The following is a 111995-nucleotide window of genomic DNA, read 5'->3' as shown; positions in this document are numbered from 1 at the left end:
TCTCATCCGAGAGCGAGCCGTCGAAAGCGTCGTTAGCAATCGGGTTGCCGCGTCGGTCATTGATTGCCGCTACGAGCCGGTCTTCGAGGCGGGCCGTATCGATATCTGTCCCCGAGTCTGTCGGTGTGGGCTGTACCGCTTCCGGCGTCGAGGGAGCTTCGGTGGATTGTGTGACCACGGCCGCGGTCTTCTCACTACGTGGCGTGTCGGGTGACACACTGTCCGTGTGGGGCGTCGTCGCCGACGACGCTTCTACGGACTCCGTCGGGGCTGGCTGACTCGCGTCTACGCCAAGCGTTCCCTCGACCGCTACTCCCGCAAGTCCCGAGACACTGAGTACCGCCAGAACCACTACTCCGAGTGTGATGACCGACCTGTTCATATGAAACGTTCCTGTTCGGTTCCGAGAAATGATACCTTGGATACAGTTATCTCGGACCCGTCTCGAACGGCGTAGATTCGGCTCTCTCTCCACAAATATGTTTGGGAGGGTGCGGCGATCCAATTACCAGCGACGAGAACCCGCCCGTAAACATCTTTACTGTGGATGAGTGTCCTGAGGTATGGGTGACCTGTCGCGGCGCGGCTTCGGAGCCTCGGTGCTCGCCGCGCTCTCTGCCGGCTGTCTCGGGAATCGACCTGAAGAGGAGTCCGAGACGACGCCAGTTCCGGAACCGGCAGCGTCACAACGCACCGCGACAGCGGATCGTGTTAACACTGCCTCGTCAGCGAATAGTGCTGCTCCGACAAACACTTCAACAGCACAGCGCGCCGAGGCGTCGCAGGCGAACAGCACTACGGAAACATCGGCACGGCTGCAGGTCGAGACCGAGACACCGACGCCGACACCCGAGCCGAACCACCGGTCGGTTGATACGACGTTCCGATTGGAAGAAAACGAGTACGAAGATTTCACAGTCGACGTGACTGGCCAGACGACGATCACCTACGACCTCATCGTTCGGCGCGGCCCGGCCGTGGATGTCATTCTGTTCACCGAAGAAGAGTACCGGGCGTTCCAGAGTCGCTACCGGGCCCGGTACGCTGGTGAGGTGTCGCGGTTCCACAAGACGAACATCCGCGACAACCGGATTACTATCGAGCCGGGAACGTATCGGCTCGTAGTCAACAACACCGACTGGTCGCGTGCCGTTCCGTCACCGAGTGAGCCGTACGACGTTCTCGAAGACGAGTGTATGGTCGATTTCTCTTTCAATACGAAGTCGGCAGCCAGCGAATAACTATCTCACAGACTGCTCGCGGCATATCGGCGTAATGCTAGTCAATCGTCGAAAGACCAGTCGACAAACCCATATACATCCACACTGACGTTAGACTCATGACTGTAGTCGGTATCGACGCTATGGAGATCTGGACCGGGAAGCTCAAACTCGACCTCGCTGAGACGTTTGCGCCGGCTCAGGGAGACGATCCGGGGAAGTACACGAAGGGACTGGGCCTGCGCGCGTCGTCGTTCCCCGACGTGTATGAGGACATCGTCACGATGGGGGCGAATGCGGCCCATCGCCTGATGGAGCGCAAGGGACTAACGCCGGAAGATATCGGCCGTATCGACGTAGCGACCGAGAGCGCTTTCGACAACTCAAAACCCGTCTCAACGTACATTGCGGGCTGTCTCGAACAGGTGTACGACGAGAACTTCCACCATGCCAACAAGGGTGAGCGGAAGTTCGCCTGTATCTCCGGGACACAGAGCCTCGACGACGCCTACAACTGGATCCGCGCCGGACGAAACCGCGGCCGGGCGGCGCTCGTCATCGCGACCGACACCGCGCTGTATGCCCGCGACGACCCCGGCGAGGCCACGCAGGGAGCCGGCGCGGTGGCGATGCTCGTCGACGAAGACCCGAATCTGGTCGAACTCTCTGCCGAACAGGGATACGGCAGCGCCGACGAGACTGACTTCCTCAAGCCCAATCAGCAGTTCCCGTCAGTCGACGGGAAACGCTCGGTGAACGTCTACCTCGCCCGCATGCGCGAGGCGCTGGAGGACTTCGCGGCGGTGGCCGGCGACATCCACCCGGGCGACTACGAGATGATTCCCTTCCACACGCCGTTCCCGGGGATGGTCCGGAAGGCCGCGGCACTCGGCTACCGACACATCGTTCGCGGCACGGACGTGGGTGACCTGCTGGCCGAGGAAATCGGTCACCAGCCCATGCGGTCGGACTTCGAGACAGACGACGAGTTCCATGCCGCAATCAAGGAGTACACCGACGCACTCACCGAAACCGAGCGCTATCAGGACTGGTACGCCAATACCATAGAGCCGACACTTGAGATCTCCCGCGATGTCGGCAACTGGTACACCGGCTCCGTCCACATCGCCCGTGCCTCCGGACTGAAACACGCCCGTGAGAACGGACTGGATCTGGACGATGCCAGATTGTTAGTTGCCTCCTACGGGTCCGGCGCGCAGGCGGAAGTCCACGCCGAGACTGTCGTCTCCGGCTGGGAGGAGGAAATCGGCGCGCTCGACATCGACGAACAGATCCGGAACCGCTACGACCTCTCCTTTGCCGAGTACGAACAAGTCCACGACGTCCATAATCACGAGACTGAGACCGATGTCGAGGAGTTCACCGCCCCTGAAAACGAGTTCGCCTTCGACGGCTGGGGACGGATGGGTGAGCGGAAATATCGGTACGTGGAGTAGCGAGAGGCACGACCGAAGGGAGTGGCTCTCGAGTCGGAACGGCGACCGCAGGGAGCCGTGGAGAATAGCGAGGGGAATCCCATCTATTGTCGTGGATACGTGGAATTCTATTTGTACTGCACTGGACAGTATACACTACCCGACTACGGCTTATCGTTGTTGAGGCGGCTAATACTGTCGTCGAGAGACACAGAGGGGGTTCCCCCACTGTTGTAGTATTGAAGTGCAAGCATCGTCCCGACGGATGAGGCAGCAACAAGAAGTCCAAAGCCGGCGAACGCCCAGAGGATAAGATAGCCCAATTGCACCATGCGTGGACATGACACCTCGGTATCAAACTAGTTCTCCCTAGAAACTCTGCAGTCCGACGGAGCAGTTGTGTCACGCTGTCCGGTGAACAAAGAGACCGCAGTCACGACAACAGTCGTTTTCCAGAGAGTACGTCGACGGGCGCGAAACAGCACGGCCAGAACCGGCGCGCTCAGGGAAGACTCCGCAGCCCGCCAAGCAGGTCCTCCAGATCGGTATTGGTGATCGCAAGCGAAAAGTCGTCGATGCGGGCGAGGTCCTGCGCGTGCTCCCAGACGGCCTCGTCGTCAAGCCCGTGGAGGATGACGGCGTTGGGCGTCGGTGAGACGACCCGAAGTGCGACCAGCGGGGATTCGCCGCGGGTCACATTGGTAAACACGAGCGCGCGGTTCGTTGACTGGCCGTACAGCTGGTAGAACTCGTCCGAAGAGAGGCGCGTGATGGCGGCGATGGAGTTGATGACGGTGTGGCCCGCCACGGTGTCTTGACTACCTCGGAACAGTTCCTCGGCGTCGATAGCGTCGTAGACCCGCTCGACGCCCACATTCGCGGAGTATTCGCGGAGGTCGTGGACCACGTCGCTGTCGAATCCAGCCGAAAGCACGCGGGCGTGCTGGCGGATGTGGTCGCCGCCGCGGTTCTCGTCGATGTCAAGCAATGCGACGACGAGTCGCCTGACAACGCCGATACCGGGGTTGTCACGCCGACCGCTCTCGTAGTCCGAGACCACGGACGGGGAGACATCGAGTTTGTCGGCGAGTTCGGTCTGTGCAACGTCGAAGTCGGTACGCCACTTCCGCAGGGTCGCCCCTGGGTCGTCGCTCAGTGCCACCTCGCCCGCCATTTTTTCCGCGAGGTCGTCACGTGCGCCCCCTGCCATTAGTTCACACGCTGGGGGGTCGCGAATAAAAGGGTATCGGAACCACGGGCGCTTACCGGCGAGCGGTCAGTTCGGCCTCGACAAGGACACCGTTCGTGGGAGCGTGGACGACGCGTACTTCGATGCTGTCGCCCGGCTCGACGGTTCCACCGCCGGCGTTCAGTTGGAACGCGATTATCCGGCCCGCAGACCACCGCTGTCCGCCATTAGCGATGACACCGCCGACACAGTAGTCGTAGACGACGTTGTCCGGATCAGCAGTATTCCTCGCTGACAGTGCCGTCCCGGAAACTGGCAGCGCAACGATGCGGGCGCCGTTGTCCGGCAGTCCAACAGCGACTTCCAGTTCGTCGGCCGGGACCGGGTCGCCGCCGTCGTGTCGAATCGTCACCGTGTTCTCACCGCACCTACCCGACGGACCAATCACGAACTCCCCTGTCGAGCGGGCAACGGTCGGTGTCTGCTGGTTCAGGTCGCTGCTGGCACTGAACACAACACTGCTGACTGTTGCCGCCAAAAGGACGCTAATCACGAGCATGAGGACCACGCCGACGACAGGACTGACGCCGCGACGAGCAGAATGGAGATTTCGTCCGGCCACTGGTGGGACACACTGTCCGTTGCTTTCAATAAAAATCTCAGTAGTGGACCGACACCGCTCCGCAATCCCTAAACGCCGGTCGCGCCAACCACAATCAAATGGATTGGACGGAGAAGTACCGCCCGACGACACTGTCGGAGGTGCGGGGCAACGACAAGGCCCGCGACGCACTCAAAAAGTGGGCGGAGACGTGGGACGACCACCGTGAGGCGGTCATCCTCTATGGCTCCCCGGGTATCGGGAAGACCTCAGCGGCCCACGCGCTGGCAAACGACATGGGGTGGCCGACCATCGAACTCAACGCCAGCGACTCTCGGACGAAGGATGTCATCAATCGGGTGGCCGGCGAAGCCGCCAAATCCGGCACGCTGACCGCCGGTGGTGGTGGCCGGCGACTGGTCATCATGGATGAGGCGGACAACATCCACGGCAATGCCGACCGCGGGGGCGCACGCGCGATCACCGCGCTGGTGAAGGAGGCCAGTCAGCCGATGATTCTCATCGCCAACGAGTACTACGAGATGTCAAACGGCCTGCGGAACAACTGTCAGGACATCGAGTTCCGTGATGTCTCGCCCCGCTCTATCGTCCCCGTTCTCCGTGACCTCTGCCGCCAGGAGGGTGTCGAGTACGAGTCCGACGCACTGCAGGAACTCGCCGAGCAGAACAGCGGCGACCTGCGGGGCGCGGTCAAAGACCTCCAAGCCATCGCCGAAACGACAGAGCAGCTGACCGCCGACGACGTGGTAACTGGCGAGCGCGACACGACTGAGGGCATCTTCGAGTACCTCGACGTGGTACTCAAGGAAGCCGGCGCGCAGGAAGCCCTAGAGGCCAGCTACGACGTGGACGAGACGCCCGATGACCTCATCAACTGGATCGAGGACAACATGCCAAAGGACTACGAGGGGACCGAACTGGTCCGCGCCTACGAGTTCCTCTCGAACGCTGACCAGTGGCTCGGCCGCGTGCGCGAGACGCAGAATTACTCCTTCTGGCGGTACGCCGGCGACAACATGACCGCCGGCGTCGCTGCGGCCCGAGACGGAACGAAGGGCGGCTGGACCCGCTACGGCCCGCCGAGCTACTGGTCGAAACTCGGCCGGTCGAAAGGGACCCGGAACACACGAGACTACGTCGCCCAGCAGATAGCCGCTATCGACGGCGTGTCGATGCGGACCGCCCGCCGGGAGATCATGCCGTTCCTCGCAACGATGACGCACCACTGCCGAAACCGGGACCTGACGGTGGCAATGGCGGCGACTTACGACATGGAGGCCGAGCACGTCTCATTCGTCACTGGATCGGGCAAAGACACGAATAAGGTGCAGGACATCGTCGCTGACGCCGAGGCACTCAAGGAGGAAGCTGCCGTCGAACACTCCGGTGGGGCATTCGAGGATGCGAGTGCCGACGGGGACGGCGAAACCAATACTGAGACCGATAGTCAGGATACCAGCGCTGACGATGAGAACGGCGAGCAGCAGGTGACGCTTGCGGCGGACGATGGCGCTGGCTCCGACGCCGCCGAGGACGACAGCGCTACCGACGACGAGACGGAAACGGCGAGCGAGACAGCCGATGACGACCAGCAGTCTGGCCTTTCTGACTTTATGTAGTCATCGGCTGGTCGTGCCGAGGCCGGGAATGGCGACCCGGTCCTCGACGAATTCCATCAGGAGCGACGCCGAGAGCACCAGCGCCAGATACAGCAGGCCGGCGAGGACGAACAGTTCCGTGTACCGGTAGGTCTCGCTAGCGATGGCATCGGTCCGCTCAAACAGTTCACGGACGGTGATGAAACTCGCAAGCGACGAGTACTTGATGAGGTACACCAGTTCGTTCGACCAGCCTGGAATCGCGTAGCGCAGGCCCTGCGGCAGGACCACGTGCCGTATCCCATCAACCTTCGAGAGGCCGATGGCGCGCGCGGCGGTGAGTTGCCCCTCCGGGACGGAGTTCAGCGCCGAGCGGATGTACTCCGACTGGTAGGCGGCGCTGTTGAGCATGAACGCGATAACGGCCACCCAGAACGCCTGTGCGGGAATGAATCCGGTCCCGACTGTGGGCAGTTCGCGGATGATTGCCGTCAGCGGCGTCGCGAAGTAGAGGACGAACAACTGGGCGAGCAGCGGCGTCCCGCGGAACAGTTCGGTGTACGCCAGCGCGACCAGACGGGTGATAGACCCGCCGTATACCCGAGCGACGCTAAGCGGGACGGCGATGACGAAACCGAGCGCGATACCCAGCCCCGTCAGCAGTATCGTCGCCCACACGCCGGTCGCCAGCGGTGGCAAGTACGGGATCGATGCCGCCAGAAACTCGAAGAAGCCGGCGACCCAGCCGACGGGGACCCCGACCGGACCGAGACTCGTCGCGAGCCCGCCGAGCGTTGACGCGGCCGCCTCAAACGGCGCAGTCGGGAAGAACGACGTATTGCGCTCGATGAGCGCCCCGTCCAGCAGGAAGTCGTTCGTCCAGCGCACGACGAGCCACGTCCAGAAGACGGCGACAGTAAGCAGCGTCAGCGGCTGGTCGGTCAGCCCGGCAGCGCGGGCACGGAGGGTTCGCCCGGCGGTCGTTGACTCCGGCGTCCCCATGGGTCACTCCCCCTCGTGGGTCGTCTCCAAGCGACTGAGGAACTCGCCGGTCCGTGCCGCCTCTGGGTTCTCGAACAGCTGTTCCGGCGGGCCGTGTTCGACGATACGCCCGTCATCAAGGAAGATGATGTCTGACGCCGCCGACCGCGCGAATCCCATCTCGTGGCTGACGACGAGCATGGTGATGCCCTCGGCGGCGAGGTCGCGCATTACCTCGACGACTTCGCCGACGAGTTCGGGGTCGAGCGCGCTGGTCGGCTCATCGAACAGCAGGAGCTTCGGGTCCATGGCGAGCGCGCGGGCGATGCCGACACGCTGTTTCTGCCCGCCGGAGAGTTCAGCGGGGTACGAGTCGGCCTGATCCAGCAGTCCGACCTGTTCCAGATGCTCGTACCCCTTCTCCTGGGCCGCCGATTTGTCCATGCCGCGGACTTTCCGCAGGCCGAGTGTAACGTTCCCGAGCGCCGTGAGATGGGCAAAGAGGTTGAAATCCTGAAACACCATCCCAACCTGTTTTCGGAGTTCGTTGACATCGGTGTCGGCGTCGGTGACGCAGTCGCCGTCGAGGTAGATGTCGCCGCTGTCGATCTCGGTGAGGCGGTTCACACAGCGGAGCATCGTCGACTTGCCGCTCCCGCTAGGGCCGATAACCACGTCGACATCGCCGGCGTCCATCTCGAAGCTGACGCCGGAGAGGACCTGTTCATCGCCGTAGGACTTGTACACGTCGTCAAGTTCCAATAACGGATCGCTCACGCCCGCTCACCTCCGGGGATGCTGAAGCGGTCGTCGACGTAATCGAGCGAGCGGTTCGTCACGAACGTGAGAACGAAGTAAATGAGGCTCACAGTCAGGAAAATTTCAAGCGCAGCAGTGCTTTGACCGCCCTGGTAGAGGTTCTGGCCGACAGTCAGCAGTTCGCCGAGACCGATGACGATGGCGATACTCGTGTCTTTCAGGACGATCGTGAACTCGTTCTGGAAGCCGGGCACGCTTCGGCGGAGTGCCTGGGGCACGACGACGCTCCGGATGGCCTGGAGCCGGCCCATGCCGACGGCGCGAGCGGCTTCCAGTTGGCCCTCGTCGACGCTCTGGAGTGCGCCGCGGAAGATCTGTGACTGATACGCGGCACTCCGGAGTCCGAGCGCGATAGTCGCCGTCACGAAGGCGCTGCTCGACACCGAGAGACCGAAGAACAGCAGGATAATGATGACGAGCAGCGGCGTGCCGCGAAGGACGACGCCAGCCGTCTCGACGGCGCGTTTGAGCGGCCCACGGCCGTACACCTCAACGGCTCCCGCCGGAAAGCCGAGCAGAAAGCCGAGCAGAATACTCGCGGCTGTCAGGCCGACCGTGACACCCGTGCCTGCGAGTAGCAGGTCAAGGTTCCCGGCGACAAACGCCCAGTCACTCTGCAACGGGAGCGGTGGCATCGGTTACTGCTGGCCGAACCACTTGTTCGTCAGGTCCTGATACGTGTTCCCGTCCCGGACTGTGGACAGGCCATCGTTGAGCGCCTGGGTGAACTCGTCGTCGGCCTCCCGGACGCCGAACCCGAAGTTCTCGCCCGTCTCGTACGTGAAGGCGATGGTGACCGGACGCTGTGCGGCGAAGGTCTGTGCGACCGGCTCGTCGATGACGACGGCGTCGATGTTGCCGTTCTGGAGGTCTTCGACCGCCAGTACGTAGTTGCCATAGGAATTGTAGTTTGACTCGTCGAGGTTCCCCGGTTCGATGAGTTCCGACTGGACCGTGCTCTCGCCCGTCGTGCCCTTCTGTGCGCCGATTGGGCGCCCGGAAAGGTCCGACATCGACTCCGGGGAGAAGTCGCCGTCCTCACGGACGACAATCGCCTGATTCGAACTGTAGTACGGATCAGTGAAGTCGATGGTTTCGTCACGCTCGTCGTTGATCGTCATCCCCGCGGCGACTACGTCGATATTCTCGTTCGTCAGCGCCGGGATCAGAGACTTGAACTCGAATTCTTCCCAGCCGGCAAGGGTGTAGTCGGTCTCGTCGACGACCGCTTCAAGCAGGTCGATGTCGAACCCGACGAGTTCGCCGTCCTGTTTCATCTCGAACGGGGGGAACCCCGGTGCAGTTCCGGCAGTGATTTCGGTAGCGCCGCCGTCGCCGCCACCGCCCCCGAAACACCCAGCGAGCGAGACAGCTACTGCAGTTCCACCGACAGTGGAGAGGTACTGGCGTCGTGAAAGACCGTTGTCTGACATAGTCCTCACCACACGACAGACCGGAATATATCTTACGTGTTACCCACAGAGGTGGGACACGTGTTCAATCGTCAGCGCGTGCTGTGTGCTGGGTCTCGGTCGATTGTACCGACGGCGACTCCGCCGTATCGGTGTAGGCCCACGCCGTCGCCGCGACCATCGCACCGAAGATAAGCTGTGCGGCCCCGTGGTGGAGTACCTGCGCCGTGGCACCGAAGTTGAAGATAGTGTTCGCGCCAAGGAGAATCTGCACCGGGAGCACGACCGTGGCGACACCTGTCGCGAGTTTGATCCGCCGGCTGTACTCACCGCGCCACGCGGCGATCGTCGAACCGAGGATGCCAAAGCCAGTGATCATTGCGACTAAACGGTGAAACCACTCGACGAAACTCGCCCAGTTTGCGGGGAACAGCCCCATCCAGCCGTCACAGAACGGCCAGCGTGCCTCACAGGTCAGCCCGGCACCGATAGCACCGGTGTACACGCCGAGCAGGATGAGTGCGAACGTCAGCACCGTCGTCGTCGCCACCAGTCGGCGGAAACGGGTGGTCATATCTAGACCTTCGGTTGCACGTACTTATGCTCTCTTTTCGCGCTCGGCCACCGAGCACAATTATCTTTACTGATACTCTCGGAGTCATCTTTATCTACAGCTGTTAGCCAATGTAACATAACCACCCTATGTTCGAACAGATCCGCACCTATCTCTACGGCCAGCGGTCCCGTTCTCCGGACGCTGCGGCCAGACGGGCGGACGGCGGATTCGTCGCGAGTGACGGACAAGCTCGCTTTCTGGCCGACGCCCTTGACCCGAACTCGCCACGCCTCACTGACCGCTTCGACGACCAAGATACGGCCGCTATCGGGACACAGCACGTCGAGCGGCAGTTCGAACTCGAACCTGACGAACTCCGGGCGCTGATTGACGACTACGAAACCGCCGGCATAAGCCAGCGTGAGTTTATCGCCACCCAGGGCTTTGTCACGGAATCGCTCGTCGAAAGTGCGTTCGAACAGCTTCGGGACGAACTCGGCCCGGATGCACAGAATGCTATCGACACTGTCGAGGCGGAGCTTCACGAAGGGCTGGAAACAACACAGTCTGTTACCCAGGCCGGTATCGACGCCTTCACTGACGCTACAGCAGAAAGCAGCGCTACCGATGGGTTCGACTACCACGACGTACTGCAGCATATCGGGACGCCGCTCTTTGTTCTGGATACGAACGGTGATATCCGCAGCTGGAACAGTTCGATCGAAAACCTGACTGGTGTCTCCGAGGCCGAAGCAAAGGAGATGGAGATGGCGAGCATGGCGTTCTATCCGGACGGTCGACGCGGGAAGACCCTCGCCGACAAGGTCCTCGACGCACCGGAAACGACCCACAGGAAGTACGACGTGCCAAAGGTCGAAGACGAGGACTTCACGCTGTACCGCGATAGGAGCGTGATGGCCGACCAGCACGGAAACGAGCGCAACATCTCGTTCAGCGCCGCCCCCATCTACGACGAGGACGACGAACTCACCGCGGTTGTCGAGATGGTCCAGGACCGGACTGATGAGGCCAAGCGCCACGAGGCGGTGACGGACCTAGTCGATGAGGTCAAATCGACCATGGCTGCACTCAAGAACGGCCGCCTCGACGCCCGGGCGTCGTTCGACCGGACCGACGGCGGCGAGTACGTCGACGATCAGCTGTACGAAGTCATCGGGTCGCTCAACGATATGGCAGAACAGGTCGAGGAGTTGGCGGACCAGGTGGACGAGCAGGCACAGCAACTCGCGGTCACTATCGAACAGGCGAATTCGTCCGCAGAGGCTGTCGAAAGTCGGGTTACCGAACAGACGGACTCCCTCACGCAGGCGGCTGACAACATCCAGAACATCGGGGCCGGGATGGAGGAGGTCGCCGCAACGTCCAGCGAAGTGGCCTCGGCGGCACAGCGCGCGAAGGCGGCCGCGGAAGACGGGTCAGACGCCGGCGAAGCTGTCATGGACGTTACCGACGGGCTCGCCGAGACGAGCGAGGACCTCGTGGACACCGTCACCGACCTCGACGACCAGATGGACGAAGTCAGCGAGATTGTCGAGATCATCGCCGACGTGGCCGAGCAGACGAACATGCTCGCGCTGAACGCCAACATCGAAGCGGCCAGGGCCGGTGAAAGCGGGAGCGGGTTCGCTGTCGTGGCCGACGAGGTGAAAACGCTCGCGAACGAGACAAGCGAATACGCCTCCGAGATCTCGACGAGCATTACTTCGATTCAGGAACAGGCGACCGAGACAGCCGAAATGGTCGAGACATCACACGAGCAGGTCGAGCGTGCGGAGTCCGAGATTGAGGACGCGCTGGATGCGCTGGACGAGATTTCCGACGCCGTCGAGGAGGCGACGAGTGGTATCCAGGAAGTCGCCGACGCCAACGACGATCAGGCGAGCGCTATCGAGAACGTGACTTCGATGGTCGAAGACGCGCAGAACCACGCTCGAGAGGCCGAAGCGGCGACGAAGGAGATCGTCGAGGCGACCGACCAGCAGGAAGACGCAGTCACCGAACTGACCGACCGAGTCGGCGAACTCACGAACGCGAACTGAGGGCCAACGGCGGTCCAGCACGACGCTGTCTCGGCAGTGGATATTTTCCAATTGATGGGATACAACCGGGGCAAAATCCGCTGCAACCGGCCGGTATTCGACAACCGTCGTTGTACCGCTCGTCCGTTGACGGTAAACTTGTCTTTTTTACAGTTGGGTTCGACATCCGGGTATGGGACTTGACGAGGACGCACTGGAGTACCACCGGAGCAAGCCGCCGGGGAAGATAGAGATTGCGACAACAAAGCCGACGAACACCCAACGTGACCTCTCGCTGGCGTACTCGCCCGGCGTGGCCGCACCGTGTAAGGAGATAGACGAAGACCCCGAGCGGGCCTTTGAGTACACCGCGAAGGGGAACCTCGTCGGCGTCGTCTCCGACGGGTCCGCCGTGCTCGGCCTGGGCGACATCGGTCCGGAGGCCGGGAAGCCGGTCATGGAAGGCAAGGGCGTGCTGTTCAAGCGGTTCGCCGACATCGACGTGTTCGACGTGGAACTGGACACGGACAACGCTGAGGCGATGATACAGACGGTGGCGGCGATGGAACCGACCTTCGGCGGTATCAACCTGGAAGACATTGCCGCCCCGGAGTGTTTCGAAGTCGAGCGCCGACTCAGCGAGAAACTCGACATCCCGGTGTTCCACGATGACCAACACGGGACCGCGATCATCTCCGGCGCGGCGCTCGTCAACGCGGCCGACATCGCCGAGAAGGAACTGGAGGACATAGAGGTCGTCTTCTCCGGGGCCGGAGCGTCCGCGATTGCCTCGGCGAAGTTCTACGTCTCTCTGGGCGTCTCGAAGGACAACATCACAATGTGTGACTCCTCGGGTATCATCACTGAGGAGCGGGCGACCCACGAGGAACTCAACCGGTTCAAACAGGAGTTCGCCCGGGATATTCCGGAGGGTGGCCTCGCCGACGCGATGGACGGGGCCGACGTGTTCGTCGGGCTCTCAGTCGGCGGCATCGTCGACCAGGAGATGGTGCAGTCGATGGCCAGCGACCCCATCATCTTCGCGATGGCGAACCCGGATCCAGAAATCGACTACGAGTCTGCCAAGTCCGCCCGTGACGACACGGTTATCATGGCGACCGGTCGTTCAGACTACCCGAATCAGGTCAACAACGTCCTCGGGTTCCCGTTTATTTTCCGCGGCGCGCTCGACGTGCGAGCGACCGAAATCAACGAGGAGATGAAGGTGGCAGCGGCCCGAGCGCTGGCCGACCTCGCCAAGCAGGATGTGCCCGACGAGGTCGTCAAGGCTTACGGCGACCAGCCGCTGCAATTCGGCCCGGACTACATCATTCCGAAACCGCTGGACCCGCGGGTCCTGTTCGAGGTGACGCCCGCGGTCGCCGAGGCCGCCATCGAGAGCGGCGCGGCACGGACGGAAATCGATACGGAGGCCTACGTCGAGGAACTCGAAGCCCGGCTTGGCAAGTCCCGCGAGATGATGCGCGTCGTGCTCAACAAAGCCAAGAGCGACCCCCAGCGAGTCGTGCTCGCTGAGGGCCACGACGAGAAGATGATCCGCGCGGCCTACCAGCTGGTCGAACAGGGTATCGCCGAGCCGATACTCATCGGCGACGCCGACCGCATCGAGTCCACGCGCCGGAAGTTCGGGCTTGAGTTCGACCCCGTCGTCGTCGACCCTGAGACGGCCGACGTGGCCGACTACGCCGACCGGCTGTACGAACTCCGCCAGCGCAAGGGCGTCACGCGCCGCGAGGCCGACGAGCTCATTCGGGACGGGAACTACCTCGGCAGCGTCATGGTCGAGATGGGCGACGCCGACGCGATGCTGACCGGCCTGACCCACCACTACCCCTCGGCGCTGCGGCCGCCGCTGCAGGTCATCGGCACGGCCGACGACGCCAACTACGCGGCCGGCGTCTACATGCTGACGTTCAAGAACCGCGTCATCTTCTGTGCCGACACCACCGTGAATCAGGCCCCCGACGCGGACGTGCTGGAGGAGGTCACCCGCCACACGGGGGAACTGGCCCGCCGGTTCAACGTCGAACCGCGGGCGGCGATGCTGTCGTACTCGAACTTCGGCAGCGTCGACAACCTCGGAACGAAGAAGATTCGTCGAGCGGTGTCCCGCCTGCAGGACGACGACCGCGTGGACTTCCCGGTCGACGGGGAGATGCAGGCCGACACCGCCGTCGTGGAGGACATCCTGCAGGACACCTACGAGTTCTCCGAACTCGACGACCCTGCGAACGTCCTCGTGTTCCCCAACCTCGAAGCCGGGAACATCGGCTACAAGCTCCTCCAGCGGCTTGGCGGCGCTGAGGCCATCGGGCCGATGCTCGTCGGCATGGACAAGCCGGTCCACGTCCTCCAGCGCGGCGACGAGGTCAAGGACATCGTGAACCTCGCCGGCGTCGCTGTCGTCGACGCGCAACAGGAGTAACGGACAGGCGACTGCTTTTTTCGAGTTAGGTCGGAATCATCCGTCCGAAAAAAACGTAGCGTTCAGGCCTGTCGCCGGAACGCGATGTCACGTATCGCCTCGCCGTCGGCCGCGGGTCGGCGGGTGGAGGAAGAGCGCGTCGACGACCGCCACGGCGCCGACGAGCGACGCGCCGGTTATCGCCGCCTGCAACGAGAGGCCCAGAACGACCGCGGCGGCGAGTGTGAGGACAAACACCGCGGGGATGACGGCGAGGACGAGGTCGTGCCGCGTCGGCGACTGACGCGGCAACAGCTGCTCGACGTACTGTCCGCTGAAACCGTCGGGTCCGTCAGTTCTGGTACTCAACGTAGCTCACCTCCCACCGTATACTATCCCATTTCTAATACATAAAATTTGGTCTGTGTGACGTTACCCAAACGTACTCGGCCACTCGCTACGCTATCTGCATAACTTATAGAGATCATCTACTGTGAAACAGGACCGGTACAGCACCCTAGAGCCGCTCGCTACGACACGCTCTCACCGTGGCTGTCGAATCTCGCAGAATCGTCGCCGTATGTTAGTATCCCGAACTCGGGGGCAGGGCCGGAGAGAACCAGATGGCGACGCGGCGCTGTCGGCAACGATTCGAGAGAACAGGGGGCCGCCGGTCGGTGGGACCGACCGGATGCCGTCAGTCCGATGCCCCGCCGCGCTCGGCACGCGACGGCGGCGGGACGCGTTCGTTCACGGTCGGCGCGTCGGGGAGGACACACCGGTCCGGTTCGCCGTTGACGTGGGCGTACTGGTCGGGCGCGTTCGCGAGCGGATGCGCGGGGTTGCGGTCGCCGGAAATCCGTGCGGCGCGGACCTCGCCGAACCCGTTGATACGTGCCTGAATCCCGCGCCAGTGCAGCCCTGTCGCCGGCGGGACCGACACGGAGTGTGGTGGGTCGTAGGCGGAGCCGTGAGAGGCCAGTACCTCCGCGTTCACGTTCTCAGCGAGCTGGTCGTGGTCGATGAGTAAGCCGACGCGGGCGTTGGGCGGAGCCCGTCTCGCAAGCACGTCGAGCCCCAGATGGAGTGCCCGATACTCCGCAACGTTGTTGTCGGGGCAGGTGTCCGGGACCGATAGCCTGACGACGCGCTCACCGTCGAGAGTTTCCACGACGACACCCAGTCCGCCGGTCGAGCTAGCTGCCTCGCTGTCGGGTGATGTGGTGCCGTTGTGGGGTCTGAACGACCCGTCTGTGGCGATGTAGAAGTCTCGATGGTGACTCCGCGGTGGATGCGCGATGTGCGGCGTCGGTGATTCATCGAACAGGTCTCGAAGTGACGGCCGGCCGTAAGCGGCCATGGTTTCTGTTGGGTGAGCAGGGTATTAAATATATTCCCTCAACGGGGTGTTCCCGTGTGATGGTTTTGGCGGCCCACCGGGCGGCCCTGCTGCCGTGTCAGACCTGCACTCGCGTCGAATGTGTTAGCAGGTGAGAAAGAGTTATACCGATGTAGAACCATGTTACCAACACACATGACTCCAACGAAAATTCGTGAACGACTCGAAGAGTCCGAGGAACGAGTCGACACAGAACTGTTCCTCAGTGCGTTAGAGTACGTTCGGGACGACGGCCGAACTCGCCGTTAACCGCGTTTGTATCGTGACCGGCGGCGGTGTGTATTGTACCTAGCGGCAGTGGGCGTCGGGACTAGCGAGCGTGAGCGATACCTGCCGGGCTGTCGCGGCTGACCTGCTCAGTCGTCGGTGAGTTGCCAGCCGTCACCGACCGATTTGACGACGTCCCGCCGTTCCATCTCGGTCGTGACCTCGCCCAAGCGGTTCGGCTGTGCGATTTCCAGATTCGTCCGGCTAACGCCGTGGTACTCCCGGAGCAGACGGCGGATGTCATCTTCGGTGTGGGTCTGCTGATCGCTCTTTGCCATCACGCCCGCGACGAGTTCGACCATGTCCTCGACGAAGTTCCAGGGGTAGACGACCCAGGTCCACTCGTCGAGGCGCTCGCCGACGAACTCCGGTTCGTGGTCGCTGGTCTGGAGCAACTGGAGCGTCGCCGTTCGGACGCTGCTTGGGTTTCGGTCGCGGACGCACTCGGCGGCTGTCTCGATTGACTGGCCGGTGTCGGCGATGTCGTCGACGACCAGCACGTCCTTGCCTTCGACCGCGCCGTCGGCCAGCGGGTACTTAATCTGTGCCTCCTCGCCTTTCGCCGCGGTCCCGACGTAGTGTTCGACTTTCAGGCTCGCCAGGTCGTCCAGCCCGAGGAAGTCACAGAGACAGCGCCCGCCGAACCAACCGCCCCGCGCCAGCGCGACGACCACGTCGGGCTCGAACTCGGCGGCCTTCACGTCGTCGGCCACGTCTCGACAGAGGCCGTAGATGTACTCCCAGTCGGTGATGGTACACGAAAACTCGTCCGGTAGCTCGCCCATACGAGATGGCGTGTGTGGCCGGACTTAACCGTTGCATATTCCGCGTCACTTGCGCCACAAGCGACTGCTCACTCTGCCGGGTCGCCTTTCCGGAACTCTCGGAGGACGACTGTCGCGTAGCTCCCCTTCGGCAGCGAGAAGGTGAACGTCAGGTCGTCGCCGGTACGGTCGACGCCGAGGTCGGTCCGGAGCAGTATCGCGCGGCGCGTCCCGTCGCTGTCGAACGCCCCGGGGAGGTCGAAATCGCCGCGTTCGAGGCCGAGGTCGTCGAGGACCCCGCGGGCGATGTCGCCCGGCTCGCCGCCGCTGAGGTCGGTGTCGGTCCCGACCAGCGGCGCGGTGACAAACGCTCGACCACGCTCGCAGTGACGCTCGACGGTCGAGAGCCGCTTTGCCGTGACCTCTTGGGTGCGGTCGGCGTCCGGAATCGGGAAGTCCTCGGGCGCGTCGCTGTCCCGGAAACAGACCACGTCGCCCTCGACCGGCCGGTCGAAGGGGAGCCCCCGCTCCAGCCGCTCCGAGAGGATGCGGTTGAACACGTAGGACTGTGCGGCGTTGACGAACAGCGACTGGAGGTTCGACGGTAGCGCTTCTAGCGCCTCACGGAAATCCGTCGGCTCATCGGCCCCGTTCTCGACCAGGCGGTGACAGATGGAGCGCTCGTAGCCCAACGCGCCGGGCAGCCTGTCCAGCGCGCCGGCCCAGTCGTGAGTTTCGTCGACGTACGCGCGGGCTTCCCGGGTTGACTCGGGTTCGCGGTCGTGGGGGTTCCCGACGTAGGCGAGAACCGCATCCTCCCACTCGCCGCGAGCGATGGCCAGCCCAACCTCGTGGGTGACCGGCCGGCGGGACCCGAACCGCTGCTGGCCGAAGTAGTTGGGCACGCCGACCGTCGTGTCGCCGGCCGGTAGCGCGGCGTTGCTGGAGCGGTCCTCGCCCGCAGTCGGGTCCTCCCCGGCGGCGAACGCCTGGAGGTCCGCCACGACGCTCGCGGCGGCGTTGGCGTTCTCGGTGTCCCGGACGACGATTTCGAAGGCGTTGCCCGCCAGGTCGCCAAAGAGGATGGGGCGGCCGGCGCGGCCGACAACTTCGATGTCCGTGCCGCCGATATCCGGCAGGTCCCCGGCCGCGACGCCTTTCACCGAGAATAGCTGGGTCGTGACCGCGCGCTTGTCCTTCGTCCCCGCCCACGACACCCGCTCGCGGGAGATCCCCAATCGGTCGGAGAGTTCGCTGGCGAAGTCGTTGGTCTCCCAGTTGCGAAGCTCAGCCCGGAAGACGAGATGCGGGTACGCGCCGGTGTCGGCGTCGACCGGCTCGGTGTCGAACGCCTCCAGTTCCCGAACCCGGAAGTCCGCCGGGGCGGCACGGAGGCGGCCGCCCACCCCGTCGGCGTCGCTGACGTAGTACTCCATGCCGACCGCTCGCTCGATTGGATGGGCGTCTCGCATTGGTCGAGTAGTTCGTTGCTCGGCGCTTATGGCTGGCGTTTGCGGACTCGGCGTGGGTCCGTCTCTCAGCCGATACCTAGTGTTATCACGGGACATACTCTATCTAGCACAGGTCGTGGCTGTGCAGGCGACCCGAGAGCACCACGATGCCAAAGCTAGCATGTGAGAGCTGTGGACGGGAGATAACGTTCGACAGGGACGGTCAGGAGTCCCGCGCACCGATGCGGTACTGCCCTCGCTGTGGCGAGGAGTTCCCGCCCCGCGAGGAGTGGTAAGCCCGACTACTCGTAGGCTTCGAACTCCCGACCGAAGGCGACGAAGTAGGCGACGCCGGCCAGTCCGACGGCGGTAGCGACGCCGAAGGCGAGTTCGGGGCCGGCCTGTAGCGTCACGCCACCGACGCCGACGGCCCACTCACTGCCGTACAGCCAGCCACCGAGCGCAGCGCTGGGGATGACCAGCGTATTCCGAAGCAGATAGTACGTCCCGGTAACGCGGCCGCCAGTATCCTGTTTCGCCGGGCCGACGATGAGCGCCTTGTGAGCGGGCAGGCCGGCAAATCGCAGGCCCGAAAACGCGAACAACAGCACCAGCACCCACTGGTCACCCGGTGCGAAGATGAGCAAGAGTGGAAAGACGGCGTAGACGAGAAAGCCCAGTGCGACGGCGGGCTTGAGGCCGGCCCACTCGGTGAGTTTTGCGACGGGGGCCATCGAGAGGATAGCGACGACCATCTCGACGCCGAGCAGGACGCCAAAGAAGGCGTCGGGCCGCAACTGGACGCCGAAGCCGGTGAACCCCACAGCGAGGAACTCGGTGACGACGATGACGAAGAAGACATACACCATGCCGTTAGCGAACCGGACGAGCGTATCGGCGACCAGCAGCGGGCGGAGCGTCGCCGGCATCGTCCGCAGGTCGGCGAGAATCTGGTCGATGCCCTCGAAGGACTTCCCGAGCGTGTCCTCGCTGGCGTCGTAGAGGACGTGCTGAGCGACAGTGGCGACGACGCCACAGGCAAGCGCGACCGCCAGCACGCGCTGGAACCCCTCGACGAACGTCGCGGTCGTCGCCAGCAGCGCCGCGGCGGCGAGCGGTCCGAGCAGGAAGCCGATGCGGCGGAACATCTCCGTGCTGGCAAATCCCATCGCCAGTCGCCCCGGCGGGACGCTCTGCTTGACGATAGCGAATGTCGCACCCAGCCCGAAGGACTTCCAGGCCTGTGCCAGAAACAGGCCGACGAACACGAGCGTCCAGGCCGGCAGCGTCACCGTTCCAAGCGCGATGTCGCCGATGACCGAAGCGAGATACCAGATACCGAAGCCGACCGTCGCCAGCGTCGCGAAGGCGGTCAGTGCCAGCCGCGAGCCGATGCGGTCAGACACCGCGCCGCCGGGGTAGGGGTACACCGCGCTGATGAGGTTCCCGACGCTCCCGTACAGGCCGATGACGCCGGCACTGGCCCCCAGAATCCGCATGTACTCGGGGACGTACCGGCTGGTCATCTGGAACGCAAGGCTGAATGCCAGCATGGACAGCGACAGCACGAGCACGTCCCGCTCCAGCGCGAAGAACTGCCGAAAGGAGTCGAGAAGATCTACGTCCCCCTCGGCTCCCGTCTCAGTTGCCATTGTCGGAGTGCAGTTTCTCTAACAACTTAACGCTCGAAGAAGAGGCAATCAGCCTCGGCTGTCACGCCGCTGCCGTCTCAGTACGGGAGGACGAACAGCACGACAGCCAGAAACGGCGTCAGCGCGAGCAACATTGCAATGGCGTAGCCGAACATCTCCCGGGCCTTGATGCGGGTGATAGCGAGCAACGGCAGCGCCCAGAAAGGGTTCAGGAGGTTCGTGTGGGCGTCGCCGACGGCGTAGGCCATCGTCGCCTGACCGGCCGGGACCCCGAGGTTCTGCGCGGCTTCGAGAATCGGCGGCCCGAGGATGATCCACTCGCCGCCGCCGGAGGGAGCAAAGATGTTGACCGTCGCGCCGGTGAGCCAGGCGATGACCGGGAACGTCTGTGGCGTCGAGACCGAGATGAGCGCGTTTGCCATCAACTGCGCCAGCCCGGAGGTGGCCATCATGCCCTGAATGCCGGCGAAGAACGGAAAGAGCAACACGATGCCCGAGGCGGCGGTCGCCGCCTCGCCGAACTTCTCCCGGTAGGTCTGTGGGTCCATGTAAATGAAGATACCAATCGTCAGGAAGCCGAAGTTGACGATGTTCAGTCCGAGCGCGTCGATGCCGGACTGGACGAACTGTGAGGCGACCAGCGCGATGCCGGTCAGGCCGATAATCCCGCCGAGAACGCGACTGTGGTTGATGCGCTCGGCCGGGACCTGATTGGTGGTTGCGGTTGCTTCCACGCCGCCGTCACTCGCGGATTCGAACAGGTCGTCTTCGGGGATGTAATGCGTGATGCCCCGCGCCTGGTCTCCGGTCGGCGTGATGACGTAGAGGACGACGAGCGCGTAGGCTATCGACAGGCCGGTCAGAATGAGGCCGTAGGGGTGGAAGATGGTTTCTGAGGCGGAGACGACGACGTCAATGACGCCCTGCTGAATGAACTCATTGCCCTCCGTCGCGAGCAAGAGCGGTGCAGACCCGGACAGCCCCCAGTGCCAAGTGAGACCGAGACCGAGGTAGCCCGCGACACAGAGGACCGGATAGTGGACGTTGATGTCGTTCTCGTGGGCGGTCTTGCCCATCTCCCGGGCGAAGATCGCGCCGAGGATGAGGCTCAGTCCCCAGTGGACCCAGCCAAGCAGCATCGTCAACAGTCCGACGAGGACGACCGCCTGCTTTCCGGTGCTGGGTAGCTCTGTCAGCCGGCGGATGCCGGCATTGACGCGCGGATGGTACGCCACAACGAAGCCCGTCATCAGGATGAGGACCATCTGCATCGAGAACGTCAGGAAGGCCCAGAAGCCGTCGTACCAGAACTGGACCATCTCCACGGGGCCGGAGCCGGTGAGGCCGACGCCGGCCAGAAACACGACGTAGCTGAGGATGAGCGCGAACAGGAACGGGCTTGGCATCCACCGTTCCACCCACGCAGAGAGTCGATAGCCGATACGTTCGAGCGCTGTCTCACCTGTGTTACCAGCCGACATACTGTTGCCACCTCCTCGCGAATGTATCATAAAAGTTTGCTACTATTCTGTCAGTTCTGTGCCGGTTACCGGGGCGCAGTAGTGCCACAGTGACGCGGTTTCAATGACTGAACCGATCCTGACAGATGATTTTATTTCCGGGGCAGAGCAAGCCAGAGTATGTCTCACAAAGTTGTCGTCTCTGACACCAACGTGATGGACGGAGAGACACGGGCGGCAGTGCTGGATGCGGTTGAAGCGACCGTCGAAACGACAGCGGCGAAAGAACCGGCGGCCGTCGCGCGCGCGCAGTGAACGACGCTGATGCGTTAATTGTCGACGCCGGCACGCAGGTCACAGCCGAGGTCGTCGAAGCCGGGGACTCACTCAAAGTGGTGGGGCGGGCTGGCATCGGCGTGGACAACATCGACGTGCGAGCGGCGGTCGATGCCGGTGTGAGGGTGGTCAATGTCCCGGACTACTCTGTCGAGGAGGTGTCAACTCATACGTTCGCGCTCACGCTGGCTTGCCTGCGGAAGATACCGACGTTTGACCGCTCGGTCAAGCGTGGTGAGTGGGAGTGGACTGTCGGCCAGCCGCTTCGCCGCGAAGCTTCGAGGGTTCGACGTCGATGTCGTCGCCCACGACCCGTACGTGCCCGAGTACCGGATGGGCGACCTCGGTGTCGAGTCAGTGACCTTCGAGACGTTGCTGGCCGATTCCGATATCGTCTCGCTGCACGCCCCGCTGACCGACGAGACACGGGAGATGGTCGACGCGGACGCGCTCGACCGGATGCGCGACGACGCGCTGCTCGTGAACACGGCCAGAGGCGGCCTCGTCGACGAAACGGCGCTGTACGACGCGCTCGTCAGCGGCGACCTCGGCGGGGCCGGACTAGACGTGCGCGAGCCAGAACCGCCCGGAGACGCACCGCTTCATGACCTCGATAGCGTTGTCTGTAGTCCCCACGTCGCGTGGTATTCCGAAGAGTCCCGGGTCGAACTGACACAGACCGTGGCCGAAGACGTCATCCGGGTACTTCGGGGCGAGGACCCCGAGAATCCCATCGACCCCGAGACCGGCTGGTTCTGACGGTTTCGGCGGCCGAAACAGTTCAGGAGTCGGCCGCGTCGAGAAGTTCGATCATCAGTTCAGCAGCTTCGACCGCCGACTCACCGAAAACGTAGGTTATCGGTTCGATACCGAACGCACCGCTGTGGTAGATGACACGCGGAACAGCGCCGCGTTCGCGGAAGGTGGCTTCGAGCCGTTCGTTACGGTCTTCGTAGCCGGCGTCGAACTTCAGCGGCTCGACACCGTGTTCCCGGGCAGCATCGAGAAATGCCTCGTCAGTCGTCAGATTGAGCGCCGCTCGGCACGAGGGATCGACCGCCATCGCGGTCAGTATCGTCCGGGCGACGTGTTCCGACGCCCCGAACTCGGGGTTCGACGGCACGTTGACCCGCCCTCGAAGGTTGTGAATCCGACCGGGAACTGCCGCCACGTCGAGCGCGTCTTCGGCGTCCGGCAGTGCCATGCCGACGTTCATCCCCACATTCGGGATGGCGTCGACGACGGCGTCGTTGTCGGCCAGCAGCCGCGTGGCTCGCCGGACTGACGACAGCACAGCCCGTTCCGCCTGTACTGCGGTGTCTGTCCCCCGAACACAGAGGTCACAGCCCATCCCTTGCAGCGCCGGCATCTCCTCCTCGTGGACCGCACAGATGGGACCCCGGTCCTCGAACTCCCGTACCAGGGTGAGCAGTTCGTTCAGCACCGCGTACTCGTCCATCTCGCCCGCGACCAGGCCGTCAGCGATCCGCTCGATGGTCTGTTGCATCCGGGCGTCGTCCCGGAACCGCTCCTCGATGGTGACCGAGCCGCTGCCGTATTTGCTCACTGCGGCCTGTGTCACGCCGAGTTGGTCGGCGATCTCCTGCTGCGTCCAGCCCTCCTCGTCGAGTCTCGTGGCGAGCATCGCCCGGGCCGTCGGGAGAAACCGCTCGACCACAATTTCGCTCGGTAACTGCAGTGTCATTGCCGGATGTGAGGGGCGTAGTTCGCTTAGCAGTTGGGACTACGGACGCTGTCGGTCGACTGCGTTGTCGTGATTGCCAGCAGCGAAACCGGTCCCGAGACGCGCAGCACCTGTAGCTCACTGCGCGCACTGCTCGTCTACGGATTTACAACCTAGTTGTATTAGCAGGATATATTAGCTCGGAGTTTGTTGTATTTGCTACCAATGGCGTTCAGCGACCACCTGCTTGACATCGGCGAGAACATCTGGGACGCACAGAAGGACCACCCATTTGTCCGCGAACTGGCCGACGGGACGCTCGACGAGTCGGCGTTCAAACACTGGGTGAAACAGGACTACCGGTACCTGCAGGACTACGCGCGGCTGTTCGCGCTCGCCGGCGCGACGGCAAACGACGAGTCGACGATGACGCATCTACTCGGGGTCGCCCATCAGGTGCTGGATACCGAGATGGATCTCCACCGGGAGTTCGCGTCGGAGTACGGTATCTCGGAGCGAGAACTGGAGTCGACCGAGAAAGCCCCGACCTGTCTGGCGTACACGAACTTCCTCGTTCGGACAGCCTACGAGGGCCACGAGGCGGAGATTGCTGCTGCGCTGTACCCCTGCATGCAGGGCTATCTCGACGTGGCCGAGCACATGGCCGATTTGGCTGACGGCGAACACCGGTACACACCGTTCATCGAGATGTACACCAGCGATGACTTCCGCGAGGCGACGGGCTGGTGTCGGGCGTACGTCGACCGCTGTGGCGAGCGGTATCCCGGCCAGCGCGACGCCATGGAGGACGCGTTTCTGACGAGTGCGAAGCTCGAACACCGGTTCTGGGAGATGGCCTACACGCAAGAAGGGTGGGCGCTATGACAGCCGAGACGTACTCAGCGTACGCCGAGCGCACCGACGAACCCCGATTCACCGAGTGGCTCCGCGACCAGAGTCAGCCGGACTGGGACGACGCTGTCGGCCACCGATTCATCGAGGAACTCGGGGCCGGCACGCTCGACGAGGACGCGTTCGCACACTACCTGGTGCAGGACTACGCCTTCGTCGGCGAACTCGTCGGGACGTTCGGCCATGCGGTCGGGCAGGCCCCGGACATGACCGCCAAGCGCCGCCTCGTCGAGTTCCTCGATACCGTGACCGATGACGAAGACGACTACTTCGAGCGCTCCTTTGCCGCACTGGGGGTCGACGAGTCGCGCCGGCAGGACCCCGAGCCCACGCCGACGACGGCGGCGTTCGTCGACCTGCTCGGCCGCACCGCACGGGAAGGCGGGTACGCAGAGACGCTGGCCGTCCTCGTCCCGGCAGAGTGGATATACGAGTCGTGGGCGACAGCGGTCGCTGCGGACCACGGCGACCCGGACGGCCCGCCCAGCGCCGGGATGGGACTGCCCTTCTACTTCGCCGAGTGGGTGGACCTCCACGCCGTCGACTCGTTCGTCGCCTTCGTCAACTGGCTCCGGGGCGAACTCGACGCCGTCGGCCCGACGCTCTCCCCGCGGCGAGAGGCCCGCGTCGCGTCGCTGTTCGACCGCACGGTCGCGCTCGAACGGCGGTTTTTCGAGACGGCCTACGAAAGCGCGGCGGCGGCCGGGGAGGTGAGTTCGTAAATGGTCTCCTCTGCTGTCGTTCTCGGCCTGACGGCGGCGACCGTCCTCGTGTTCACCGGCGTCGGCCTCTTCGCCGCCCGCGGCCGCATCGACTCAGTGGAAACGTACATCTCTGCTCGTGACTCGGCCGGCAGCGGAACCCTCGCTGCGACCGTCATCGCGTCGATGATGGGCGTCTGGATTCTGCTGAGCCCGGCCGAAGCCGGGGCCGCCTTCGGTGGGCTGCCCGCCGTACTGGGTTACGCCATCGGCAGCGCGATCCCGCTCGTCCTCTTTATTCCGGTCGGCGCTCGCATCCGCGAGGTGATGCCCGCGGGCCACTCGCTGACTGAGTTCGCCTACGCCCGCTTTGGCTCCGGGATGTACCTGCTCGTCCTGCTGGTCTCGGTGTTCTACATGTTCATCTTCCTCGCTGCGGAGATGACTGGCATCGCCGGCGCGCTCGCACTCGTCGCGGACGTGCCACTCTGGCAGACTTCGTTGCTCATCGGCGGCTTCGTCCTCATCTACACGACATACGGCGGCCTGCTCGCCAGCATCGTCACCGACACCGTCCAGACGCTGGTCATCCTGCCGCTTCTGGCCGTCGGCTTCGGCGGCGCGCTGCTCTCGCTGGGTGGCACGGGCGAATTCCACGCGACGGTGGTGTCGGCCGACCCGACGCTGCTCGACCCGACGTTCGGTCCTGGCCTGAAGTTCGGCCTGTACGTCGCGTTCGCTCTGCTGGGCGCGAATATGCTGAACCAAGGCGTCTGGCAGCGGGTGTACGCCGCCGACGGCGAGCGTACCCTCCGCCGCGGAATGGGCATCGCCGCCGTCGTCGTCGTCCCGATGCTACTGCTGTCCGGACTGTTCGGCATCGCCGCCGCAGGGCTGGGGCTCACGGAATCCGGCTCCGCCAGCATCGCCTTCTTCCTCGTGGTCGCGGAGGCGTTCCCGGCGTGGGTGACCCTCGCCGTCGTCGTCCTCGCCGTGTTGCTGGTGATGAGTTCCGCCGACACGATGTTCAACGCCATCGCCAGCGTCGTCACGGCCGACCTCGCCCGACTGCTCGACGACCCCGACCAGCGGACCCTCTGGCTCGGCGGGCGGGGGCTGACCGTCGCCGTCGCCCTCGCCGCGATGTTCATCGGCGCACAGGGGTACAGCGTCCTCCAGTTGTTCCTGACGGCCGACCTGCTTGCCGCCGGCGTCTTCGTGCCGTTCCTCGCCGGCCTCTACACCGAGCGACTCACTGGGCCGGGCGCGATGGTCTCGGGAGTTGCGGGCCTGGTCGTCGGCTTCGCGTACTTCCCATCGCTGCGTGGCCTCGTCGCCGCCGTGCCGGGCATCGGAAGTCTGCTGCCAGCGCCGTCGTTCCTGGTCGCCTTCGCCGGCGCGACGCTGGTCTCGGCCGCGCTCACCGCCGCGGCGACGCTGCTCGGCGGGGCCGACGCCGACCTCGACGACCTCGGCCGGGAGGTCCGAGCGCTCGACGACCCGGTGGCCGACGGGGGGTCCGAGCGATGACCACGACGGCCGCGCTCCCGCTAGCTACGCTGGGCTCGACGGCCTTCGGGGCGCTCGTCTGGGGGTCGATTCTACTCGTGCTCGCTGTCTTTCTCGCCGTCGGCTGGCTGGTCCTGACCGAGTAGCCCGACTACCGCGAGAGTCTGCAGAGCAGACAGTCCGTGACAATAAGACACACACTTATCATGATGGGTGACGGACATCTCGTATGCAGACCTTCGTGCTCGCGACGAACTCGGAGACAGTCAGCGAAACGCTGTGTTCGTACCTCGAAGGGGTCCTCGACCCCGACGACAGCGTCTACGCGGTCAACTCACAGCGCGGCGGCGACAGCACGTCGTCGGCGGCGGTCGCCGACGGGAAGGCCGCGCTCGAAGTCGTCTCGGACCGGCTGGGCGGCCAGGTGTCCGTCGAGACCTACCAGATAATCCGGGGCAACAGCCCCGCGACGGATATCTTCGACATCGCGGCGGAGGTCGACGCCGACGAACTCGTCATCGGCGTCCGCAAGCGGAGTCAGACCGACCGGCTCATCTTCGGCAGCGTCGCACAGGACATCATGCGGCAGTCGGAGTACCCGATGCGGGTCGTGCCACGAGACTGAGCTGCAACTGCCGGGAACAACGGACCGCAAAGAAACCGAAAACCGAGGGAGCCGAGCTATTCGGCCGACTCGTAGTCGTCGAAGGCGTCGATTTCGACGCCCTCGTCGGTGATCTCGGCGATGACGACGCCGTTGCCGGAGCCGGTGTCGCGCTCGGCCGCGGCGTTGACCGCGCGGATGGCAAGCGAGCGCGCCTCGTCGAGGGTCATCTCGGGGTCGTACTGCCCTTCGATGGTCCCCGTCGCGACCATCGTCCCGGAGCCGGTGACGGTGTAGTCGTCTTCCAGCACGCCGCCGGCCGGGTCGACGCTGTAGACGTGGCTGCCCTCTTCGTCGACGCCGCCCACGATGGGGTTGATGGCGAAGTACGGGCCGCCGCGGGCGAAGTTGCCCGCGAGCGTCGCCAGCGCGTGAATCGAGAGCGGTTCGTCGCGGCGCACCTCGTAGAGGTCCGCCTCCGCGCGCAGCGAGCGGATGAACGACTGGGCCCCGCCGACGCTGCCGACCAGCGTCATCGCGGCTGTCGGGTGAATCTGCTCGACCTTCGTGACCTGCTTGTTCGAGACGAAACGGCCGCCGAGCGACGCGCGCCGGTCCGTGGCGATGATGACGCCGTCCTCGGTCGAGAGGCCGACGGTCGTGGTCCCGGTCTTGACGACGTTCTCCTCGTCGCGGCCCTCGCTCTCGTTGGGGAGGGTCCCGACCTCGGGCTCGTAGGCGTCGGTCAGCCGGTTCTCGGGGTCGTACATCAGTTCTCACCTCCGAGTTCGAACTCTTCGAGGCGCTCGGCGATGTCGTCTTCCGAGAGCTTCTCGAACTGTTCGGTCTCCACGTCGATGGTGGCGATGTCGACGCCCGTGGCGTCGAGGCCTTCCTCGTTGACCGACGCGAGCGCCCGGAGCGCGAGTTCGATGCCGCTTTCGAGGTCCATCTCCTCGGCGTACTCGTCTTCGAGGAACGACTGGATGTCCTCGCGCGAGCCGCCGATGGCGACGGCCTGCCACTCGTAGGGCGTCCCCGACGGGTCCGTCTCGAAGAGGCGCGGTTCGCCGTCCTCGATACCGGCGACCAGCAGCGCGACACCGAACGGGCGCGCGCCGCCGGTCTGGGTGTACTGCTGAATGTAGTCTGTGATCTCCTTCGTCAGCGACTCGACGGAAGCCGGCTCGTCGTAGCGCAGGCGGTTGACCTGGGCCTGACGACGAGCTACGTCGATGAGCTGGCGCGCGTCGGCCACGTGGCCGGCGCTGGCCACGCCGACGTGGGAGTCAATCTCGTGAATCTTCTCGATGCTGTCGCGCTCGATGAGCGGCGACCGGGCGTGGCGGTCGGCGGCGATGACCACGCCGTCCTCGGTACGGACCCCGACGCTGGCGGTTCCGCGCTTGACGGCTTCTCGTGCGTACTCGACCTGATAGAGGCGTCCGTCCGGGGAGAAGATGGTAATCCCGCGGTCGTAGGCCTGTTGTTCGTTTCCTTGCATGATGTATCGTGTTGTTGTTCACCTGAGGTTAGGGTTGCTCTTATATAACCGTATCGCGGGCCGCTGCCCTCAGAACAGCGGCAGGTCGCCGGTGACGCGGTCCACCAGCTCGTCCTCGGCGGGGCCGACGGCGAGCGCCGTGACGGTTCCCGGGTCGAGCTGTGTGCGGCCGGCGTCCCGGACGACCGCATGCGGCAGGCCTTCGCGCTCGGCCACGTCCGCGAGTTCGAACAGCTCGGACTCGCTCGTGGCTTTCAGGACGACTTTCTTCTGGCCCGCGCCCTTCCAGGCTTTCCGGGGTTTCGGGCCGGCGTCCTCGTAGGCCGACAGCGAGGCGTGGGCAACCTGGGCGGCGAGCTTGCCCTCGCCCATGCCGATGTCGGCCCGTGCGACGATAGCCTGCTTCATATGCTTACATGGCCACCCGTACTTAAACTCCCGTCGGACTCCCTCCACGGTTGCACATACCACAGAGTACATACGCCGTGGCCGAGCACACCCCGGAGATGCCCTCCACCGTCCAGACCGTCCTCCTGTACCCCGGGACGTTCTTCGAGCAGCGACGCGACGACCTCGGCGGCGTCCGCGGGGCGGGGCTCGCGCTCGGCGCTGCCGTGGCCCTGACGGCCGTCGTCGGACTCGCGCTCCGCCTGTTTGCCGCCCAGTTCACCGCGACCACCGAGATAGACAACCCCGTGCGCCCGCCCGACCAGTTCTGCGAGGACGACGGCGTCGCCGGGATAACCCCCTCGGGCTGTGACGAACCGGCGACACAGACTGTCGAAGTCGGGTCGCTCATCTGGGACCAGGCTGCCGAGATACTCCCCGCTGTACTCGTCGGCCTCGTCGTCGTCTGGTTCGGCCTCGCCGTCTCCCTGTACGTCGGCGCGAAAATCGCCGGCGGCTCGGCCGGGTTCGGGCCGACGCTGGAGGTGACGGGCTGGGGCCTGCTCCCCTCGGTCGTCGGCGCTGCCGTCGGCGGGGCGGCGCTCGTCGGGTTCGCCGCCCGAGCGGATTTCGCCGCCACCTCGCCACAGGTGCTGCTCGAACAGGTCCGGACCTTACAGACCGGCCTCTCCGGGCTCACCTTCCTCGCGATACAGGTCGGCACCGCGGCCTGGCAGGCGTACGTGTGGGCCAGCGGCCTCCGCGTCGTCCACGGAATCAGCAGGTACGCCGCAGTCGCCGTCGCCGTCGTCGCCGCGACGCTACCAGTAACAGTCGCCTGATACCGTCGGCTGGTCGGGAGTGCTCGGTGACGACTATCACGAAACCGGTGCGGCCACCGTTACGAGAACCGGGAGGTTTAGGCCCGCGGCCGCAAACGCCACTCTCATGATACTCTCAGATGCGGATATTCTCCGACGGCTGGAGCAGGGTGACCTCGTCGTCGAGCCGCTCGACGACCCGGACATCCAGATTCAGCCGGCCAGTGTCGACCTCCGTCTCGGCCGGGAATTCCTGGAGTTCCAGCACGCCAACATCCCCTGTATTCATCCGAACTCCGAGGACGAAGTCGCAGACTACGTCGAGGAAACCATCATCGAGGAGGGCGGGGAGTTCATCCTCCACCCCGGCGACTTCGTACTGGGGACAACCCACGAGCGCGTCGCCATCCCCGACGACCTCATCGCCCACGTCGAGGGGCGCTCGTCGCTGGGCCGGCTGGCGATTGTGGTGCATGCGACCGCCGGACTCTGTGACCCCGGCTACGAGGGACAGATCACGCTCGAACTGTCGAACCTCGGCACCGCGCCGGTCGCGCTGACGCCCGGTATGCGGATCTCACAGCTCACCTTCACGGAACTCAAGACACCCGCCGACCGCCCGTACGGGGCCGAACGCGGCTCGAAGTACCAAGGCCAGTCCGGACCGCAGGCCAGCAAGATACAGGGGGACCGCGAGTTCGGAGGCGACCAATAGATGCGGTTCATCGAGGAGATCGTCGTCGACGACTTTCTGCCGACGTTTCGCTCGCTGCTGGCCGACGCTCTCAGGGAGCGCGGGCTGACACAGTCCGAAGTCGCCGACCTGCTGGGAATCAGCCAGAGTGCGGTCTCGAAGTACGTCCACGGCGACGTGGCGCGTCAGGAGGACTTGCTGGCCCACCGCGGGCTGGAAGAGTTGGTCGAGCGGCTGGCCGACGGGCTGGCTGACGGCGATATGAGTCCAGTACAAGCGCTGGTCGAAACGGAGGTGTTCATCCGCGAACTCGAACAGGGCGGCGTGCTGGCGCAGATACACGAGGACGCCGTCCCGGAACTGGGCGACTACGACGACGAGTTCGCCGTCCACGACCCGGACTCGCAGCTGCGCTCGGCCGAGCGGACGCTCGCGTCGGTGCGGCGCGGACTCAGTGTGTTGGAAAACACCAGCGGGTTCGCGACGCTCATCCCGGCGGTCGGGTCGAACCTCGTCCAGTGTCTCCCCGACGCCGAGAGCATCGAGGACGTGGCCGCCGTCCCGGGGCGGATTCTCGACGTGAAAGGGCGGGCAACGATTCCGGCAGACCCGGAGTTCGGCGTCAGCGAACACGTCGCGACGCTGTTGCTGGCGGCGCGGACCGCCGGGAGCGACGCCCGCGCGGTGTTGAACGTCCGGTACGACGACGGCGTCGTGGCCGCGCTGCGAGAGGCGGGCCGGACCGTCGTCGAGTTCGACGCCGAGGAGCGCGTCGAACCAGCCGTCGCAGCCGCGCTGGCCGACGACCCGGGCGTCGACGTGCTCTATCACACCGGCGCGATGGGAATCGAGCCGGTGGTGTACCTGCTCGGGGACGACGCCGTCTCGGTCGCTGAAACGGCCCGCGAAATCCTGTGACCGACGCGCAGTCGTTCTACGGCCGGTGGGCGCGGGTGTACGACTGGATAGCGAATGCACCCGGTGTGACGGCATGGCGCGACAGGACGGCGGAGGCGCTGGCGCTCGCACCCGGCGACACCGTCGTGGAAATGGGCTGTGGCACGGGCGCGAACGTCCCTCACCTCCGCGAGCGAGTCGGGCCGGCGGGTCGAGTCGTCGGCATCGACGTGACGCGGGAAATGCTCGACCGTGCAGGCGAACGGCGCAGGAGAACCGGTGAAGGCGTCCACTACGTGCAGGCCGATGCCGCTCGCCCCCCAGTTCGAGCGGCTGATGCTGTGCTTGCGACGTTCGTCGCCGGCATCTTCGAGGATCCCGCGGCAGCGGTCGATGCGTGGTGTGACAGCGTCGCCCCCGGCGGCCGTGTCGCCCTGCTGAACTTCCAGCGGAGTCCCAGCGCCCTCGCCACGCCGCTGAACCTCGCGTTCGAGGGGTTCGTCCGGCTCTCAGCGCCGGGGACGCGGCTGTCGCGGCGGTCACACGCCAGCGCGTTCGAGCGGCGGGTCCGGGCGGCCCGGGAGCGACTCACCGAACTGACCGTCGACAGGCGCTACGAGGCGCTCGCCGAGGGATACCTCGGCCTGCTGAGCGGGACTGTGCCCTGACGGGCGCGGGCCGAACCGCTACGGTCGGTACCGTTCAGCGTGCGCCGGACAGAACTCGGGCTTCCGTAGCTGTGCAGCGACGACGCCGGGCTGGCGGTGGGGGTTGTGGAGCCGACAGGTCTCCTCGTCACAGAACGCCTCGCCCGTGTCGAGGTAGTGGTACGCCTGCAGGACGTAGCCCTTGAGCGCCTCGGTGGTCCGCGGGTCGTCCTCGACGAGAAACTCCCCCTCGACCTCGTTTTCGAGCATCTCGCGGGGCGGCGTACCGCCGGAGAGCAGGGCGTGTTTCTGCTGTTCCTTGTAGTACTGCTCGGGCTTTGCGGGGGCCTCGTACAGCCCCGGCACGGAGACGACCGCGGGCTGGCCGAGGACGTGCACGCGCTTGTGCCAGCGGCCGTCGTGGTCGCCCCAGGTCCCGACGACGCGGTCCAACAGCGGGACGTGGAGGTGGTCCAGCGACCGCTCGGACTCGGGGAGTCGCTCGTGGAGCGCCCGCTGGACGGCCAGCCCGTCGTAGATGACGCCGCCGGCCCGCTCGGGCGACTCTATGGCTCGCTCCTCGTAGCGGACGATGCCGAGCATCGTGTTCCCGGTCTCGCGATCGTACGGCGAGAGCACCCGCGCCTCCGCGAACGACTCCGCCAGGTCCGAATCGCCATGCAACGAGAGAAACCGGTCCCGGACGGAGACAGTGGCCTCGACCCGTGCGTCGAGCCAGTCGGCGATCGCGTCGGCGTCGACGACCGCCGTCGGGGCGCGGTACAGCGTGACGGACTTCATTGTATTAGCCAGTGGTATCGTTGGGTAATACCATTTGTGTCTCGGAGACCCCCGCGCATTGAGACGGCGAACTGAAGAATCAGAGCGAACGGGTCGATGCGGCGCTACCGGTGAGAGACAGCCACCTACCGCAGTGCTGGCCAGAACCGCCGCGGACAGTCTGTGACGTTCCAGTGGCGAGCACTACTTCGGTTCGTGCGGGAGTGCCGTCGGGTCCGCAGTGAGCGCGTCGATGCAGTCCGTGACCGACCATGTGGTTTCCCCGTCAGTACACGGGTATACCCCGACCAGATCGTCGTCCGCGTAGACGGCGACGGCTATCATCGGGAGTCGCAGCACCTCCGTACTGCCGCCGACGAGTAACGACGAGGTCCGCGTCTCAAAGGGCGGTCGGAGACTCAGTCCTCGTCTGGTCGCCCACTGTTCGTATCTGTCGACAGTCGCAAGCATCTCTCCATGCTCGCTCCGCTGGGACACGGGAATTTCCTCGGGCCACGTCTGAATATCGAAGTCATTGATAACTCCCGTTGCGGCGAGTTCTGTGAACCGGTCGATCGCTGTCGTTCGAGGGCCACAGACCGGTCGCCGACTCCAGAGCTGGACCGCGATCTCGCCGCCGACTGGCTCGTCAGACCCGTGGTTGTCGCTCCGCTGCATCTCTTCAGGCATTGATTGTCAATCACTAACAGAACTATCGCACGGTTGTATAATTGTTTGTATTAATGCGATATTATGGCCTGAATGGATTACTGAAACGTATAAAAGATGGGTTTTTAAAACCAGTGACGTGGGAGGGGATTCAGTCGTCAGCCGGGGTTGCGTCGCGACTCGTGACGTCGACCGGCTCGGCATCGACTTCAAGCTCATCAAGCGCGACCTGCGCCGCGCGCTTGCCAGAGACGAGCATCGCGCCGAACGTCGGGCCCATGCGCGGGAGGCCGTAGGTCGTCGCGGTGGCCATGCCGGTGACGACGAGGCCGTCGTGGGCGAGGCCTGTGTGTTCGACGACAGCGTCTTCGCTCTCGCCGACCCACATAGAGTCGTGGCCGGGTGAGTCGTGGCCAGGCGCACCGTAGGTGTCGTCGTCGGTCTGGTCCATGCCGCTGGCTTCGTCTTCGAGGCCCGGCGCGTTGAGGACGCCGCGCTCGTCGAGTTTCTTGACGGCCATCGCGTCGTGGCCGGTCGCGTCGATGACGAGGTCGGCCTCGACGGCGATTGGGTCGACGCAGGTGATTTCGCGGGGTAGCGCGTGGACCGGCGTCCAGTTCATGACGATGCCTCCGACACGGTGGTCCTCGCGGATGACGATGTCGGTGAACTCCGTCATGTTCTGCATCTTCGCGCCGGCGTCGCAGGCGGCCTTGATAAGGCCCGAGCAGGCCTCAGGCCCGTTGGCGACGTACAGCCCCTCGCTGTCTTTGGACTGTTTGTGGTCGACGTCGAGTTCGTCGAGCACCTGCTGGGCCGGGTCGCGGACAGTGACCTTGTTCATCAGGAAGCCACCGAGCCAGAAACCGCCGCCGAGGTAGTTGTTCTTCTCGACGACCATCACCTGCACGCCGCGCTCGGCGAGTTCTTTCGCGGCCATCAGCCCCGAGGGGCCGCCGCCGACGATAATCACGTCGGAGTCCGAGAAGTCCATGAACTCCTCGGTCCACTCCTGCCCGATGGCGCGTGTGACTTCCGCCTCGCCGACGTCGCTGAACTGTTCGAATGAGTCGGAATCGCTCATACCACTTAGTGATATTTTGCGGTGATACATAGTCGTTCTGATGCAGACACCAGTCGCTGTCCGCACAGTAGCAGGAGAAAAGACCCGCCGTCAGCCCCAGGCACTCAGTCCAGTGACGGTCAGTACGTCCGTACCGCCATCGGGCTGGCAGACGGCCCACCGTGAGCTGTCCGCGTTTTCGGGGAACAGGTGCTCAGGGACCAGCGGCATCGGCACGGGCGGGTAGCCGCCGCGCCGCATCGCTGTCGGACCGGGGAACCGTTCGATTACGTCGCCGCCGGCTGTCACCTCGAACTGCCCGTTATCCGCCCGGCGGTAGGCGTGCTGGAAGGCGTGGCGACCGGCCTCGGCGAGCAAGTCGACGTGTTCGAGAACTGCGATCACCTCCGTCCCGACGCCGAGTTCGAGTCTGGGCCGACCCTGATCAACTCTGACTTCGCGCCACTGGAGGTCACTGGCGGGGGCTCGCGCACAGGCGTAGGTTCCATCTGAGAGCGGGACGCGGTCGGGGCCATTGTAGAACTGCCGGCCGTCAGGGCCGTCGGCGGCGAGACAGGCGGGCTCACCCAGGATGGTAGCGACCATCTGTGTCAGTGTCGTTCCCATCGCCTCCGTCGACGGGACCACGAACAGGCAGTCCCGGCCCTCCCGAACCGCGTCGACGAACCGGGGAATGAGTCCATCGGGGCCGACGTTGGCTTCGGTCAGCGGCTCGATAGCGACGGGGCGCGGGTCTGTGGCATCCACGAGACCGACCGCGTCGTCGTTCGGCGTCGCGAGCGCGGGCGGTCCGCCGCTATCGTCACGCACCGCCACATCGTAGCCGGCCCGCTCACACAGCGAGACGCCGTGGTCTCGGACTGATGGGTAGATGAGCATTCGTCATCTATACGGGCGCTTCCCGCTTGAACCCTCGCCCCTGATAGCGGGGTGTTGCGTGGGCTATCGGACCCTGCTCAGGTAGTCGCGGTAGCAGCCAGCGACGAGAGCGTATCGGTGGTCCGTAGGTTCTCAATAGTGCAGTACCACGCCCCTCGGAGGCCGTGCTGGTCGTTCTCGACAGGACTTCCGAGCGGTACGAGGTCGGCCAGTTCGAACACTACGACATCGTCCGTCTCCGAGAACGGGTCGATGAGGGCGGCCCAATCGTCAGCGTCCATCGGTCCCGGGCCGCCACGGGTCTGCTCCGTTCTGGCGGTCACCGGAGCGTAGTGCGTGACCGCCGATACCGGGGCAGTCCGGTAGAACGCCATGTAGTCGAGCGGTTCTGTCGTTCGGTCATACGACTCCGGAGACGGGTAGAAACCCTGCCGACAGCGTTCGAACGTCTCCGTCTGCGCGGCGACAACACAGACCCTGGCCTCGCCGGGTGCGTCGTCGGCCGGCGTGTCGTCGGTAAAGCGGTCGAGGTCCATACTCGGCCCTTCGCCCGGACACGGAAATACACCCCGCCAGCGGCAGCAGGACACTGATGTGGACGCAGACCTGCATTACTGCTATGGCACAGCTACTCGTCTGCCAGCAGTGTGACACCGGCTTCGAGTATGACGCGACGGCGTTCAGCGCGACGTGTCCGGACTGCGGGCATCGATACCATCCCCGAACAGGGTGCTGCTAGGACAGCGTATTGGTCGCACCCGCCGTCGCTACAGGTACCCCACCAGCGCGTCGGCCAGTTTCTTTTCGGCGCGCCGCAGGTGGTCCTCCGCAGTTCGGCGCTGGACACCAACACGGTCCGCAATAGCCGCCGTCGTCGTCCCGCGCGGCAGTTCGTAATACCCCTGCTCGTATGCCGTCAGGAACACCTCGCGCTGGCGTGGCGAGAGCGACGGGACCACGTCGCCAACGGTCACCAGCGGCGCGTCGGGCGTCAGTGATCCGACCTCGCGTTTCGACTCGACAGTGACCTCGAACGCCGACGCTAATGACCGGTACACCGCCGACAGCGCCTCGGAACTGAGCCCCAGCGCTCGAACGAGCTTGTGCCCCTCCGCGTACCGAAGTGGCGGCACGAGCAGACACCCCTCGTCGGCCAGATAGTGCTCGACGGTATCCGCTAAGTGTACCTTCAGACACGCCTCTGTGACCAGAACCTGCCCGTCATCTGTTTCGAGGCGCTCGGCGACGCCGACAGTCTCACGGACCTGCTCGACGACCGGCCCGACATCCCCTCCGCGGACGTAGAGGAGGTCGCTGTGGTCGGTACACCACAGCTCGATTCGCGTGCCCGTCCCGTCGGTCGCCGCCTCGTAGGCCCCGTCACCGGCCACCCGGAACACCGCCTCGTACATAGCAACCAATACACACATACATATAAAAACAGTTCCGCAAGGAGGGCCTCTGCTATCACACTCGGGCGCAAACAGGAGGGTATGACACAGCAGTCTGGCCCAGACACCGGCCACGACGTCGGGACGCCCTCAGAACAGTGGCGCGAGTACCAGGGTGCGCCCACCGGCACTGATATCGAGTGTGAAGGGTGGCGACAGGAGGCCGCGCTACGGATGCTGAACAACAACCTCGACCCCGACGTCGCCGAGCAGCCCGAAAAGCTGGTCGTGTACGGCGGAACCGGGCGTGCGGCCCGGTCATGGAACGCCTACGACGCCATCGTCGACGAACTCCGCGAACTCGGTGCTACCGAAACTCTCCTCGTCCAGAGCGGCAAGCCGGTCGGTCGATTCAAAACCCACGAGAAAGCCCCCCGCGTCCTCATCGCGAACTCGAACCTCGTCGGCAAGTGGGACACCTGGGAGCACTTCCACGAACTCGAAGCAAAGGGACAGATCATGTACGGCCAGATGACCGCCGGTTCGTGGGCCTACATCGGCACGCAGGGCATCATCCAGGGGACCTACGAGACGCTGGCCGCACTTGCCCGGAAACACTACCCAGAGAACGACGGCCTTCGCGGGAAGATTGTCGTCACCGGCGGTCTCGGCGGAATGGGCGGTGCGCAGCCGCTCGCGGTGACGATGAACCACGGCGTCTGTATCGCGGCCGAAGTCGACGCGGACCGTATCGACCGGCGCATCGAGACGGGGTACTGCCAGGAGAAAACCGACGAGCTCGCGACGGCCATCGAGCGCGCACAGGCGGCCGCGGCGAACGGTGAGCCCTACAGCGTCGGCGTCCACATGAACGCCGCCGACATGCTCGCGGAGATGTTGGACATGGGGTTCGTCCCCGATGTAGTGACCGACCAGACGAGCGCACACGACGAACTCGAAGGGTACTACCCCGCTGGCTACACTGTCGAGGACGCCGACCGGCTCCGCGAACGCGACCCCGAGACGTATGTCGCAGAGAGCCTCGATACGATGTCGCGACACGTCGATGGCATTCTGGAACTGCAGGACAGGGGAGCCATCGCCTTCGAGTACGGCAACAACATCCGTGGACAGGTCGAGGACCAGCGCGACCTCGACAGCGCGTTCGACTTCCCGGGGTTCGTTCCCGCGTACATCCGCCCGCTGTTCTGTGAAGGCAAGGGGCCGTTCCGCTGGGCCGCGCTCTCGGGCGACCCCGCGGACATCCATCGGACTGACGACGCAGTCAAGGAGCTGTTCCCGGAGAAGGACGACCTCCACCGCTGGATCGACCTCGCTCAGGAGCAGGTATCCTTCCAGGGGCTCCCCTCGCGAGTGTGCTGGCTTGGGTACGCGACCGAGGACGGGCTGACCGAGCGTGCCCGCCTCGCGCTCCGCATCAACGAACTCGTCGCTGACGGGGAGATTTCGGCACCCGTCGTCGTTACGCGGGACCATCTGGATGCCGGGAGCGTGGCCTCGCCGAACCGGGAAACCGAGGCGATGAAAGACGGCACTGACGCCGTCGCCGACTGGCCGATCCTGAACGCCCTGCTGAACTGTGCCGCCGGCGCGGACATCGTCAGCGTCCACGACGGCGGCGGCGTCGGCATCGGCAGCTCCCTGCACACGAACAACCACGTCGTCCTCGACGGGTCTGATCTCGCAGCCGAGAAGGCCCGCCGTGTGTTCACGACCGACCCCGGGATGGGTGTTATTCGCCACGTCGACGCCGGCTACGAGGTCGCACAGGAGATGACCGACCAAAACGATGTCGCGGTCCCGATGCGTGACCGCAACCGCGACCGATGACTGACCTGACAGCCCCGTCGCCGTGGACCGGCCCCTCCGGCGACCCAAACGACGAGCAGTTCGGCGACATCGTCGAGACGGCCACGCTCGCGACCGCGTCTGAGTACGACGCTGTACTGGTGGGAGAGCCGTACGATAGGGCCGTCATCGGACGGTCGGGCGCGCGTGCTGGCCCTGCGGCCCTCCGGCGCGAACTCGGTGGAACAAAGACCCATCACGTCGAACGCGGGCCGGTACACGCAGTCGCCGACCTCGGCGATATTGAGATTCCGGCCGGCGGTGTCGAACGGGTCCAGAACGCTGTCCGCTCGATGACGGCTGAGATTCACGCAGCGGGCGCAGTGCCGGTGTTTCTCGGTGGCGACAACTCGCTGACGTTCCCGAACGCCGCGCCGCTGGTGGCTCACGAAACGGTCGGCGCAGTCAGCTTCGACGCCCACCTCGATTGCCGCGCCGTTCGGGACGAGCCGACGAGCGGGACGCCGTACCGGCAGCTGCACGATGCAGGCCTCAACGCACTGGCCGTTGTCGGCGCGCGCCACTTCGAAACCTCGACGGCGTACCACGACTACCTCGCCGAGCAGGGCGGGACAGTCCTGCCGCCGGCGTCGGTGGCCGGTGATCCAGCCGGCGCGGTGGACGACGCGCTCGACGCGCTTGGTGACGTAGACGCCGTCTATGTTAGCTTAGACCTCGACGTGCTCGACGCCACAGCCGCGCCGGGCGTGAGCGCGCCGACGCCGGGCGGCCTCTCGACACGGGAACTGTTCCGGATGCTGTGCCGCGTGGGGTCCGACGACCGTATCGCCGGCTTCGAGGTGGTCGAGTGCGCGCCGCCGCTGGACGCCGGGAACCGGACCGCCCGCGCCGGTGCCCGCGCCGTCGCACACTTCCTCAGTGGCCTGGGAGGTGACCGATGACAACCCTCGATGCGGTGGTCTACGGCGCGTCCGAACTCGTCGCCGGCCCGGCGGCGGACAGCCGCGGCCTAGAAGCATATGAGGACGGCGCAGTCGCCATCGTGGACGGCACGGTCGCGGCTGTCGGTCCGACGGCGGACGTAACCGCCGAATACCCGCCGGAGAGCGCCAACCACGCTGTCGACGCCGGCGGTCAGGCCGTCGTTCCGGGCTTCGTCGACCCCCACACCCACGCGCTGTTCGCCGGCGACCGCTCGGACGAGTTCGCCGCCAAACTGCGCGGGAAGTCCTATCAGGACATCCTCGCAGAGGGCGGCGGCATCCTCCGAACGGTCCGGGCGGTCAGGGACGCCGACGAGGAAACGCTGCTGTCGAACCTGCTGGCCCATCTCGACACCATGCTCGCCCACGGGACGACGACAGTCGAGGTGAAGTCCGGCTACGGGCTCGACACGGAGACAGAGCTACAGATGCTCCGAGTTATCGACAGCGCTGACGCGGTCCATCCCGTCGACGTGGTCCCGACATTCATGGGCGCACACGCGGTCCCCGAGGGGTGGGACACCGACGACTACACCGCGGCGGTCGTCGACGAGCAGGTTCCAGCGGTCGAGTCACAGGGCATCGCCGAGTTCTGCGACGTGTTCTGTGAGGAGGGCGTCTTCTCGGTCGCGCAGTCCCGACGGGTCCTCGAAGCAGGCGCAGCTGCCGGGCTGACGCCGAAGGTCCACGCCGAAGAACTGGCCCACATCGGCGGGACGCAGCTGGCGGCGGACGTGGGCGCGGCCAGTGCTGACCACCTCCTGCACGCGACCGGCGAAGACATTGACGCGCTTGTCGACGCTGGCGTGACGCCGGTGTTGCTTCCCGGGACAGCGTTCGGTCTCGGCGCAGCGTACGCGGACGCGACGGCGTTCCGCGACCGGGGTGCGCCCGTCGCGGTGGCGACGGACTTCAATCCGAACTGCCACAGCCACAGCATGGGCTTTGCGCTGTCGCTGGCCTGCGTCGAGATGGGACTGACGCCGGCCGAAGCGCTGGTCGCTGGGACGAGCCACGCCGCGCTCGCACTGAACAGGACCGGCGGACTTGGGACGCTTCGTGCGGGTGCGCCCGGTGACGTTGTCGTCCTTGCCGCGCCGAGTCACGTCCACATACCCTACCAGTACGGGACCAACGTCGTCGACACTGTCCTGAAAGACGGCTCAGTCGTCAGCACCCCAACGCATGAGTCATACGACCGGGGGGTCAACCCATGACCGCCGAAGTTGTCCTCGACGGCGAGTCGCTCACGCCCGCCGACGTGGTCGCCGTCGCCCGGAGCGGCGCGACCGTCACGGTTGCCGAAACCGCTCGCGAGCGAATCCGTGAGTCCCGCGAACGCGTCGAGAGCGTGCTGGACAGCGGCGAGGCGGTGTACGGCGTCACTACCGGCTTCGGCGATCTCGTCGACGAGCGCATCCCACACGCGGACCTCGACGACCTCCAGCGGAACCTCCTGCGGAGCCACGCCGCCGCTGTCGGCCGGGAGTTGACGACTGCGGAGGTCCGGGCGATGCTGGTCACGCGAGCGAACACGCTGGCGAAGGGGTATTCCGGCATCCGCGAGTCCGTCGTCGATCTGCTGGTGGCGATGCTCGACGCTGGTGTCCACCCGGTCGTCCCATCGCGAGGCAGTCTCGGTGCGAGCGGTGACCTCGCTCCGCTCGCCCACATGTCGCTGGTACTCATCGGCGAAGGCGAAGCCGAGGTCGGGGGGGACCGACTCCCCGGCGACGAGGCACTCGACGCAGCCGGCCTCGAACCGGTGACGCTCCGGGCCAAGGAGGGGTTGGCGCTCATCAACGGGACGCAACTGACCGTCGGCGTGGCCGCGCTCCTCCTCACCGACGCCGAGCGACTGGTCACTGTCGCCGACATCGCTGGTGCGCTCACGACGGAGGTGACTCTCTCTTCGACAGTACCCTCACACGAAGCCATCACCGCCGTCCGGCCCCACGCCGGCCAGGCCGCAAGCGCGCGAAACGTCCGGCGACTGACGGCTGACTCCGACGTGGTCGAGTCCCACCGAAACTGTGACCGCGTACAGGACGCCTACGCGATGCGCTGTCTGCCGCAGGTCCACGGCGCGGTCCGCGACGCCGTCGCCCACCTCCGGGAGGCCGTCGAGGTGGAACTCAACAGCGCGACCGACAATCCACTGGTATTCCCCCGCGAAGCGGTGGGGGACCGGGCCTCCGGCTCCGACAGCGCGGGCGTGCTGTCCGGCGGGAACTTCCATGGCGCGGTACTCGCCATGCGCCTCGACTATCTGACGAACGCGCTCACCGAACTCGCGGCCATCTCGGAGCGCCGGACGGACCGGATGCTCAATCCGAATCTGCAGGAGCCACACCTCCCGCCGTTTCTCACCGAGCGAAGCGGCGTCCGGTCGGGCTACATGATCGCACAGTACACCGCTGCCGCACTGTTGAACGAATGTCGGTCCTTTGGCCGGCCCTCGATGGACAACACGCCCGTCAGCGGCAATCAGGAGGACCACGTCAGCATGAGCGCGCAGTCGGCCTATCTGGCCCGAAACGCGGCCCGAAACGCCGCCGCGATTCTCGGCGTCGAGCTGTGCTGTGGGGCACAGGCCGCTGATTTCGTCGACGATGCCCTCGAACTGGGCGTCGGTTCGGCCGAGGCCTACGACGCCGTCCGTGCAGTGGTCCCGAAGCTGACCACAGACCGACCGGTCCACGAGGACATTGAGGCCGCGGGCGCGCTTGTCGAGTCACCGGCCTTCACCGAGCGGGTTGCTGCGGCCCTCGACGAGGAGCTAGAGTGAGCCGTCCTCAGGGCCCGAGCCCCAGGTCCGCGGTGCCCTCAGCCCCCTGATAGCGGTCGCGGTCGTCCCAGTCGGCAATACTCGAATGCGTTTCCCAGACGGCGGTTTCGAGGTGCGCCTGCGTTATGTCCGAGCCGTCTCGCAAGGCGTGACGCGCCGCGTCCTCGGCGACGAGTTCGAGGTCGCTGGCGGCGTAGCCAGCCGTCGGCTCGACGATGGCGTTCCAGTCGATGTCGCCGGCGACGGGTCGGTCCTGTAGATGAATTTCCAGAATCTGTCTTCGAGCCTCGGCATCCGGCGGCGGGACCTCCACGCGCTCGTCGAAGCGGCCGGAGCGCCGGAGCGCCGCGTCGATGTCCTCGACGAAGTTCGTCGCGGCGACCACGACGATGTCCTCGGCCGCCGCGCCTTCGAGTTCGGTGAGCAGCTGATTGACCAGCTGTTGCTCGCTCGTGTTCATCGAGCCGCGTCGCGAGCCAGCGATACCGTCGATCTCGTCGATGAACAGCACGCAGGGAGCGTTCGCGCGGGCCACCTCGAACACCTCGGCGACGTTGCGGGCCGGCTCGCCCATCCACTTGCTCGTCACGTCTGCCGGGCTGATTTCGACGAAACTGTGGCCGAGTTCGCCCGCGAGCGCACCGGCGAGGTGGGTTTTTCCGCAGCCGGGCGGGCCGTACAGCAACAGTCCGGACAGCACGTCGATGCCGTACTCGGCGTAGGCGTCGGCGTTCGCCAGTGGGTCGAGGACCGTGTCTTCGAGCCGCTCCTTCAGTTCGCCCATGCCGCCCACGTCTGCGAAGTCGCGTCCGGGGTCAGTCTCGACGAGCGAGCTGGCCTGCAGGTCGACGCCGTCGGGCTGGACGACGCCGTTTTCCGCGACCATCTCGGGGTCGACCCAGTCCGGGATGCTGGTGTCGGTCTCCGCGGCGGCCTGCAGCAAGTGGTTCGTCCCGATGGGGGCGTCCGCCCGCAGTGCCTTGCGGGCGGCGTCCTCCGCGAGGAGTTCGATGTCGCTGGCGGCGAAGCCGGCGGTCTCCTCGACGACTGGGTCCAAATCGATGTCGTCGGCCGTCGGCCGGCCGGCGAGGTGAATCTCGAGAATCTGTTTTCGCGCCTGCGGGTCCGGCGGCGGGACTTCCACCCGCTCGTCGAACCGCCCCGAGCGGCGGATGGCGTCATCCACGTCTTCGACGAGGTTCGTCGCGCCGAGCACCACCACGTCCTCGTCGGCGATACCCTCTAGTTCGGTCAGCAGTTGGTTGACCAGTTGCTGCTCGCTGCTGTTCATGTTGCTATCGCCGTCACGCGCGCCAGCGATGCCGTCGATTTCGTCGATAAAGAGGATACACGGGGCGTTCGCGCGGGCAATCTGGAACAGCTCCTCGACCTTCTGTGCGGGTTCGCCCATGTACTTGCTGGTCACGTCGGCGGGCGTGACCTCGATGAAGGCATGGTCGACCTCGCCCGCAAGCGCGCCGGCGACGTGGGTTTTCCCGCACCCGGGCGGGCCGTGCAACAGGACGCCGTTGACGACACCGATGCCGTACTCCTCGAAGGCACTCGGGTCCTGCAGCGGCCGGACGACCTTGTGGTTGAGCGTCTCCAGTAGCTCTGACATCCCGCCCACGTCGGCGAAGCTTCGGGACGGGTTCGGGTCGACCAGCCCGTCGGCCTCCATGTCGACGCCGTCGGGCTGGACCACCGTCCCATCGTCCGAGGGTCGCTCGCGGTTTATCGAGGGCGCGCCGTCGGCCCGGCCCGGGTCGGTATCGCCGCTCGTCTCGGCCGAGCCGGAGTCGTCGGACTGGTCGATCCGCTCCCGAATGTTCCGTTCGAGCCGGTCGGGGTTGACCTCGTAGCCGTACTCGGCCAGCCGTCGGGGTTCGGCGCTCAAAAACTCCGCGAGCCAGCCGTGGCGTTTGAGGTCCTCGGTTGAGGCGTCCGGGTCACGGAACGTGACGAGCTTGACATCCGTGCTGTCAGGCGAGTGGTACTCGGCGAGCCAGAAGGGGAGGTAGAGCCGGTCGACGGCGGTCACGCCGTCGAACCCGTCGGGGTCGAAATCACCGGGCAGGCCGTAGGACTCGCGCAGCTTCCGGAGGAACACGTTCGCCGCGCCCGAGGCGGAGTCGTGGCGCTGTTCGCGGTACTCCGCGACACGCTGGGGCAGTAGCGACCGGGCGTCGTCGTCGGTGACCTGGAACTGCAACAGGACCGAGCGACCGAGCGCCGGGTCGCTACGGCCGAAGTCGTAGTCGCTGGTCGCCCGCCGGACCACCGCGTCGGTGTCGTCGACGTACTGGGCGACGGCCCGGTCGTTGTCCGCCCAGAGGCCGTCGAGAAACGCCGTCTCGGATTTGCTCGTCGTGCCGAACAGTCTGCCCTCGCCGGTCTCGTACTCGTAGTCGACCTTGAACACCGGATAGAACACTCGGTGGAGCCGTTCGAGTCGCTCGGTATCGCCGAAGGCCGTCATCGTCCGCTGGTCGAGCGTCTCTCTGACGGCCTCCTCGTCGGGGACCCGCCGGTCGGCGTAGATGTACGGCGGCAAGCTCATTCGAGGTCGCCCTCCCGAATCCGCCGCTCGGCGGCGGTCAGGGCGCTGTCGGCGTCGAACGTGTCGATAGCGTCCTGCTGGGCGGCCGGGTCGCCGCGGAGGTCACGGGCATGCTCGGTGATGTTCGGTATCGCGCGAATGATGTTGTCGATGATGGGGACCGCCGCCACCTCTGCCGAGCGGCTCTGAGGGTTGAGGTCAATGACCAGTTCCGTCTTCCCCATCTCGCCCAGCGCCTCGGCGCGGTCGCCGTCCTCCAGCGGGACGAGCACCACGTCCGCCGCGCCGATGCCGTCGGCGTCGACCTTCGCGCGCTCGTGGTCGAGGCCGGGGATGCGCCCGTCGGCGGTCAGCCCCTTCACGTCTGTCGCGCCGTGTTCGCGGAGGTACTCGGCGATGGCCTCGATGCGCTCCTCGGTTCGGTTGAACAGGTTCACTTCGAGGTCAGCGCCGGTCACTTCGGCCAGCTCGACGAGTTCGCCGGGCACGAGGGCAGCGGCGTTGCCGTTGACCGAGATGACGGCGTGGTCGGCGGACAGGAGGTGTGCCGCGGCGGCGTGCTCGGCGGCGTCGGCGCTGTCGATAGTGTGCTCGCCCAGCAGGTAGTCGAAGGCCTCGCCACGGCCCTGGGCGATGAGGCCCTGTCGGGAGGTGATTCCGCGGTCGACGCCCGCCTCGATCCGGTGGCGGGTCAAAAGCGACTCGTAGCGGGGGTGGCTCTCAGGGAGGTCGACGTCATCGCTCATGCGTTCCAGTGATACCTCCCTGTACTAAAGTCGTCCGTCAGGGGTGCGTCCCGGTCATCGACGCATGTCTCACCACCGGACGGCCACGGCTAGCTCCGGAAAAGGTTATCTGCGGGTCAGCACAACTCCGTGCCATGGATACCCGACAGGCGCTGCTTGTCGACGCGTTCGCTGCGGAGCCGACGGCCGGCACACCGACCGGCGTAGTGCCCGATGCCGACGGACTGACTGCAGACCAGATGCGGGCCGTCGCCAGCGAACTGGGGGCCGCCGAGACAGCGTTCGTCTTGCCGGCGGAAGACACCGACCGCCAACTTCTCTGTTTCTCGCCGACCGAGGAACTGGCACAGGCGGAGACGGCAGTGGTCGCCGCGCACGCAGCGCTCTCCGAGCGTGGTGAAATCAGCGACGGCGAGTGGACGGTCGCTACCGCCGCCGGCGAAGTCGCTGTCGAGACAAAACAGAACGGGATGGTCTGGGTCGAACAGGGCCGGGCCGATATCACCGAAGTCGACCTCCCCTACGGTGATGTCGCGGACGCGCTCGGTCTCGACGAAGCCACGCTCAAAGACGTGGGCGCGGATCTCCCGCTCGTGACGGCCGACACGGGCGAGCCGTGGCTCATGGTCCCAGTCAACTACTTCGAGCATCTGAGCGCTCTCAGCGTTGACGTGGCCACCGTCGCCTCGCTCTGTGACCACTTGGACGCAGCCGGCGTGTATCCGTTCACGTTCGATACCGTCGGTGCCGACGCGACGCGCCGGTCGACGTTCCACGGACGCGCTTTCCGAGCGGGGAGCCGGACCGAGGAACCGGTGACCGCGGCGGCGTCAGGGGCCTGTGCGGCGTTTGTCCGCCGATACGGCGCGCTTGATGACACTATCGAGCAGATTATCGCTGAGGGCGGGCACTTCCGTGACAGACCCGGGACGGTATCAGTCGATACTGACGGAACCGAGGTGTGGGTCGGCGGGCGCGCTGTCACTGCACTGAACGGCACAGTGACCGTCCCCGCTGTCGACGACGACGACATCATCGAGGCGTGACCACGCAACCGCACCGGCGGCGTGACTGCCTAATTCACTCGAAATCGAGTGAAGAGCGGCCGCATCACTGGCTGTAACCGGAACTTCCTTAATTGTCGTTGGAGATGGTACGAGTGAGTCCATGCCAACACTGTGGCTCGATGAAATCGGTGCCGACGACCTGGCGCGGGTCGGCGGCAAGGCGGCGTCTCTCGGAGAACTGACCGGAGCGGACCTGCCCGTTCCGTCGGCGTTCGTCGTTACCGCCGACACGTATCGGTCGTTCATCGAAGCAACTGGAATCGACGAGCCGTTATTCGAGGCCGTCGATGTCGACAGCGACGACTCGCAGGCGCTGGCCGAGGCGGCTGAACGCGCCCAGGAGTTGATCCTAGAGACCGACACCCCGCCGTCGGTCCGCGAGGACCTGCTGGCCGCCTACGACGAGATGGGGGACGAGGACGTGGCGGTGCGGTCCTCGGCGACCGCGGAGGACCTCCCGGACGCCTCCTTCGCGGGCCAGCAGGACACGTACCTGAACGTCTCGCGTGCAGACCTCCTGCAGCGAGTCAAGGAGTGCTGGGCGTCGCTTTTCACCCAGCGGGCCATCTACTACCGCAACGAGAACGACTTCGCCCACGACGCCGTGGACATCGCCGTCGTCGTCCAGCAGATGGTCGACGCGGAGAAATCGGGCGTCATGTTCACCAGCCACCCCTCGACCGGTGGTCCGACGGCCATCATCGAAGCTGCTTGGGGACTGGGTGAAGCGGTCGTCTCCGGCGCGGTCTCGCCCGACAACTACCTTATCGACCGCGAGACGGGGACCATCGACGAGGTGACCGTCGCCGACAAGAAGGTGATGTGTGTACGGGGCGATGACGGCGAGACCATCGAACGCTCCGTTCCCGAAGAGAAGCGCAACGAACGAGTCCTCTCCGACGAGGAGATACACCGACTCCAGGAGGTCGGCGAGCGCGTCGAGGACCACTACGACACTCCACAGGACGTGGAGTGGGCAGTCTACGAGGGCGAGGTGTATCTGCTCCAGTCCCGCCCGATTACTACCATCGACGACCCCGAAGGAAGCGCCGGCTCGGCCAACGAAGCCGAGAGTCAGCCGCCGGGGGCGCAGTCGGGCGTCGCCGACGGTGGGGCGATGGAGAGCCAGTCGGAGTCGGTCCGGCTCTCCGGCATCGGCTCCGCGCCGGGCCGGGTCACTGGCGTCGTCCGTATCGTCGACAAGCTCGACAACCTCGACAAGGTCGAGGACGGCGACATCATCGTCGCCGAAATGACCACGCCGGACATGGTACCGGCGATGAAACGGGCAAACGGCATCATCACCGACGAAGGCGGGATGACAAGCCACGCGGCCATCGTCTCCCGCGAACTCGGCGTCCCGGCCGTCGTCGGCGCAGAGGACGCGACACAGAAGCTCCGTGACGGCGAGACGGTCACGCTCGACGGCGACAAGGGCACAGTCGAGAAAGGGGCCAAGGTCCCGGAGACGAGCGAAGACGAGGACGACGCCGGGGCGGTCGAGGGACACTCGCCGGTCAAGCCGATGACCGGAACGGAAGTCAAGGTCAACGTCTCCATTCCGGAGGCCGCCGAGCGGGCCGCCGCGACGGGGGCCGACGGCGTCGGCCTGCTGCGAATCGAGCACATGATTCTCTCGACGGACAAGACGCCCGCCCGCTACGTCGAGGACCACGGCGAGCGCGCCTACGTCGACGAAATCGTCGAGGGCGTCCGCTCGGTCGCCGAGGCGTTCTACCCGCGGCCGGTACGGGTCCGCACGCTCGATGCCCCCTCCGACGAGTTCCGCCAGCTCCAGGGCGGCGAGGACGAACCCAGCGAACACAACCCGATGCTGGGCTACCGGGGCATCCGGCGCTCGCTCGACCGGCCAGGCGAGTTCAAGCTCGAACTCCGCGCGTTCGAGCGCCTGTACGACCTCGGTTACGACAACGTCGAGCTGATGCTGCCGCTCGTGACCGACGCCGAGGACATCCTGCGGGCGAAGTCGCTGATGCAGGAGGTCGGCATTGACCCCGAGAAGCGCGACTGGGGTGTCATGGTCGAGACGCCGGCGAGCGCGCTGTCCATCGAGGAAATCTGTGACGCCGGCATCGACTTCGTCTCCTTCGGGACGAACGACCTCACCCAGTACACGCTGGCCGTCGACCGCAACAACGGCAACGTCGCCGACCGATTCGACGAACTCCACCCGGCCGTCCTCGAACTCATGCGCCAGGTCATCGGGACCTGCCGCGAGCACGACGTGTCGACGAGCATCTGCGGACAGGCCGCCTCGAAGCCACAGATGGTCGACTTCCTCGTCGACGAGGGAGTCACCTCCATCTCGCCGAACATCGACGCTGTGCGTGACGTACAACACGAGGTCAAGCGCGTCGAACAGCGCCTGTTGCTGGAATCGGTCCGCTGAGGCCGCCGCCTGACGTAGCCAGCAGGTTTTTTTGCGCCGTTCGCCTCGTTGCGGTATGGCACCCGAATCGACGCCGGAAGCCAAGAGTATCAGCTCCGGCGTGTCGTACATCCCATTCGGCATCCCTGGGCTGGACGGACAGGTCCGCGGGATTCCGACCGGGAGCACGGTCCTGCTGGCGGGGGCCTCCGACGCGGGAGGCGACGCCTTCACGTACACCAGCCTCGCCACGCTGATGCTCGCGAAACACCGCCCGGAAATGGTTCCGAACGGCATCGCCCGGCGCAGCGAGGCAATTCCAGAGTCGGTGACCTACATCACGCTCTCGCACGACCGCGAGCACGTCTACAGCGAACTCGACGCCGTGCTCGACGGCTACCAGTTCGATACGCTCACCGATAACATGGCCGTCGCCGATTTCTCCCAGCGGTTTATGGAGCTGTTGCCAGTCCCCGAAGCGCTGTTCGATGCCCGCCGGAGCGACGCCGAAATCGAACAGCCCGACGCGGAGCCGCCGGAGCGAGAGCCTGCTGTGGAGACGTTCGAGAAACTTCTCTCCGATATCAGCGACCGGGTGAGCGACGCCGCAGAGACGCTCATCGTTATCGACTCGCTGACCGACCTCGAACGGGCGACGGAGTTCGGCCTGCCCCAGAACCACGAAATCGCGTTCCTGATGGGGCTTCGGGAGGCGGTCGTCAACTGGGGGAACGTAGCCTTCGTCAAACTCGACCGACCCGCCGGCGACGTGCGGTCGGACGAACTCATTCACGGCCTCTTGCACGGCAGCGTTTACTTCTACTCCAATGACAAGGGGTTCGAGACGTATCGGACGATGCGGGTCGGCTCCTTCGGCGGCGCGCTCGATTCCGAGCGCCAGACTGTGTTCGAGTCGCTGATCGGTCCCACAGGCTTTCGCGCGAAGGCGACGAAGAAAATCGGGCCGTCGAACTGGTAAGTCGGCTGTGAAGCGCGCTCCCGGACCGAGTACGGGTGGGCCTACCGCCTAACTACCGTCAGGAAGAATAAACAGCAGACAACGGACACGCCCGAGCACAACGGCTAAACCACTCCCCCCTCTATACTGGCGATAGATGCTCCAGCGGGCAGAGCCACAGGACTTCGAGCGCGTCCTCTCGTCGATGTGTACCGTGCCACACCCGTCGGCACGCGAAGCGGCGGAACGCTTCCTCGCGACGAACCCCGGAGACCCGGGTACGTACGAGACCATCGCCGATCTGGAACGCGAGGCCGTCGACTATCTCGGCGAGATGACCGGCCTCTCGGACCCCGCGGGCTACGTCGCCTCGGGCGGGACAGAGGCGAACCTGCAGGCGATACGCATCGCCCGTAACCGCGCCGATACGGACGACCCAAACGTGGTCGCGCCCGTCCACGCGCACTTTTCATTCACGAAGGCCGCTGACGTGCTCGGGGTCAAGTTGCGGACTGCGCCGGCAACGGACTACCGTGTCAACATGGCGGCGATGTCGGAACTCGTCGACGAAGACACGGTGTGTGTCGTCGGCGTCGCCGGCTCGACCGAGTACGGCTACGTCGACCCGATTCCGGCCATCGCCGACCTCGCAGAAACGGTCGATGCCCTCTGTCACGTCGACGCCGCGTGGGGCGGCTTCTACCTTCCGTTCACCGACCACGACTGGCACTTCGGCCACGCGGACATCGACACGATGACCATTGACCCCCACAAGGTCGGGCAGGCGGCGGTTCCTGCCGGCGGACTGCTGGCTCGGGACCGGTCGCTGCTCGACGAACTCGCCGTCGAAACGCCGTATCTGGAATCGACGGACCAGCTCACGCTGACGGGGACGCGGTCGGGCGCTGGCGTGGCCTCGGCTGTCGCGGCGATGGAATCGCTGTGGCCGGCAGGCTACGAGCAACAGTACGAAACGTCGATGGCCAACGCCGACTGGCTGGCTGACCAGCTATCAGCGCGGGGCCACGACGTGGTCGGGCCCGAACTTCCGCTTGTCGCGGCCGACCTCTCGATGCCGATGACCGACGAACTGCGGGATCGCGGCTGGCGGGTCTCGAAGACCGGGGCCGGTGAGATGCGCGTCGTGTGTATGCCCCACGTCACGCGGTCGATGCTACGCTCATTTGTCGCGGATCTCGACTGGTACTGAGCCGCTGGCCTCGATTGGTACTGAATCGCTTCTCTAGTGTCAAACGTATCCGTACTGAGCGCTCCCGAGAAGACATACGAAGGTTTAGAAGTGCCTGTTTGCTACAGAGAGACGTGGACTTGGTAGTACCGACCGCAGCGTTCATCGCCTTCATCGGTGACTGTACGACCGCTGGCACCCCACTGTCGCCGCTCGAAGAAGCCGTCTGTACGGCCACTGGTCCGACCGGACTGGGTATCATCGCGGTGTACTCGTTTCTGATCGCGTTCATTCTCCCGCTTCCGAGCGAGGTCGTGCTGGTTCCGGCCGAAACCCTTCGACTTGGACTCTCCACAAACGGGAATCTGGTGGCGATTATCATCGTCAGTGGTCTGGGGAAGGCGTTTGGCAGTCTCGTCGCCTTCCATATCGGTCAGGAGGCAAAGGAGTACGGCCCGCTCGTTCGCCGAATCAAGCGCTCACGGTTCAACATCATCGAGTGGTCGGAAAAGAAGACGGTCCAGCTAGCACAGAAGTACGGGTACGTCGGTCTGGCGCTCGCGCTCTGTGTGCCGTTTTTCCCCGACACCATCTCTATCTACGCGTTCACCGTCCTCGAACGCGACTACTATCGGTTCGGCGCAGCGACGTTCTTCGGCAGTGCCGGACGGCTCGTCGTGACACTCGGGCTGGCAGGCGGTACGCTCGCGTTGCTGTGACCCCGGAGCGCGGCCACCACGCCGAAACCAACCCCCTTTTGACCCGTCGGTGGCACACGAACAGGTATGAGCAACGACGAGTTTCCGACGGACCAGCCGGCGGTCGTGACCTGTGGGTTGCCCTACGCGAACGGTGACTTACACGTCGGCCACCTCAGGACGTATGTCGACGGAGACGCGCTGTCACGCGCTCTCCGACGGATCGGTCAGCAGACGGCGTTCGTTTCGGGATCGGACATGCACGGCACGCCAGTAGCGGTCAACGCCGCCGAAGCAGGCGTCGAGCCGCGAGAGTTCGCGCTTGACTTCCATGAGACCTACGCCGAGACGTTCCCGCAGTTCAACATCGAATTCGACAACTACGGGCACACCGACGACGAGACCAACGTCGAACTCACTCAGTCGTTCGTCCGCTCGTGGGTCGAAAACGACCACGTCCACGAAAAGGAAATAGAGGTCGCCTGGGACACCGAGGAGGACCAGCCCCTCCCCGACCGCTATGTTGAGGGGACCTGTCCCTACTGCGGGGAGCAGGCCCGCGGCGACGAGTGCGATGAGGGATGCCAGCGCCACCTCGAACCCGGCGAAATCGAGGACCCCGTCTCGACGCTGACGGGCAACCCCGCCGAGTACCGCACCCGCGAGCACAAGTTCCTCCGCCTCTCGGACTTCCAGGAGTACCTCCAGGGCTTCCTCGACCGACTCGAAGGGACCGACAACGCCCAGAACCAGCCCCGCGAGTGGATTGAGGGCGAGCTACAGGACCTCTGTATCACTCGGGACATGGACTGGGGCGTCGACTATCCCGAGGACGTCGACGGCGGGGAGGATCTGGTGCTGTACGTCTGGGTCGACGCACCTATCGAGTACGTCGCCTCGACGAAGCAGTACTCCGAGCGCGTCGGCGACGATGAGTACAACTGGGAACAGGTCTGGAAGGTCGACGGCGAAGAGCGCCACGATACCGAGTGGGACGACGACTGGAGCGAGGACAACGGCGAGATAATCCACGTCATCGGCCGCGACATCATCCAGCACCACGCCGTCTTCTGGCCCGCCATGCTGCGGGGCGCGGGCTACAACGAGCCCCGGGCCATCCTCGCGACCGGCTTCGTCGGCATCGACGGCAAGGCCCTCTCGACCTCGCGAAACCGTGCTGTCTGGGCCGACGAGTACCTCGACGCCGGCTTCCACCCCGACCTGTTCCGGTACTACATTGCCACCGGAGCGGAACTGGACACCGACGTGGACTTCTCCTGGGACCGCTTCCAGGAGCGGGTCAACGGCGAACTCGTCGGCAACGTCGGCAACTTCATCTACCGCTCGCTGCTGTTCGCCGAGCGCAACTACGACGGGACGCCCGACGCGCCCGTCAGCGACGACGTGCGCGAACGCATCGAGGCGGCCATCGACGACTTCGAGGCCGCCGTCCGCGAGTACGACGTGCGCGCCCTCGCCGAAATCGCCATCGAGCTGTCGAACTACGGCAACGAGTACATCCAGCGCAACGAGCCGTGGAACCTCGTCGACGACGACCCCGAGGAAGCCGAGCAGGTCATCCGCGACTGCGTCCAGCTGACGAAGGCCGTCGCGGTGCTCATCCAGCCCGTCCTGCCGGGCAAAGCCGAGCGCCTGTGGGGCCAGCTGGGCGAGCAGGGGTCGGTCGCCGACGTGACCCTCGACAGCGCGCTCGAAGCGCCGCCGGCCGAGTTCGGCGAGCCCGCGGAGCTGTTCGAGCAAGTCGAGGATGACCACATCGAGGCGCTGAACGAGGAGCTACAGGAGCGCGTTGAGGCGGCCGGCGACGACGAGTCCGAGGATGATGACGGCGAGGACGCCGGCGACGAAGCGGACGACGGGGATACGGACGCCGCCGACCTCCAGCCGCTTGTCGAGGAGCGGATCAGTTTCGATGACTTCGAGGGCGTCGACATGCGCGTCGGCGAGATACGTAGCGCCGAGCCGGTCGAGGGCGCGGACAAGCTTCTCAAGTTAGCGGTCGATATCGGCCACGAGGTCCGGCAGGTCGTCGCCGGCCTCCGACAGCTCCACGACGCCGAGGACCTCCCCGGAACGCGCGTCATCCTGCTTGCGAACATGGAGAAAGCCGAGCTGTTCGGCATCGAATCCAACGGGATGGTGCTGGCCGCCGGCGACGAGGCGGACCTGCTGACGACGCACGCGGACGCGCCGCTGGGGACCCGCATCAAATAATCGCAGTCGCCAGCGCTTTTGTAGTCACGGCACGTACCGCGGACCATGGATGACGACGGGGCCGCACGAGACGATGCGGCCGCTACGGGTGATACGTTCACCGAGGAGTACGAACTGGCGACGGAAGCCGACGTTATTCAGGTCGAGGACGACCCAGATAGCGACGCGGCTGACGACGTGGAGGGCGCGGTCGCCGGCTCGCTCGCTCCGGACCTCGAGGTGACGCCCGACGCGCCGAAGCCTGAGAATGTCGTCTTCGTCGCGCTGGGGGTCTGTATCGCAATCCTCGCGCTCGGACGGATGTTCCTCGGAGCGGAGATGTACACACCGTCCGTACTCGGCGGCGTAGTCCTGTCCGTCGCGCTCGGAACCGCAGTACTGTACGGGTTCTTCGTCCGGACGAGCGACGCGTAACGCTACAGCAGTGCCGGGCGTGTCACGCCCGACCCCGACACTTAATCCTGCTCCGACACTAGGTGAGAGCATGGTGAATCCGCTGGCGACAGTTGCCCTGCTGCAGGCCGAACCACTGTTAGGTATGTCGCTCTCCATTCTGCTGTTTCTGGCCGGCGCGGGCCTCATCGTGGGCGAGGCGCTCGCCCCCGGAACCCACTTTTTCGTTCTCGGCGTGGCCCTGCTGACGGCAGGGCTGGTCGGGCTGTTCATTCCAGCAAGCCTCGGTATCCTCGCCCCACTCATCCTTACTGTCGTTGTCCTTGCAACGACAGCGGTCACGCTCTGGGGGTATCGAAAGCTCGACTTCGCCGCACCGGGCCGGGGCCAGACGCTCAGCTCTGACTCGCTTACGGGCCAGTTCGGAACGGTTACCGAGCGCGTAACCCGAAGCGACGGCGAGGTCAAACTGGAAGACGGCGGTTTCAATCCCTATTATCAGGCTCGCAGTTCCGGCGATCCCATTGAGGAGGGGACGGAAGTAATCGTCATCGACCCGGGCGGCGGGAACGTCCTGGAAGTCGAAGCGGTGGAGGCGGCAGGCGACGAAATCGACCGCGCGCTCGAACGTGACCGAAACCGGAGCGATGCGGACGCCGAGCCGGAGCGAGAGTCCGAGCGGGCGTAGGTGTGCAATTCGGTAGTTTGTGACAGGGACACCGAAGCCTTTTCATTGCGCGCTCCGGAGTTCTGATTGTCATGTTCCCCGCGACAGCACCGCTGCAAGGTCTGGGAGGACTCGTCGGTTTCGTTACCGTAATCTTCCTCCTGATCGCCATCGCGCTGGTGTACTCCAGCGTCGTGATCATCCGCCCGTACCAGAAAGGTGCCTACACGGTCCTTGGTACCTATCGCGGCGTCCTCGACCAGGGGATTCACTTCATCTATCCCTTTGTCTCCGACGTGACGCGGTTCGATATGCGTACCCAGACGCTTGACGTGCCGCGGCAAGAGGCTATCACCCGCGACAACTCGCCGGTGACCGCCGACGCCGTCGTCTACATCAAGGTGATGGACCCGAAGAAGGCGTTCCTCGAAGTCGACAACTACGAACGTGCCGTCTCCAACCTCGCCCAGACGACCCTTCGTGCCGTCCTAGGTGACATGGAACTGGACGACACGCTGAACAAGCGGGGTGAAATCAACGCCCGCATCCGGAAAGAGCTGGACGAACCCACCGACGAGTGGGGTGTCCGCGTCGAGAGCGTGGAGGTCCGCGAGGTCAACCCCTCGAAGGACGTCCAGCAGGCGATGGAGCAACAGACCTCCGCCGAGCGGAAACGCCGTGCCATGATCCTGGAAGCCCAGGGTGAACGGCGCTCCGCCATCGAGACGGCCGAAGGTGACAAGCAGTCTAACATCATCCGCGCACAGGGTGAGAAACAGAGCCAGATTCTGGAAGCACAGGGTGACGCAATTTCGACCGTCCTGCGTGCGAAATCCGCCGAGTCGATGGGCGAGCGCGCCGTCATCGACAAGGGGATGGAGACGCTCGCGGAAATCGGTCAGGGCGAGTCGACGAAGTTCATCCTCCCGCAGGAGCTTACCTCGCTGGTGGGCCGCTACGGCAAGCACCTCCAGGGCTCCGACGTGAAGGAGAACGGTCACTCGCTGGAAGCGCTTGACTTCGACGACGAGACCCGCGAGATGCTTGGTCTGGACGATATCGAGGAAATCCTCGGCCAGATCGACGAGGAAGCGCAGGTCGATGTCGAAGCGATGGAAGAGGAAGCCCAGAAGATCAAACACGGCGAAGACTCCGGCGTCGACAGCGCCGACGACGTCATTGAGGAGATGGACGCTGAGATAGACAACGACTCGGGCACGACTGACGTGGCCGGCGGTCCCGACGACACGACGCGAACGTCGGAAGTCGACAAAGACAACTAACTGAGAATCAGGCGAAGACGTTTTATTACCGACCCACCTTTTCGGTAGCAATGACACGTGAGGGCGACGTGGACGAGGATAAACGAGCGACACTCCGTCGCTTTGCCGCCCTCGGTGCAGCGAGCCCGTTTGCCCGCTTCGGCGACAGCGGAAGCGAGAGCGACGCGCCCGATGCCATCGCCGGGTACGTCTCGGCACACCCCGGGACCCACTTCTCGAAGCTTCGTGACGACCTCAAACTCGGGACTGGTGAGGCCCAGCACCACCTCCACCGGCTGGAAAACGAGGCCGTCGTCACGTCACAGAAGGACGGCGACTACCGCAGGTACTTCCCGGCCGGGCAGTTCTCCGAGTTCGAACAGGTGGCGCTTGGTTACCTGCGGCGCTCGACGGCCCGCGGGATGCTCGTCACGCTCCTCCGCCGCCCGGAGGCGACGGCGTCGGAACTGGCCACTGAACTGGACGTCTCACGGCCGACGGTGAGCAACTACGCCGCCGATCTGGAGGCCGCCGGGCTCCTGTCCAGAGAAGACGGCTACGCAGTTACGGAACCCGAAACCGTGCTGACACTGCTGATTCGGTACGCCGATTCGTTCGGCGACGATGTGGCCGCGTTAGCCGGCGAGGCCGACTCGCTACTGCGGTACGACCCGTGACGCTCGGGTTCCGGCTGTCAACCCAGCCGCGTCCGTCTCACCCCCCTTCGACGATGCTTGTTATCTCGAACCTGGCCCCGCCCGCCTCGCTGTCGGTCACGCTCACATCCCATCCGTGGACGGCGGCGATGTCAGCGACGATTGCGAGGCCGAGGCCGGTGCCGTCAGACGCGGTCGAGTAGCCGGCTTCGAACACCGCGTCCCGCTCGTCCTCGGGGACGCCCGGCCCGTCGTCGGCGACGTAGAACCCGCTTTCGTCGTCGATGTCGCCGACCGTGACCGTCACGTCGTCGCCAGGATCGACGACAGCATCTGACTGGGGCGGTGTGGAACTGTGTTCGACGGCCCCATCCTTCCCCGTGGTGGGAAGGGACCCGTGTGCGACGCTGTTCCGGAACAGGTTCTCCAGCAGGCGACGCAGCCGCCGGGGGTCCGCGACGACGACGCTGTCGGTGTCGGTCTCTAAGGTCGCGTCCCCAGTTTCGACGGTCTGCCAGCAGGCGGTCGCGGCGGTGTGTAAGTCGACCGGCTCGGTGGTCGTCGCCTCGCGGCCGTCGCGTGCGAGCGTCAGGATGTCGTCGATGAGCGTCTGCATCCGCTGGTGGGCGCTGTCGATGCTGTCGAGATGGTCGTCGGTATCTTCCTGCCGGGCCAGCTCCAAGTGGCCCTGCGCGACCGTCAGCGGCCCCTGAAGGTCGTGGCTGACGACGCTGGCAAAGGATTCGAGCCGCTCGTTCTGGACGCGGAGCCGGCGCTCACGTTCCTTCTGTTCGGTGATGTCCTGGATGAACCCCCGGACCGTGCGGCGTTCCGCGTCCTCGACTCGTTTGCCGCGGGTCCGGACCCACCGACAGTCGCCTGTCGCGGTGATGAGCCTGACTTCGAGGTCATACGGTTCCCCGTCTTCGAGGGCCGCATCGACGGCGTCCGCGACCGTCTCCCTGTCTTCGGGATGGTAGAACGACAGCCCACCTTCGACTGTCGGCTCGAAGTCGTCGTCGACCTCGTGGATGCGGCGGGTGCCCGCTGTCCAGGTCGACATCCCGCTTTCGTCGAACTCCCACGCGCCGAGGTCACCCAGTTCCTCCGCCTCGGCGAAGAAGTCCCGTAGCTGGGCGAGGTTCCGCTCGCGCTCGATACGCTCGGTGACCTCCTGACAGTGCGAGAAGATAGTGACGACATCGCCCGCGTCGTCGGTGACGAGACGGTTGTGCCACTCGACCATGATACGCTCGCCGTCTTTCCGGACGTTCTCGTCGACGCTGTGGTAGCCGCCGCTGGCCTCACTGAGGGCAGAGGTGACCGCGTTGACGTCGTCGTAGCTGTCCGGACTCACGAACACCTCCCACGTCTCCCCGAGCAGTTCGTCTTCGGTGTAGCCGAATATCTCGGTGAGGGTGTCGTTGACCCGAACGATTTCGAAGTCGGAGTCGAACTCAACGAAGCCCAGCGGCGACTGGTCGATAAACAGCGACAGCCGGTCCGTGCTCTCTTCGAGCGCCTGCTGTGACCGGTACTGTTGGACGGCGTTGGTGATGCGGTTGGCCAGAAGTGCGTAGTGGCTGGTGTCAGACGTCTTCTGCAGGTAGTCGGTGACGCCAGCCGAAATAGCATCCCCGGCGACTGCTTCGCTGCCTCGGCCCGTGTACAGAATAAAGGGTAGCTCCGGGTACGCCTCGCGGACGGATTCAAGGAGGTCGATGCCGCTTTCGCCGGGCATCTCGTAGTCCGAGACGATGCAGTCGAACGTCGCCGATTCGAGTCGGGCCAGCCCCTCCGATGCACTCGTCGCGGTCTCGATGTCGAACGCGGCCCGCTCTCGTTCGAGAAACGCCGCCGTCGTCTCCGCGTACTGCAGGTCGTCGTCGACGTGGAGGACTCGAATCGGGGAACCAGCCTCTCCCATTACTGGGTCCGACTATGCCGTCAACTGTTATGAATATGCACATTCAGCTCGTCAGACAGAGGCATGCATCTCAAGGGGTCGTGACTGACGGAAAAGTGAGCGACGACACCGAACCGTCTCTGCGCGGGGGACAGTACCGCTCGTTCGGCGGAGTCCGGGCTTAAGCTTCGACCATCCACGTTGTCGAGGAGGAGTAGCCCCACTTCTCGACGGCCACGTCGTGGTCGCCGTCGGCGATTGCGGTCATGTTCGTGCCGACTTCCTTCGCCGAGAGCCCGAGTTCGTCGCCGATAAGCCGGGACTTGAAATACGTCTGGTCGTCAGCATTGGAACGGAGATACTCCAGAATACGTCGCTGCTTGTCCGAGAGCGGACTGTCGGTGGGTTGTGCGGTGGCGCTCATTAGTACAGTTACTAGCAGCACCGAGACACCCTTATTGGATTTGGTACAGACGGTTAACGGCCCGCAGTCTTGCGGTTTTCTCTCATTCGAAGCGGGCATACTGCCGCGAGTTGGGCCACGCGACAGTCGGTTGGTACAGGCGGGAAACACCGCGGTCGCTCGCGGGGCCGCCGGCGGCCGCTCGCTCCGGCAGTTCTTTAGTAATGGGCCGTTTTGTGGCCGAACGGAGGTCTATCACATTGGAAATCTCGGATCAACTGCTGTGTCTGTTCAGTGCCGATATCCGCGACGAGGGGGACCGGTACGTCGTAGAGATCCCTCGTCGAGAGGTCGAGACGGGCGCAGTCGACTCGGGCAGTACCTACCGCGTTGCGCTTATCTCCGCAGACGAGGGGACAGAGGCGGACGAGGAGACAGTGGCGGAGACGCCACCGGATCAGCCACAACCGCCGGTCGAACCGGGTGAGACGCGCTACGTCGAGATTGAAGACATCGGCAAGCAGGGCGACGGTATCGCCCGCGTCGAGCGCGGCTATGTCATCATCGTTCCGGGAGCCGAAATCGACGAACGTGTCAAGATCGAAGTGACCGAGGTCAAGTCGAACTTCGCGGTCGGCGAAATCATCGACGACGTGTGACGCTACTCGTAGGGGCTGCCGTCTGGGCGCTTGGCTCCTTCGGAGTCGTGGACGACGACCTGTCCGGCTGACTGGTCGACTGGCCGGTAGTTGTCGCGGACGCCGATTGCTTCCGTCAGTTCTCGAACGGCGCGCTCCTTGAGCGCTGCTGCCAACTCCTCGGCGTCGGCTCTGGACATATCCCGACCGAGCCCCTCACATTCGTGGGCCCGGACCATCCCCGCCTCGTCGACGGCTTCGCCCATCGGCTGGCTCGTCCCGCCGAGCGCGACGCTGAACGGGTAGGTCCGGCAAATGAGCGGGCGGTCACCGTGGACCGTACAGGCACCCGTGCCGCCGTCCTCAGCGTAGAACGTACAGTCGCCGCAGTCATCGGTCTGGAGCGCCCACTCAAACGTCTCGCCTTCGGGGCCGTCAGGGCCGTCAGCCAGTCCGTACGGCATCGGTCGAGCCACGTCGCGGAAGTCGTACTCCCCGGTCGCCTGTAGCTGCCGGATCTCGTCGGGAAACACCGTCGCAGTGTGGGGTTCAGCATCGGTTTCAGCGGACTTGGGCTGCTCGTCGGACCCATCGGGTCCGTCACTCGCGCCACCCGCACTACACGCTGACTCGGCCTTGCAGCAGGCTCCACAGCGGGTGCATTCGAACCCGATCGTCTCGATTGCGTCGGCCAAGTCCGACTCGTCGAGGGCACGGGCCCGTTCAAGTTCGGTTTCCAAGGAGTCCACAGCATCGCTAGCGGGCCGACGGGCAAAAAGGCGTCACTCCGCCGGGTTCGGCACGGCCCGGTCGCCGTCCCACGAGAGCGCGCCTTCGACAGCGAGTTTCTCAATGTGGGCCAGCACCGTCGCGCGGGCCAGGTCGCGCACGCCGGTGAGGTCCTTTTCGTAGGCGGCGTCGAGGATTTCGTCCAGCGTAGTGGCGCCGTGGTCGACAGCGTCCCGAACACGCCGCTCACGCTCCAGTCGGTGATTGATGAGTCGTGCACAGGTCTCCCGTGGCGTCTCGATACGCGGGCCGTGACCCGGTAACAGCACGTCGGGATTTCTGGCGTGGAGGCGGCGCAGTGACGCGAGATAGGCCCGAACGTCGCCCTCGGGTGCACCGACGACGACGCTGCCCTCAGCGACGGCGAGGTCGCCGGAGACGACGGCCCCGTCTGTTGCGAAGGCAACGTGCTCCGGCGCGTGTCCCGGCGTATCGATGACGGTCACTGGGCCGGCATCAGTCGGAATCGTCGTCCCCCCGCTGAACAGTCTGTCCGGGGAAACGCCGGTCGTAGCTTCGAACGCGCCTGCTCGACCGTGGCGCGCCCACACCGTCGCGTCCGTCTCTCCGGCGTAGTGTGCAACGGCACCAGCGTGGTCAGGGTGATGGTGCGTGAGCGCAATGTGGGCGAGGGTGCGGTCGCTGAGAAGCGAATCGAGCGCATCGTTCGTCGCCGCAGGGTCCACGAGAAGGGCCGCCTCGTCGCCGCAAACGTACGCCGCCGTGTTGCCAGTTGGTGCCCGTGTCGGGACGGGTACGTCGGCCCGCTGCCAGTTCATGCCGGCCGGTCAGACCGTGAGGAAATAAACCTGTTTGCGTGCGTCGGTGAAACTATACCGCGAGTCTACCAGATCGGACTCCTCCAGCCGGTTCAGCGCATACCTGACAGTACGGTCCGGGAGCAGCGAGTTCTCGGCCAGATCGCCCTGTGACAACGGAGCATCGTCTTCCAGCACCTTCGCGACGAGCTTCGCGCTCGGCGGGAGTTCACGCAGCGTGTCGCGGAACTCCTCATCGGTGAACGGTGCCGGTGCAGCGTTTTCAGTTAATGCGCTCATAGTGGCTGATATTCCAGACTTACTGGTAAAACTTGGCTATATGCATGACCAAACAATACAGATTCTATGAAGTGTTTAATGTATCCTTATACAAAACCGCCATCGTGCGGTTCCGGCCGGTAGCAGGAATACGTGCCCGGAACTTTCAGGGCCAGGAGTGTGGCCGGTTCCGGATTGACTGGAAAACAACCCGACCAATGAAAGGGGATTCCAGTATCGTTTTATCCCCCGCGGGGTGAGCAATACACCGTGAAAGGGCAGGAGTGGTATCAGGCCGACACCGTGGCCGAAGAGTACGAGGCCAAGCGGTTCTCCCGTGGTGGTCGGCTGATCGACCGACGCGAGAAGCAGGCCGTCCTCGACGCAATCGGCCCCGTGGCCGATAAGGACGTATTAGAGGTAGCTTGCGGGACCGGCCGGTTCACTGTGATGCTGGCCGAGCGCGGCGCGAACATCACCGGGCTGGACATCTCGGGACCGATGCTCCAGCAGGGCCGTGAGAAAGCACAGGCGACCGGTGTCGACGACCACGTGGAGTTCATGCGGGGCGACGCTGCCCGACTCCCGTTCCCGGACGACCATTTCGACACTGTGTTTGCGATGCGCTTTTTCCATCTGGCGGACACACCTGCGGCGTTTCTCGCGGAGATGCGCCGCGTCTCGAAGGAGCAAGTCTTCTTCGATACGTTCAACCGGTTTTCCACCCGGTCGATATACAACTGGGCGCTCCCGATGGGGTCGCGGCTCTACTCCCGCTGGGAGATCGACCGGCTGTTAGACGGGGCCGGACTGGAACTGACCGACGCGAACCACGACTGGCTCCTTCCGTACGGGTTTTATCGGAAGATTCCGAACGAACTGGCCGCCTCGTTCCGCTCGCTCGATACGGCGCTTGGCGGCACACCGCTCGGCGAAAAGTTGGCGTCGGTGTCGTACTGGAACACCCACGTGTAGCGCATCGCCGCTCAAACGCTCCCGGTTTTGTAGCGGAGAGTTCGCGTCCGCCTCCCGCGACTTTTAAGCGCCTTCGCCGTCCTACCCAGAGGTATGGATATCTCGGTAGTGGTCCCGACGTTGAACGGCCGGGAAGAGCTGGCCGGCTGTCTGGACGCACTCACCGAGCAGGTTCCGGATGCGGAAGTAATCGTCGTCAACGGCCCGTCAGCCGACGGGACGACTGGCATGATCCGCGACCGGGACGACGTGTCTATTCTCGTCGAAATCGCCGACCGCTCGGTGACAGTCGCCCGCAACGCTGGCATCGACCGGGCGACGGGGGACGTTATCGCGCTCGTCCATCAGTCGCTCTCAGTCGAGTCCGGCTGGGCTGACGCCGTGAGAGACGGGCTTTCGGGGACCGCGCAAGCCATCACCGGACCGACACACCAGCAACTGTGGGCCGGGATGACGACCGAAACAGAAGAAACACGGACGATAGCCGGCCGCGACGTGACGTATTTCAACCCCGGCAACGTCGCGTTCGATGCCGAGGTACTGGAAGCACTGGACGGATTCGACGAGTATCTGAATGTCGGCAGCGCCCGGGACTTCGCACACCGGATGGCCGCCAGTGAGTACGGTGTCGACTGGAGCACAAAAATGTGTGTCAGCCGCGAGTTCGAGGCCGACGGCGGCATCGCAGAGACCGACTGGAACTGGAAGTACCGCTCGCTCGCGTATCGACTTGTGAAAAACTACAACGTCCGGCCGACTGTGGTGCGGCGACTCCTCAGCCACGCGATCGGTGACGCGAAAGACGCGCTGGTCGATGTCGTGCGCGGGGAGACGACGCCGTCGCAGTGGCTCGGCAACGGGCAGGACGTGTTCGGCGGCGTCGGGTCGGGAATCGTCGACGGAGTCAGGGCACGCGTGACCGACCGGACACTCCGCCGGAATCCGAACGGTCGGTCCGCGCGTGCGGACCGCGCAGTGACTGTGTACGACTGGCGGTAACCCACGACTGTCGCCCGTTCTACCGGTGTGGCGGCTGCCGGCGATCAGGGCGCCAGCGCTTCGATGACGCGGTTTGGATTGTTCGAGAACACCTTGCGCATCGCGTCTTCGGGGACATCCAGTGTCAGAATCTCCATGACAGCCACGTTCGGGTGAACGCTGGGGACGCCGCTCCCGAAGAGAACACGGTCAGGATGTTCCAGAACCGCCCGTTCCATCGGCCCCCGGTAGCGGACCGCGCTGGTGTCGAGATACAGATTGTCGTGGGCCGCCAGCAGGTCGATGGCTCGTTCCATCAGGTCCTGCCGAAGTGGATGCGCGCCGAAGTGTGAGAGAATGACCGGGAAGTCGTACGATAGCAGCGATTCGGCGACAGTTTCGGGCGGGAACCCTTCGCCGCCGTGGACGATAACGGGCAGCGACACTGACTCCAGTTCTGCGAGGACTTCGTCATCGGGTAGCCCGTCGGTCGGTGGATGGAGCTTGAAGCCGTAGAACCGGTCGTCGTAGGCGTACTGTTCGATGTCCGCAGGCGAGGTATGGTCATCTGTGCGACTACTTGCGAGGTTGCGAAGCGCCGACCCGGGGCCGGACCCCGGGTCCCGAGCGCCGTTGACTCTGGCGAAGGCGACCATCGGTCGCTCGACGGTCATCCGGGCGACGGCGTTGTTCGCTTTCAGATACGACCCGTCTCGCTCGCCAGGGAAGACGACGGAGCGGACGACGCCGGCCTGGTGCATCTCCCGTTCCAGTTGCTCCGGGTCACCCATGCCGTCTCGGGGCCGGCGCTGCTCGTCGGGTTCCAGCCGTGCGTGCACGTCGACGACCCGAAAGCCGTGCTCCAGCTCCAGCATCTACTATACGGTGTGTATAGACCCATATTAAAAGATGTGTAGGTCCGGCCAGGATTACAGAGACAGGAACCGCGCTGTCGCCCAACGAGCGGTCTGCGCCGTTGGAAAGTTTTATATAGAACCGCTTGCCTTGTCTTAAGTGAGGTTCAACACATATGTCATCTGGCCAGCGACGCATGGGCGGCCAGCCTCTTTTCATCCTTGATGAGGACGCCCAGCGCACACACGGAAAGGACGCACAGTCATCGAACATCTCCGCCGGAAAGGCCGTAAGCGAGTCCGTACGGACCACGCTCGGTCCCCGCGGCATGGACAAGATGCTCGTCTCCGACGACGGTGATGTGGTTATCACCAACGACGGGGCGACCATCCTTTCCGAGATGGACATCGAACACCCCGCGGCCCAGATGATCGTCGAGGTCGCCCAGACCCAGGAGGACGAAGTGGGCGACGGAACGACGACCGCGTCCGTGCTGGCCGGGGAACTGCTGACGAAAGGCGAGGACCTGCTCGACGACGACGTCCACCCGACGACAATCGTCGAGGGATACTCCGCTGCCGCCGAACTCGCACAGGAGGCCATCAACGAGATCGTCCTCGATGTCGACCTCGACGACGAGACGCTCGTCGAAGTCGCCGAATCATCGATGACCGGCAAGGGCACTGGTGATGTCGAGGCCGAGAAACTCGCCGAAGTCGTCGTCGACGCCGTCCGTCACGCCAAGAGCGACAACGGCGTTCGCCGGGACAACATCGAAGTCCACACCCAGACGGGTGCGGCTTCCTCCGCGACCAAGCTCGTCGAAGGCGTCATCGTTGACGAGACGGCCGTCCACGACAACATGCCGTCCTCGGTCGAGAACGCGTCCATCGCGGTCATCGACACCGAGCTCGACGTCCGCGAGAGCAACATCGACGCCGAGTACAACGTCTCTAGCGTCGACCAGCTCAACGCCGCACTCGACGCCGAAGAGAGCGAACTGCAGGGCTACGCCGAGGAAGTCGTCGAGAGCGGCGCTGACGTCGCCTTCGTCACCGAGGACGTCGCCGACCGCGTCGCCTCCCAGCTCGCCAAGGAAGGCGTCTTCGTCGCCGACAGCATCAGCTCCTCGACCGCGAAGGACATCGTTGAGGCGACCGGCGCAAAGCGCGTCGGCTCCCTCGAAGCCCTTGATGAGGACGCGCTCGGCCACGCTGACAGTGTCGATGTCGAAAAGCAGGGCGACGACGACGTGACGTTCATTACCGGCGGCGCGACCGCCGAGTCCGTCACAGTTATCGCTCGCGGCTCCACCGAACACGTCGTCGACGAACTCGAACGCGCGCTCAACGACGCGCTCGACGTGGTCATCGCCGCGCTCGACGCTGGCGGTGTGGTCCCCGGCGCAGGCGCCACGGAGATTGCCATCGCCGACCACATCCGCTCCGAAGCGGCGTCAATCGAGGGCCGCAAGCAGCTCGCCGTCGAAGCGTTCGCCGACGCTGTCGACGTCCTGCCCCGCACGCTCGCCGAGAACACGGGTCTCGATGCCATCGACGCGCTCGTCGACCTCCGCGCCGAACACGAGAGCGAGGGCATCGCTGGCGTCATCAGCGAAGGCCAGACTGGTGTCGTTGCTGACCCCGTCGAGTACGGCATCCTTGACCCCGCCGCCGTCAAGCGCGAAGCGGTCGACTCCGCCACCGAGGCGGCGACGATGATCGTCCGCATCGACGACGTTATTTCGTCGAGCTAAGCTGGTTTAGACGTCAAACCTGTTTTCTTTTGACCGCGCCAGAGAGCGGCGCGACCGCTGTAGAAACCACCGCTCAGTCGCCGCTGGGCTCGACAGAAAGCGTCAGCGTCGCATCGGCCCCGTCAGCGAGCGCTTCGACGAGGTCCCGGTCCACGTCGCCGGCCGCCGCGTCGGCGTTTACCATCACAGTCCGGTCATCGACGTAGTCGCTTGTCCGCAGGACGTGGCTGCGGTCGTTCTCGAAAGACAGGTCGGGGTGGCCGGTTCCGGTCACGGTAACAGTGTGGTCACCAGCCTCGATAATCGCCGTAATCGTCGCGTCGGCGTCCTGGCAGGCCGCTACGAACTTCTCATCGAAGTCGGCGGGGACGCGGTCAGCTTCGATAGCTAGAATGCAGTCACCGGCCGGTGTCAGAAAGTCGTCGCTCGTCGCTTCTAGCGTGCTCGCGTGCTCGCCGGCGACGTTCTCGTGGCCCTGTGCGTGGACCACTTCTTCGAGTGTCATACCTCTCGCTCGCCGCCGGGCATACTTCAGCGGGACGACTCGGAGCGGACGACGGTAACCGTCACCGCACCGCAGACGCACTCGTGCGCTTCGCGGCGGCCAGCGTCGGTCTCGAACACCAGCGCCGGCTCCCCGAGCGAGCGCTCGCAGTGCTGGGCCTCGCAGGTCGGTGTCGCTGCCTCGTGCAGTTCAGTGAGCATATCTGGATAATAGGTGGCTACCTATGTCAAAGCGAGCCGTCCCCGCAGTGAAAGTGAAAGTGAAGGCGTGGGGCAAAGGATATGCCCTCGGGGAACGGGCCACAAGGTATGTCGCTGGAGTGGCGCGGCGCGGCGGTTGCGCCGGACGACGAGATGCCGTCCCCGGAGGCGTGGGAACCGGTGTCGGTGCCCGGCCGGCCAGAACAGTTCGCCGGCGCCGAGGCCGTGGCCTACGAAACGACGTTCTCGGACCCGCGGGACGAGAGCGACGCACACGCCCTGCTCGTACTGAACGGAACATACGCGCACACACGCGTGTGGTGCAACGGCGATTTACTCAGCAGCCACGATGCCTACTTCGAACCGCTCCGGATTCGCCTCCCCGAGAGCGAGGAGTACAGGATCGTCGTGGAGTGTCGCACGCCAGAGGACCGCTTTGGCGGCCTGCACGCGACCGACCAGCTTCCGCCGGAGCGCTGCGTCCCAGGCATCTGGTGGGATGCGAGCATCGAAACCAGACCGGACCCCTGCGTGAGCGAGCTTTCAGTCCAGCCACAGGTGTCGGAAGAAGACGTGTCCGATGCGACGGTCGAGGTGTCGGCGACCGTCCTGACCGAAGAGCCGCTCGACGACCGGATAACCCTCTCTCTGCGGCCGGAAGGGGACGTGCGTGGCGGCGGAATGATGGATCGGGCCCGCGTCTCGACCAATGACGAGCGGACAACGGTGGCCTACACGATGGACGTGCGCGACCCATCACTGTGGTGGCCCCACGACCGCGGCGAGCAGTCCCGCTACGTTCTCAGGGCGAAGCTCGGCGACGACGAGCACTCGGTGACGACGGGACTGCGCACCGTCTCCTACGACGACGGCCTGCGGGTCAACGGCGAGGCCGTGCCCGTTCGCGGCGTAACGCTGCTGGACCCAACTGTTGAAGATGTCGCACGGGCTGTCGACGCCAATGCAAATCTGGTTCGGATTCGGGCACAGGGAACGCCGCCCGAAGTGGCCCGCGCCTGTGACGACCACGGCGTCCTGCTCTGGCAGGACCTCCCGCTGTCGGGCCCTGGTTCATTCGACCGCGAACGAGGAATTTCCCTCGCAACGCGGATCGATACGACCTACGCACAGCATCCCAGTTTCGCGGCGGTCGGTGTTCACGACGAGCCAGTATCTCCGTACGCTGACGGGCTGGGCTCTGGGTTCCTCGACAGACTTCGCGTCCGATGGCGCGCTTGGCGAGCCGGCTACGACAGCACGGACGCCAAGTCAGTGGCCGGGAGCGTCGACGCCGTTCCGACGTTTCCGGTGGTCGGTCCGCCCGGAATCGCTCCCGACGCGGCCACGCTGTACCCGGGGTGGCAGTATGCCGACACGGCCGACCTCCCGTGGCTCTGTTCCACGTTCGGCGTTGGCGATGTCGTCGCCGGTTTTGGTGCCGGATCCCTGGGAACGCCAGATCCGGGCGATACTCCTGGGTTCGATAGCGCCTGCCACGACCGCCACGTCGAGGGTGGAGTCGAAGCGTCGCAGGCGTATCAGGCCAGCGTCGTCCGCGAGGTTGCCGAGTCGCTCCGGCGCCGCGCCACGCCACTCATGATCATAGATAGCCTCCGAGATGTCGGTGACGCCGGTATGGGTCTGCTCACCACGGATGGCACCGAGAAGACGGCGTTCAGTGTCCTTGCCGACTGTTACGAGCCCACGCAGGTAATACTCTCGGACCCAGCACCCGGCGAGCGGGATGTCGTCGTCCTCCACGACCGTCCAGAAAAAGCGGACCTCACCGTGGAATGGGACTGCAACGGGGACCGCGAACAGGCCGAACACACTGTCGGTCCGTTCGCCCGCGTCACCGTCGACACGCTTACTCTTTCAGCCGGTGACGACGTGACGCTCGCCGCCACCGACGGCCAGACTGTCGTCAAGAACGAGTACCGTATTAGCGAGTGATATATGTCCGTGATATACAAGGGAACCACGGACGATAGTGACCGTCTCGCCCCCGAAATAGGGCGTGTGAGACGTTGACGCGGTATTCAGTGCACCGGAATGTTTAAACGATATCCACCTCTATTCGTAGACACCAGAACGCTTCCGCGTTCAGGCAGTATCGCTTTCAGCCCAACATGAGAGGGAACCCTTGTTATTGGTGTCAGCCCCTCAGTAGTGGGCCGACTGTCTGTGCTGAAGCGGTGATGGCATAGAGGATTCAACAATGGCAGACTCGATAGACGAATCAAAGAACGTTACAGTAACCGAAGAGGATCTCGAAAACAAATCGAAAGGCGAGCTCATCAAACTCGCCGGCCAGCTCCGCGATCGACGGAACGAGCTGAACCAGATGGCGTCCGAGCGGGCCTCCGCCCGCGACGACCTGAACGCGAAGACTCGCGAGAAGGTCGACGAAGCCCAGGAACACCGCGAGAAACGCGACGAGCTCAACGAGCAGGTCCAAGAGCACAAGGACAAGCGAAACGAGCTCAATGCGGAAGCAAACGAGCTGTTCGACAAAGTCGATAACCTGAAAAACGACCTCGAACTCGACGAGGGCACGTCGGTCGAACAACTCAAAGAGGAGATCGAAGATCTCGAGTTCAAGCAACAGACCGAAGTGCTCTCCTCGGAGGACGAGAAGGAGCTCATCGAGAAAATCGAGACCAAGCGCGAGAAGCTCCAGGAGAAACAGGAGAAGCTCGACCAGGGCGGCGACCTCGAAGAGCTCAAAGAGGAAGCGGAAGAGGTCCGCTCGGAAGCCTCGAAGCACCACCAGAAGGTCACGGAACTGGCCGACGAGGCTCAGAAGCACCACAACGAGATGATCGAGGCCTACCGCGAGGCCGACGAGATCCGTGACGAGGCCGACGAGAAGCACGAGGAGTTCGTCGAGGCCCAGGAAGCGGCCGACCAGCACCACGAGGACTTCGTCCGCGTCCAGAAGCGCCTCCGCGAGCTCGACAAGAAGGAAGAAGAGCAGGAGCGCTCCCAGCGTGAAGAAAAGCAGGAAGCCGCTCGCGAGGAAGCCGAGGAGATTTACCAGAAGTTCAAGGAAGGCGAGACCCTCGACACCGAGGACCTGATGAAGCTCCAGAAGGCCGGCAAGCTGTAAGTCTGCGGGATTTTCTCTCTGTTTTCTCGGACCATAGATGCATCACTCACCCGGCCTGCTCCAGCTCGGCGCGCTCTCGCTCGTCCCGACAGCTCTCGGTGGAATCCTGTTTGGCCTCGCGCTCGCCGCGCCACCGGGTCCGATGAACGCCGTTATTGCCGAGGAGAGTGCACTGCGGGGCTGGCGGGCCGGCTTCTTCGCTGGCCTCGGCGCGATGACTGCTGACGCCTGCTTCCTTGTGCTCGCTGTGCTCGGCGCCGCTACGATCATCACCGAGACGCCGGGACTTCGACGAGTGATGATCGGTGCCGGCGGGCTCCTGATGCTCTGGTTCGCGTACGGAGCAGTTCAGGAGGCTAATACAGTAGTTACCGAGGGGGAGTCGTCGGTCGCGTCCGGGGACAGCCGGGGCTTTCGCAAGGCGCTCGTGCTGGCACTGACAAACCCCTATCAGGTCGCCTTCTGGCTCACCGTCGGCGTGGGCCTCCTCGAACCGGGTGTGGTCGACGTGGCGTCGTACGTGCCCGCGGTCGGGTCTGACGAATTAACCGTCCAAACCGGCCACCCGGTGCTGTTGGGTGGGTTTTTCGGCGGGATCGGTATCTGGATTACGGGATTTCCGGCGGCGATTGTCGCCGCGAGAACGCGTATCGAGCGGCTCGCACCGCTGGTCGCATGGATTAGTGCCGCTGTTCTCGCCGGGACCGGGGTTCTGTTCTTGCTGCGGGCGCTATGAATCGCCCATCCCAGTCGCCACCTCGTCGAGGTCGTCTTCGACGGCCATGTCAGCGACTTCCATCGTTAGCCACTCCTGGAACCAACGGGTCCGCTTGAGCCGCTGGTGGACGATAGACTCGGCGGTGTCACTCTGCACGCGCTCGCGCGCGTCCTCACCGCGCTCGATGACACGGTCGACCATCTCGGCCGCGTCCATATGCGTCCGGGACTCATAGCCCATGCGCAACAACATCAGGGCGGTCCCGTTCGCGCCGACTTTGTCTAGGATGTCCGCCTCGATGAGACACTGTACTTCCAGCGGCAGGTCGTCCAGCGGCCCCTGGTACGAGTGAGCCTCGACGGCGGCGCAGACCTGTTCGATGAACGATTCTGGGTAGTCACCGTGTGCCCGCAGATACTCGCGTGCGATCCGAGCGCCGGCTTCCGCATGGAGGTCCTGCTCGGCTTCCAGTTTCGCGATGTCGTGAAACAACGCTGCGACGCGAGTCACGTCCACGTTTGCGCCCTCCTTGCGGGCGATTTTTGTCGCGATGTCGACGACGTTGAGGATGTGGTTGAAGCGATACTCCGCGGAGTGCCACGGATACCAGCGCATCCGGCCGCCCTCTTCTTCGTTTTCGACGCTCGCCGCGAGGTAGTCGTGGACGAACTCCTTCATTTCCTCGAACGCGTCGGCTGAGACAGGTGACTCCCTAATCTCGACGCCCACAGCACCACCTCCCGAAACGGATTTCGATATTCATCTTACACATATAGACGTACGTTCGACTCTTTAGCGTTACGACAGGGAGAACGGCTGCTACACCGGCATTTTCAGATGGAGATAGCGGGGTAAACCCCGTCGTCGCAGTCTCCTGAAGGGACGCATTACTATCTCTGACGCTGTGTCAGGTAGGGTCATTACTGGGAGCCAGCCAGCGACTGGTTCTCAGCGGCTGGGAACATCAGTCCAGCTTTTTACATCTAATAGATAAATCAGCATACATGCCTCTCCAGCCGCTCCACATGCCCGTCGGCGATGTGTCGATCGTGACCCACGCGGCGAACGAACACGCGGTGACTGATGTGCTCGTCGGCGTCGGTATCGCCCTGTGCCTGTTCGGCCTGTACTACAAGCTGATACTCCTCCCGGCAAACAGACAGGAATCGTCACAGCGCACAGGGGACCAGTCGCCGCCGTAGTTACAGATAGGCGGCGTCCCACCGCATCGGCTTGCGAACGTTCCCGCAGTTGTTACATTCGATACGGCCCATCGAATCCATCGCGTTCGCCAGCGTCTCACAGTTACTACAGAAGTACCCGTAGCGGTCGCTTCCCTCTTCGGTGACGTGGACCACGTGGAACGGCGCTATCGACCCGGACTCGTGGTTGTTGTGGTCGACGTAGACCGTCCGGCCGTCGTCGGTTATCGGTTCGCGGCCGAGCTCTTCGGCGTCGGTGTAGAGGTTCTCGACGTAGGTCCGTCCAGCGATGTCGACCTCGCCCGTGCCAGCGCGCTCGAAGCCGCGGTCCTCGTAGAAGCTGTTGCCTTCGACGTTGTCGGCCAGCACGCGCCCTTGGAGCGTCTCGGCACCGCGGTCGTGGAGCTCTCCGTGGGTCTCGTCAAACAGTGCCGACCCGATCCCTTCGCCGCGGTACGCTGGGTCGACGTGCAGCCAGAGTATCGTTCCGATGTTATCCCCTGCGAGGACGCTCTCGGAGAGACCGACCACCTGCCCATCCTGCTCAGCGACGAGAATCAACCGGTTACTCTCCTCGGTAAGTATTTGATTGATACGCTCTTCGTCGTACCACTCCTCGATAGCGCTCGTGATCGCCTTCGGCCCCAGCGAATACGACGCCTCTAACGAGCGACGCGCCACGTCACGGATAGCCGGTCTGTCCGACGACACTGCCTCCCTGATTTTCATATGCCACTAGTTGGCACGAAACATCATAAATCTACAGTTCGGTGTCAGAATTTGGGACACTCGTTGGGCTATTCATGTGAGGGCGCTGCGATTTGTTGCCTCGAATGGGACGTGTCAGCCCGTTAGCGCTGCTATCGCACCCTCTAGAAATGTGACCGCTGTTTGTGTTCTGGTAGCCGACACTTCAGTGGAATTCAGACCACGGGGACTCGAATTTTCTCGTCCGCTGAGTTCGACTCGCCGAGGATATCTACGGTTCACAAGCTTGCTCTGAATAGTCCCGGGCGGATTCGAACCGCCGTCAAGGGCTCCAAAGGCCCTTATGATTGGCCACTACACCACGGGACTTCATTCACTTCGTCTGTCCCGTGTACCGCGCAAATCCACAGGATTTGCTCACCACCACGGGACGTCACTCGCTATGAGCGATCCGTATGCAGGATAATCGACGGAACGCACTTGAACGCTTCGAGAGCGGCCGGTCAGTCGCTGGTGACTTCAGCCTCGACTTCGAGCAGGCCACAGACATCCCCCTCAGGGTCGAAACAGTCGGGACACTGCGGTTTACGGTCGATAATCGTATCGAGACGGTCAGCGACCGTTTCATCGATGACGCCCTCCAGCTGCTTTGCCTCGGCCCGGAACTCCTCGACCTCTAGCACCTCGATGAGGAACCGCTCGATGATACAGTAGTTCTGGAGCGCCTCGCGAGCCTGTGCGATGCCGTCGTCGGTGAGGTCGACGCCTTTGTACTTCTCGTGGTTCAGCAGCCCACGGCTTTCGAGCTTGCCGATCATCTCGTTGGCGCTCGCCGGACTGACATCAAGCATATCGGCCACGTCGCCGGTGGATGCCGGACCGTCTTCTTGCTGTTGCGTGAGATAGATCGCTTTCAGATACTGGGCCTGCGTGTTCATTGATAGTCCTCCATCAGGTCGGTCACGTCTTCGACACCTTCTGCCTCGTCCTCGCGGATATCCGACAGCACGGCAAGCAGCCGTTCGCGGTCGATAGTGAATGTCACGTCGGACGCCTCGATGGCTTCGATGAGGTCGTCGTAGAACTTGTACGCCGTCTCCTCGTTACAGAGCTGGTCGTACAACACGCCGTCGAAGTCCTCGTCGGCTTCGTACTGGGCCTCGACTAGCATCTCGATTTCCTCGAACGGAACGGTGTCCGCTTCGAGGTCGTCGATGAGTGCCTCCAGTTGCCGCCGGTGCTCGGCTGACTCCGTCTCGGCGTGTGCGAGGAGGTCAAGAACTGCCTGTTCGTGCTCTCCGCTCGTTTCCTCGGCGTGCTTGGCCGCCCGTGCCTCGACGACCTCTTCGAGGACGATGCCGATCTGTAGCAACCGGGCCAGTTGATGATCGGACACCACCGGCTGTGTGAGACTCACGGCACCACCCCCATTCGGCGCTGTGCTCCAGTCATACACGTAGTTCGGGGAGGGCCGGACTTAAGCGGTTCCCTGTCGTCGAACTGAAACCGTTCAGGCTCGGTCCGTGGACGGACCCGAAACTACCAGAGGCTGGGACTCGATACCACACACGAGCGATGGTCGAACACGGCTGGCACGAGGACGCGGTCATCTACACACTGGACGTAAAGACGTTCAACGACAGCAACGGCGACGGCTGGGGCGATTTCCGGGGCCTCATCGAGAAGCTCGATTACATCGAGGACCTCGGCGTGACCTGCCTCTGGCTCCGCCCGTTCTATCCGAGTCCACTCCGGGACAACGGGTACGACGTCGCCGACTACTACAGCGTCCACGACCGGATGGGAACACTGGCAGACTTCCGAGAACTCACCGACCGCGCCCACGACCGCGGCATCCGTGTCCTCACCGACCTCGTGTTCAACCATACATCGACCGACCACAAGTGGTTCCAGCGCGCCCGCGAGGACCCCAACTCGAAGTACCACGACTACTACCTCTGGACAAGCCACCTCGACGATGCGTACCAGACGACCAACATTTTCCCCGACCGCGAGGACGGCGTCTGGAGCTACGACGAGGTCGCCGGCAAGCACTACTTCCACCAGTTCTACCACCATCAGCCGGACCTCAACGTCGCCAATCCCGCTGTCCGCGACGAAATCCACGACGTGATGCGCTTCTGGCTGGACCAGGGAGCAGACGGCTTCCGTATCGACGCTGCCCACCCGATGCTACTGCCGAAGGGGCACAACGGGACGACCGAGGACATCGAGCTGTTCAAAGAGCTGAAACGCGTCGTCACAGCGGCAAAGGACCACGCCGTACTCGTCGCCGAAGCCGACGACCAGCCCGAACATCTCGATTACTACTTCAGCGACGGCGAGGCGTTCGACCTCATGTTCAATTTCGTCCTGAACGCTCACATGGTGTACGGCGTCGGCGTCAGAGACACTTGGCCACTCCACCGCGCGAACGAGGTCCTGCCGGACGTCTCCAGCGTCGGACAGTGGGCGAACTTCCTCCGGAACCACGACGAGTGGAACCTCCTGAAACTCCCCCATGAAGCGCTGGAACACGCCCGGGAGTACTTTGGCCCCGATGACGGTTCCTCGTGGATTTTCGGTCGGGGTCACCGGCTCCGGCTGGCAGACCTCCTCGGCCACGACCACGACCGCATCGCGATGGCTCACAGCCTCCTCTTTGCGTATCCGGGGACACCGGTCATCCTCTCCGGCGACGAGATCGGCATGGGCTCGGACCTGTGGCTCGACGAACGGGAGTCTGTCCGGACGCCGATGCAGTGGGACGACACCGAGAACGGCGGCTTCTCGACGGCCGCTCGCGAGGACTGCTACAACCCGCCGGTCGTCGGGAAGGAGTACAGCTTCGAGCACATCAACGTCGCTGACCAGCAAGCCGACCCTGACTCGCTGCTGTCACACATCCAGCGTCTCGTCGCGGCCCGCAAGCGCAACCCAGAACTCAGCGGCGGCGACCTCCATCTGATCGAATCGGGCCACAAGGACGTGCTCGTTCACCGCGTCGACACCGGTGACACCGCCTTCATCTTCGCCCATAACTTCGCCGACGAGTACCGCGAAGCCGTCCTCCAGTGGGAAGTCCCCGACGCCGACACGTCGAAGGCAGTCGGTGACGGCGGCTATCACATCGAAGACGGCGGCGTCACCTTCCTGCTGGACCCGTGTGACTACGTCTGGCTCCGTGGCGATAAGCGCGACTGGTGACTGACTGCAGACGGTCACAAAAAACAGCAAAACAAGCCGCGTCTCGCGGGCCGGTCCGTTGCAGTTCGAGGCCGCTGTGGGACCTCGTTACTCCCGAAGACGCTCGTAGATGAGCTGGTCGAGGTCTTCGCGGAGTTCGTCGACCTGCACCTCTTCGAGTACCGGGACGTAGAACCCTTCGACGAGCATGTTCTTTGCACTCTCCGGGTCGACACCGCGGGAGGTCATGTAGAACATGTCCTCTTCGTCGACCTGCCCGACCGTCGCGGAGTGGGAGGCCTCGGTGTCGTGGTTGTTGATGATGAGCTTCGGCGACGCGTCGGCCTCGGAATCGTCGGAGAGCATGAGCGTGTTCTCACGCTGGTAGGACGACGTGTCCCAGGCCTCACGACCGACATCCTGCACGCCCTCGTACACCGAGCGGGCGTCATCGTCAAGGACGCCGCGGGTGACGAGGTCGGCGATAGTGTGTTCAGCCTCGTGCCAGACACGCGACGCGATGTCGAAGTGCTGGTCCTCGTGGCCGAAGAAGGCTCCGAGAATCTGGGACTCCGAGGAGTCGCCGAGCAGTCGGGTCTCGACGTTAGACTTGGTCAGTCGGGAGCCGATGTTGCCGTCGATCCAGTTGACCGTGGCGTAGGTGTCGGCGTGGCCGCGCTTGACCTGGAAGTTGTAGGTCTCTTCCGAGAGGTTCTGGAGCGCGCCGTACTGGACGTAGGCGTTCTCCTCGGCGACGACCTCGACGATACCAGAGTAGTACTGGTCAGCGTCGGTCGTCTCGCCGGTCTGCTGGCGTTCCAGAATCGTGACCGAGGAGGACTCCTCGGCGAGGACGAGCGTGTAGTTGAACAGCGACTGGCTGTTCATCGTCGTCCGGATTTTCACGTCCTCGGCGTCGACGCCCTCGGGGACGTAGACGACCGTCCCGGCCGAGAACAGGGCCGTCGACAGCGCGGTGAGGTAGTCGCGCTGCGGGTCGACGGTACTGCCGAAGTGCTCCTCAACGAGGTCTTCGTGCTCGTCGAGCGCCTCGCTCCAAGAGAGGACCTCGACGCCCTCGGCGTCGACGCGGTCCTTGTCCTGTGCGTAGTCGAGCGGGTCGACCAGCGACTCGTATTCGAGCGCGTCGAGGTTCGTCCACGTCCGACCCGGCGTCCGGATAACGTCCGGCATTTCGAGCTCTTCGAGCGCCGCGAGCGCGTCCTTTCTCGTCTCAAGCAGCCACTCCGGCTCGCCGAGATCGTCTGAAATCTGTTCCACTTGGGCCTCTGTGAGATTGGCGTGTACCTGCGTACTCATGGTTATCCGAGCGACCCCTCCATCTCAAGCTCAATGAGGCGGTTCAGCTCAACGGCGTACTCAATCGGCAGTTCTTCCGTAATCGGCTCGATGAAGCCGGCGACGATCATCTGCTTTGCGTCGTCGTCGTCCAGTCCGCGGGACTGGAGGTAGAAGACGTCCTCGTCACCGATCTTGCCGACAGTCGCCTCGTGGGCAACGTCGACCTTGGACTCCTGAATCTCCATGTACGGCATCGTGTCCGACGTGGACTCGTTGTCGAACATCAGGGCGTCACACTCGACGGAGGTCGAAGAGTCTTCGGCACCGTCAGCGATGTGGACGAGGCCACGGTAGTTCGTGCGGCCGCCGTCCTTGCTGATGGACTTGGATTCGATGGTGGACTTCGTTTCGGGGGCGTTGTGGTAGACCTTCGCGCCCGTGTCGATGTCCTGACCTTCGCCGGCGAAGGCGATGGTGATGTGGTTGTCCGTCGCGCCGGGCCCTTTGAGGACGGTCGAGGGGTACAGCATCGTGGCCTTCGAGCCCATGCTGCCCGAGACCCACTCCATCGTGCCGTCGGCCTCGCAGATGGCGCGCTTGGTGTTGAGGTTATACGTGTTCTTCGACCAGTTCTGCACGGTCGAGTACTGAACGTGGGCGTTCTCCTTAACGAACACTTCGACGCCGCCGGAGTGAAGATTGAACTCCGAGTACTTCGGGGCGGAACAGCCCTCGATGTAGTGGACTTCGGAGTTCTCCTCGGCGATGATGAGCGTGTGCTCGAACTGGCCCATGCCGTCGGAGTTCATGCGGAAGTACGCCTGGACCGGCATATCGACCGTGGTGTCCTCGGGGACGTAGACGAACGACCCACCGGACCAGATAGCGCCGTGCAGCGCCGCGAACTTGTTGTCGCTCGGCGGCACGGCCTTGGTCATGAAGTACTCTTTGAGGATGTCTTCGTGTTCCTGGACGGCCTTGTCCATGTCACAGAAGATGACACCCTTCTCCTCCCAGCGCTCCTGCATGTTCTGGTAGACGATCTCGGACTCGTACTGCGCGCCGACGCCTGAGAGCGCGTTCTTCTCGGCTTCCGGGATGCCCAGTTTGTCGAAGGTGTCCTGAATCTCCTCTGGGAGGTCGTTCCAGTCGTCGACGCCGCCGCGTGTCTCGATGTCGGGGCGGATGTACGGGACGATCTCGTCGACGTCGACCTCGGAGAGGTCGGGCGCGCCCGGCCAGCCGTCCGGCATCGGCATCTCCTTGTACTGTTCGAGCGCGCGAAGGCGGCGTTCGAGCATCCATTCGGGCTCGTCCTTGTCTTCGGAGATGACCCGGATGGTCTCCTCCGTGAGGCCCTTCTCGGCTTCGAAGGCGGACTTCTCCTCTTTCTTGAATTCGAAGCGCTTCTCGGTGTCGGTCTCTTTGAGGTGGTCTTGATCTGAACTCATAGTGTGTGTAGTGTTATCGCTGTGTACGGAAGGGCGTTACGCGGCCTCGTAGGCTTCCTCTCGGACCCAGTCGTACCCCTCGTCTTCGAGCTTTTCGGCGAGTTCGGCACCGCCGGAGGTGGCGATCTGGCCGTCGAGCATCACGTGGACGTGGTCGGGTTCGACGTAGTCGAGGATGCGCTGGTAGTGGGTAATCTGGAGGATGCCTGCGCCCTGCTCGTCACGGAGCGCGTTGATGCCGTTGGAGACGTCCTGCAGTCGGTCGATGTCCAGTCCGGAGTCGATCTCGTCGAGCACGGCAACGGAGGGCTCGAGGATCGCGGCCTGGAGGACTTCGTTTTGCTTCTTCTCGCCGCCCGAGAAGCCAGCGTTGAGATACCGGGACGCGAACTTCTCGTCCATGTCCAGCTGCTCCATCTTCTCCTGGAGGATTTCCTGGAACTCGGCGACACCGATTTCTCCTTCTTCGACGTTGCCCTCCATCGGGGAGGTGTCGTAGCCGGCGGCGTCCTCGTTGGTGTCGCCGCCCTCTGCGTCGGCCTCTTCTTCCTCGTCGTCCTCGAAGAGCTCCTCGCGCTCTTCGAGCTTGGCGTTGAGCGCAGTGCGGAGGAAGTTCACCATCGTGACGCCCTCAATCTCGGCCGGGTACTGGAAGCCGAGGAAGATGCCGAGCGCGGCGCGCTCGTTCGGTTCGAGGTCGAGCAGGTTCCAGGTTCGGAGATCCTCCGGGATCTCTTCGTCACCGAACTCGTCCTCTTCGAGGTGGATAAGCACTTCGCCGTCGGTTACCTCGTAGGCCGGGTGGCCGGCGATAATCTTCGCCGTTGTGGACTTGCCTGAGCCGTTTGGACCCATCAGCGCGTGGATCTCGCCGGACTCGACTTCGAGGTCGACACCGCGGAGAATCGTCTCACCGTCCTCTTCTGCGACTTCTGCGTGGAGATTGTTGATTTCGAGTTTCGCCATAGGTATCTCTTAGGTCAACCGAAAGAAGGTACGTTTCACCCATGAAGCTTTCGCATTGCTGCGAACTCAACTTCTGTATATAGAAATAATATTTCTTGCAGCAGTAAGCCCCTGCTTTCTGTGGGTTACATGAAGCTGCCGAGTCCCGTCTGTTCCTGCCCGGACTTGACCTCCTCCCAGGAGATATCCATGGCTTCCAAGATCCGAGCAATCGGTCCTTTCAGTGTCTTATCGAGCATCTTGTCCCAGTCGATTTCGAACTCCTCGGGGATCTGGTCCGCGTACTCGAAGCAGATAACGTCGGGGTCCCGTCGGAACTCGCCGTACAGCGGGTCCCGCTGGGGGTCCAGGCCTTCTTCGTCCTCGATGCGCTGGAAGAAGTCCGAGTGGACCCGGTCGAGATAGAGGCGCTTGGGTTTCGAGCCGCTCTGGAAGTTCGTCCCCAGCAGAAGGTTGGCGTACTTCGCGCCCCGGACCTGCGCAGTGTCGGTGTCGTAGTTGTCGAGTTTCTTGCCGATGCCTCCGGGGATGCCCACGTCGTCGTAATTGACGTTGCCATCCTGATAGTCCTCGATGACATCGCTGACGTACTGTTTGATGGACTCGGCGTCTTCGCCGCGGACGATGCGGTCGATGACCTCCTTCTGGACCCGCTTGGTGATGGGCGCGATGTCCGAGCGCTGGTACTCGAAGCCCGTGATGTCGATGTCGTCAACGTGCTTGCCCTCCTTCCAGACGATGTTGCCCGCGTAGCGCTTCTTTTTGCCGGCCTGGAAGAACCGCCGGTAGAGCTTCTCGAACTCTATCTGGAAGCGATGCTCGTCGGCGTTCAGTTCCTCCATCGCGAACTCGTCGTACGAGTCGTTGATGGTCTCCTCCAGTTCGAACCCCTTCCCGATGGTCGCGGCGATGAGTTCGAGTTCGTCGTCGCTCATCTCCGGGTGTTTCTCGCGCATCTCATCGGTGACGGTCACGTCGCCCTCGACGTCCGCCGGGCTGATGTCGCCCAATTGGAGCATGACCGAGTCGGTATCCCCGTAGACGACCTCGTAGCCCTCACTCGCGACGACCTCGTCGGTGTAGTCGATGACCTCGCGGCCGGTGGCGGTGACCGCCGCGCCCATCTCCTTGTCGTAGAGGCGGAAGCGGTCCCATCCCAGAACGCCGTACAGGCTGTTCATTATCACCTTCACTGCCGCTTGCTGACGGTCTAAGCGCTCGTACTCCGGATTTTCGGGGTCAAAACTGTTCCGGCGTTCTTTCTTCTCCTCGCGTTCTGATAGGAGTTCGTCGACCATCTCCCGGATGACGCCGTCCGGTTCCTTCCGGAAGTGCGTGCCGTTGGGCGCGCGGTAGGTGTCACCGTCGTAGGTCTCGGGGTCGACCTTCGTCTCCGGGCTGGCGTTGGTCGTCACCATGCACATCGGGTACAGCGACTTCAGGTCCAGCACGGTGACGTTCTCGCGGACGCCGGTGATGGGGTCGAACACCGCGCCGCCTTCGTAGTCCTCGCTCTCCTGTTGACCCTTCGACGGCAGTGCGAACTCCCCGTGGAGCTTGTGGAGGACGTACATGTCCACGGCGTCGCCGGGCGTCGTTGCGTCCTCCAGTTTGCAGCCGACGAAGGTGCGGACCTCGTCCCAGAAGTCGATGATGTCCTGTTCGCGGTCGAGTTCGACACAGAGCTCCACGTCCCGAAGGTTGTACTCCAGTAACTGCTCGGGGTCTTGCTCCCAGAGGTCGCCGATGTCGCCAGTGTAGCGCTCCTTGCCGACGCCGAGTTCCTGTTCGCCGACGGCGTCGAGCCGGTAGGATTCGAGTTCGGTGAACTGCGTGCGCTTGTAGGCATAGAGAAGGTCGAAGACGACCCGGCCCTTGATATCGGGGCCGCCCCAGCCCGACCGCCAGACCTCGTCGACGCGGGAGAGGCGGTCGACGGACAGGTCGTAGTCGTGGTTGTAACTCTGGAGTTCCTCTAGGCGGTCGAGGAAGTACGGCGCGTCGAAGTCGTCGAAGTTCCAGCCCGTCAGCACGTCGGGGTCGGTGTCGATGATGTAGTCGACAAAGGCCTCCAGCATGGCCTCCTCCTCGCCGAAGACGCGCACGTCGGCCTCGAAGTCCTCCCGAATCGGGTCGTAGCCGGCCAGCGCCTCGGGGCCGTCGATGCCGTCGGGGGACTCGTACAGCCAGACGACGTACTCGTCGCGGTAGGAGTCGTGGGAGGTAAGGCAGATGATCGGTTCCTCGCCGTCCTCGGGGAACCCCTGCCTGTCGTCGACCTCGATATCGAAGGTGTTGACCCGCGGGTCGGCGTGGGCCTCGACCGGTTGAATCTCCTCGTGGTGGACCTTCAGGCTCCCGTCGTCGAGTTTGCGGGCGGGGACGCGCACGCCGCTCGTAATATCCTTGTCGATCAGCAGCCGGTTGGGAAAGAGGATGTCCGCCTCGTAGTGGTCGAAGTCGTCGCGTATCTGCCCCACGTCGCGTGGCGTCTGGCCGAATATCTTCGTCAGGCGCTCGCCCCGAATCGATTCGTAGGGCTCGCCGTCCGCGTCGGCTTCTTCCCAGCCAGTGATGCTATCGTACTGACGGAGTCCGTCGTCGGTGACGCTGTCGGTCGGCGCGTAGAAGTACGGCTTGAAATCGAAGACACGAGCGTGAACCGGTTCGTTGTCGTCGGTGCGGCCGAAGACGTGGACGACCGGGAATTCGTCGTCGCCCTGGCCCTCGATGGTGTAGTCGACCTGCGTGACGACGAACTCGACGGTCTCCTCGACGGGCGGGAACTGACGCTCGTCGAGATCGACGACGCTCGTCCCGCCGTCGCTCCCACCGTTGCCCGCGATGGCCGCCGCTTCGTCGGCGACCGGGCGGTCGTCTGTGCCCGCGTCCTGCCCGAAGTCCCCCAGCGTGCCCTGGGTGCCGTCACTCATTCTTGGCCTTGTTTCGAGATGCCGCATAAAAACACCGGCGGTCGACGGGGTATTGCCACAGGCAGAAAGTATATGCCATCGAGTAACATACCCAAGTTTGACGGCCAATGTCGCACCACGCATCCCCCCACGGCGAGGCGGATAGGTCCGAAGAACTGCGGTCGGAGCCGGCGCTCCCGGACGCCATCCAGACGACCGAGACCTACGAGACCGAGGAGGGGACAGTGTTTTACGACGCCGAGAACCCGCTCGCGTGGCTACAGACTGATACGGCGCTCACTTTACAGGAGATCGCCTGACAGGAAGTACTTTTAGCGTCCACGCGTCGTAGCTAGTGTGATGGACATCCCCGGCGAGGACGACCCGAACGAGAGCGGCGGCGTCCTCTCGGAAAAGAGCGAGTACGAACCAGAGGAGTTCGACCCGGAGAGCCTCGGACCGGACGTTCCGTCCCCGACGGACGGCGATTACAGCGGCGACACCACAGGGCTGTTCGTCAAACTCGTCATCGTGTTCAACGTCGCGCTGCTTGCCCTCTCGCTCGGCCCGATGCTTGCGTACTTCGAGGGACAGGTCGACCTCGGGGTCCGGATATTCCTCGTCGGCGTCATCGCCTTCGGCTACGGAACGTTTCGGTACATCCAGTTCGAGCGCGAGCGCAAATCGGACGACGAGGGCGACACAGCCGAGACCACACATACGCAGTCCGACGGCACAGAGTCAGGCGACCACAACGGCTAACCGGTCCGGCCAGCTACGAAGCATTATATGCGTACTGTGCGGGACGACGACGGCACGCGGTACTTACTGCTGAAGGAGTCCACCGATTCGAGTCTGGTCAGGGACCCTGAAACCGGTGAACAACGACACGTTCCGAACGCCGACCTCGAACCTGTGGATGGCGACTCACCGCTGACCACGGCCGCCAAAGCCGTTCCCGACGCCACCCGTCAAGTCATTACGGCGGCCCATGATGAGCGCGCGCTAGGCCTGCTCGTGGAACTCGACGAGCGCGGGCCGCTCCCCGTGGCGGAACTGCTCTCAGCCTACGATCTCTGCGAGAGCGACCTGCACGGCTTGCTAGCCGAGTTTCGCGCCGCCGGCCTGCTCACGGAGGCCAGAGTCCACGGCCAGCGGGGGTACGACACGACCGACACGGCCAGCGATGGGCTGGCGCAGCTCCGCGACTGAGGTCTGGTCAGCGTCGTGACTGCGGTCAGGCCAGTTCCGCGACCGTCGCTTCGACCTGCTCGACCCGCGAGCGGTTGGTCGTTGCGTCCTTCTCGACACGGACGAGGTCGTCCGCTGCACCGACGAGTTCCTCGTCGTGACTGACCACGAGAATCTGTTCGACGCCAACCTCGTCGCGCATGTACTCCACAAGGTCAAGCAGTTGCGTGACGTGGCCTGAATCAAGGAATACCGTCGGCTCGTCGAGGATTAGCGGCGGCATCGGTGCGGCTCCTTCGATACCCTCCGCGAGCAGACGATAGATAGCACATCGCAGGCTGAGGTTGAACAGCGCGCGCTCGCCGCCGGAGAGCTGTTCGGGTTCCAGCGGTTCGCCGTCCTTCTGGTACACCGTCAGCTGGTACTGTCCATCAAGCTCGATGTGTGAGTACGAGTCGTTCTGGTACACCAAGTCGAACGTCTGATTGAGCATCCGTTCGAGGGTTTCGACATTGCGCTGGCGCAGTTCCGCTCGAAGCGCGCCGTACATCTCCTGTAGCTCCTCGGTCTCCTCGTACAGCGTTTCGAGTTTCTCCAGGGTCACTTCGAGGTTCTCGCGCCGGTCCCGCAGTGACTCCAGTTCCTCGATTTCGTTCGTGACACCGCCGATGGCGTTTTGTAGTTCGTCGCGCTTCTGGCGTTTCTCCGCCAGCGCCTCTTCGGCCTGCTCGATGTACTGTTCCGCGCGTTGCTTCTCGTTGCGGGCTTCATCAATTCGCTCTTCGTCGAACGATTCGGCCAGGTCCTGCTTGCGCTCGCGCTTCTCCGCGAGCTGTTCGCGGCGCTGGTCGTTTAGTTCGGCCTGCTGACTGCGCTTCTCCCGCAAGCGCTCGATGTCGTCGTCGCAGTCGTCGATCTTCCCAAGCAGGTCTTCGACCCGCTCTAGACGCTCAATCGACTGCTTGACCTGCTGGCGCTCCTGATTGCACTCCGCGACGACCGAGCGGCAGTCTTCCGCCTGCTCGCGGGCTTCGGCGGCTTTCTCACGTTTCGTCTCGGCCTCGGACTCGTGGTCCGCTGCTTCCTCTCGGAGGGTTTCGATACGCTCTTGATCCGCGTCCAGCCCGTTCGCCTTCTCCTCAACGAGTTGGACGATGTTCGAGCGGTTGTTTTCGAGCGTCGCCAGTTCGTCCGCTGTCTCGACCAGCTCCGCCGCCGTCTCGTGTTTCGACTCCAGTGTTTCGACTTCTTCGCGAGCGTCTGCGAGCGTCGACTCCAGCTCCGCGATTCGCTCGCGGTCGTCCTCGATGGAGTCGACGTGCGGTGACTCGGCCACGTCCTGCCCGCACTCGGGGCACTTGCCGGCCTCCAGCAGCGCCTCGGCCTCCGCGAGCGACTCGCGCTCGCTCTCCAGTTTCGTCTCCAGTTCGGTCACCTGCTGTCGGGCCTCTTCGAGGTCACTGGCGACAGATTCTTTGTACGACTGCGCCCCGTTGCGGTCGGTCGGCGCGTTCTCGAACCGGGCTTCGAGGGCAGCGATCTGGTCGTCGATGTCGCTGATCTGCTCCCGGCGCTCGGCGATGGCCTCCCGCGCGGCTTCGATGTCTGCTTCCAGTTCGTCGGCCTCTTTGCGTTTCTCCTCGGCCCGGGATTCGAGGTCGGCAGCGCTGTCAGCGAGCGCATCAGCCGTGCTGCTGTGTTCCTTTGCGTCGACGCGCTGGTCCTCGATGCGGCCCTGCAGGTCGTCGTCGCGAGACTGTCGCTCTTCGAGTCGCGCATCGACGGTGTCGGGGTCCGGCTCCGAACTGTCGAGGTCGGTCTCGGAAACCGTTTCCGCGAGTTGCTCCTGAAGCGATTCCCGGCGGTCCTGTAGTTCCCCGATGCGCTCTTTGAGGTCGGTTCGTTCCGTCTCCGTCTCTGTGATGGTCGTCTCCAGTTCTTCGATGTCGTCTTCCAGCGCCGCCAGTTCCTCGCGTTTCTCCTCATACTCTTCGAGGACCGATTCGGCCTGCGTGAGCGTCTCCTCGGCAGTGGCCTTCTGGTCCTCAATGTGCTCGATCTCGTCCTGCAGTTCCGATTCCTTTGTTTCCAAGCTGTTCAGGCGCTCGTGGAGGTCTTTCGACTCTTTCTCCTGTATCTGCTCGTCGAGTTGTGATAGTGCCCCCTGTTTGTCATCGCGCACGCGACCGACCCCGACGCGGGCGTCGCTGGCCCGCTCGCGGTACTCCTCCAGTTTCCCCAGTTGCAGGAGGTCGTCGAGCATATCTTGTCGGTCGCCGGGAGAGGCGTTGATGAGCTTGTTTACCTCGCCCTGACGGACGTACGCGCAGTTAACGAACGCCTCGCTGTCCATCCGTAGGAGCTCCGTAACGCGTCGGCGCACGTCGCGTGCCCCCTCGTAGTTCCCCTCGGGCGTCTCGAGCACACACTTCGCCGTCGTCGGTTGCGCCCCGGTCGCGCGGACCCGGCGCGTGAGGTGATAGTCGCCGCCGGCGTGAGAAAACCACAATTCGACAGTGCAGTCGTCGGCCCCGATAGTAACCACGTCGCCGAGGTTCTCGTCCAGCGCCTTCGAGCCGTACAGCGCGAAGAAACAGGCCTCAAGTAGGGATGACTTCCCGCTCCCATTGAGTCCGTGGATGACGGTCACGCCGTTGTCCAGTCGCAGGTCGGCATCGTCGTAGCACTTGAAATTGGATAGCTTGACCCGTTGGAATTTCATTGTTGACCCTCCATCACAGGAACTCCTCGACGCTCGCTTGACTCTCGCTGTCTGTGCCGTCGGCTTCGTTCGCTGGTGTTCCGTCGTCGCCTTCGCCCTCGTTTGCACCCGCGGTGGCGTCGGTGTCGGACGCGCCATCGCTCGCCGCCGTCTCGGTGTCGGCTGCGAGGGCATCTGACTCCTCGGAAAGCAGTTCGCGGACGTGCCGTTCGACCTCGTCCTTGACGTTCGCGTCGGCGACCTTCGAGGCGCGTATCGTCTCGTCGATGTCGTGGGCGGCCTCGCTCAGTCCGAGCTCGCGGACGCGCTCGGTGACGGCGTCGTCAGGGTCGGCGAAGCTGATCTCCGTTTCTCGCTCCTCGGCCGTGATTTCCCGGTGGTCGGTGACGCGAGCCACGAGCGCACCCCGGTCAAGTGCAAATGATTCGACGCTGGCCGGAGTAACCGGGTCGCCGTCGCCGCTGATGGAGACGATGACGACGGCGTCCGCCAGGTCGTGCTGGCCGACGCGGCTCCGGACCCGTTCGACGCCTTCCTCGGGCCCGAGGTCCACGTCGACAAAGACGAACTCGCGGGTGTCGAGACCGCGACGTGTGATGCGTACTTCGTCGTCGAAGGTGACGATGTTGTAGCCGCGGTCCTCGCGTTCGCTCGCACTCGCGCGCTCGGTCGACCCGCAGTAGGTGACCCAGGTATCTTCGACCTGCTGTTTGCCGGGGTCGTGGTTGTCACCGAGCAACATCGCGTCGAACTCGACCGACGATTCGGTCAGAATTTCTTCGGCGTCCCAGTCGCCGTACTCGAAGGGCTGGAACAGGCCGTGGGTGACCAGCGCGGCGCTGTCTGCGTCGTGGGCGGCAAAATCATAGTCGAGGTCGTCGCGTTGCGAGCGTGGCACGAAATCGAGGCCGTAGAAGGCGGTGTCGCCGATGACAGTCGGCTCGTCGTTGAGCCGCGTCGCCAGGCCGAGTGACTCGTACAGGTCGAGCCACTGGGCGTCCCGCTTGGCCTCGTGGTTTCCTACGACAGCAAGGAAGGGGATACTGGCTTCAGAGAGTTCTTCGAGGACGCTCAGCGTGCCCATGATGTCGGCCAAAGCCGGACGGCGGTCGTGGAACAGGTCACCGGCGTGGACGACAGCGTCAGCGTCGTCCCCGATGGCGTCTCGGACCACCTGCCGGAACGCATCAAGGAAGTCGTCCCGTCGGTCAGGGACGTTGTACTGCTGATATCCGACGTGGGTATCGCCGGTGTGTATCACCCGTGTCATTTGCCCACCTGTAAGCCAGCGCCACCTAAAGGGGTATCGTGAGCGGAGTGAAAGTGGTCGACAGGACTGTAATTGACCCGGTGACTACGACCCATCGTTTGGCCCCGCCGCGGCGTCCCGGTACCGCCGGAACGCTCGCAAAGCCGCCCGCCCCTCATCTGCCAGCCCGCTCACTTCGTGTTCGGCCTGTTCGACGGCCGCTTGGAGTTGGCCGACGCCGAACGTCCCGACGAAGGCGACTGCTCTGTCTAAATCGTCGGTTGCCCGAGACGCTCGCTCGATGACCGTCTGGTAGCCGGCGTCACCGCCCGTCTCATCGGTCGCCATCCGGGCTGTGGTACTATCGCCCTCTCGGTCGGCTGCTCGGGTCGCTTGGCCCCTGTCGTCGCTGTTGCCCTCACCGGCAGCGAGCGCCGAGAGTGCCGCTTTCACCTGGTCGCTATCGGCCATAGCGTGGCGTGGCCACGGCATCCTATATAAATGTTCACCGGTACCGAGGCAGATAATGACGCTGTGGAGACAATCGCCCAACCGAACTGATCGAGAACGCGTACAAGATAGTGAGGTGATTCGTTCGATAGAACTAACGGTCCTGCGATAGTGCTAGCTGACAACGAAATAATAGTATTTTATCATGCCGCTGTGCAAATTTCGCTCCGACGACACGGCGCTTTCGTCAATCACAGTCGTCGCGCTGCTGATTCTGGCAACCCTGCTCATCTCCGTCATCCTCGCGCTGTTCATCCTCGGCGGGTAGGGCGGGGCGAACGTTTTCTGGCAGCGACCGGTGCGTTTCCCGCAGGACCCCGTCCAAGCGTTCAAATAATAGCACGGGACCAGCGCCGAGCATGACAGATATCGAGACGCTGGCCGAACGGCTCCGTACGGTCGAACGCGCTGTCACAGACGGAACGACGGAGTTCCCGGAAGTGACGGAACTCGCTGAGTTGGAGAAGCGCGTGGACGCCCTTGAGCAGCGTATCGCCGACATCGACGAGCGGACGACGGAACTCGAAGCCGCTACACAGGCCCTCCGCGGCTACGTGGGGAATGTTCGCACGGTCAACGAGGATATCGAGCAGCGCGCCGATGCGGCGCTGGCGGCCACTGACCGACTGGAGGAGCAACTCAACGACGCACTGTCGTCGCCGTCGGCATCTAGTCTACAGGCGGCTGAGAGCGATCAGAATCGAACCGAGGGAGTACAGACTGCTCCACGTTCGTCGGACGGCACCCATGCAGCGCCCGACACCGCGACCGACTTCTCCGCGATCACTGACAGCAGCACCCACGACAGGGACGAGACGCCTGATTCGGGCGTCGTCAGCCGCATTCGCGCGCTGCTGTGATATACCGGCTGGTCCTTGCCGTCGTGGTCATGACCGCACTCCTCGGTGTAACAGCCCCGGCACTGTCGACAGCCCGAGCGGACGCAGCCAGCGGCACGATGGAGCGTCAAGTAGACGGGCTGAGGACCGAATTGACGAGGCTAGCCGAGACCGACGCCGCGACAGTGAACGGCGACGCACGGCGAACAGTGTCGATACGAATTCCCGTAGGGACCTACACGAATGCCGGCGTCAGTCAGCTACAGTTCGTGGATCGGGGCGGTGTCGGCGTCGCGACTTGGACGGTCGAGTCCCGGAAACAGACCGAACGGCTGGTCAGCATTCCGATCCGAACGACAGCCGCGACCGACAGACTCGACGAACCCGGCACACATCGGCTCGTATTCGTGCTGACGCGGTCAAACGGCCAGCGGATGCTGCGGGTCCATCGGTTTAAGTTCGAAGCCGCGGCGAGGCGTAGTCATGCGTGAGTGGCTCTTCGGGTCATCGACAGCGGCCGACTGTCGCTGTGAAACGACTATCGAGAGTGGGCGGCTGGTGGTGACGGCCGACGAGTGTCCAGGCGGCGGCGACCTCGCCGCGTCGGCTGACTGCCGGGCGACAGTCGTCGATTCGCTCTCGTCGGCCGGTATCGAGACAGTCGTCACAGCGCAAGCTGGACAGGCGCGAGTGTACGCCGAGCGGGCGGCGGCAGTACTCACTGCGGCTGGCCGGTTCGCGACCAGAGTCGCCGCGCTGGACGACCGCCTCGCAGCCCGTGCCCGACGGGACCCCGTCGCTGCCGCGACAGAGGCAGTCGGCCGAGCGGGGCCGGTCGCCGACCTAGCGGCAGAGACCGGATTGGTTGTCGCCACCGAGGGCTTCGACACCAGTGAACAGGTGCTTACTGCCTACACCGGGCCAACGATTAGCGACGCCCGTGTCGGGACAGCGCCGCCGGCGGATGCGACGCTCCGGGGCCAGCAGGCGCTCCCGACAGATGCCATCGTTCGGAGATACGACGCGCACGGCGACCAACTGCCGGTGTATCATATCGAGCCTTGCGAACAGCGGTTCGACCCAGACACGATGGAGACGCTTGTCGAAGCGTACAGGCGAGTCGCGACCGCTGCCACCGACGGCAGCTGTCACCCGTACGATGCAGCTGCCGCGGTGGCCGGTGACAGTACGACGGCAACCGCGGTCGGTGCCGTGCTCGAAAAGCACACGGGTGGGCTCGGGATCTTGGAAGATATCTTCGCCGATAAGCGGGTGTCCGACGTGTTCGCCACAGCCCCAGTGAGTGACATCCGGCTCCGAGTGCGTTGTAACGGTGAAACGATGCGAACGAACGTCCGGCTGACGCCTTCAGGTGCGGACACGCTTGCATCGACATTCAGGCGGTCGAGCGGCCGGGCGTTCTCGCGAGCGAACCCGACGCTCGATGCAACGGCGACGGTGGCTGACCGGCAGATTCGCGTCGCCGGTGTGAATGAACCGGTCAGTGACGGCCTCGCCTTCGCCTTTCGCGCCCACAACAGCGACGTGTGGCGGTTGGCCGACTTCGTCGACAATGGGACGATGCCGGCCGCCGTCGCCGGACTGCTCTCCGTCGCCGTGGAGCGCAGCAGGGCCTGCCTCGTCGCCGGTCCCCGCGGTGCGGGCAAGACGACAACGCTCGGGGCGTTGCTCTGGGAACTTCCCCACGAGGTCCGGACAATCCTGATCGAGGACACGCCCGAACTTCCGGCGTCGTCGTTGCAGTCCGACGGCCGGGACGTGCAGGCGCTTCGGACCACCAGCGGAGACGGACCATCAGTAGATGCTACAGAGGCCCTGCGGACCGCGCTCCGACTCGGCGAAGGCGCGCTCGCCGTTGGAGAGGTCCGCGGCGAGGAGGCCGGCGTTCTCTACGAGGCGATGCGTGTCGGTGGCGGCGACGGGGCCGTCCTCGGGACGATTCACGGCAACGGCCCCGAAGCCGTTCGGGAACGGTTGGTGTCGGACCTCGACGTCCCGGTCCAGTCGTTCGCCGCGACAGACCTCGTGATAACGCTGGCTCCGCCCGCGTCGGCGCACGGCCGCGGTATCGAATCTGTCGCGGAAATCGTCTCTCATGGCGATTGTGTATCTTTCGAGACACTCTACGAACGCGACGGACCGACAGCGACAGCTACCGGTCGCCTGACGCGGGGTAACAGCCGTCTGGTGGAGTCCATCGCCGCGCCCGACGAGTCCTACGCCGAGGTACTCGACACTATCGAGGCGCGAACCAAACGATTCGAGGAGTCGGTGGCTGTCGAGACACGCGGGAACGAGCCGCCCACAGACGAGGCCCAGCCGTGAGCTACGCCAGCGGTTCAGACGACTCCGGCGACAGCGCGAGCACGGCACCAGCCGCACCGCTCACAACCGCGGTCGTTGCGGCCTACCCGGGCACTGTCGAGGTACCAGACGACTACCGGCGAGCGTGTCAGTTGCTCTCGGTTACGGCTCCCCCAGAGGCACTGCTGGCGGCGAGTTACGTCGTTGCGGTGTGTGGCCCCCTGCTCGCACTGCTCGTCGCTGTGACGGTGACCGGACTGCTGGCGACGGCTGTCAGCCTCGGACTCCTCGCCCTGTCCCTGAGCGTTGCGGCGCTGGGACGGTACGGCGTGCCGTTCGCCGCGGAAGCAAAGCGGATTCGAACGCTGGGGGCCGCACCCTCGCTTGTCACGACGCTGGTGCTCGGCGTGACACTGTGGCCAAGCGCCGAACGGGCGGCGGCGTTCGCCGGACGGGCCGGACACGGGCTGCTCGCCACACGGCTGGAACACCATCGGCAGCGAGCCGCGGGCACGCCACGGAGCGGTCTGGGAACGTTCGCGGCGGCCTGGAGCGACCGGTTCCAGGCGCTCGAACGCGCAGTCGGATTGGTCGAGAACGCGACGGCGGCCCCGGCCGAGGAGCGGCCCGAGATCCTCGAACGCGCACGGCGATGCATCCTCGACGGGACGCGCGACGAGATGGCGGCGTTTGCGGCCTCGATTCGCGGACCGGCGACCGGCCTGTACGCGTTCGGTGTGCTCTTGCCGCTGGCGATGGCGTCACTGCTGCCCGCCGCCGCTGCCGCAGGTGTGCCAGTGACAGCTCCCGTGTTGGCTGGGACCTACGGCGTCGTCATGCCCGCCGCGCTGCTGGTCGCCTGTTGCTGGCTTTTACGACGGCGACCGGTCGCGTTCCCGCCGGCGACAATCCCGCGAAGCCACCCGGACGTGCCGGCGTCGGCACTCCCGTCAGTTATGATCGGAATCGCCGCCGGAATCGGGGGGTGGCTCTTCGCCAGCGTGCTCGTCGCCGCGTGGGCGTCTCCCATCGGCGCACTCGGGGCTGGTGTCGGGAGCGCACTCATCAGCTACTACAGACCCGTCGCCGAGGTCCGGGACTATGTCACCGACGTCGAAGCAGGCCTGCCGGACGTGCTATCGGCTGTCGGTCGACGGCTAGGCCGCGGCGAGTCAGTCGAAGCCGCGCTTGTCGAGGCCGTCGATGAGACGCCCACACCGACAAGTGCCGTCATCGGAGCCGCCGTCGCGCGTCAGGAATGCCTCGGGACCAGCGTCGAGGGAGCGTTTCTGGGTCCCGGCGGGGCGCTCGCTGACGTTCCGAGCCGTCGCACCCATCGAGCGGCAATCCTGCTGGATACGGCCGCGACAATCGGGCCACCGGCGGGAACATCCGTGACGGCGATGGGCGAGCATCTCGACGCGCTCCGGGCCATTGAGCGCGAGACGCGCCGAGACCTCGCACAAATAACCGAAACGCTGTCAAACACCGCTGCGCTGTTCGGTCCGCTTATTGGCGGTGCGACCGTCGCGCTGGCCGGGTCGATGGGCGGCGGCGAGCAGTTCGCTACCGTTTCGAGTGCGCTGCTGGGGCCGGTTGTCGGCTGGTACGTGCTCGTTCTGGCTGTGTTGCTGACGATGCTATCGACGGGGTTGCATCGGGGCCTCGACCGCGCGCTCGTCGGGTACCGAACCGGTCTGGCGCTCCTCTCGGCCACGGCCACCTTCCTCGCCGCCGTCGTCGCGACCGGGCTGCTGGTCTAAGTGTTTAAACCGGAGAACGCGGCCAAGACGGTCCATGTTCGAGACGCACGTCGACACGCTGTCTCTCTGGGTCGGCCTAGGAACAGTGAGCGTGGCCGTCCTTGGTGTCGTCGTCGGCCTCCCGACGACCGCAGCGCCGGACGCGACGGCGGCAGCGGCGACTATCGATGAAGTCACGACCAGCCCGCCCGGGTCCGTCGCACATCGACGACTCGTCGCTACAGAGTGGGCGTTCGATGGCAGCGAAATCCGTCTCCGCAACGACGGCGGGTCAGCCACCGCGCGACTGACTCGAACGGCCGTCCCGGCACAGACCGACCGGCTACAGAATGTGGTGAACGGCGAGCGCCCGGAGGCCGTGTACGAATCACCGGTCGCGTTCAGTCGAGCGACCCGACAGGCACGGACCGCGAACGACGGGTGGCGACCGGCTCCGGACCGGGTGACTGTCAGGCACGTCGCCTGGGGAGGAACCGATGTCACGGTCGTCGGATAGAGCGACGACGGAACCGCTGGTCGCGCTTGTCGCTGTCTTCGCCATTACGTTTGGCGTGTCCCTGTATGCCGGTGTGGTAGACGACGCGTTCAGCACACTTGACGACGACCGAAATATCGCCACGCCGACCGCCGATACTGTGGAACAGCGGCTCTCGTCAGCTGGCGTCGTTCGGCCCGAAAAACTCGACGGTGCGCTCAAGGGCGTGCCAGAAAACTACCACGGAAACGCGACCATCACAGCGACGACCGGCGCGCGATGGAGCGGTGGCCAAAAGCCACCGACCAGCGCTGACATCGAAGCCAGAACAGTGAGCGTGCGAGTCGGAGCGGGGGCAGTCCGTCGCGGAACGCTCACGGTTCGGGTGTGGCGATGAACAGGGCGATGAGTGCCGTCGCCGACGTGACAGTATTCCTCCTGCTCGTTGGTGCGGCCGCAGGGACTCTCGTGAGCGGCGTCAGCGTCGAGAAGCCGGCGGCGACCACAAGCCCTGCAGCTGACCACGCGTCGACGCTGGCGACGAGTACCGCAAGCGTCGAGTACGATTTGCTCGTCCCACCGTCAGAGTACGGCAGGCCGCCCGACCACGCGACACGGCGGCAACGGACGAGTCACGGGACCGTCGCAGGACTACTCGGTGAGGCTGCGATGAGCGGTGTCACCGTGGACGGCGAACGGGTATCGAGCGCCGGCACAGACTTCGAGTCACGAGTCGCTGCGGTGACGCGTGATAGACTCCACAGCCGCGGCCATCGAACGTCCGTCTGTGTCACCTGGACACCGTATCCCGGTGCGCCAGTCAGAGGCGAGTACCGCGTCGGCGACCGGCCGCCGGATACTGTCGACGTTCGGGCGGCGACAGTGACCGTCCCGAGCGGGATGGAGAACGTCTCGGAGCCAGCCCGCGAAGCGGCGGAGACAGGCGGCTACGATGGCGTGTCGACGGTCGTGGCTCGAAGCGTCGTCGACGGACTGTTCCCGCCGGCGCAGTCACGCTACGCCCTCCGTGGCGACTACCCGTCGGCCGTGCTGATGGCCGCGCGATACGAGCGGATGGCTGGTCTGACGGGGACGAGCGTTGCCGTTGAGCGACAGTCGACGGTCGAAATGAACCGCGACCTGACCCCGGCGCTTGCCACGCGGCTTCGAACCGATATGCGGTCGCGGTACGACTCACCGGCAGACGCCGCCCGCGCCGTTCGGGTGAGCCGTGTCCGCGTAACTGTCAGGACGTGGTCGCCGTGAGAGACGACAGCCGCGGCCGAGTGCCGTTCGCGTTGCTCGGCGTTCTCCTGCTGGTGAGCAGCCTCACGCTGGCCCCGACGTTCGTCACCGAGCCAGCCCCGAGCGAGACGGGGGCCGAACGGGCGCTGAATCAGGCCATAGCGGAGACCCAGGTCGCCGTGCGGGACGGCGTTTCGACGGCTGGCCAACAGGCGGCCGCGAGCCCGGTTGTCACACCCGCTGACACACCTGCTGGTCGGGTTCTGAACGATTCGACTGCGTTCCGGGACTCGCTCAGAATCCGTGCCTATTTCCGGGTTGCGGACCGACTAGAGCGTGTCTCCGGCCGAAGCGGTGACGTGACCGTGACTGCCAGTCTGCCGGCGGTTGCTAACGCGAGCGGTCTCCGAGCGGCGAAACACCGCATCTCGGTCGAACGCGCCGGGCCGAACAAGACCGCGATGCGGGCGACGGTTGAGAATATCGTTCTGACAGTTCGGCGCAACGGAGCGGTGGTCTCGACGCGGCGCGTTTCGCCGACCGTCGTCGTCCCGACGCAGGCGCTCATGCTCCACGATCAGGTGTCGACCTACCAAACGCGTCTGAACAACGGTCTGGGCAGGCCGGGGCTGAGCCAGCGAATGACAGCCCGGCTGTACCCGATAGCATGGGCAAGAGGGTATGCCCAGTACGGCGGCGCTGGCATCGAAAACGTCGTGGCAAACCGGCACGTCTCGCTGGCGACGAACGGCGCACTGCTCGGCGTCTAGCGGTCGACCTTCGGCCGGAGCGACCCTGCCGGTCGCCGTGCCCTAGCAGAAGCGACAGCGATGACGGGAATCGAAGACATCGTTCGGGGTAGCAAGGGAACGGCCCACTCAAGTGCGGTGCTCGACCAAGCCCAGTACAAGCCGGTCAGCGAGACGCCACTGCGTCCGAAGTCCACGACGGGACCGAGCCCGACCGAATCGATGACTGTCGGCGTCAACGAGACAGCAGACACCACGTTCCGGGCTGTCACTGACCCGTCGACGCTCAACGAGACGCTTGAGGACGCATACACCGTCGAGGTGGCGCTGGAAACCGACAAGCATCGATTGGGCGGAGGCCCGCCGGAGATGCCGCCGTCGCCGGGCACCGGGTGGACACTGGTCGCCGACCGGACGACCACCGCTACGGAGGCAGTCGGGAAGGCTAGCGGTCGCGTCGCAACGCCGGACAGCTGGCATACCTTGGAGACGTTCAGTCGAACTGTCGAGCGCCAGTACACCCGGACAGCTGTCTGGCAGAACGGGTCAGTACGTCGGCGCACAACAAGGTCAAGCACCGTGCGCTATCGCGTGACTGCCGCCGTCGTCGGCCGCCATCACGGCCGTTCACGGGCACCGAACCGCTCGATTCGGACCGCACACGACGCCAGCGCAAGTCCGTTGAACGGGTCGAACTTCGCCGACGTGGAGCCGAAGGCGATAGGCTCGCTCGTCAACCACGCCGGGGGCCGGGACGGAGTGGCCGAACGAGTCGTCGACGATAGCCTGAGCCGGACGGAGGCGACAGTGGCGGCCGACCGACCGCCAGAACTGCACGACTGGGTGTATCGGGACCTGATGGAGCTCCGGGCGTCAGTCCGCAACACGACCGTTACCGTCGAGCGCGGACGCGTCGGGACCTTCGAGACGAGTCCCCCGGAGGAACTCCGGGAGCGGGTCGAGAAACGTCGTGCCACTCTGGCGGCCGTGCCGGAAACCTACGACAGCGCGGCACAGAAGGCACGCGTCGCGGCCCGGCTGACATATCTGAATGCGGTGTCGGCAGAGTTGGACAGGCAGGCCTCGGCGCGGAACGGTCACCGGAAGCGAGTAAATACACAGCTATCGAAACGCACCGAAGGATCGCTGCGTGCCCTCCGAAAAGGATTAACTGCGAGTGAGACGCCCGTTCCGCGGTCACGGCCAGTGCCGGTCGGGCCGGCCGGTCCCGTCAGAACACGGGTCGATACGCAGACACCGTATCTGACGCTGACCGAACTAGACGAGAGTCGGTATCGCGCGCTGGATGGGGGCGAACATCCGCTGGTGGCGCGGAACGCAAACGTGTTCACAGTCCCATACGGTGACGCCGCCGATGCCGTCGTTGGTGGTGCGTTCGAGGGCGGTGACAGGGTACGCCTCGCAATGGCGGCGAACACACTCGCGGCCGCGAACGAGACCCTCAAATCGGAGTCGAACGCGACGCTCGCTTCAGAGCGTGACGCACTCCAGCGGGAGGTCGGGGCGGCCAACACGGAAATGATGACGGCACTCTGGCTGGCGGTCTCCCAACACACTGAGGCTGAACAGGACGAGAGCAAGGCCATCGTCGCTGACGCGATGGCGCAGTGGGACACATCGGCGGCCCGAGCGCTGGCTCTGACCAACGGCTCCGCACAGGAACGGGTCGCCCGTGTCGCCAGTGCGCGACTGACCCTCACACGGGTCGAACGCGACCGCCTCCGCCTGCAGCTGCTCTCGGTCGATGCACCGGCAACCAAACCGACGCTGGGGTCGACAAACGGGACGGCCTCGGCGGTGCGCTCCGTTGCGAAAACCGAACTGAGTAGCGCTCTGGCGAACGCTGGCGAGCGGAAGGTCCAGCAGTTCGCACAGCAGCGGCTCGGGACGGACAGGCTCCCGGCTGGCCTCCCGCTGGCACCGCCAGTTGTCCCTTGGTACGCGACAGCGAACATCTGGTGGGTGACTGTCGAGGGCGAGTACGCACGGTTCGCCGTCTCTGCAAGTCACGGCCCGCCGAGCGAGCCTGGGGCACAGACCACCTATGCGCGTGACGGGCACAACGTCACGCTCGACGTGGACGACGACGGATCGACAGAGCGATTGGGTACCGCCGACCGCGTCTCGTTCCGAGCCGAGACGGGCGTTGTCGTCGTCGTGCCACCCAAACCGCGCGGAGTCGGTGACAAGGACGGCAACGCCGTGGAGGAATCCAGCGGGTGGCCGGACGCAGGCTCCTAACCACAGGCCGCATAACCGAAGTAAAATACCCCGGGACCATACCGATTCCCATGCTTCGAGGCGAGTTTCCGGACGCGGGCGAGCAGTCCCCCGAGGAGTTACTGGCGGCCTACGGCACCGTGCTGGCCGAGACAGTCGAGGCAGTCGGGGTCGAGGAGATTGTCGCCGAGACCAGTCTCGATCAGGCGACGGTGACAGCGTTCGCCGACGGCGATATCGCCGACCGGACGCTCGGTGAGGCGGTCACCGTACTGGCGACCGGGCCGAACCGGCCGGACGCCGACGCGCTGCAAGCCGAGGCCCAGGATATCCTCCTGATGGGGATGACGACAGCCGTAATGGACGTGGAATCGCTGGCCTCCGGCATCGACGACGAACTGGAGCCAAAGGAAATCCAGCAGAAAATCGAAGGCCGCTACCCGGTGACACTGGCGGAGTACGCACTCCTGCACAGTCACATCGAGGGGGAACAGCGGTGACGGAGCGCGTTGCCGTTCTGGGCTGTGGCTACGTCGGCCTCGAACTCGGTCGACAACTGCGCGACGACTACGAGGTCGTGGGCGTTCGCCGGTCCGATAGCGGCATCTCGGCTATCGAAGACGCCGGTTTCGAGGGGGTCCGGGCCGACGTAACTGACGCCGAGTCGCTGTCTGCGGTGCCGGACGCCGACTGGCTTGTCTTCGCCGCAAGCTCCGGCGGGCGGGGAGCCGAGGCGGCCCGCGAGGTATACGTCGAGGGGCTCCGGACAGCTATCGACCACTTCTGGTCGCGGGCCGACCCGCCCGAGCGACTGGTGTACACCTCCAGTACCGGTGTCTACGGCGACCACGACGGCGCGTGGGTCGACGAGGACACACCACTGGACCCACAGACCGAGAAGACCGAAGTACTGGCCGAGGCGGAGCGGGTCGCTCGTGAGCGCCCAGTAGAACACGATGGCCACGGAACCGTCGCCCGCTTCGCCGGCCTGTACGGTCCAGACCGCTACCGACTGGAGCGGTATCTGGAGGGACCAGTGACGGCGGGCTACCTGAACATGATCCACCGGGCCGACGCGGCCGGTGCAGTGCGCCACCTGCTGACAGAGGGGCACCGCGAGGAAGTTGTACTGGTCGTCGACGACGAACCCGTCGAGAAGTGGGCTTTTGCCGACTGGCTGGCCGAGCAGTGCGACGTCCCGTTCCCGCCGAAACAGACGACCGAGGAACGACTGGCTGACGAGAGCCTCTCGGAGACCGCAAAGCGCCGTATTCAGACGAGCAAGCGGTGCTCGAACGAGCGGCTACGGGAACTGGGCTACGACCTAAAGTACCCGACGTTCCGGGAGGGATACCGCGACGCTATCCGAGAATACCGGCAATATTAGCTGTATCAGGGGCGAACTTTATTACTGATAGGCTGGCGAAAGTCGTGGTATGACACGCGTTGCCGCCGGCGGACTCCAGATTGACGCCGCCGCGGCGTTCGCTAGCGAGAACCCTTTGTTGATCGCTGGTGTCGCTGTGGTCCTTCTCGCCCTCCTCGGTACCGGTATCTGGGTACGCCAGTATCTCAACCGAACGCCCGGCGAACGACTGCGTCGAACGTTGACCCACTACGACCGGATTACGGTGTTGATGCACCCGAATCCCGATCCAGACGCGATGGCCTCTGCTCTGGCTGTCAACCAACTCATCGCCGGCACCGAGACATCCGCGTCGCTACAGTACCCGGGGGAGATACGCCGTCCGGAGAACCGGGCCTTCCAGACGGTGTTGGATCTGGACTTCGACCACATCGAGACTGTCAACGACATCAACGGGGAGGCAGTCGTCCTCGTCGACCACAACACGGCACGCGGCTTCCCCGGGGCCGAGGAGGTCGAGCCGGTTGCCGTCATCGACCATCATCCCGGCAACGGGAGTGGCAACGAGTTCACCGACATCCGGTCCGACTACGGGGCCTGTGCGACTATCTTCGCGAGCTACTTCAATCAGTTAGAGTTCGAGTTCAGCGACACGGGGGAGAGTATCGATATCGACGCGGCACCGGCAGAAACCATCCCCTGTGCGCTGGCAACGGGGCTGATGTACGGCATCCAGTCAGATACCCGGTCGCTGACAAACGGGTGTGAGTCCGAGGACTTCGCGGCCGCTGCGTTCCTCTACGATGGGATGGACAGCGATTTGCTCAACCGTATCGCAAACCCCCAAGTCGACGCGGAAGTGCTCGACGTGAAATCCCGGGCCATCGGGAAACGAGAGGTGCGCGCGCCGTACGCGTTCAGCGACGTTGGCGAGGTGTCGAACACGGACGCGATTCCACAGGCAGCCGACGAGCTGGAGACGTTAGAGGGTGTCTCTGCAGTCGTCGTCGTCGGCGAGAAGGAAGGGACCATGCGCATCGCCGGGCGCTCGCGGGACGACCGCGTCCACATCGGCCGGGCGATAGAGTCCGTCGTCGACAATATCCCGATGGCCGAGGGAGGCGGCCACGCGCGGATGGGCGGCGGGAAAGTCCCGATCAAGCACATGGCCGGTCTCGGACCCAGCGATGGAGTCTCCCGTGAAGACTTCCGCGAACGAGTGTTCGACGCTATGAGTGGCGACCTGTAACGGGCGACAGAAACATACCCGCCGGTTCCAGTGAATCTCTGTCCTTTTGTCACTGCCCGACCAACGACTGGTATGGCTACACGGGAGGCGACCTGGGCGTACCGGGACGACCACGACGAGTTCGCGCGTACTTTCTATCGGCGGTTCGGCGACGGCGTCGTCTCCAGCATCGGCATCGGCACGTATCTGGGCGACGCGACCGACGAGCGGGATGCGAGCTACCACGACGCTATCGTCACGGCGCTCGAATCCGGCATCAATGTCGTCGACACGGCGATAAACTACCGCCACCAACGCTCCGAGCGTGTCGTCGGCGACGCCGTCGCGGACGCCGACGTGGACCGTGAGGCCGTCGCCGTCGCAACCAAGGGCGGCTTCGTCCCGTTCGACGGGGCTCGGCCGGACGACCCCGGCGCGTTCGTCCGGTCGGAGTACCTCGACACCGGCATCGTCGACCGCGACGACCTCGTTGCCGGCCAGCACTGCATTGCGCCTGACTACATCGACGACCAGGTCGACCGGTCGCTGACGAATCTTGGACTGGATACAATCGATCTCTACTACGTTCACAATCCGGAGACGCAACTAAAGTCGAAATCCCGAAAGGCAGTGTATGACCAGCTAGAAGCAACCTTCGAGCAACTGGAGGAACGAGCGGCGGCCGGCGACATCAGACACTACGGCGTCGCGACGTGGGAAGCGTTCCGCGTACCCACCGACCACGACAGCTATCTCTCGCTCCCCGAGGTCGTTGAGCGTGCACGCGCGGCGGCAGAGACAGTCGGCAACGCGGCGACGCACCTCCGCGCGATTCAGTTGCCGTTCAACGTTGCGATGGCCGACGCGTTCACCGTTGAGTCCCACAACGGCGCGGAAGGGCTGCAGTCGGCGCTGTGGTTCGCTCACGAGGCCGGGCTGGACGTGTTCACCAGCGCATCCATCATGCAGGGCAAGCTGGCCGCGGAGCTCCCGGACGACGTCGCGGCGAAACTCGCAGGCGAAACAAGCGCACAGCGCGCTGTCAACTTCGCACGCAGCGCGCCGGGCGTGACCTGCTCGCTGGTCGGCACGGGATCGGTCGAACACGCCCGGGAGAACGTCGATGCCGGTCGGTACGAGCCGCTCGGTGCTGACGCGTTCGACGCGGTCTTCGAGTAGCTAACTGAGCTCTTTCCACTTGCTATCACACTCGGGACAGACCCGCACCTTCCCGACTTCGTCCGGGTCGTTCTCTGTCGCAAGCGGCTCGTCACAACTGGTACAGGAGAGTCGCCCGTAGTTGTCCTTCTCGACATCGCCGGCCCGGAGGGCCTTCCTCACTGAGTCCATACCTGCCAGTGTGCTACCCGCGTGTAAAAACCCCGTGGCGGCGTTCCGGAACGTTGTTCAGGTGTTCCGGTCTATCACCGGTCGTGTCTCGTCGCCGCGTCTTCGGCTCGCTGCTGGGGATGGTGTTCTGCATCAACCTCGCGAGAGTCGTCTTCGCACCACTCATCGAACCGATTCGGGCGACGACAGGCGCTTCTGATGCGACACTCGGACTGCTCGCAACGATGGTCTGGGCCGGGAGTGCCCTCCCACGGCTCCCCACCGGCGTCCTGCTGACTCGGATATCGCGGGCGAAGGTCATCTTCGGTTCCGGTGTCGTGTTGACCATCGGAACGACGTTCACCGCCCTCGCGTTTGACCCGACGCTGTTGCTCGTCGGGGCGTTCACCATGGGGATTGCGAGCGGCGTCTACCTGACCGCGGCAAACACGCTGGTCAGTGAGCTGTTTCCGGAGCGGCCCGGCCGCGCGCTCGGGCAACACGGCGTCGCCGCCCAGCTCGCCGCTGTCGGAGCGCCGGCGCTGATATCGTTTGTTCTCATCGTCGGGACGTGGCGGACCGCGCTACAAGGGATTGCCGTCGCCGCGGGGCTGGTGACCGTCGCTTTCACTATCATCGCAAGACGCTCCCGACTCCCTGACGCTGGGAGCGAAGACCGCGACCTCCTTGGCGCGGCGCGTGCTCAGTGGCATATCATCGTCACCAGCGTCGCGACCATCGGCGTCGCGGGGCTGGTCTGGAACGGGCTGTTCAACTTCTACGTCACCTACGCCACGAGCGTCGGTCTCACGCCCGGTCGGGGACGGACGCTCCTATTGCTCGCGTTCGGAGCGGGGGTGCCGGCCTTCTACGTCAGCGGTCGGCTGGCCGACCGGCTCCCGTCGATTCCGTACCTCCTGACGATGCTTGCGGCCTTTACCGGCTGTGTGCTGGTGCTCCCGTCGCTGACCGGGTTCTGGTCGCTGGCCGCGTTCAGCGTCGTCGTCGGCTACGTCATCCACAGCATCTTCCCGGCGGTGGACGCGTACCTGCTCGGCTCGCTCCCGGACCGCCACCGCGCGAGCGCCTACGCCACCTACGGCGCGGGGATGATGCTGCTACAGGCGCCCGGAAGCGCGCTCGTCGGCCGACTGCTTGATGCCGGCGTCACGTTTCCGACGCTGCTTCGGGGCATGGGCATCGCGTTGCTCGTCGTCCTCGTGGCAATGGTGTCGCTGCACCGCAACGGCCGACTGCCGAGCGCCGCCCGAGCCTAAAGGCTGAAGCCGCTCGGTACCGCGTCACCTGTATGGACCTGCAACCGGACGAGCTGGCTGGCGTCGTCGACCTCTTTGGCTCGCTCACAAGAGCGGAGCTCGTCGACGCCTGCGGCGAACTCGCGTTCAAGCAGGGCGTCGACGCCGACCCGGACGCAGTAGCGGCAGCCATCGACGACGCCGTCGACTCGTACCACCTCGTCGCCGTCGACGACCACGCCGCCGGCACCGACGAGACGGTGCTGGTCGTCGGCCCGGTCGCGTTCCCAACCCTGCCCGACGGTGCGGCTGACCTCCCGCACATCATGGATGTGCCGGCCCGCGACCTCGCGCGTGACGCTGTTATCGAGGCTGTCAAGTCCCGCTTCCGAGAGGACGCGGTGATGGCCGTCAAGAACGACGACGGGGACCGCGTCGAGACGCTGCTGGACGTGAGCTACGACATCGAAGCCTGGGAGAACGTCGAGATGGACGGCCTCCGCGACCGCCTCGACGACGTGTGAAGCCAGCGCTCCGAAATCCCGAACGATTAAATCAGATGTTTCGAGCGAGTGAGCCACCCGAATTAAGACGGTCGGTCACCTACCGTATGCTATGCAGTTCGACCGGGTTGCGGCCCACGAGCCAGTCGTCGTGGACGATGAGCCACAGGAGGCCGCCGTCATCGCTCCGGTCGTCACGCGACCTGCGGGCGAGGCGATACTGTTCACGAAGCGCGCCGACCACCTGTCGGACCACCCCGGGCAGATGTCGTTCCCCGGCGGCGGCCGCGAACCCGAAGACGATGACCTGCTGCGGACTGCGCTTCGAGAGGCAAACGAGGAGATCGGGCTCGACCCGCTGGCGGTCAACGTCGTCGGTCGGCTGGACGACATCAGGACCATCACGCGCTACTCCGTGCGCCCGTTCGTCGGACGAATCCCAGACCGTGACTACCTGCCCTCGGACGAAGAAGTCGCGGAGATCGTCACGCTTCCGGTGTCGGAACTGACTGACTTAGACAACTACGAGTCAGAGCACCGCGACCACCCCCACTACGGGGAGATTCGCCTCCATTTCTTTTACGTCGACGGCTACACTGTCTGGGGCGCGACGGCGCGGATGCTCGTCCAGTTGCTCGAACTCGCGACCGACTGGCGGATGCCGCCCGAACCTGACCGATACATGGAGCCCGACGACGAGCTGCCGCCGAGCGTGCGCGACGAAGCTGAGTGAAGCAGGGCCGACTGTGCCGGGGCCGAGAGCGACAGGATTTTCCAGCCCCGTGACGTTGACCGCGTACTGGATGACCACGCTTACCGGTGCGACACTGGCGGCCGCCGGCATCGACGCGGTGGCGCTCAAGCCGACGGAAGTGGACGTGTCGCAGGCAACGGCCCTCGATGTTGAGACGCTTGCAATCGATTACGAGGGTGCGGCCCACGTCCCAGACACAGAGGCCATCGAGCGACTGGCGTCGGCCGCTGACGTGCGCGTCACTACGCCAGTCCGGGCCGACGGCTTCGACCCACTGGGCGACGATAGCGGGTTCGACGCGCTGCCGGCGGATGCGGGCCGTGTTCTGGTCGCCGGCCACAGCGCGTATCTCTCCGAAGACGAGGGTGAACGAGCCGTCGCACCGCGGCTTCGGGCGGCCGTCGACGACGCCAGCGATCCATGGGTCGGCACGGAGGGCATCGAGCGCCTCGCGCTGGCAGTCGGCGGGACACAGTACGAACTCCTCTCGCGGACGACGGCCCGCGACGTTCGGACGCTCCGCACGGCGGGCTTCGACGGTTCGATTGCCGTTTACGCCCCCTTGGTGCTCTCGAACAGCGAGGACGCGATGCTGGACGCCGTCGGCGACTACGCGGCCCGGCGCGGCCCGGTCCGGAACGCACTGCCCGATGGCGCACCGACGGACAGCCGAGCGACGGGGCGGGCCAGAGATGTACTCAAACAGGCCATCCGCGATTACGCGCTCGTCGGCTCCGTCGAGACAGTCGCCGAGCGAACCGAGCGGCTCCGCGACATCGGTGTCGACACGATTGTCGGCTATCCGGCGCGTGGACTCGACCCCTTCCTCTCGTAGATGACCGTCGCCGTTGTCGGCGGCGGGGCCGTCGGTCTCTCGACCGCGCTGGCACTGTGTCGCCGCGGCGCATCGGTCACGGTGTTCGAACGCGACGCCCTCGGGAGCGGTGCGACCGGCCGCGCGGCGGGCCTGTGTTACGACGCCTTCGCCGACGGCGTGGACGCGGGCGTCGCTGCGGACGCGCTCGGTCGCTACCGCGACCTTGACCTGTTCGAGCCACGGCCCTACGTCTGGGTTGCACGCGACGAAAGCGACGCCACAGCCGTCCGCGAGCAGATCGCGGGGATGCAGCGCAACGGTGTCGCCGTCAAGGCGCTCACGCCGACGGCACTCGGCGACCGCTACCCCGCACTCGATACCAGCGGCATCGAGGTGGCCGGTCTCGCCCGCGACGCTGGCGTACTCGACCCGGACAGGGTGGTGGCGACGCTCGCTGAGCGGGCCGAGGAAAACGGCGCGGCTATCGAGACGCACACACCAGTCTCGCTCGGCTCGCCGACCGGCGTCGAAACAGCGGACCAAACCCGGGCGTTCGACGCGGTGGTCGTCGCGGCTGGCCCGCGAACGAAATCGCTCGTCGCCACTGTTGGCGTCTCGCTCGCACTGAAAACCTATCGAGCACAGGCCCTCGTGACCGAGCCAGTCGATGCCACGCTACCGTCGTTTTACGACGCGACGCGGGAGTTCTACTGGCGGCCGAAAGCCGACGCACTACTGGTCGGTGACGGCGCACACGAGACCGACCTGACGGACTGGAACCTGGACGCGGACGCCGAGTTCGTCACTCGGACTCTCGACCGCGTCGAGCAAGCGTCGGCGCTCACGCCGGCCTGTGACAGAGCCTGGGCTGGCCTGTGTACGGCGACGCCCGACGGCGCGCCGTTGGCCGGACAGGTCGCCGACGGGCTCTGGGTGGCGACTGGCTGGCAGGGCCACGGACTCATGCGGGCTCCTGCGCTGGGGAACTATCTCGCCGCAGACGTTCTCAATCGCCCGAACCCGCTTTCGGAACACCTGCCTGATCGCGTCGACCCGACACGGTTCGACGGTTCCGAAGAGTTCGCTGCGCTGGACGACCCGACGCGTGACTGGGGCGGCTGAATTCGCTGTGAGAATCTGTATGCAGATCGATCAGGCGTCGTCTTCGCTTTCGTCGGCCGAGTCGGTCACGTCTTCGACATCGGCGTCTGCATCTGCGTCGGCCCCTTCGTGGCTCTCGCTGTCGTCGGTTGCAACGCCGACATCCGTTGCCTCGTCCTCATCGTGGTCCGCCTCGGCCTTCGGAACACGGACGTGGAGCGTTCCGTTGCTCTTGAGCGTGGCTTGGGCCGCCTCCGGGTCGACAGCGGCGTCGCTCGGCAGGGTGACGCTTCCGTCGAGTGCGAGCCCGCGGCCGGGGTAGCGCATCTCGAAGCCCTCGTAGAAATCACGGAACCGGTCGATACGGACCTCCACGCGGTCATCGACGTACCGGACCTGAATGTCCGACGCGGTCGTTCCGGGCGCGTCGAAGACGACGAGATAGGCGTCTTCCGACTCCAGCAGGTCCGAGGCCAGCGGCTTGTTCTCCTGAACTCGACCGGCGGCCCGACCGATGTTCTCGAATATCGCGTCGCTGATAGAGGAGCCGATGTCCCGCATCATAGTTCCACTTCGTCAAGGCAGTCCGTCCCGCCACAGTACGGGCAGGAGAACGCCGCGAGTTCGACATCGTCCGGCATATCGTACGTGTAGTGCATCTCGAACATGTCGAGTTCGCAGCTGTCGTCCGTGCAGACGACCTCCATAGTGGCTGGCATACTATTCCGTTGGTCCGTCGGGGACAAACCCCTTACGGACGGGGCCGTGGTTACCCCGTCCTGCCAGTCCCAACATTGATGCCGTCACCGGCGTACTCGGGCGTATGAGTGAACGCGTCCTCGGGGCGGATTTCAGCGGCGCAGCAGCCGCTGGCGACGCGCTCTGGGTCACCGAGGCAATATCGACGGACGACGGGCTCGAAATTCAACGGTGCTACCGCGGAACCGATGAGTGGGGTCGTGACCGTGAAGCGGCCCATGCAGGCCTCGTCGACCGCATTACCGACGACGATGTGAGCACGGTCGGGCTGGATTTCCCGTTCAGCCTGCCACAGGCGCTACTTGATGCGCAGTGTGGCGGGACCTGGACCGGTTTCGTGGACTGGCTCGCGAGCGGGAGCGGCCCGACCGACCCGGGGTCGCTCTCCGAGGCCTGCCGCCACACCGCCGAGATGGCGACCGGAAGCCGTGACCTGCGCCGGGAGACTGACTTCCGACGCGGTGCACTGTGTCCGTACACGAATCGGACCCGTAGCATGACCTTCTACGGCGTCCGGGACGTACTCGGGAAACTGCGAGCCGACGACGACACGGCCGTCGTACCGATGCAGGGCTGGGACGCCGACACGCTCGTCGCCGAGGTGTACCCCGCTGCAACCTTTGGCTGGTTGGGCTGTTACCGTGAGGGATACAAGAACGTCGACGACCCCCGACAGCGCCGGGAAGCAAACGTTGCGGCGGTCGAAGCCTGTAGCGTCACCGTCGGCGATCACCGCGATACCTACCTCGGGAACCACGACGCGCTGGACTCGCTGGCCGCTGTCGTCTCCGCAAGCCGACTGGCTGACGGTGCCAGACCGCCCGCAGCAGGCCCACAGAGTGAAGGCTGTATCTACGTCTGACGGCGCAGTGGCGTCGATGTCCCAGATCGAAGCCCGGCATATATCAGTTTCCGGACCAACTACCGTCTATGTCTGACGACCGGGGCGGCTTCGAAGGCGTCCGTGAGAACGTCGACGGCCACCCGATGATCAATCTCGTCGGCTACGCCACGTCCTACTGGCTCCGGCTGTTCGTCGGTATTCTGGCGGCGTTCTGTACCCGATTCGCCCGCCTCGTGCCGCCGATAATCGTAGCTGCAGCCATCGACCGCGTCATCCTCACCAGCGGCGAACCGGGGCTGCTGACCGACGCTGGGCTGTTGCCGCCCGGCGAAATCACGGGCGAAGCCGCCCGGATCGCCTTCCTCCAGCGGCTCGTCGTCATCGCGGCCATCGCGTATCTCATCCGCTCGGCGGCGCGTTTCGGCTCGCGGTATCTCCTGCAGTCCAGCGCCCAGAAGATACAGCGGGACCTCCGGAACGACACCTACGACCACCTCCAGCACCTCTCGCTGTCGTTCTTTGCGAACCACCAGACCGGCGGGATGATGTCGATACTCAACAGCGATATCAACCGCCTGGAGTCGTTTCTCAACACGGAGTTCCGCCAGCTAATCCGGGTGGTGGCGACCGTCGGCGGCATCGCCGTTATCCTCTACACATACTCCCCGAAGCTGGCGCTCATCGCGCTCGCGCCGGTCCCGATTATCGGCGTCGCCAGCGGCTTTTTTCTCACGTGGATCGAGCCGCGGTACCGCTCGATTCGCCAGACGGTCTCGCGACTCAACACCCGGCTAGAGAACAACCTTAGCGGCGCGCCGGTCATCAAAGCGTTCGACCGCTACGACTTCGAGCGCAAGCGGGTGACCGACCAGAGCCAGACGTACCACGACGAGAAAGTCGCAGCCCTTCGAATCCGCCGGGCCTTCTTCGCCGGCCTGCGACTGCTGACCGGCATCGTGTTCGTCCTGATTCTGTACGTCGCCGGGATGGACTTCATCACGAACCCACAGGGTGAGGCGGCGCTGTCAGCGGGGGCCTTTACCGCCTTCTTCCTCTACATCCGCCGGCTGTACTCGCCGATGCGCCGCGTGGGCAAGTCGGCAAACAAGTACCAACTCGCGAAGTCCAGCGCAGAGCGCGTGTTCGGCCTACTGGGGCAGGAACCCGAAGTCACCGACCCCGCGGACCCGTACGAACCCGATAGCATCGACGGGTCGGTCGAGTTCGACGACGTGACCTTCGGCTACGGCGACGAGCCGCCGGTCGTTCGTGACGTGTCGCTGGACGTGCCCGCCGGCGCGACCATCGGGCTGGCTGGTGCGACCGGAGCCGGCAAATCAACCTTGCTGAAACTGGTGCCGCGGTTCCACGACGTGGATGCTGGTGCGGTCCGGGTTGACGGCGTCGACGTGCGCGAGTACGGCCTCCAGAGCCTCAGGAGCGAAATCGCCGTCGTCGAACAGCAGCCGTACCTGTTCTCGGGGACGGTCGCCGAGAACATCGCTTACGGCGACCGCGAGGTGCTTGATGCCGAGCAGGCGGACAGCGAGGCGCGAGAGACTGGCTGGGAGACAGCCCGCGACCGCGTCCGCGACGCGGCGGAAGCCGCCCAAGCCCACGAGTTCATCGAGGACCTGCCGGATGGGTACGACACGCAGATCGGCGAGCGCGGCATCAAGCTCTCCGGCGGCCAGCGACAGCGCGTCGCCATCGCCCGTGCCCTGCTGAACGACCCCGAAATTATCATCTTCGACGAGGCGACCAGCGACGTAGACACGGAGACGGAGGACCGCATTCAGGAGAGTATCGAACAGCTGGTCGCGGACCGCACCGCCTTCGTCATCGCTCACCGCCTCTCGACGATTCAGGACGCGGACCGCATCGTTGTGATGGACGACGGCGAAATCGTCGAACGCGGTAGCCACACCGACCTGCTCGCGGCCGACGGCGATTACGCTGATCTCTGGCACGCCCAGGCCGACGACCGAACGGTCAGCGCCGACGACTGAGACTGCTGCTGTCCGACCACCGCCAAGTCCTCGATTGGGTCTACTGGAACTTACCGCGCCGCCGAAGACGTGATTCCACCGTTCAAGTCCACAGCACCCAGCGTGGCTCGCCAAGAGGACGCCAGTCGAGTGCATCTTAGTCGCGACTTCGCGTCTGCTACACTGGCGCGTGCCAACAACACCCCTGAAAGAGATACTTTCTCATATGCACTACAGAGATATTATCGCTCTTTTTAATACATATCAGTTATTAGGTCGGCGTAAGCGTGACATCACTCACTCTCGAACCGCTGACGTACGAGGACATCCCGTCGGAGCGCCGGCCGGGGGTCCTTCAGGCGCTAGTCCCTGTACTCGGTGTCGTCCTGTTCCTCGGCATCGGATCGGGATATCTGAAGCTGGCCCCACACGGGCCGCTGCTCTGGAGCATTGTACTGACTGGTGCAGTCGGCAAATACTGGCTTGGCTACTCGTGGGACGACCTCTACGAGGGGCTCGCGGACAGTCTGCTGATGGGACTGCAGGCGATTCTCATCTTATTCATCATCTACGGCCTCATCGCGACGTGGGTGAGCGCGGGGACCATCCCCGGGCTGATGTACTACGGCCTCTCGATACTGACACCGGACGTGTTCCTGCCGGCGACAGCGCTGCTTGCGATGGTCGTCGCGTTTTCCATCGGGTCGTCGTGGACGACGGCCGGCACCCTCGGCGTGGCCTTCATCGGCATCGGCTCCGGCCTCGGTGTGCCGACCCCGATGACCGCTGGTGCCATCCTCTCGGGTGCCTACGCGGGCGACAAACAGTCTCCCCTCTCGGACACGACGAACCTCGCGGCCGCCGTGACGAACACCGACCTCTATGACCACATCCGGGCGATGCGCAACGGGACTGTGCTGGCGTTTGGCCTCTCAGTCCTGCTCTACGCTGTTCTGGGACTGCGTGCCGTCGGTGAAATCCCGACCGGGCGTGTCGCCGAGATACAGGGCGCACTCGCTGGGAGCTACGACCTCTCAGTGCTGGTACTCATCCCGCTCGTTGTCACCTTCGGGCTGGCGCTGTACGGAATCCCGGCACTCCCGACGCTCGTCGCCGGGGTCTTTGCCGGGGCTTTCACGACCATCTTCGTGCAGGGCCGGTCGTTCACTGCCGCCTGGACTGTCTTTCTCGATGGGACGGCCCCTGAGACGGGGACGGCACTCGTGAACGATCTGCTGGCCAGCGGTGGTATCTCGGGGTCGGCCTGGACGATTGCCGTCGTCGTCGCGGCCCTCAGTCTTGGCGGACTCCTCGAACGGACCGGTGTCCTCGCTGTGCTCGCACACCACCTCGCAACCGCTGTCCGCGGCCAGCGCAGCCTAGTCGTCGGGACCGGCATTTCGGCCATCTTTGTCAACGCCTTCTCGGCCCAGCAGTACATGAGCATCGTCGTGCCCGGGCTCACGCTCCGGAACCTCTACGACGAGTACGGCCTGACAAGCGACGATCTCTCGCAGGCTATCGAATCCGCCGGGACCCCGACCGGCGCACTCTTCCCGTGGCACGCCGGTGCCGTCTACATGTCTGCGGTCTTCGGGGTTGGAACGCTTGCCTACGCCCCGTATTACTTCTTCGCGTTTCTCTCGCCGTTGCTCCTGTTTGCGACAACGCTGTTCGGTAGACGATATGACGGGTCCGAGCAGGCTGATTCGGTCGCGTCGTCCGCTGTCGCCGACGACTGAGTTCGTCTACCTCTGGGTGATTCTGTCACTGCATCACCCCCTCCGGCAATGCTGCTGGCCTACATCCGTTCGACAGTGAGGTCACGATCCTCACAGAACGTTTCGAGCCGCCGCCTGATCTTTCGAGCCTCCTCGGATTCACGGCCACCCGTATCGGCCGTCAATCCGTATCCGCCGCCGCCAGCGATGATCG

Annotated in this window: 114 protein-coding genes and 1 tRNA gene (2 of these 115 running past the window's edge); 65 read left to right on the top strand and 50 right to left on the bottom strand. The window is 64.6% G+C overall.

The annotated features are described in order from the left end of the window. Positions 1–382, bottom strand: the 5' portion of a protein-coding gene (locus tag D3D01_RS06465) for a CAP domain-containing protein (RefSeq protein ID WP_121511632.1). Its footprint begins 368 nt before the window's first position; the window shows 382 of its 750 coding nt (coding positions 1–382); the start codon lies at positions 380–382; its stop codon lies beyond the left edge, outside the window. Between the two features lie 181 nt (positions 383–563). Here D3D01_RS06465 and D3D01_RS06460 point away from each other — a divergent pair, with 181 nt between their 5' ends. Next, on the top strand, positions 564–1241 hold the full coding sequence (locus tag D3D01_RS06460; RefSeq protein ID WP_121511631.1) for a hypothetical protein: 678 nt from the start codon (positions 564–566) through the stop codon (positions 1239–1241). Between the two features lie 98 nt (positions 1242–1339). After that, on the top strand, positions 1340–2677 hold the full coding sequence (hmgB, locus tag D3D01_RS06455; RefSeq protein WP_121511630.1) for a hydroxymethylglutaryl-CoA synthase: 1338 nt from the start codon (positions 1340–1342) through the stop codon (positions 2675–2677). A 481-nt stretch (positions 2678–3158) separates the two neighbouring features. On the opposite strand, the gene D3D01_RS06450 is transcribed toward hmgB, so the two are convergent. After that, on the bottom strand, positions 3159–3866 hold the full coding sequence (locus D3D01_RS06450; protein ID WP_121511629.1) for a helix-turn-helix domain-containing protein: 708 nt from the start codon (positions 3864–3866) through the stop codon (positions 3159–3161). Between the two features lie 52 nt (positions 3867–3918). Further along, positions 3919–4467: a type IV pilin gene (locus D3D01_RS06445; RefSeq protein WP_233563248.1), complete on the bottom strand. Its 549-nt coding sequence runs from the start codon at positions 4465–4467 to the stop codon at positions 3919–3921. Between the two features lie 98 nt (positions 4468–4565). Here D3D01_RS06445 and D3D01_RS06440 point away from each other — a divergent pair, with 98 nt between their 5' ends. Next, on the top strand, positions 4566–6086 hold the full coding sequence (locus tag D3D01_RS06440; RefSeq protein WP_121511628.1) for a replication factor C large subunit: 1521 nt from the start codon (positions 4566–4568) through the stop codon (positions 6084–6086). On the opposite strand, the gene D3D01_RS06435 is transcribed toward D3D01_RS06440, so the two are convergent. The 5 genes from D3D01_RS06435 to D3D01_RS06415 form a co-directional block, all read right to left on the bottom strand. Continuing rightward, positions 6087–7067, bottom strand: a complete 981-nt coding sequence (locus tag D3D01_RS06435) for an amino acid ABC transporter permease (RefSeq protein WP_121511627.1) — start codon at positions 7065–7067, stop codon at positions 6087–6089. A 3-nt stretch (positions 7068–7070) separates the two neighbouring features. Next, the gene (locus D3D01_RS06430) at positions 7071–7823 is read right to left on the bottom strand and encodes an amino acid ABC transporter ATP-binding protein (RefSeq protein ID WP_121511626.1); all 753 of its coding nucleotides are present in this window, start codon (positions 7821–7823) and stop codon (positions 7071–7073) included. Beyond that, entirely contained in the window at positions 7820–8500 is a 681-nt protein-coding gene (locus D3D01_RS06425; protein WP_101350695.1) for an amino acid ABC transporter permease, read from the bottom strand. Before D3D01_RS06425 ends, D3D01_RS06430 begins: the two co-directional genes overlap by 4 nt. Positions 8501–8503: 3 nt before the next feature. Further along, entirely contained in the window at positions 8504–9298 is a 795-nt protein-coding gene (locus D3D01_RS06420) for a basic amino acid ABC transporter substrate-binding protein (protein WP_121511625.1), read from the bottom strand. A gap of 64 nt (positions 9299–9362) precedes the next feature. Continuing rightward, complete coding sequence (locus D3D01_RS06415; protein ID WP_053967533.1) at positions 9363–9851, bottom strand: COX15/CtaA family protein; 489 nt, start codon at positions 9849–9851, stop codon at positions 9363–9365. Positions 9852–9979: 128 nt separating this feature from the next. Between D3D01_RS06415 and D3D01_RS06410 the strand changes: the two genes are divergently transcribed. Together D3D01_RS06410 and D3D01_RS06405 are read left to right on the top strand one after the other, a co-directional pair. Further along, positions 9980–11893 (top strand): methyl-accepting chemotaxis protein, encoded by a 1914-nt coding sequence (locus tag D3D01_RS06410; protein WP_121511624.1) that lies wholly within the window; start codon positions 9980–9982, stop codon positions 11891–11893. Between the two features lie 172 nt (positions 11894–12065). Further along, the gene (locus D3D01_RS06405; protein ID WP_121511623.1) at positions 12066–14318 is read left to right on the top strand and encodes an NADP-dependent malic enzyme; all 2253 of its coding nucleotides are present in this window, start codon (positions 12066–12068) and stop codon (positions 14316–14318) included. 87 nt (positions 14319–14405) lie between these two features. Here D3D01_RS06405 and D3D01_RS06400 read toward each other — a convergent pair whose 3' ends face one another. The 4 genes from D3D01_RS06400 to truD form a co-directional block, all read right to left on the bottom strand. After that, positions 14406–14666 carry a hypothetical protein gene (locus tag D3D01_RS06400; protein ID WP_101350699.1) on the bottom strand — a complete coding sequence of 87 codons (261 nt, stop codon included), beginning with the start codon at positions 14664–14666 and terminating at the stop codon, positions 14406–14408. 328 nt (positions 14667–14994) lie between these two features. Continuing rightward, complete coding sequence (locus D3D01_RS06395) at positions 14995–15657, bottom strand: ribonuclease H (protein WP_101350700.1); 663 nt, start codon at positions 15655–15657, stop codon at positions 14995–14997. 395 nt (positions 15658–16052) lie between these two features. After that, positions 16053–16748: a phosphoribosyltransferase gene (locus D3D01_RS06390; RefSeq protein ID WP_101350701.1), complete on the bottom strand. Its 696-nt coding sequence runs from the start codon at positions 16746–16748 to the stop codon at positions 16053–16055. Positions 16749–16816: 68 nt separating this feature from the next. Further along, positions 16817–18199 carry a tRNA pseudouridine(13) synthase TruD gene (truD, locus tag D3D01_RS06385; protein ID WP_121511622.1) on the bottom strand — a complete coding sequence of 461 codons (1383 nt, stop codon included), beginning with the start codon at positions 18197–18199 and terminating at the stop codon, positions 16817–16819. A gap of 146 nt (positions 18200–18345) precedes the next feature. On the opposite strand from truD, the gene D3D01_RS24805 reads away from it, so the two are divergent. Continuing rightward, positions 18346–18474 (top strand): hypothetical protein, encoded by a 129-nt coding sequence (locus tag D3D01_RS24805; RefSeq protein ID WP_255410195.1) that lies wholly within the window; start codon positions 18346–18348, stop codon positions 18472–18474. Between the two features lie 6 nt (positions 18475–18480). On the opposite strand, the gene D3D01_RS06380 is transcribed toward D3D01_RS24805, so the two are convergent. Beyond that, positions 18481–19830 (bottom strand): MFS transporter, encoded by a 1350-nt coding sequence (locus D3D01_RS06380; RefSeq protein WP_121511621.1) that lies wholly within the window; start codon positions 19828–19830, stop codon positions 18481–18483. Positions 19831–19907: 77 nt separating this feature from the next. Next, the gene (locus D3D01_RS06375; RefSeq protein ID WP_053967526.1) at positions 19908–21311 is read right to left on the bottom strand and encodes a short-chain fatty acid transporter; all 1404 of its coding nucleotides are present in this window, start codon (positions 21309–21311) and stop codon (positions 19908–19910) included. A 159-nt stretch (positions 21312–21470) separates the two neighbouring features. Between D3D01_RS06375 and D3D01_RS24800 the strand changes: the two genes are divergently transcribed. Both D3D01_RS24800 and D3D01_RS06370 read left to right on the top strand, forming a co-directional pair. Continuing rightward, the gene (locus tag D3D01_RS24800; RefSeq protein WP_255410418.1) at positions 21471–21605 is read left to right on the top strand and encodes a hypothetical protein; all 135 of its coding nucleotides are present in this window, start codon (positions 21471–21473) and stop codon (positions 21603–21605) included. 153 nt (positions 21606–21758) lie between these two features. Further along, positions 21759–22385, top strand: a complete 627-nt coding sequence (locus tag D3D01_RS06370; protein ID WP_121511620.1) for an NAD(P)-dependent oxidoreductase — start codon at positions 21759–21761, stop codon at positions 22383–22385. Between the two features lie 22 nt (positions 22386–22407). Here D3D01_RS06370 and D3D01_RS06365 read toward each other — a convergent pair whose 3' ends face one another. Then, on the bottom strand, positions 22408–23331 hold the full coding sequence (locus tag D3D01_RS06365) for a thiamine-phosphate synthase family protein (RefSeq protein WP_101350705.1): 924 nt from the start codon (positions 23329–23331) through the stop codon (positions 22408–22410). 204 nt (positions 23332–23535) lie between these two features. Between D3D01_RS06365 and tenA the strand changes: the two genes are divergently transcribed. From tenA to D3D01_RS06345, 5 genes are all read left to right on the top strand, one after another. Continuing rightward, complete coding sequence (gene tenA / locus D3D01_RS06360) at positions 23536–24195, top strand: thiaminase II (RefSeq protein WP_121511619.1); 660 nt, start codon at positions 23536–23538, stop codon at positions 24193–24195. After that, entirely contained in the window at positions 24192–24944 is a 753-nt protein-coding gene (locus D3D01_RS06355; protein ID WP_121511618.1) for a TenA family protein, read from the top strand. The genes tenA and D3D01_RS06355 overlap by 4 nt, the downstream gene beginning before the upstream one ends. Further along, a complete protein-coding gene (locus D3D01_RS06350; protein WP_121511617.1) occupies positions 24945–26453 on the top strand; it encodes a sodium:proline symporter in 1509 nt (502 codons plus the stop codon). After that, positions 26450–26578 (top strand): hypothetical protein, encoded by a 129-nt coding sequence (locus D3D01_RS24795; RefSeq protein ID WP_255410417.1) that lies wholly within the window; start codon positions 26450–26452, stop codon positions 26576–26578. The genes D3D01_RS06350 and D3D01_RS24795 overlap by 4 nt, the downstream gene beginning before the upstream one ends. 83 nt (positions 26579–26661) lie before the next feature. Beyond that, positions 26662–27057: a universal stress protein gene (locus D3D01_RS06345; RefSeq protein WP_121511616.1), complete on the top strand. Its 396-nt coding sequence runs from the start codon at positions 26662–26664 to the stop codon at positions 27055–27057. Positions 27058–27113: 56 nt separating this feature from the next. Here the strand turns inward: D3D01_RS06345 and psmB are convergent, their stop codons facing one another. From psmB to pth2, 3 genes are all read right to left on the bottom strand, one after another. Next, positions 27114–27806 (bottom strand): archaeal proteasome endopeptidase complex subunit beta, encoded by a 693-nt coding sequence (gene psmB / locus D3D01_RS06340; RefSeq protein WP_121511615.1) that lies wholly within the window; start codon positions 27804–27806, stop codon positions 27114–27116. Further along, entirely contained in the window at positions 27806–28540 is a 735-nt protein-coding gene (gene psmA, locus D3D01_RS06335; protein ID WP_121511614.1) for an archaeal proteasome endopeptidase complex subunit alpha, read from the bottom strand. Before psmA ends, psmB begins: the two co-directional genes overlap by 1 nt. 69 nt (positions 28541–28609) lie before the next feature. After that, positions 28610–28948: a peptidyl-tRNA hydrolase Pth2 gene (pth2, locus tag D3D01_RS06330; protein ID WP_101350712.1), complete on the bottom strand. Its 339-nt coding sequence runs from the start codon at positions 28946–28948 to the stop codon at positions 28610–28612. Between the two features lie 98 nt (positions 28949–29046). Here pth2 and D3D01_RS06325 point away from each other — a divergent pair, with 98 nt between their 5' ends. The 4 genes from D3D01_RS06325 to D3D01_RS06310 all read left to right on the top strand — a co-directional run bounded on the left by D3D01_RS06325 (position 29047) and on the right by D3D01_RS06310 (position 32007). Beyond that, positions 29047–29769 (top strand): YIP1 family protein, encoded by a 723-nt coding sequence (locus tag D3D01_RS06325; RefSeq protein WP_233563244.1) that lies wholly within the window; start codon positions 29047–29049, stop codon positions 29767–29769. 106 nt (positions 29770–29875) lie between these two features. After that, positions 29876–30463, top strand: a complete 588-nt coding sequence (dcd, locus tag D3D01_RS06320; RefSeq protein ID WP_101350714.1) for a dCTP deaminase — start codon at positions 29876–29878, stop codon at positions 30461–30463. Then, positions 30464–31360, top strand: coding sequence for a thiamine-phosphate synthase family protein (locus D3D01_RS06315; protein ID WP_121511612.1), 897 nt, complete (start codon positions 30464–30466; stop codon positions 31358–31360). It begins immediately after the preceding gene. Next, positions 31357–32007 carry a class I SAM-dependent methyltransferase gene (locus D3D01_RS06310; RefSeq protein ID WP_121511611.1) on the top strand — a complete coding sequence of 217 codons (651 nt, stop codon included), beginning with the start codon at positions 31357–31359 and terminating at the stop codon, positions 32005–32007. Before D3D01_RS06315 ends, D3D01_RS06310 begins: the two co-directional genes overlap by 4 nt. An 18-nt stretch (positions 32008–32025) precedes the next feature. Here the strand turns inward: D3D01_RS06310 and D3D01_RS06305 are convergent, their stop codons facing one another. From D3D01_RS06305 to D3D01_RS06280, 6 genes are all read right to left on the bottom strand, one after another. After that, positions 32026–32787: a DUF7001 family protein gene (locus D3D01_RS06305; RefSeq protein ID WP_121511610.1), complete on the bottom strand. Its 762-nt coding sequence runs from the start codon at positions 32785–32787 to the stop codon at positions 32026–32028. A gap of 183 nt (positions 32788–32970) precedes the next feature. Further along, positions 32971–33456: an HTH domain-containing protein gene (locus D3D01_RS06300; protein ID WP_121511609.1), complete on the bottom strand. Its 486-nt coding sequence runs from the start codon at positions 33454–33456 to the stop codon at positions 32971–32973. 130 nt (positions 33457–33586) lie between these two features. Beyond that, positions 33587–34519, bottom strand: coding sequence for a sulfide-dependent adenosine diphosphate thiazole synthase (locus tag D3D01_RS06295; RefSeq protein WP_058994571.1), 933 nt, complete (start codon positions 34517–34519; stop codon positions 33587–33589). Between the two features lie 90 nt (positions 34520–34609). Further along, positions 34610–35398 carry a hypothetical protein gene (locus tag D3D01_RS06290; RefSeq protein WP_121511608.1) on the bottom strand — a complete coding sequence of 263 codons (789 nt, stop codon included), beginning with the start codon at positions 35396–35398 and terminating at the stop codon, positions 34610–34612. A 77-nt stretch (positions 35399–35475) separates the two neighbouring features. Continuing rightward, a complete protein-coding gene (locus D3D01_RS06285; RefSeq protein ID WP_121511607.1) occupies positions 35476–35934 on the bottom strand; it encodes a hypothetical protein in 459 nt (152 codons plus the stop codon). Between the two features lie 231 nt (positions 35935–36165). After that, positions 36166–36810 carry a helix-turn-helix domain-containing protein gene (locus D3D01_RS06280; RefSeq protein WP_101350721.1) on the bottom strand — a complete coding sequence of 215 codons (645 nt, stop codon included), beginning with the start codon at positions 36808–36810 and terminating at the stop codon, positions 36166–36168. A gap of 81 nt (positions 36811–36891) precedes the next feature. Between D3D01_RS06280 and hutU the strand changes: the two genes are divergently transcribed. Genes hutU through hutH form a run of 4 tightly spaced genes read left to right on the top strand, consistent with a single transcriptional unit; the run spans position 36892 to position 42390 of the window. Beyond that, positions 36892–38640 (top strand): urocanate hydratase, encoded by a 1749-nt coding sequence (gene hutU / locus D3D01_RS06275; protein WP_121511606.1) that lies wholly within the window; start codon positions 36892–36894, stop codon positions 38638–38640. After that, positions 38637–39560, top strand: a complete 924-nt coding sequence (hutG, locus tag D3D01_RS06270) for a formimidoylglutamase (RefSeq protein ID WP_121511605.1) — start codon at positions 38637–38639, stop codon at positions 39558–39560. Before hutU ends, hutG begins: the two co-directional genes overlap by 4 nt. Further along, positions 39557–40819: an imidazolonepropionase gene (gene hutI, locus D3D01_RS06265; protein WP_121511604.1), complete on the top strand. Its 1263-nt coding sequence runs from the start codon at positions 39557–39559 to the stop codon at positions 40817–40819. The genes hutG and hutI overlap by 4 nt, the downstream gene beginning before the upstream one ends. After that, on the top strand, positions 40816–42390 hold the full coding sequence (gene hutH, locus D3D01_RS06260) for a histidine ammonia-lyase (protein ID WP_121511603.1): 1575 nt from the start codon (positions 40816–40818) through the stop codon (positions 42388–42390). Before hutI ends, hutH begins: the two co-directional genes overlap by 4 nt. 7 nt (positions 42391–42397) lie before the next feature. Here the strand turns inward: hutH and D3D01_RS06255 are convergent, their stop codons facing one another. Both D3D01_RS06255 and D3D01_RS06250 read right to left on the bottom strand, forming a co-directional pair. Continuing rightward, positions 42398–44950, bottom strand: coding sequence for an AAA family ATPase (locus D3D01_RS06255; RefSeq protein WP_121511602.1), 2553 nt, complete (start codon positions 44948–44950; stop codon positions 42398–42400). After that, a complete protein-coding gene (locus D3D01_RS06250; RefSeq protein ID WP_121511601.1) occupies positions 44947–45696 on the bottom strand; it encodes a 4-phosphopantoate--beta-alanine ligase in 750 nt (249 codons plus the stop codon). Before D3D01_RS06250 ends, D3D01_RS06255 begins: the two co-directional genes overlap by 4 nt. 134 nt (positions 45697–45830) lie before the next feature. Here D3D01_RS06250 and D3D01_RS06245 point away from each other — a divergent pair, with 134 nt between their 5' ends. From D3D01_RS06245 to D3D01_RS06200, 10 genes are all read left to right on the top strand, one after another. After that, on the top strand, positions 45831–46742 hold the full coding sequence (locus D3D01_RS06245; protein ID WP_121511600.1) for a PhzF family phenazine biosynthesis protein: 912 nt from the start codon (positions 45831–45833) through the stop codon (positions 46740–46742). Between the two features lie 121 nt (positions 46743–46863). Further along, the gene (gene ppsA, locus D3D01_RS06240) at positions 46864–49173 is read left to right on the top strand and encodes a phosphoenolpyruvate synthase (protein ID WP_121511599.1); all 2310 of its coding nucleotides are present in this window, start codon (positions 46864–46866) and stop codon (positions 49171–49173) included. Between the two features lie 55 nt (positions 49174–49228). Further along, positions 49229–50131 (top strand): chemotaxis protein CheY, encoded by a 903-nt coding sequence (locus tag D3D01_RS06235; protein ID WP_121511598.1) that lies wholly within the window; start codon positions 49229–49231, stop codon positions 50129–50131. Positions 50132–50267: 136 nt separating this feature from the next. Then, positions 50268–51320, top strand: coding sequence for a tyrosine decarboxylase MfnA (gene mfnA / locus D3D01_RS06230; protein ID WP_121511597.1), 1053 nt, complete (start codon positions 50268–50270; stop codon positions 51318–51320). 113 nt (positions 51321–51433) lie between these two features. Continuing rightward, positions 51434–52018, top strand: coding sequence for a YqaA family protein (locus D3D01_RS06225; protein ID WP_053967496.1), 585 nt, complete (start codon positions 51434–51436; stop codon positions 52016–52018). A gap of 66 nt (positions 52019–52084) precedes the next feature. Next, on the top strand, positions 52085–54232 hold the full coding sequence (metG, locus tag D3D01_RS06220) for a methionine--tRNA ligase (RefSeq protein ID WP_121511596.1): 2148 nt from the start codon (positions 52085–52087) through the stop codon (positions 54230–54232). Between the two features lie 45 nt (positions 54233–54277). After that, positions 54278–54646, top strand: coding sequence for a hypothetical protein (locus D3D01_RS06215; RefSeq protein ID WP_121511595.1), 369 nt, complete (start codon positions 54278–54280; stop codon positions 54644–54646). A 70-nt stretch (positions 54647–54716) separates the two neighbouring features. Next, positions 54717–55313, top strand: coding sequence for an NfeD family protein (locus D3D01_RS06210; RefSeq protein ID WP_101350734.1), 597 nt, complete (start codon positions 54717–54719; stop codon positions 55311–55313). 71 nt (positions 55314–55384) lie between these two features. Further along, positions 55385–56575 carry an SPFH domain-containing protein gene (locus D3D01_RS06205; protein WP_053967492.1) on the top strand — a complete coding sequence of 397 codons (1191 nt, stop codon included), beginning with the start codon at positions 55385–55387 and terminating at the stop codon, positions 56573–56575. A 50-nt stretch (positions 56576–56625) separates the two neighbouring features. Next, the gene (locus tag D3D01_RS06200) at positions 56626–57231 is read left to right on the top strand and encodes a MarR family transcriptional regulator (RefSeq protein WP_121511594.1); all 606 of its coding nucleotides are present in this window, start codon (positions 56626–56628) and stop codon (positions 57229–57231) included. 37 nt (positions 57232–57268) lie between these two features. On the opposite strand, the gene D3D01_RS06195 is transcribed toward D3D01_RS06200, so the two are convergent. Together D3D01_RS06195 and D3D01_RS06190 are read right to left on the bottom strand one after the other, a co-directional pair. Next, on the bottom strand, positions 57269–59137 hold the full coding sequence (locus D3D01_RS06195) for a PAS domain S-box protein (protein WP_121511593.1): 1869 nt from the start codon (positions 59135–59137) through the stop codon (positions 57269–57271). Between the two features lie 160 nt (positions 59138–59297). After that, positions 59298–59540, bottom strand: coding sequence for a hypothetical protein (locus D3D01_RS06190; protein ID WP_101350737.1), 243 nt, complete (start codon positions 59538–59540; stop codon positions 59298–59300). Positions 59541–59779: 239 nt separating this feature from the next. On the opposite strand from D3D01_RS06190, the gene D3D01_RS06185 reads away from it, so the two are divergent. After that, a complete protein-coding gene (locus tag D3D01_RS06185) occupies positions 59780–60178 on the top strand; it encodes a TRAM domain-containing protein (RefSeq protein WP_121511592.1) in 399 nt (132 codons plus the stop codon). 2 nt (positions 60179–60180) lie between these two features. On the opposite strand, the gene D3D01_RS06180 is transcribed toward D3D01_RS06185, so the two are convergent. Genes D3D01_RS06180 through D3D01_RS06170 form a run of 3 tightly spaced genes read right to left on the bottom strand, consistent with a single transcriptional unit; the run spans position 60181 to position 62004 of the window. Beyond that, positions 60181–60906 carry a YkgJ family cysteine cluster protein gene (locus D3D01_RS06180; RefSeq protein ID WP_121511591.1) on the bottom strand — a complete coding sequence of 242 codons (726 nt, stop codon included), beginning with the start codon at positions 60904–60906 and terminating at the stop codon, positions 60181–60183. Between the two features lie 33 nt (positions 60907–60939). Beyond that, entirely contained in the window at positions 60940–61725 is a 786-nt protein-coding gene (locus tag D3D01_RS06175; RefSeq protein WP_121511590.1) for an MBL fold metallo-hydrolase, read from the bottom strand. 9 nt (positions 61726–61734) lie between these two features. Then, the gene (locus D3D01_RS06170) at positions 61735–62004 is read right to left on the bottom strand and encodes a helix-turn-helix domain-containing protein (RefSeq protein ID WP_005537824.1); all 270 of its coding nucleotides are present in this window, start codon (positions 62002–62004) and stop codon (positions 61735–61737) included. 249 nt (positions 62005–62253) lie between these two features. On the opposite strand from D3D01_RS06170, the gene D3D01_RS06165 reads away from it, so the two are divergent. Continuing rightward, positions 62254–62958 (top strand): class I SAM-dependent methyltransferase, encoded by a 705-nt coding sequence (locus D3D01_RS06165; RefSeq protein WP_004517150.1) that lies wholly within the window; start codon positions 62254–62256, stop codon positions 62956–62958. 93 nt (positions 62959–63051) lie between these two features. Continuing rightward, positions 63052–63957 carry a glycosyltransferase family 2 protein gene (locus tag D3D01_RS06160; protein WP_101350741.1) on the top strand — a complete coding sequence of 302 codons (906 nt, stop codon included), beginning with the start codon at positions 63052–63054 and terminating at the stop codon, positions 63955–63957. A gap of 44 nt (positions 63958–64001) precedes the next feature. Here D3D01_RS06160 and D3D01_RS06155 read toward each other — a convergent pair whose 3' ends face one another. Continuing rightward, positions 64002–64811, bottom strand: coding sequence for an amidohydrolase family protein (locus tag D3D01_RS06155; protein WP_101350742.1), 810 nt, complete (start codon positions 64809–64811; stop codon positions 64002–64004). A gap of 176 nt (positions 64812–64987) precedes the next feature. Between D3D01_RS06155 and thsA the strand changes: the two genes are divergently transcribed. After that, positions 64988–66547, top strand: a complete 1560-nt coding sequence (gene thsA, locus D3D01_RS06150; protein ID WP_101350743.1) for a thermosome subunit alpha — start codon at positions 64988–64990, stop codon at positions 66545–66547. Positions 66548–66620: 73 nt separating this feature from the next. Here thsA and D3D01_RS06145 read toward each other — a convergent pair whose 3' ends face one another. Next, a complete protein-coding gene (locus D3D01_RS06145; RefSeq protein ID WP_121511589.1) occupies positions 66621–67052 on the bottom strand; it encodes a DUF371 domain-containing protein in 432 nt (143 codons plus the stop codon). A gap of 26 nt (positions 67053–67078) precedes the next feature. Further along, positions 67079–67252: a hypothetical protein gene (locus tag D3D01_RS23990; protein WP_199722308.1), complete on the bottom strand. Its 174-nt coding sequence runs from the start codon at positions 67250–67252 to the stop codon at positions 67079–67081. A 108-nt stretch (positions 67253–67360) separates the two neighbouring features. On the opposite strand from D3D01_RS23990, the gene D3D01_RS06140 reads away from it, so the two are divergent. The 3 genes from D3D01_RS06140 to D3D01_RS06130 all read left to right on the top strand — a co-directional run bounded on the left by D3D01_RS06140 (position 67361) and on the right by D3D01_RS06130 (position 71097). After that, the gene (locus D3D01_RS06140) at positions 67361–69205 is read left to right on the top strand and encodes a hydrolase (RefSeq protein ID WP_121511588.1); all 1845 of its coding nucleotides are present in this window, start codon (positions 67361–67363) and stop codon (positions 69203–69205) included. Positions 69206–69470: 265 nt separating this feature from the next. Next, positions 69471–70361, top strand: a complete 891-nt coding sequence (locus D3D01_RS06135) for a coiled-coil protein (RefSeq protein WP_101350746.1) — start codon at positions 69471–69473, stop codon at positions 70359–70361. A gap of 37 nt (positions 70362–70398) precedes the next feature. Further along, positions 70399–71097: a LysE family translocator gene (locus D3D01_RS06130; RefSeq protein WP_121511587.1), complete on the top strand. Its 699-nt coding sequence runs from the start codon at positions 70399–70401 to the stop codon at positions 71095–71097. Here the strand turns inward: D3D01_RS06130 and D3D01_RS06125 are convergent. Beyond that, complete coding sequence (locus D3D01_RS06125; protein WP_053967478.1) at positions 71092–71808, bottom strand: HD domain-containing protein; 717 nt, start codon at positions 71806–71808, stop codon at positions 71092–71094. The two genes, D3D01_RS06130 and D3D01_RS06125, sit on opposite strands and share 6 nt — an antisense overlap. A 275-nt stretch (positions 71809–72083) precedes the next feature. Here D3D01_RS06125 and D3D01_RS06120 point away from each other — a divergent pair, with 275 nt between their 5' ends. Next, positions 72084–72281 carry a hypothetical protein gene (locus D3D01_RS06120; RefSeq protein WP_101350748.1) on the top strand — a complete coding sequence of 66 codons (198 nt, stop codon included), beginning with the start codon at positions 72084–72086 and terminating at the stop codon, positions 72279–72281. Here D3D01_RS06120 and D3D01_RS06115 read toward each other — a convergent pair whose 3' ends face one another. The 4 genes from D3D01_RS06115 to D3D01_RS06100 all read right to left on the bottom strand — a co-directional run bounded on the left by D3D01_RS06115 (position 72282) and on the right by D3D01_RS06100 (position 74406). Further along, a complete protein-coding gene (locus D3D01_RS06115) occupies positions 72282–73010 on the bottom strand; it encodes a GNAT family N-acetyltransferase (RefSeq protein WP_121511586.1) in 729 nt (242 codons plus the stop codon). It lies immediately after the preceding gene. Positions 73011–73285: 275 nt separating this feature from the next. After that, positions 73286–73358, bottom strand: a tRNA-Gln gene (locus D3D01_RS06110). Between the two features lie 134 nt (positions 73359–73492). Further along, positions 73493–73927 (bottom strand): metal-dependent transcriptional regulator, encoded by a 435-nt coding sequence (locus tag D3D01_RS06105; RefSeq protein WP_053967475.1) that lies wholly within the window; start codon positions 73925–73927, stop codon positions 73493–73495. Next, positions 73924–74406: a rubrerythrin gene (locus D3D01_RS06100; RefSeq protein WP_101350750.1), complete on the bottom strand. Its 483-nt coding sequence runs from the start codon at positions 74404–74406 to the stop codon at positions 73924–73926. The genes D3D01_RS06105 and D3D01_RS06100 overlap by 4 nt, the downstream gene beginning before the upstream one ends. A gap of 158 nt (positions 74407–74564) precedes the next feature. Here D3D01_RS06100 and D3D01_RS06095 point away from each other — a divergent pair, with 158 nt between their 5' ends. Then, the gene (locus D3D01_RS06095) at positions 74565–76196 is read left to right on the top strand and encodes an alpha-amylase family protein (RefSeq protein WP_121511585.1); all 1632 of its coding nucleotides are present in this window, start codon (positions 74565–74567) and stop codon (positions 76194–76196) included. Between the two features lie 87 nt (positions 76197–76283). On the opposite strand, the gene sufD is transcribed toward D3D01_RS06095, so the two are convergent. From sufD to D3D01_RS06075, 4 genes are all read right to left on the bottom strand, one after another. Beyond that, positions 76284–77495, bottom strand: coding sequence for a Fe-S cluster assembly protein SufD (gene sufD / locus D3D01_RS06090; RefSeq protein ID WP_101350752.1), 1212 nt, complete (start codon positions 77493–77495; stop codon positions 76284–76286). Between the two features lie 2 nt (positions 77496–77497). Next, positions 77498–78928: a Fe-S cluster assembly protein SufB gene (sufB, locus tag D3D01_RS06085; RefSeq protein ID WP_004517166.1), complete on the bottom strand. Its 1431-nt coding sequence runs from the start codon at positions 78926–78928 to the stop codon at positions 77498–77500. 36 nt (positions 78929–78964) lie between these two features. Then, a complete protein-coding gene (locus D3D01_RS06080) occupies positions 78965–79894 on the bottom strand; it encodes an ABC transporter ATP-binding protein (RefSeq protein WP_121511584.1) in 930 nt (309 codons plus the stop codon). Between the two features lie 125 nt (positions 79895–80019). Next, positions 80020–82827 carry a DNA-directed DNA polymerase gene (locus tag D3D01_RS06075; protein WP_121511583.1) on the bottom strand — a complete coding sequence of 936 codons (2808 nt, stop codon included), beginning with the start codon at positions 82825–82827 and terminating at the stop codon, positions 80020–80022. A 107-nt stretch (positions 82828–82934) separates the two neighbouring features. Here D3D01_RS06075 and D3D01_RS06070 point away from each other — a divergent pair, with 107 nt between their 5' ends. The 3 genes from D3D01_RS06070 to D3D01_RS06060 are packed head-to-tail and all read left to right on the top strand — an operon-like array spanning position 82935 to position 84018. Beyond that, positions 82935–83126: a hypothetical protein gene (locus D3D01_RS06070; RefSeq protein ID WP_004517169.1), complete on the top strand. Its 192-nt coding sequence runs from the start codon at positions 82935–82937 to the stop codon at positions 83124–83126. Positions 83127–83166: 40 nt separating this feature from the next. Next, positions 83167–83568 (top strand): hypothetical protein, encoded by a 402-nt coding sequence (locus D3D01_RS06065; RefSeq protein WP_101350755.1) that lies wholly within the window; start codon positions 83167–83169, stop codon positions 83566–83568. Positions 83569–83595: 27 nt separating this feature from the next. After that, positions 83596–84018, top strand: coding sequence for a hypothetical protein (locus tag D3D01_RS06060; RefSeq protein WP_121511582.1), 423 nt, complete (start codon positions 83596–83598; stop codon positions 84016–84018). A gap of 25 nt (positions 84019–84043) precedes the next feature. Here D3D01_RS06060 and rad50 read toward each other — a convergent pair whose 3' ends face one another. From rad50 to D3D01_RS06045, 3 genes are all read right to left on the bottom strand, one after another. Then, positions 84044–86719 carry a DNA double-strand break repair ATPase Rad50 gene (rad50, locus tag D3D01_RS06055; RefSeq protein WP_101350757.1) on the bottom strand — a complete coding sequence of 892 codons (2676 nt, stop codon included), beginning with the start codon at positions 86717–86719 and terminating at the stop codon, positions 84044–84046. Between the two features lie 13 nt (positions 86720–86732). Beyond that, positions 86733–87989, bottom strand: a complete 1257-nt coding sequence (gene mre11, locus D3D01_RS06050) for a DNA double-strand break repair protein Mre11 (RefSeq protein ID WP_121511581.1) — start codon at positions 87987–87989, stop codon at positions 86733–86735. Between the two features lie 84 nt (positions 87990–88073). Further along, a complete protein-coding gene (locus D3D01_RS06045) occupies positions 88074–88439 on the bottom strand; it encodes a hypothetical protein (protein ID WP_121511580.1) in 366 nt (121 codons plus the stop codon). Positions 88440–88623: 184 nt separating this feature from the next. Here D3D01_RS06045 and D3D01_RS24790 point away from each other — a divergent pair, with 184 nt between their 5' ends. The 14 genes from D3D01_RS24790 to D3D01_RS05985 all read left to right on the top strand — a co-directional run bounded on the left by D3D01_RS24790 (position 88624) and on the right by D3D01_RS05985 (position 101888). Beyond that, complete coding sequence (locus tag D3D01_RS24790) at positions 88624–88746, top strand: hypothetical protein (protein ID WP_255410197.1); 123 nt, start codon at positions 88624–88626, stop codon at positions 88744–88746. Between the two features lie 91 nt (positions 88747–88837). Further along, complete coding sequence (locus tag D3D01_RS06040) at positions 88838–89338, top strand: hypothetical protein (RefSeq protein WP_101350760.1); 501 nt, start codon at positions 88838–88840, stop codon at positions 89336–89338. Continuing rightward, entirely contained in the window at positions 89335–89808 is a 474-nt protein-coding gene (locus tag D3D01_RS06035) for a hypothetical protein (RefSeq protein WP_121511579.1), read from the top strand. Before D3D01_RS06040 ends, D3D01_RS06035 begins: the two co-directional genes overlap by 4 nt. Next, positions 89801–91663, top strand: a complete 1863-nt coding sequence (locus D3D01_RS06030; RefSeq protein ID WP_121511578.1) for an ATPase, T2SS/T4P/T4SS family — start codon at positions 89801–89803, stop codon at positions 91661–91663. Before D3D01_RS06035 ends, D3D01_RS06030 begins: the two co-directional genes overlap by 8 nt. Then, entirely contained in the window at positions 91660–93405 is a 1746-nt protein-coding gene (locus tag D3D01_RS06025) for a type II secretion system F family protein (protein ID WP_121511577.1), read from the top strand. The genes D3D01_RS06030 and D3D01_RS06025 overlap by 4 nt, the downstream gene beginning before the upstream one ends. Positions 93406–93439: 34 nt before the next feature. After that, entirely contained in the window at positions 93440–93901 is a 462-nt protein-coding gene (locus D3D01_RS06020; RefSeq protein WP_101350764.1) for a hypothetical protein, read from the top strand. After that, positions 93882–94277 (top strand): hypothetical protein, encoded by a 396-nt coding sequence (locus D3D01_RS06015; RefSeq protein WP_121511576.1) that lies wholly within the window; start codon positions 93882–93884, stop codon positions 94275–94277. The genes D3D01_RS06020 and D3D01_RS06015 overlap by 20 nt, the downstream gene beginning before the upstream one ends. Before the next feature lie 8 nt (positions 94278–94285). Further along, positions 94286–95146, top strand: coding sequence for a hypothetical protein (locus D3D01_RS06010; RefSeq protein ID WP_121511734.1), 861 nt, complete (start codon positions 94286–94288; stop codon positions 95144–95146). Next, positions 95143–95895: a hypothetical protein gene (locus D3D01_RS24490; protein ID WP_233563242.1), complete on the top strand. Its 753-nt coding sequence runs from the start codon at positions 95143–95145 to the stop codon at positions 95893–95895. Before D3D01_RS06010 ends, D3D01_RS24490 begins: the two co-directional genes overlap by 4 nt. 60 nt (positions 95896–95955) lie before the next feature. After that, positions 95956–98136, top strand: a complete 2181-nt coding sequence (locus tag D3D01_RS06005; protein WP_233563240.1) for a hypothetical protein — start codon at positions 95956–95958, stop codon at positions 98134–98136. Between the two features lie 50 nt (positions 98137–98186). Continuing rightward, complete coding sequence (locus tag D3D01_RS06000) at positions 98187–98615, top strand: DUF5791 family protein (RefSeq protein WP_121511575.1); 429 nt, start codon at positions 98187–98189, stop codon at positions 98613–98615. Then, on the top strand, positions 98612–99502 hold the full coding sequence (locus D3D01_RS05995; protein ID WP_121511574.1) for an SDR family oxidoreductase: 891 nt from the start codon (positions 98612–98614) through the stop codon (positions 99500–99502). The genes D3D01_RS06000 and D3D01_RS05995 overlap by 4 nt, the downstream gene beginning before the upstream one ends. A gap of 49 nt (positions 99503–99551) precedes the next feature. Then, the gene (locus D3D01_RS05990) at positions 99552–100730 is read left to right on the top strand and encodes a bifunctional oligoribonuclease/PAP phosphatase NrnA (RefSeq protein ID WP_121511573.1); all 1179 of its coding nucleotides are present in this window, start codon (positions 99552–99554) and stop codon (positions 100728–100730) included. Between the two features lie 72 nt (positions 100731–100802). Next, the gene (locus D3D01_RS05985) at positions 100803–101888 is read left to right on the top strand and encodes an aldo/keto reductase (protein WP_121511572.1); all 1086 of its coding nucleotides are present in this window, start codon (positions 100803–100805) and stop codon (positions 101886–101888) included. Here D3D01_RS05985 and D3D01_RS23985 read toward each other — a convergent pair whose 3' ends face one another. Further along, entirely contained in the window at positions 101889–102059 is a 171-nt protein-coding gene (locus D3D01_RS23985; protein ID WP_198560187.1) for an HVO_0758 family zinc finger protein, read from the bottom strand. Between the two features lie 119 nt (positions 102060–102178). Here D3D01_RS23985 and D3D01_RS05980 point away from each other — a divergent pair, with 119 nt between their 5' ends. The 5 genes from D3D01_RS05980 to D3D01_RS05960 all read left to right on the top strand — a co-directional run bounded on the left by D3D01_RS05980 (position 102179) and on the right by D3D01_RS05960 (position 106490). Beyond that, positions 102179–103315, top strand: a complete 1137-nt coding sequence (locus D3D01_RS05980; RefSeq protein ID WP_101351468.1) for an MFS transporter — start codon at positions 102179–102181, stop codon at positions 103313–103315. 32 nt (positions 103316–103347) lie between these two features. Further along, positions 103348–103818, top strand: a complete 471-nt coding sequence (locus tag D3D01_RS05975; RefSeq protein WP_101350772.1) for a hypothetical protein — start codon at positions 103348–103350, stop codon at positions 103816–103818. Positions 103819–103909: 91 nt separating this feature from the next. Beyond that, positions 103910–104530 (top strand): CoA pyrophosphatase, encoded by a 621-nt coding sequence (locus tag D3D01_RS05970; RefSeq protein WP_101350773.1) that lies wholly within the window; start codon positions 103910–103912, stop codon positions 104528–104530. A 70-nt stretch (positions 104531–104600) separates the two neighbouring features. Then, on the top strand, positions 104601–105386 hold the full coding sequence (locus tag D3D01_RS05965; RefSeq protein WP_121511571.1) for a luciferase: 786 nt from the start codon (positions 104601–104603) through the stop codon (positions 105384–105386). Continuing rightward, on the top strand, positions 105387–106490 hold the full coding sequence (locus tag D3D01_RS05960; protein ID WP_121511570.1) for an FAD-binding oxidoreductase: 1104 nt from the start codon (positions 105387–105389) through the stop codon (positions 106488–106490). It begins immediately after the preceding gene. Positions 106491–106520: 30 nt separating this feature from the next. On the opposite strand, the gene D3D01_RS05955 is transcribed toward D3D01_RS05960, so the two are convergent. After that, positions 106521–107033: an Hsp20/alpha crystallin family protein gene (locus tag D3D01_RS05955; protein ID WP_101350776.1), complete on the bottom strand. Its 513-nt coding sequence runs from the start codon at positions 107031–107033 to the stop codon at positions 106521–106523. Next, positions 107030–107188, bottom strand: a complete 159-nt coding sequence (locus D3D01_RS23980; protein WP_004517194.1) for a hypothetical protein — start codon at positions 107186–107188, stop codon at positions 107030–107032. The genes D3D01_RS05955 and D3D01_RS23980 overlap by 4 nt, the downstream gene beginning before the upstream one ends. A 104-nt stretch (positions 107189–107292) precedes the next feature. Between D3D01_RS23980 and D3D01_RS05950 the strand changes: the two genes are divergently transcribed. From D3D01_RS05950 to nhaC, 3 genes are all read left to right on the top strand, one after another. Further along, positions 107293–108090: a DUF429 domain-containing protein gene (locus D3D01_RS05950; protein WP_101350777.1), complete on the top strand. Its 798-nt coding sequence runs from the start codon at positions 107293–107295 to the stop codon at positions 108088–108090. 68 nt (positions 108091–108158) lie between these two features. Further along, positions 108159–110081, top strand: coding sequence for an ABC transporter ATP-binding protein (locus tag D3D01_RS05945; RefSeq protein WP_121511569.1), 1923 nt, complete (start codon positions 108159–108161; stop codon positions 110079–110081). A 266-nt stretch (positions 110082–110347) separates the two neighbouring features. Then, positions 110348–111802 carry a Na+/H+ antiporter NhaC gene (gene nhaC / locus D3D01_RS05940; protein ID WP_121511568.1) on the top strand — a complete coding sequence of 485 codons (1455 nt, stop codon included), beginning with the start codon at positions 110348–110350 and terminating at the stop codon, positions 111800–111802. A gap of 59 nt (positions 111803–111861) precedes the next feature. Here the strand turns inward: nhaC and D3D01_RS05935 are convergent, their stop codons facing one another. Beyond that, positions 111862–111995 carry the 3' end of a hypothetical protein gene (locus tag D3D01_RS05935; RefSeq protein WP_121511567.1) on the bottom strand. Its footprint extends 205 nt past the window's final position, so the window shows 134 of its 339 coding nt (coding positions 206–339); its start codon lies beyond the right edge, outside the window; it ends in the stop codon at positions 111862–111864.

Origin of the sequence: Haloarcula sp. Atlit-7R (genome assembly GCF_003666065.1) — an archaeon.
GTDB lineage: Archaea > Halobacteriota > Halobacteria > Halobacteriales > Haloarculaceae > Haloarcula > Haloarcula taiwanensis.
Note: the sequence above shows the minus strand (reverse complement) of the source record. Positions and strands in the feature narration are given on the sequence as shown.

What these genes read in the sequence shown, in the direction of transcription:
- D3D01_RS06235 (WP_121511598.1), top strand. Translation starts at nt 49,229, where the DNA reads ATGGCACCCGAATCGACGCCGGAAGCCAAGAGTATCAGCTCCGGCGTG.
- D3D01_RS06365 (WP_101350705.1), bottom strand. Translation starts at nt 23,331, where the DNA reads ATGACACTGCAGTTACCGAGCGAAATTGTGGTCGAGCGGTTTCTCCCG.
- D3D01_RS06245 (WP_121511600.1), top strand. Translation starts at nt 45,831, where the DNA reads ATGGATACCCGACAGGCGCTGCTTGTCGACGCGTTCGCTGCGGAGCCG.
- D3D01_RS06015 (WP_121511576.1), top strand. Translation starts at nt 93,882, where the DNA reads ATGTCACGGTCGTCGGATAGAGCGACGACGGAACCGCTGGTCGCGCTT.
- D3D01_RS23985 (WP_198560187.1), bottom strand. Translation starts at nt 102,059, where the DNA reads ATGGACTCAGTGAGGAAGGCCCTCCGGGCCGGCGATGTCGAGAAGGAC.
- D3D01_RS06190 (WP_101350737.1), bottom strand. Translation starts at nt 59,540, where the DNA reads ATGAGCGCCACCGCACAACCCACCGACAGTCCGCTCTCGGACAAGCAG.
- ppsA (WP_121511599.1), top strand. Translation starts at nt 46,864, where the DNA reads ATGCCAACACTGTGGCTCGATGAAATCGGTGCCGACGACCTGGCGCGG.
- D3D01_RS06145 (WP_121511589.1), bottom strand. Translation starts at nt 67,052, where the DNA reads ATGACACTCGAAGAAGTGGTCCACGCACAGGGCCACGAGAACGTCGCC.
- rad50 (WP_101350757.1), bottom strand. Translation starts at nt 86,719, where the DNA reads ATGAAATTCCAACGGGTCAAGCTATCCAATTTCAAGTGCTACGACGAT.
- D3D01_RS06020 (WP_101350764.1), top strand. Translation starts at nt 93,440, where the DNA reads ATGTTCGAGACGCACGTCGACACGCTGTCTCTCTGGGTCGGCCTAGGA.
- D3D01_RS06380 (WP_121511621.1), bottom strand. Translation starts at nt 19,830, where the DNA reads ATGGCAACTGAGACGGGAGCCGAGGGGGACGTAGATCTTCTCGACTCC.
- D3D01_RS06315 (WP_121511612.1), top strand. Translation starts at nt 30,464, where the DNA reads ATGCGGTTCATCGAGGAGATCGTCGTCGACGACTTTCTGCCGACGTTT.
- D3D01_RS06095 (WP_121511585.1), top strand. Translation starts at nt 74,565, where the DNA reads ATGGTCGAACACGGCTGGCACGAGGACGCGGTCATCTACACACTGGAC.
- D3D01_RS06005 (WP_233563240.1), top strand. Translation starts at nt 95,956, where the DNA reads ATGACGGGAATCGAAGACATCGTTCGGGGTAGCAAGGGAACGGCCCAC.
- D3D01_RS06070 (WP_004517169.1), top strand. Translation starts at nt 82,935, where the DNA reads ATGTCGCACCACGCATCCCCCCACGGCGAGGCGGATAGGTCCGAAGAA.
- mre11 (WP_121511581.1), bottom strand. Translation starts at nt 87,989, where the DNA reads ATGACACGGGTGATACACACCGGCGATACCCACGTCGGATATCAGCAG.
- D3D01_RS06415 (WP_053967533.1), bottom strand. Translation starts at nt 9,851, where the DNA reads ATGACCACCCGTTTCCGCCGACTGGTGGCGACGACGACGGTGCTGACG.
- D3D01_RS06215 (WP_121511595.1), top strand. Translation starts at nt 54,278, where the DNA reads ATGGATGACGACGGGGCCGCACGAGACGATGCGGCCGCTACGGGTGAT.
- metG (WP_121511596.1), top strand. Translation starts at nt 52,085, where the DNA reads ATGAGCAACGACGAGTTTCCGACGGACCAGCCGGCGGTCGTGACCTGT.
- psmA (WP_121511614.1), bottom strand. Translation starts at nt 28,540, where the DNA reads ATGCAAGGAAACGAACAACAGGCCTACGACCGCGGGATTACCATCTTC.
- D3D01_RS24800 (WP_255410418.1), top strand. Translation starts at nt 21,471, where the DNA reads ATGTCTCACAAAGTTGTCGTCTCTGACACCAACGTGATGGACGGAGAG.
- mfnA (WP_121511597.1), top strand. Translation starts at nt 50,268, where the DNA reads ATGCTCCAGCGGGCAGAGCCACAGGACTTCGAGCGCGTCCTCTCGTCG.
- psmB (WP_121511615.1), bottom strand. Translation starts at nt 27,806, where the DNA reads ATGTACGACCCCGAGAACCGGCTGACCGACGCCTACGAGCCCGAGGTC.
- D3D01_RS06460 (WP_121511631.1), top strand. Translation starts at nt 564, where the DNA reads ATGGGTGACCTGTCGCGGCGCGGCTTCGGAGCCTCGGTGCTCGCCGCG.
- hmgB (WP_121511630.1), top strand. Translation starts at nt 1,340, where the DNA reads ATGACTGTAGTCGGTATCGACGCTATGGAGATCTGGACCGGGAAGCTC.
- D3D01_RS06255 (WP_121511602.1), bottom strand. Translation starts at nt 44,950, where the DNA reads ATGAGCTTGCCGCCGTACATCTACGCCGACCGGCGGGTCCCCGACGAG.
- D3D01_RS06370 (WP_121511620.1), top strand. Translation starts at nt 21,759, where the DNA reads ATGTCCCGGACTACTCTGTCGAGGAGGTGTCAACTCATACGTTCGCGC.
- dcd (WP_101350714.1), top strand. Translation starts at nt 29,876, where the DNA reads ATGATACTCTCAGATGCGGATATTCTCCGACGGCTGGAGCAGGGTGAC.
- D3D01_RS06395 (WP_101350700.1), bottom strand. Translation starts at nt 15,657, where the DNA reads ATGGCCGCTTACGGCCGGCCGTCACTTCGAGACCTGTTCGATGAATCA.
- D3D01_RS06010 (WP_121511734.1), top strand. Translation starts at nt 94,286, where the DNA reads ATGAGTGCCGTCGCCGACGTGACAGTATTCCTCCTGCTCGTTGGTGCG.
- D3D01_RS06060 (WP_121511582.1), top strand. Translation starts at nt 83,596, where the DNA reads ATGCGTACTGTGCGGGACGACGACGGCACGCGGTACTTACTGCTGAAG.
- D3D01_RS06290 (WP_121511608.1), bottom strand. Translation starts at nt 35,398, where the DNA reads ATGCTCATCTACCCATCAGTCCGAGACCACGGCGTCTCGCTGTGTGAG.
- D3D01_RS06410 (WP_121511624.1), top strand. Translation starts at nt 9,980, where the DNA reads ATGTTCGAACAGATCCGCACCTATCTCTACGGCCAGCGGTCCCGTTCT.
- pth2 (WP_101350712.1), bottom strand. Translation starts at nt 28,948, where the DNA reads ATGAAGCAGGCTATCGTCGCACGGGCCGACATCGGCATGGGCGAGGGC.
- D3D01_RS05970 (WP_101350773.1), top strand. Translation starts at nt 103,910, where the DNA reads ATGCAGTTCGACCGGGTTGCGGCCCACGAGCCAGTCGTCGTGGACGAT.
- D3D01_RS06200 (WP_121511594.1), top strand. Translation starts at nt 56,626, where the DNA reads ATGACACGTGAGGGCGACGTGGACGAGGATAAACGAGCGACACTCCGT.
- D3D01_RS06345 (WP_121511616.1), top strand. Translation starts at nt 26,662, where the DNA reads ATGCAGACCTTCGTGCTCGCGACGAACTCGGAGACAGTCAGCGAAACG.
- hutI (WP_121511604.1), top strand. Translation starts at nt 39,557, where the DNA reads ATGACAACCCTCGATGCGGTGGTCTACGGCGCGTCCGAACTCGTCGCC.
- D3D01_RS05945 (WP_121511569.1), top strand. Translation starts at nt 108,159, where the DNA reads ATGTCTGACGACCGGGGCGGCTTCGAAGGCGTCCGTGAGAACGTCGAC.
- D3D01_RS06135 (WP_101350746.1), top strand. Translation starts at nt 69,471, where the DNA reads ATGGCAGACTCGATAGACGAATCAAAGAACGTTACAGTAACCGAAGAG.
- D3D01_RS06065 (WP_101350755.1), top strand. Translation starts at nt 83,167, where the DNA reads ATGGACATCCCCGGCGAGGACGACCCGAACGAGAGCGGCGGCGTCCTC.
- D3D01_RS05965 (WP_121511571.1), top strand. Translation starts at nt 104,601, where the DNA reads ATGACCACGCTTACCGGTGCGACACTGGCGGCCGCCGGCATCGACGCG.
- D3D01_RS06390 (WP_101350701.1), bottom strand. Translation starts at nt 16,748, where the DNA reads ATGGGCGAGCTACCGGACGAGTTTTCGTGTACCATCACCGACTGGGAG.
- D3D01_RS06450 (WP_121511629.1), bottom strand. Translation starts at nt 3,866, where the DNA reads ATGGCAGGGGGCGCACGTGACGACCTCGCGGAAAAAATGGCGGGCGAG.
- D3D01_RS06250 (WP_121511601.1), bottom strand. Translation starts at nt 45,696, where the DNA reads ATGAGCGATGACGTCGACCTCCCTGAGAGCCACCCCCGCTACGAGTCG.
- D3D01_RS06170 (WP_005537824.1), bottom strand. Translation starts at nt 62,004, where the DNA reads ATGAGCGCATTAACTGAAAACGCTGCACCGGCACCGTTCACCGATGAG.
- D3D01_RS06210 (WP_101350734.1), top strand. Translation starts at nt 54,717, where the DNA reads ATGGTGAATCCGCTGGCGACAGTTGCCCTGCTGCAGGCCGAACCACTG.
- hutU (WP_121511606.1), top strand. Translation starts at nt 36,892, where the DNA reads ATGACACAGCAGTCTGGCCCAGACACCGGCCACGACGTCGGGACGCCC.
- D3D01_RS06285 (WP_121511607.1), bottom strand. Translation starts at nt 35,934, where the DNA reads ATGGACCTCGACCGCTTTACCGACGACACGCCGGCCGACGACGCACCC.
- D3D01_RS06195 (WP_121511593.1), bottom strand. Translation starts at nt 59,137, where the DNA reads ATGGGAGAGGCTGGTTCCCCGATTCGAGTCCTCCACGTCGACGACGAC.
- D3D01_RS23990 (WP_199722308.1), bottom strand. Translation starts at nt 67,252, where the DNA reads ATGCTCACTGAACTGCACGAGGCAGCGACACCGACCTGCGAGGCCCAG.
- D3D01_RS23980 (WP_004517194.1), bottom strand. Translation starts at nt 107,188, where the DNA reads ATGCCAGCCACTATGGAGGTCGTCTGCACGGACGACAGCTGCGAACTC.
- D3D01_RS06175 (WP_121511590.1), bottom strand. Translation starts at nt 61,725, where the DNA reads ATGAACTGGCAGCGGGCCGACGTACCCGTCCCGACACGGGCACCAACT.
- truD (WP_121511622.1), bottom strand. Translation starts at nt 18,199, where the DNA reads ATGCGAGACGCCCATCCAATCGAGCGAGCGGTCGGCATGGAGTACTAC.
- hutH (WP_121511603.1), top strand. Translation starts at nt 40,816, where the DNA reads ATGACCGCCGAAGTTGTCCTCGACGGCGAGTCGCTCACGCCCGCCGAC.
- D3D01_RS06140 (WP_121511588.1), top strand. Translation starts at nt 67,361, where the DNA reads ATGTCGCTGGAGTGGCGCGGCGCGGCGGTTGCGCCGGACGACGAGATG.
- D3D01_RS24795 (WP_255410417.1), top strand. Translation starts at nt 26,450, where the DNA reads ATGACCACGACGGCCGCGCTCCCGCTAGCTACGCTGGGCTCGACGGCC.
- D3D01_RS06425 (WP_101350695.1), bottom strand. Translation starts at nt 8,500, where the DNA reads ATGCCACCGCTCCCGTTGCAGAGTGACTGGGCGTTTGTCGCCGGGAAC.
- D3D01_RS24805 (WP_255410195.1), top strand. Translation starts at nt 18,346, where the DNA reads ATGCCAAAGCTAGCATGTGAGAGCTGTGGACGGGAGATAACGTTCGAC.
- D3D01_RS06030 (WP_121511578.1), top strand. Translation starts at nt 89,801, where the DNA reads ATGCGTGAGTGGCTCTTCGGGTCATCGACAGCGGCCGACTGTCGCTGT.
- D3D01_RS06435 (WP_121511627.1), bottom strand. Translation starts at nt 7,067, where the DNA reads ATGGGGACGCCGGAGTCAACGACCGCCGGGCGAACCCTCCGTGCCCGC.
- D3D01_RS06440 (WP_121511628.1), top strand. Translation starts at nt 4,566, where the DNA reads ATGGATTGGACGGAGAAGTACCGCCCGACGACACTGTCGGAGGTGCGG.
- D3D01_RS06325 (WP_233563244.1), top strand. Translation starts at nt 29,047, where the DNA reads ATGCCCTCCACCGTCCAGACCGTCCTCCTGTACCCCGGGACGTTCTTC.
- D3D01_RS06280 (WP_101350721.1), bottom strand. Translation starts at nt 36,810, where the DNA reads ATGTACGAGGCGGTGTTCCGGGTGGCCGGTGACGGGGCCTACGAGGCG.
- tenA (WP_121511619.1), top strand. Translation starts at nt 23,536, where the DNA reads ATGGCGTTCAGCGACCACCTGCTTGACATCGGCGAGAACATCTGGGAC.
- D3D01_RS06300 (WP_121511609.1), bottom strand. Translation starts at nt 33,456, where the DNA reads ATGCCTGAAGAGATGCAGCGGAGCGACAACCACGGGTCTGACGAGCCA.
- D3D01_RS06420 (WP_121511625.1), bottom strand. Translation starts at nt 9,298, where the DNA reads ATGTCAGACAACGGTCTTTCACGACGCCAGTACCTCTCCACTGTCGGT.
- D3D01_RS06305 (WP_121511610.1), bottom strand. Translation starts at nt 32,787, where the DNA reads ATGAAGTCCGTCACGCTGTACCGCGCCCCGACGGCGGTCGTCGACGCC.
- D3D01_RS05960 (WP_121511570.1), top strand. Translation starts at nt 105,387, where the DNA reads ATGACCGTCGCCGTTGTCGGCGGCGGGGCCGTCGGTCTCTCGACCGCG.
- D3D01_RS06105 (WP_053967475.1), bottom strand. Translation starts at nt 73,927, where the DNA reads ATGAACACGCAGGCCCAGTATCTGAAAGCGATCTATCTCACGCAACAG.
- D3D01_RS06405 (WP_121511623.1), top strand. Translation starts at nt 12,066, where the DNA reads ATGGGACTTGACGAGGACGCACTGGAGTACCACCGGAGCAAGCCGCCG.
- D3D01_RS06000 (WP_121511575.1), top strand. Translation starts at nt 98,187, where the DNA reads ATGCTTCGAGGCGAGTTTCCGGACGCGGGCGAGCAGTCCCCCGAGGAG.
- D3D01_RS05950 (WP_101350777.1), top strand. Translation starts at nt 107,293, where the DNA reads ATGAGTGAACGCGTCCTCGGGGCGGATTTCAGCGGCGCAGCAGCCGCT.
- sufB (WP_004517166.1), bottom strand. Translation starts at nt 78,928, where the DNA reads ATGAGTTCAGATCAAGACCACCTCAAAGAGACCGACACCGAGAAGCGC.
- D3D01_RS06160 (WP_101350741.1), top strand. Translation starts at nt 63,052, where the DNA reads ATGGATATCTCGGTAGTGGTCCCGACGTTGAACGGCCGGGAAGAGCTG.
- hutG (WP_121511605.1), top strand. Translation starts at nt 38,637, where the DNA reads ATGACTGACCTGACAGCCCCGTCGCCGTGGACCGGCCCCTCCGGCGAC.
- D3D01_RS05955 (WP_101350776.1), bottom strand. Translation starts at nt 107,033, where the DNA reads ATGATGCGGGACATCGGCTCCTCTATCAGCGACGCGATATTCGAGAAC.
- D3D01_RS05985 (WP_121511572.1), top strand. Translation starts at nt 100,803, where the DNA reads ATGGCTACACGGGAGGCGACCTGGGCGTACCGGGACGACCACGACGAG.
- D3D01_RS06120 (WP_101350748.1), top strand. Translation starts at nt 72,084, where the DNA reads ATGCCTCTCCAGCCGCTCCACATGCCCGTCGGCGATGTGTCGATCGTG.
- D3D01_RS06295 (WP_058994571.1), bottom strand. Translation starts at nt 34,519, where the DNA reads ATGAGCGATTCCGACTCATTCGAACAGTTCAGCGACGTCGGCGAGGCG.
- thsA (WP_101350743.1), top strand. Translation starts at nt 64,988, where the DNA reads ATGGGCGGCCAGCCTCTTTTCATCCTTGATGAGGACGCCCAGCGCACA.
- D3D01_RS06075 (WP_121511583.1), bottom strand. Translation starts at nt 82,827, where the DNA reads ATGAGTGACGGCACCCAGGGCACGCTGGGGGACTTCGGGCAGGACGCG.
- D3D01_RS06045 (WP_121511580.1), bottom strand. Translation starts at nt 88,439, where the DNA reads ATGGCCGATAGCGACCAGGTGAAAGCGGCACTCTCGGCGCTCGCTGCC.
- D3D01_RS06115 (WP_121511586.1), bottom strand. Translation starts at nt 73,010, where the DNA reads ATGAAAATCAGGGAGGCAGTGTCGTCGGACAGACCGGCTATCCGTGAC.
- D3D01_RS06130 (WP_121511587.1), top strand. Translation starts at nt 70,399, where the DNA reads ATGCATCACTCACCCGGCCTGCTCCAGCTCGGCGCGCTCTCGCTCGTC.
- D3D01_RS05980 (WP_101351468.1), top strand. Translation starts at nt 102,179, where the DNA reads ATGGTGTTCTGCATCAACCTCGCGAGAGTCGTCTTCGCACCACTCATC.
- sufD (WP_101350752.1), bottom strand. Translation starts at nt 77,495, where the DNA reads ATGAGTACGCAGGTACACGCCAATCTCACAGAGGCCCAAGTGGAACAG.
- D3D01_RS06355 (WP_121511618.1), top strand. Translation starts at nt 24,192, where the DNA reads ATGACAGCCGAGACGTACTCAGCGTACGCCGAGCGCACCGACGAACCC.
- D3D01_RS05975 (WP_101350772.1), top strand. Translation starts at nt 103,348, where the DNA reads ATGGACCTGCAACCGGACGAGCTGGCTGGCGTCGTCGACCTCTTTGGC.
- D3D01_RS06205 (WP_053967492.1), top strand. Translation starts at nt 55,385, where the DNA reads ATGTTCCCCGCGACAGCACCGCTGCAAGGTCTGGGAGGACTCGTCGGT.
- D3D01_RS24790 (WP_255410197.1), top strand. Translation starts at nt 88,624, where the DNA reads ATGCCGCTGTGCAAATTTCGCTCCGACGACACGGCGCTTTCGTCAATC.
- D3D01_RS06375 (WP_053967526.1), bottom strand. Translation starts at nt 21,311, where the DNA reads ATGTCGGCTGGTAACACAGGTGAGACAGCGCTCGAACGTATCGGCTAT.
- D3D01_RS06350 (WP_121511617.1), top strand. Translation starts at nt 24,945, where the DNA reads ATGGTCTCCTCTGCTGTCGTTCTCGGCCTGACGGCGGCGACCGTCCTC.
- D3D01_RS06155 (WP_101350742.1), bottom strand. Translation starts at nt 64,811, where the DNA reads ATGCTGGAGCTGGAGCACGGCTTTCGGGTCGTCGACGTGCACGCACGG.
- D3D01_RS06080 (WP_121511584.1), bottom strand. Translation starts at nt 79,894, where the DNA reads ATGGCGAAACTCGAAATCAACAATCTCCACGCAGAAGTCGCAGAAGAG.
- D3D01_RS06040 (WP_101350760.1), top strand. Translation starts at nt 88,838, where the DNA reads ATGACAGATATCGAGACGCTGGCCGAACGGCTCCGTACGGTCGAACGC.
- D3D01_RS05990 (WP_121511573.1), top strand. Translation starts at nt 99,552, where the DNA reads ATGACACGCGTTGCCGCCGGCGGACTCCAGATTGACGCCGCCGCGGCG.